The sequence below is a fragment of the Rhodopseudomonas sp. BR0G17 genome (genome assembly GCF_010907025.1).
In the GTDB taxonomy this organism is placed as follows: domain Bacteria; phylum Pseudomonadota; class Alphaproteobacteria; order Rhizobiales; family Xanthobacteraceae; genus Rhodopseudomonas; species Rhodopseudomonas palustris_H.
On record NZ_QUML01000021.1, the window covers coordinates 1 to 96,838 of the forward strand.

Below are 96,838 nucleotides of genomic sequence, written 5' to 3' on the forward strand. Positions count from 1 at the left end.
CACCACCCCAAGCTCCGCGACGACTACAACGCCCTTCGTCTGCAAGGAAAACCCGGAAAGGTCGCGCTCATCGCAATCGCCCGAAAACTGCTCGTCACAGCCAACGCACTCGTCAAAGCCGACACGCAATATCAAGGTAAGACCCTTGACACATGAGACAGTCGCCGGGTTCGCCGCTGCGCGGCGCCCCGGAATGACGGTCGATGCTTCACCAGTCCCGTCATGCGCGGGCTTGACCCGCGCATCCATCATCTTGAAGAGATGGATCGCCGGACCTCGTCCGGCGATGACGTGACGTGTGTGGCGAGCGCCCGACGCCGGAATGTTCGGAGAGCGCCCACGTCCAACGCGAGACCCGAGGACGCGCGACATGACTCTCAAACTGTTCGAACTGGTCGGGGCCGATGTGGGCCGGCCGTTTTCGCCGTTCGTGTGGCGGACGCGGATGGCGCTGGCCCACAAGGGGCTGCGGGCGGAGACGATTCCGTGGCGCTTCACCGATAAGGCGGCGATCGCGCCGTACGGCTCCGAGAAAGTGCCGGTGCTGCTCGACGGCGACAAGACGATCGCCGACTCCTGGGCGATCGCCAACTACCTCGAAGACGCCTATCCGGATCTGCCGTCGCTGTTCGGTGGCGACGGCGGCCGGGCGATGGCGCGGATGCTGAACTGGTGGGGCGATCTTGCGATCGTCGGCGGCCTGTTTCCGCTGATCGTCGCCGACATCGCCCAGCGGCTCGATCCGGACGACGCGGTGTATTTTCGGCAGTCGCGTGAGGCGCGGCTGAAAAAGTCGCTGGAAGAGACCGCCGCGACCCGCGATCGCGCGGTCGAGGGCTTCCGCAAGTCGCTCGACCCGCTACGGCTGACGCTGAAGACGCAAGCCTTCATCGGCGGCGCCGCGCCGAACTACGCCGACTACATCGTGTTCGGCGGCTTCCAATGGGCTCGGGTCGTCAGTGACTTCCAGCTGCTGCAGAGCGACGATCCGGTCTATGCCTGGCGCGAGCGGCTGCTCGACGCCTTCGGCGGCCTGGCCCGGGCCACGCCCGGTTATCCGGTCTGAGCTGCAGCGCGCGACCGAGTCTGCCAGTCGGCGAGGCCGCGCGACAGCTCCTCGCGCCCGACCAGCGCGGCAAACTGGGCGCGTTCGACCAACAGGCCCTCGTCGATCGACAGATTCAGGCCACGCGTTGCGGCGGTGAGCACCGCTGCGACTGCGCCCGGCGGATGCCGGATGATCTGCCGGGCCAGCGCATCCGCCGCGTTCAGCAACTCGCCATGCGACACCACGCGATTGACCAAGCCGATCGCCAACGCATGCGCGGGGGAAAACGGCTCGCCGGTCAGCAGCAGCTCCAGCGCCCGCTTGCGGCCGGCGAGGCGCGGCAGGCGCTGGGTGCCGCCGAAGGTCGGAGGCATCGCCAGCTTGATCTCCGGCTTTGCGAAGCGGGCGCGATCGCTTGCCACCGCCAGATGCACCGCCTCGGTGATCTCGCAGCCGCCGCCATAGGCGAGGCCGTTTACCGCGGCGATCACCGGCTTGGAGAAGCTTTCCAGCCGCGCCGTCATGGTCTGGCCGCGGCGGACGAAGTCGCGCACCGCGTGGTCGGCGCCGCGCGCGACGCTGCCGGAGAACTCGGCGATGTCGGCGCCGGCCGAGAATGCCCGCTCGCCTGCGCCGGTGAGGATCACGGCGCGGATCGCGTCATCCACTTCGATCGTGTCCAACCGCTGCATCAGCCGGTCGATCAGTGCGTAGTTCAGCGCGTTCAGCTTGTCGGGGCGGTTCAGCGTGAGCAGCGCGACGCCGTCGCGCAGCTCGATCGGGATCAGCTCTGTCATGTCGTGGCCTCCATCGGTCACCCGATGGCTACCGCGGGCATCGCGTTGTGTATATTCACTGGTCGGTATACATGCGCGAGATGACCGTCCGAATGACAGCTGCAGCTTTGAAAACCCGCGAGGGCAATACCACGCGAGAGCGCATCGTCGCGGCCGCCGCCAAGCTGTTCTATGCCGAAGGCATCCGCGCCGTCGGCGTCGACGCGGTGGCGGAAAAGGCCGGCGTCACCAAGCGGACGCTGTATTATCACTTCCGCAGCAAGGACGATCTCGTCGCGGCGTATCTCGAAGGCCGCGATCAACCAAACCTAGCGCTGTTCCGGCAATGGTTCGAGGAGACGCCGGGCGCGCTGCCCGCCAAGGTCGAAGGCATTTTCCGCAATCTCGCGCGGGCTGCGCGGCATCCGAAATGGAAAGGCTGCGGTTTCCTGCGCACCTCGGCCGAACTCGCCAATCTGCCCGGCCACCCGGCGATCAAGATCGGCGCCGCGCACAAGAAGAAGTTCGAGCGCTGGCTGCGCGAGACCTTCGCCGAGGCCGGCATCGCTACGCCTGAGGAACTTGCCCGGCAGATGCTCCTGCTGCTCGATGGCTCGTTCGCGGTGGTGCTGCTGCATCGGGATGCCAGCTACATGGAGACCGCAGGCGCGGCGGCAGCCAAGCTGGTGGCGGCAGCCTTGCCGGCGCGTGCGAGCGGGCCGCGGCGCGCGGCGAAAGTCAGCGCGTCTCGCACCCAGAGCTGAGGAACGGGACGTCGGGTCGGCGGTTGAGGGGGCGGTTCGCCGCCCACCTCTCCCACGGAGCCGCCCGATGAATTTCGTTCCGGTGTTTGCCGCGCTCGCGTTCCTCGCCGTTGCGGCATGGCCTGCCGCGGCCCAGCCGGCGAACTCGCCGCATCATGCGGCTTTACGGGCCGATCCGCAGCCGCTCAGCGACGCCGACAAGCAGTTCCTGGCGTTCGCGGCTGAAGACAATCAGGCCGAGATTCAGCTCTGTCTGTTGGCTGAGAAGCGCGCCGTCGACCCGGCTCTCAAAGCGTTCGCGCGGTTGATGGTGAATGATCACGTTGCGATCGAGAGCCGGCTGGCCGCGCTCGCCAACGACGATCAGGCGCAGTTGCCGGACGGCGTGGGCGATGAGGGCGAACGCACCCGTGCCGAGTTGAAGGCGCTCGCCGGCGATCAGTTCGATCGCCAGTTCCTCGCGGCGCAGATCGAGGATCACAGCAAGGACATCGAGAAGTTCTCGCAAGCTGCCGATCGCGGCAGCGAAGGTGCGAGCCGCTTTGCATCCGAGACGCTGCCGATCCTGCGCCAGCATCTGGCGCTCGCGCGCGCCGTGCAGACGCAGTTGAACGCGGCCGAGTAACCGACCTTCGGTCCGGAACGATCGCCTCAGGCGGCGGTTGCCGCTGACATCCACAGGATCACAGCCATGACCAATACGATCTCCCGCAGAGGTGTCGTCGGCGGAGCGGGTGCCGGCATGCTCGGCGTCGCGGCCGCGCCCGCATTTGCCAAGGACGCTCAGACCATGACCGACGCCGCCCCGCTGCAGGACCCGACCTCGAAGTATCCGAAGCCGCCGTTCGAGCGGCAATCGCAGCCGTGGCCGGGATTGGCGTCGAAGATGAATCCGCGCCCTGACCACGGTGAGCAGAGCTACAAGGGCTCGGGCCGGCTCACGGGCCGTAAAGCGCTGATCACCGGCGGCGACAGCGGCATGGGCCGCGCCGCCGCGATCGCGTTCGCGCGGGAAGGCGCCGACGTTGCGATCAACTATCTGCCGGCCGAAGAGGACGAGGCGCAGGAGGTGATAAAGCTGATCAAGGATGCGGGCCGCAACGGGGTGGCGATCCCCGGCGATCTGCGCGACGAGCAGTTCTGCAATCAACTGGTCGAGCGCGCGGTGGAGAGCCTCGGCGGCCTCGACATCGTCGTCAACAATGCCGCCCGGCAGCAGACCCGCGCGTCGATCCTCGACGTCAGCTCCGAGGATTTCGACGCCACGATGAAGACCAACATCTACGCGCCGTTCTGGATCATCAAGGCGGCGCTGCCGCACCTGAAGCCGGGCTCGTGCATCATCGGCACCTCGTCGGAGCAGGCGGCCGATCCGTCGCCGGATCTCTACGACTACGCCCAGACCAAGGCCGCGACCACCAACTACGTCCGCTCGCTCGCCAAGCAACTCGCGCCCAAGGGCATCCGCGTCAACGCGGTGGCGCCAGGCCCGATCTGGACGCCACTGCAGGTCTCGGGTGGTGCGACGATGGAGAAGCTGGAGAAGTTCGGCAGCATGGCGCCGATGGGGCGCCCGGGCCAGCCGGCCGAGCTCGGCTCGATCTACGTCCAGCTCGCCGCCAGCGATGCCAGCTACGCGACCGGCCAAGTGTATGGTGCGATGGGCGGCGGTGGACTGCCGTAACGATTACGCTCCGTCGAAGCGTCGAAGGCCTCCGATGTCTCCCGTCATTGCGAGCGAAGCGAAGCAATCCAGCTCCGTGGACGAAGCTCCTGGATTGCTTCGTCGGCTATCGCCGCCTCGCAATGACGTTGCGAGATCATGACGAGAGATCGTCCGTTCAGCCCTGTTGATCAGGCTGGCACCGGCGCAAATCGTCCGCGGGTCTGCAGGACATCGAGCACGCCGTGCAGGTCCGGCAGCACCGCGGCGCATTTGCCGCGTGTGGCGGCGTCGGGCTGCAGCAGGTCCGGCACCATCAGCGTGATGGTGCCGGCCGTGAAGGCTGAGGCGACTCCGACGCTGGAATCTTCCACCGCGACGCAACGTGCCGTCGGCACGCCGAGCCGGTCGGCGGCGAGCAGATATAGATCCGGTGCCGGTTTGCCGTGGGCGACATCGTCCCGCGTGAGGATGGTGCCAAACCGCGCGCGGATGCCGGCGAGCGTCAGGTGCATATCAGCCGTCTTGCGCGACGACGACGTCACCACCGCGACCGGACAGCGGGCGTCATCCAGCGCATCGAGCAGCTCGCAGGTGCCGGGCTTCACCGGCAGGCCTTGCGCGAACCGCGCGTCGCGCTTGGCGACGAAGGCGCGGTTGATGTCGGACAGCGGCAGCGTCTCGCCGTAGCGCGCGACCAGCAGCGCCTGGCACTCCGGCCCCGGCAGCCCGACCATCGACTCGCATGTCTTTGTCGCATCCGGCAGCCCGAACGCGTTGAGCACCTCGGTCAGGCTTTCCAGATACACGCGCTCGGTATCGACCAGCGTGCCGTCCATATCGAGCAGCACCGCTGCGATCAGCCAGTCCTGTGCGACCTTCACGATGTGCGGCTCGCCTTCGCCATCGCGCGCAAGCAGTCCGGGCACAGGCAATCCGTCGCATCCGACGGCAGCGGCATCGTCGCCGGCTCCGCCGCGCACCAGCAGCCCTTGTCCATCGTGCACGAAAACTCGGCGCCGCAGCCGGCGCAGATCAACCGCCGCGGCGGCGGTGCAGGCGTGTCGGACGAGGTTGGGCGGAGCGGCATGAGCAACGATCGGTGAACGCTGGTTGAAACACGCTCGCAGCGTACTCCGCCTGGGCCGCGATGCAATACGCGGAAGGTCGCGGAGCGGAGGGGCGTGCGGCAGTCAGGATCAAGAGAACGGGCGCGATCTCTCCACCTGTCATTCCGGGGCGCTCGCGCAGCGAGCGAAACCCGGAATCCCGCTGTGCAGGGCGAAGGGCCTCAACGCAGAACACCTCGAGATTCCGGGTTCGCGCCCTTTCGGGCGCGCCCCGGAATGACGGTGTGAGGAGGCGTTGCCGCCGACTACCCCTTCGTGATCGCGTCCACCTCGGCCATCTCCTCCACCGTCAGCTTCCAGCTCGCGGCCTTGACGTTCTGCTCGATCTGTTCCGGCGTAGTGGCGCCGGCGATCACGCTGGAGACTTGCGGGCGGCAGGCGAGCCAGGAGAACGCCAGTTCGAGCAGCGAGTGGCCGCGCGCTTCGGCGAACGCCTTCAGCTTGTCGACCAGGTCGAGATTGGCCTCGGTGAAGTAGCGGTCGCGGATCGCCGGCATCTTGGCGAAGCGAGTGTGCGCCGGCGCTTCGGTGCCGCGCTGATACTTGCCGGTGAGAAGGCCGCTCGCCAGCGGGAAGAACGGCAGCAGGCCGAGCTTGTATTCCTGCGCGGCCGGCAGCAGGTCCTTCTCGATGTCGCGCACCACCAGGCTGTATTCGTCCTGGCAAGACACATAGCGATGTGTGCCGAGCGCACGCGCGACGTACTCCGCCTCGGCGATCCGCCATGCCGGGAAATTCGAATTGCCGATGTAACGCACCTTGCCGGCGCGGATCAGGTCGTCGAGCGCGCGCAACGTCTCGTCGATCGGCGTCAGCGGATCGTAATCGTGCTGCTGATACAGGTCGATCCAATCGGTCTTCAGCCGCTTCAGGCTGGCTTCGACCGCCCCGACGATGTAGCGCCGCGACGCGCCCTGCTTGGTGCCGTCGGTCGCCATCGGCTTGCAGAACTTGGTCGCCAGCACGATGTCCTTGCGGCGATCGCCGAGCACGTTGCCGAGCACGGTCTCGGAGCCGCCCATGCCGGCATAGATGTCGGCGGTGTCGAACAGCGTGACGCCGAGGTCGATCGCCTTGTGGATCACCTTCTTCGAGGTTTCGGGGTCGGTGCGCTGGCCGAAATTGTTGCAGCCGAGGCCGACGACCGAGACCCGCAGGCCGCTGCCGCCGAGATTGCGAATGTCCATGAAGTGTCCTTGAGAGGTGCGTGGAGCCGCCCATTGTGGCGCGCGCGCTGCAGCGCCGCAAGGCACCGCCCCGATCACACAAGCGTCAAGCGGCGTCGCCGGCGAGTGTCGCGAAGGCCATTCTACTCTAGCGCGTTCGCCTGTTACTCCGCGTCCCGCTCGCGCGAGACGCCAGAGGCGAGATCTACGTTCGTTGCTTTGCTCACGCCGCTCCAGGCAGTCATTCCGGGGCACGCGCGTCAGCGCGTGAGCCCGGAATCTCGCAGTTTGGGGCACGGCGGGCGGCCTACATCTTCGGGATTCCGGGTTCGCTCGCTTGCGCGATCGCCCCGGAATGACGGCTTGTGGCAGTGCGTGAGTGAAGCGCGCCCTACGCCGCTTCCGGCTGCACGTCGGGCGTCGTCACCGGCGCTGCGGCGGGGCGCGGGGCGATGGCGCCGCGCATGCCGGCGCGGCGGGCGGCTTCGCACATCCGGCGCACCGACTGCTCGGCGTTGCGGGTGATTTGTTTGCGGTCGGCGTCGATCGAGGTCGCGACCGCATCGCCCCAGCTGACGGTGACGTCGATCGCGCCGGCCGACAGCAGCTCGACGAAATGCGGAATCAGCTCGGCGTCGCCGTACCACGCCACGCGCTGGCGCAGTTCGCGGCCGATCGGCAGGCCGCCGAAGCCGGTATACGTCACCGCCATCGGCTGCACCGCGACGCGGGCGCCGACCTGTTCGCCGATCGCGTGGTGCACCGCGCCGACCAGCGCCGAGCGGAACGGCAGCACACGGCTGCCGTCGGATGAGGTGCCCTCGGCGAACAGCACCATGGTGTCGCCGTCCTGCAGCCGCGCGCCGATCTCGCGCGTGGCCTCGCCGGTGCGATGCCGGGCCTGGCGATCGATGAACACGGTGCGCTGCCAGCGTGCGAGCGCGCCGAACACCGGCCAGCCGGCGACTTCGCTCTTGGCGATGAACGACACCGGCGCCACCGCGGAGATCACGCAGATGTCGAGCCAGGAGACGTGATTGGACAGGATCAGCACCGGGCCGTCGCAGCGGCGGCCGACCTGATGAATGCGCACGCCGATCAGCGCGCAGACGATGCGATGATACAGCTGCGGAATCGTGCGCTGGGCGCGCCAGCCGAACCGGATCGCCAGCAGATGCACCGGCAGCAGGGACAACGTCAGCGGCACGACGGCGGCAATGACGAGGATGAATCGCAGCATGGCAATAACTTTGCGCCGCTCAAAAAGGTGCGGCCCCGGTCAGACGCGGCGACTGACGGGGACCGCTGGGGACGTTGATCGGCGACGGGGGGCCTCGATCAGACGCGAGCGGACCCTAACGGTAGTTTGTTACACGGCGGTGACGCGTCAACTACATCTTAACGTGTGAGGCGAGCCGCGGCCGCGGGCGCACTTCTCCGCTGAAAATACCGCTTAGTTGGCGGCCGGCGCGACGCGCAAGAGTCGCCCGGTATCGCTGTCGGTCAGGAGCCACAGCGCGCCGTCCGGCCCCTGGCGCACGTCGCGAATCCGCTCGTCCAGCGTCTGCAGCAACCGCTCTTCGCCGGTGATCTTGTCGCCGTCGAGCGACAGCCGCACCAGCATCTGTCCGGACAGCGCGCCGACGAACAGGCTGCCGGTCCAGGTCGGAAACAGCTTGCCGGTGTAGAACGCCATGCCGCTCGGCGAGATCGACGGCACCCAGTACTTTGCCGGCTGCTGCATGCCCGGCTTGGCGGTCGCCTCGTGGATCTTGGCGCCGCTATAGTCGATGCCGTAGCCGATCACCGGCCAGCCGTAATTCTCACCCTTGCGGATGATGTTGACCTCGTCGCCGCCACGCGGACCGTGCTCGACCTCCCACAGCTTGCCGTCGGCAGGGTTGAAGGCGAGGCCTTGCGGATTGCGGTGGCCGAGGCTCCAGATTTCGGGCTTGGCGCCGTCGCGGCCGGCGAACGGATTGCCGTCCGGCACGCTGCCGTCGGGCGCGATGCGAACGATCTTGCCGAGATGATTGGACAGGCTCTGCGCCTGGTCGCGATACGCGTAGTGCTCGCCGAGCGTGACGAACAGATTGCCGCTGCCGTCCTGTGCGATCCGGCAGCCATAGTGATTGCCGGACGACAGCGGCCCCTGCTGGCGGAAGATCACCTTGATGTCGTTCAGCCGCGGTGCATCGCCGGCGTCGAGAGACGCGCGTGCCACCGCGGTCCGGCCGCCGTTGCCGTCGCGCTCGGCGTAGCACAGGTAGATCGTGTGGTTGCTGGCGATGTCCTTGTCGGCCGCGACGTCGAGCAGGCCGCCCTGGCCCGAGGCCCACACCTCGGGCACGCCCTGCAGCGGCTTCGAGACCTGGCCTTGCGGCGTCACCAGCCGCAGACGGCCGGGGCGCTCGGTCACCAGCATCCGGCCATCAGGCAGAAACGCCAGACCCCAGGGGTGTACCAGCTTCTGCGCCACGGTCTGGACGGTCAGCGGGCCGGCAGAGGATTCGTAAGTGGTGATTTCGCCGCGGCTGGCGGTCACGATCAGCAGCGAGGCGAGCAGCGCGGTGGCTGCGCTCAGCGTACCGGAAACCCAGACGATCGGAGCCTTCATCGCACTGCCTCCTCGCAGGATGGCCGTCGCGGCTGCGGTGCGGCGCGCCAGTCAACGCGCCGTGATGGGAAAGGATCGTTGCCGAGCCGATCAGAGCGCGAAAGGCGTCCCCATGCCGCAGGCCGGCCCGCATTGGGTCGACAGCAGCGTCAGCGCGAGGATGGTGCCGAGCGAGGCGACCGCGATGACCAGCGAGGCGGCGACGGCTCGAACCAGACGGGGAGAGGTGACGGGCGCGGCGGGGCGGATGAAGCCGGAGGCCGTGCCGGACGACGAAAGCATGACTCGAAATCCTCGAACCAAACGCCGGCGAATCACCGGCATTGTGGATTGTCGTGCGATCACGGGCGTTTATGCGGCGCCGAAGGGCGCCAATCATGGTCAAATCGCGGCGGAATTCGAGCGCCGCGGCCGGGCTTAGGCCTCGGCCGCGAAGCTGGTCGGGTCGGCCGCAATGGTTTCCGGGGTCCAATCCATGGTGATGAAGCCCGGGGTCTGCTCCACCCGCCGCAGCCACGCATTCACCGCCGGAAACGTCGACAGGTCGAAATCGCACTGGTCGGCGACGTGGGTGTAGCCGTACAGCGCGATGTCGGCGATGGTGAGCTGGCCGGCCGCGAAGTAATCGTTGGTCTTCAGATGATTTTCCATCACCTGCAGCGCCGCATAGCCGCGCTCCAGCCAATCCTCCAGCGCGTGGGTCTGCAGGTCGCGGCCGCCCTTGACGAGGCACAGCCAGAAATACGCCGAGCCGATATTCGGCTCGAGCGCATGCTGTTCGAAGAACATCCATTGCAGCGCTTCGGCGCGGTCCATCCGGGTGTCCGGCGCCAGCGAGGTGCCGACGGCGAGATACCACAGGATCGCGTTGGATTCGGCGAGGTAGCGGCCCGGCGCGGTTTCCAATAGCGGCACCTGGCCACTCGGATTCTTGGCGAGGAAATCGGGCGTGCGGCTTTCGCCGCGCAGGATATCGACCTCGACCGCACGGTAGGGGGCATCGAGAAGCGCCAGCGCAAGGCGAACCTTGTAGCTGTTTCCCGATCGCTGCATCGAATAGAGCTTGTACATCCTGAAGGTCGCTTCGCTCTCCCTGCCGCCGGCATCTGCCGCGCCTAACGCGGCTAAACAATGATGTCCCCCGGCAGGCCCCGCAAGCCCCAAGCGCTGGAAAGGGTCGAAATCCCATGCCGCATTGCACAGGGTGCAGCGGCACCGCGAAAATCCCGCCGCAGCGACCGGTTTCGTCTTTTCGCTATGCGAAATCGGGCGGGTGCGCGCGATGCCGCGCATGACTGGCAACTGCCGTTCTCAGCAAGGGGACGCGCGGCCTCTCCTGATGGTTGTGCCGACCACCACACAATGCCGCTATTCCCGCAAGCTTCTTGCGATGCAACGTGGCGGCGCTTAGTGTGGGGATATTCCCGTCAGAGATGGAAGAGTCGCGCCAAATGCCGACTCATGACGGCTGCAAGGAGAAGACGATGCCGTTCCTCGCCACCGCGCTCGATCGTGTGAAGCCGTCCGCGACCATCGCGGTCACGGACAAAGCGCGTGAGCTGAAAGCGGCCGGGCGCAACGTCATCGGCCTGGGCTCCGGCGAGCCGGACTTCGATACTCCCGCCAACATCAAGCTGGCGGCGATCCATGCGGTCGAGGCCGGCAAGACCAAGTACACCGCCGTCGATGGCATTCCGGAGCTGAAGCAGGCGATCATCGCCAAGTTTCAGCGCGAGAACGGCCTGACCTACAAGCCGAACCAGATCATCGTCGGCACCGGCGGCAAGCAGGTGCTGTACAACGCGCTGATGGCGACCATCAATCCGGGTGACGAGGTGATCATCCCGGCGCCGTATTGGGTCAGCTATCCGGAGATGGTCGCGCTCGCCGGCGGCGAAAGCGTGCCGGTGGTGTGCACCGCCGAGTTCGGCTTCAAGCTGCAGCCGGCGGCGCTCGAAGCGGCGATCACGCCGAAGACCAAGTGGATCATCCTCAACTCGCCGTCGAACCCGACCGGCGCGGCCTACAGCCGTGCCGAGCTGAAGGCGCTCACCGACGTTCTGGTCAAGCACCCGCATGTCTGGGTGATGACCGACGACATGTACGAGCACCTCGTCTATGACGATTTCGAGTTCACCACCCCGGCGCAGATCGAGCCGAAGCTGTTCGATCGCACCCTGACGGTGAACGGCGTGTCGAAGTCGTATTGCATGACCGGCTGGCGGATCGGCTACGCCGGCGGCCCGGCCGAGCTGATCAAGGCGATGTCGACGATCCAGTCGCAGTCGACCTCGAACCCGTGCTCGATTGCCCAGTGGGCCGCCGTCGAGGCGCTTAATGGTCCGCAGGACTTCATCGACGCGCACAACAAGGTGTTCAAGGAGCGCCGCGACCTGGTCGTGTCGATGCTGAACCAGGCGGCCGGCATCGACTGCCCGCGTCCGGAGGGGGCGTTCTACGTCTATCCGTCATGCGCCGGCACCATCGGCAAGACCGCGCCGTCGGGCAAAAAGATCGAGACCGATCAGGACTTCGTCACCGAGCTCCTGGAAGCGGAAGGCGTGGCGGTGGTGCAGGGCTCGGCGTTCGGTCTTGGCCCGGCGTTCCGCATCTCCTACGCCACCAAGACTTCGGATCTCGAGGATGCCTGCAAGCGCATTCAGCGGTTCTGTGGAAATTTGCGGTAAACAATTCATTAACAATCCGCAACGTTCACAGGATTCGTTCCAAAACTGCGAAAGCGCCTTGTTTTGGACAAGACGCTTCCTTTTTGTCGCCGTCGCAATCTCAATCCACATGTGGAGTGTGCTTCTATGTTTACCCTCAGACAGTTCGGTCTCGCTGCGGTCGCGTTGGTCGCCTCGATCGCGAGCGCGAGCGCTCAAGAGCGGGTGCAGGTTGGCGTGATCGAATGCGCCGGCGGCCCGAACGTCGGTTATGTGGTCGGTTCGACCACCCAGCTCGAGTGCCTGTTCCGGACCGACGGCCGTCGTCCCGAGCCGTACATTGCGCACGTTCAGCGCATCGGCGTCGACCTCGGCTTCACCCAGAACACCGGCCTGGCCTGGGCCGTGTACGCCCCGACCCGTCGCGTCGGCCGCGGTGACCTCGGCGGCAGCTACGGTGGCGTTGGCGCCAACGCGTCGTTCGGCTTCGGCGTCGGCGGCAACCTGCTGATCGGCGGTTCGAACAACGCCTTCGCGCTGCAGCCGCTCAGCCTGCAGGGCCAGACCGGTCTCAACGCGACCGCGGGCATCGTCGACGTGCAGCTGCTGCCGGCCCCGATCGCCAAGAAGCACTATCGTAAGCATCACCGTCACCATCACTAAGTGACAGCGTTTACGAAGCATTAGCGTCGTAACGAAAAGGGCCCGCCAGCGCGGGCCCTTTTTGCGTCTGGACGATGCTGTACGCTCGGACACTCGGTCTTGCCGCTACGCCGGGTGTCATTGAAGATTTGCCGATGCTGTGACTAGATGGCGCGCACTAGTTCGCGCGTTCGCCCGAATCGGGTCGTCTTCCGCATCACCTTCCCACGTCGGAGATCTTCGCTATGCGCCGCCTCTCACTTCTCGCCGGCCTCGCCGCCGCCGCGCTGATAACAACCGCCGCCAATGCTCAACAGGGCCGGGTGCGTGTCGGCATGCTCGAATGCCGCGGCGGTGCCAGCATGGGTTTCATCGTCGGTTCGGTGACCAATCTCGGCTGCGTCCTGCGCAGCGAAGGGCGGCCGGACACGCCCTATGTCGCCACCATCCGCAAGGTCGGTCTCGACATTGGTATCACCCCGGAAACCGCGCTCGGCTGGGCGGTGTTCGCGCCGGTCGAACGCTTCGGCCCCGGCGACCTCGCTGGTAACTACGCGGGCGCGCAAGGCTCGGCTTCGGTCGGCGTCGGCCTCGGTGCCAACGTGCTGATCGGCGGCTCGGCGAATTCGATCGCGCTGCAGCCGGTCAGCCTGCAGGGCCAGACCGGCGTCAACGTTGCGGTCGGCCTGCAGGAACTCGAACTGCGCCCGGGCCGCTAACTAACAGCGCGCCCGCCAGATCAATTCCTGTTTTGCAACATTGCGCTGCGATGCAAACGCGTCGCAGCGCAAATTTTTGATGTCCTTGATCCTGCTCAACACCGACATCATCGCGTCCTAATTTTTCGCGCTTGCCAAGTGTCGTGTGTTGCGAAAGCATCACGTCTTGCCGACCCAATCACGGGCCGAGCTCCAGATAGAAGGAGGCGGCGATGGGACAAGACGTCAGAAGTCCCCGTGGTCCCCGGTGCATCGCACTGGTGGGCCCATTCCAAAGCGGAAAAACCACACTACTTGAAGCGATCCTGGCACGAACCGGTGCCATCCCGCGGGCCGGCTCGGTCGATGCGGGCACCTCGCACGGCGACTCCAGCCCCGAGGCGCGCCAACACAAAATGGGCCTCAGCCTGACCGCCGTCACCACCCAGTTCATGGGTGAGAGCTACACCTTCCTCGATTGTCCCGGCTCCGTCGAATTCGCGCACGACATGCGCGCGGCGCTTCCCGCCGTCGACGCCGCCGTGGTGGTGTGTGAAGCCGACGAGCGCAAGCTGCCGCAGTTGCAGCTGATCCTGCGCGAACTCGAAGATCTCGGCATTCCCAGATTTTTGTTCCTGAACAAGATCGACCGCGCCAACAAACGCATTCGCGAAGTGCTCGACAGTCTGCAGCCGGCCTCGCGTATCCCGCTGGTGCTGCGCCAGATTCCGATCTGGAACGGCGACCTGATCGCCGGTTACGTCGATCTCGCGCTGGAGCGAGCCTTCGTCTATCGGGAGCACAAGCCTTCCGAAGTGGTCGACCTCGAAGGTGGCAATCTCGACCGCGAGAAGGAAGCGCGGTTCTCGATGCTCGAGAAGCTCGCCGATCACGACGACGCGCTGATGGAGCAACTGCTCGACGACATCCAGCCGCCGCGCGATGCGGTGTTCGATGATCTTGCGCGCGAACTGCGTGAAGGTGTGATCTGTCCAGTGCTGCTCGGCTCGGCGCTCCGCGAGAACGGCGTGCTGCGTCTTCTCAAAGCGCTGCGTCACGAGGCGCCCGACGTCACCGAAACCGCGGCGCGCCTCGGCGTCACCGCCGGCAAGGATGCGGTCGGCTACGTCTTCAAGACCCAGCATCTGCAGCACGGCGGCAAGCTGTCGCTGGCCCGGCTGTTCGCCGGCACGCTCGCCGACGGCGATAATGTGCAGTCGTCGGCCGGTGAGGCGTCGCGCGTCTCCGGCATCCAGACGGTCGGCGGCGGCCACGACAGCAAACGCTCGTCGGCGACGGCCGGCGAAGTCGTCGCGCTCGGCAAGCTCGATGCGATCAAGACCGGCGACACCTTCGGCAACGGCAAGGCTGCGCCGGCCTCGCTGGTCGAAGTCACGGCTGCGCCGCCGGTGCTGGCGATGGCGCTCGCCGCTACGGATCGCAAGGACGACGTCAAGCTCGGCCAGGCGCTGCAGCGGCTGAACGAGGAAGATCCCTCGCTCACCATCGTGCACGATCCGCAGAGCCACGAGATGGTGCTGTGGGGACAGGGCGAGATGCATCTGCGTGTGGCGTTGGAGCGGCTGCACGATCGCTACGGCGTCACCGTGAAGTCGCATGCGCCGGGGATCGGCTATCGCGAGACCATCCGCAAGCCGGTCACTCAGCGCGGCCGCCACAAGAAACAGTCCGGCGGCCATGGCCAGTTCGGCGATGTGGTCCTCGACATCAAGCCGCTGCCGCGTGGTGAGGGCTTCGCCTTCGCCGAGACCGTGGTCGGCGGCGCGGTGCCGCGCAACTACATGGGCGCGGTGGAGGAGGGCGTGATCGATGCCCTGCGTGCCGGACCGCTCGGCTTCCCGGTGGTCGACGTCCACGTCACCTTGACCGACGGCTCGTATCACAGCGTGGATTCGTCCGACATGGCGTTCCGTACCGCGGCGCGGATCGGCATCGCCGAGGCGCTGCCACAGTGCCAGCCGGTGCTGCTGGAGCCGATCCACACCGTCGAGATCGTGTGCCCGACCGAGGCGACCGCCAAGGTCAACGCCATCCTGTCCGGGCGGCGGGGCCAGATCCTCGGCTTCGACACCCGCGAGGGCTGGCCGGGTTGGGACATGGTGCGCGCCACCATGCCGGAGGCGGAGATCGGTGACCTGATCGTCGAACTGCGCTCGGCCACGGCCGGTGCCGGCAGCTTCACCCGCACCTTCGACCATATGGCTGAAGTCAGCGGGCGGACCGCCGACCAGATCGTTGCGGCCCACCGCCAGGCGGCGGCCTGACCCTAGGAACATCAGCGGGGCGGAACGTCTTCCGCCCCGCTCACTAAAATATGACTGCTCCGAAGCGGCTAGAGTGATGTCTCAGACATCACTCTAGCCGTTTTTTGTTTGCTTGATGCCATTCGAAGCATCATATTGGCGTCTTCAGACATCAGAGTTCATGCTTCATCCATGATGACCGCAGCCCAATTGCGCGCCGCGCGCGCGCTGCTTGGCATCGACCAGCGCACGCTGGCCGAACTGTCGGGCGTGTCGCTGCCGACCATCCAGCGGATGGAGGCGAGCGAAGGCAACGTCCGTGGTGTGGTGGAATCCCTCACCAAGGTGATCGAGGCCCTCGACCGCTGCGGCGTGACCCTGATCGGAGACAATTCCCGCAGCGAAGGCGGCGGCCGCGGCGTCCGGTTCAAAGAGCCGGCGCCGCCCCGCAACGAGGCCTAACGGTTTCGGTGCAGCAGCGGGGCGGACCAGGAGCAAACAGCATGGACACCTCCCGGCGACTTGTGGCTGCCGCCAAACCGAGCTTCCGCGAGCTGTTCACCCCAAAGCTGATCACGGCGCTGCGCGAGGGCTACGGCCTCGGCGACTTCCGCGCCGACCTGATCGCCGGCCTCACGGTCGCGATCGTGGCGCTGCCGCTGTCGACCGCGATCGCGATCGCCTCCGGCGTCACGCCGGATCGCGGCCTCTATGCTGCGGTGGTCGGCGGATTTCTGGTGTCGCTGCTCGGCGGCTCGCGGTTTCAGATCGGCGGCCCAGCCGGCGCCTTCATCGTGCTGGTGATGCTCAGCGTGCAGCGCCACGGCATCGACGGCGTGCTGCTCGCGACCTTCCTGGCCGGCATCATGCTGGTGATCGCCGGCTTCCTGCAGATCGGCACCTACGTCAAATTCATTCCGTATCCGGTCACGGTCGGGTTCACCGCCGGCATCGCGGTGATCATCTTCGCCAGTCAGCTCAAGGATCTGCTCGGCATCGAGCTGGCGCACGAGCCGGGACCGTTCCTCCCCAAGCTCGAAGCGCTGGCGCAGGCGCTACCGACCATGAATTTCTATGCGCTCGGCATCGCGCTGACTGCGATCGTGCTGATCGTCGGCCTGAAGAAGCTGCGGCCCAACTGGCCTGGGCTGCTGATCGCCGTCGCCGTCACTGCCGCCTTGGTGTGGGGCTTCTCGCTGCCGGTCGCCACCATCGGCACCCGGTTCGGCGGCATTCCTGAGAGCTTCCCGCTGCCGTCCTGGCCGGTGTTCTCGGTCGCCAAGGTGATCGAAGTCTTGCCCGACGCGATGGCGTTTGCACTGCTCGGCGCGATCGAGTCGCTACTCTCCGCGGTGGTGGCCGACGGCATGACCGGGCGGCGGCATCGCTCGAACTGCGAACTGGTGGCGCAGGGCTTCGCCAATATGGGCTCGGCACTGTTCGGCGGCATCTGCGTCACCGGCGCGATCGCCCGCACCGCGACCAATATCCGCACCGGTGCGCGCACGCCGATCGCCGGCATGCTGCACTCGGTGTTCCTCCTGGTGTTCATGCTGGTGGCGGCGCCGCTGGCGAGCTACATCCCGCTCGCCACGCTCGCTGCGGTACTGGCGATCGTCGCCTGGAACATGGCGGAGAAGCACGAATTCGCCACACTGGTGCGCTCGTCGCGCGGCGACGCGGTGGTGGTGCTGGCGACCTTCCTGCTGACCGTGTTCCGCGATCTCACCGAAGGCATCGTGGTCGGCTTTGCGCTCGGCGCAGTGCTGTTCATTCACCGCATGTCGGAAGTCACCGGGGTCGAGGCGTATTCCGGGCTGGCACAGGAAGATCGTGCCGACGAGAGCGGCAAGCGCCGCGGCACCGCCGCCGACCTGTCGCTGGTCACTGATCCGGATGTGGTGGTGTATCGCATCACCGGGGCGTTCTTCTTCGGCGCCGCCGCGACGGTGTCGTCGGTGCTCAACAACATCGCCGATCGGCACAAGGTGTTCGTGGTCGATTTCGCCGCGGTGCCGTTCCTGGACTCCACCGCCGCGAATGCGATCTACCGGGTCGCGCTGTCGGCGCAGCGCAAGCGCATCAAGCTGATCGTCACCGGGGCCTCGCCGACCGTCCGCCGCGCGCTGCTCACCCATGGCGTCAAGCCGCCGCTGGCGCACTACCGTGCCGATATCGCGAGCGCGGTCGACGAGGTCAAGGGAAAGACCCCTGCGCCCGAGGAGGCGACCGCACCGCAGCCCGCCTCGGTCTGACGTCCCCGACTACCGTCGCGGCGCCGCGTTTTGCGATTGACGCTGGCGCGACAGCCTGATTTTCACAGGCTTCGGAGGTCTCGCGTCTGTTGGAGGGCGAAATGGCTGCGACCAAGCGCGCCGCGTGTCTGATCGGCTGGCCGGCGGCGCATTCGCGCTCGCCGCTGATCCATCACTACTGGCTGCGCCAACTCGGCATCGAGGGCGGCTACTCGATCGAAGCGGTACCGCCCGAAGGCTTTGCCGAATTCGTGCTGCACCTGAAGACGCACGGCTATGTCGGCGCCAACGTCACCATCCCGCACAAGGAACGCGCGCTGCAGCTCACCGAGCCGGACGAGCGCGCCCGCGCCGTCGGCGCCGCCAACACGCTGTACTACGACGGCGATCTGTTGCGCTCGACCAACACCGACATCGAAGGCTTCATCGGCAATCTCGACGCCTCGGCGCCGGGCTGGGATCGCTCCCCGCATGCCGTGGTGCTCGGCGCCGGTGGCTCGTCGCGGGCGGTGGTGTTCGGCCTGTTGGAGCGCGGTGTGCAGCGGATCGCGCTCGCCAACCGATCGATCGAGCGGGCGCAGGCGCTGCGCGATCTGTTCGGCGACCGCGTGGTGCCGATCGCCTGGAGCGATATTCCGGCGGCGTTGCCGGGCGCGGGTCTGTTGGTCAACACCACCTCGCTCGGCATGAAGGGACAGCCGCCGCTTCAGATCGACCTGTCGGCGCTGCCGGCGGACGCGGTGGTGGCGGACTTGGTCTATGTGCCGCTGGAGACCGATCTGCTCGCCGCCGCCAAGGCACGCGGGCTGCGCACTGCGGATGGCCTCGGCATGCTGCTGCACCAGGCGGTGCGCGGCTTCGATCTGTGGTTCGGGGCGCGGCCGCACGTCACCGCGGAGCTGCGGGCGTTGGTCGAGGCCGATCTGGTGCCGAAGTAAGCGTTCGGGCGCTACGCGGCGTGGTGCATGATCCGCCACGTCCGCGCGATGATCGAAAGCTGCTCGCGCAGTTCGGTGAGATCCACCGGCTTCGACACCGCTTCCAGCATGGTGAGATCGAGCGACTCGCCGAAATCATGCGCCTTGCGCGCGATCTCACTCTTGGCGCCGCTGAGGATGATGATCGGCGCCCGGAAGTCGCGATCGGCAAAATGGCGTAGCACCTCGGTGCCGGCCTGCTCGCCGAGCGACAGATCCAGCGTGACGCCTTCGAAATCATTGTAGGTGGTCAGCTCGACGACCTCGTCGAGCGTGCCGGCTTCGACCGGTTCGAACCCGGCGCGCACCGCGATCTTGCAGATGATCGTGCGGTGCACCTGGTCGTCATCGATCACCAGGAGGCGCGGCTTCAACTCTGCTGAACCCGCCGCAGCCGCGGCAGGGCTCTCGGGATGGTCGGTCATGGCGCTCCGATCGAGCTGGCTGCGATGGCGAACACACGCGCAGCCATCTGCAGCAAGGCTGCAGGCGGCCTGCGCGTTACCCCACAGTGTCGCCCGACCGGTGAATCAAACCGTAAGACGGCGCCGCGTAGGACTACGTGGCGCAGGATTAGGTGGCGCGGGGCTTACTTACCTTGGAAGTTCGGCTCGCGTTTTTCCAGGAAGGCGCGGATGCCTTCGGCCATATCCTTGGATTTGAACAACGGCAGCAGCTGCAGGTACACGTGATGAACGTGATCCGGGAAGGTCTCGTTCAGCCCCATCCGCATCATGCGCTTGGCCGCCTGCACCGCCAGCGGCGCGTTGCCGGCGATTTCCTTGGCGACCGCGCGGGCGCGTCCCATCAGTTCGGCGTCTGGTACGACTTCGTTGGCGAGGCCCCATTCCAGGCTCTCGCGCGCGCTCAGCGTCCGGCCGGTGAAGATCAGCTCTGCCGCCTTGGCCCACCCGATCATCCGGGGCAAAAACCAGGTGCCGCCGCTCTCCGGCACCACGCCGCGCTTGACGAAGGCGGCGGCCAGCTTGGCGGATTCCGCCATGATGCGGATGTCGCAGCCGAGCGCGGTATCCATGCCGTAGCCGGCCGCGCCGCCGTTGACGGCGCAGATCGTCGGCTTGTCCATCGCCTGCAGCACGGTCGGCGGCGTATTGCGCAGGTCGAGCGTGGTCGGCGACGACGCCGCGCTGAGGCCTTCGTCGCCGCGCTCCTTGTTGAGGTCGAGCCCGGCGCAGAATGCGCGGCCGTTGCCGGTGAGGATCACGCAGCGCACCTCGGGATCCTCATTGGCCTTGGTGAGCAGCGCCGCGAGCGTATTCAGCATCGGCCCCGAAATGGTGTTCAGCCGCTCCGGCGCGTTGAGCGTGATCGTGGCGATGTGTTCCTCGACCGCATAGAGCACTTCGCTGGAAGCGGGCTGCACGCTCGTCTGCATATCGGTCATCGGTCTCCTCCTCATTTTTGTTTTTGTTGTTGTTAGTTGTCCTCTCCCGTCATTGCGAGGAGCGAAGCGACGAAGCAATCCAGCGCCGTGCACTCGGCTGGATTGCTTCGCCTTCGGCTCGCAATGACGTGGAGAGGGCAGGGCGGAATTACTCCGCCAGCACCTTCTCGTCGATCTCGTGGATCGAATTGACGCCGCACAGGCCCATCGTGGTCGACAGTTCTTTGCCGATGATGTCGATCGCTTTGGCGACACCTGGGCCGCCATAGGCGCCGAGGCCGTAGATATAGGCGCGGCCGATCATGCAGCTCTTGGCGCCGAGCGCGAGCGCGCGCATCACGTCCTGGCCGGAGCGGACGCCGCCATCGAACATCACTTCGATGTGCGAACCGACGGTGTGGACGATCTCCGGCAGCACCTCGATCGACGACGGCGCGCCATCGAGCTGGCGCCCGCCATGGTTGGACACCACCAGCGCCTCGGCGCCGACCTTCACCGCCTCGCGCGCGTCCTCAACGTCAAGGATGCCCTTGATGATCAGCTTGCCCGGCCAGATCGAGCGGATCCAGTCGATGTCGCGCCAGTTCAGCGAAGCGTCGAACTGCGATGCCACCCAGGCCGACACCGACTCCAGATCCTTGGAGCCGGGCAGGTGGCCGGCGATGTTGCCGAAGTTGCGCCGCGGCGTGCCGAGAATGCCCTTCACCCAGCGCGGCTTGGTGGCGATGTCGATGACGTTCTTCAGCTTGAACAGCTGCGGCGGCACCGTCATGCCGTTCTTGATGTCCTGATGGCGCTGGCCGATCACCTGCAGGTCGACCGTGAGCACCAGCGCGCTGCACTTGGCGGCGATCGCGCGCTCGATCAGCGCTTTGACGAAGCCGCGGTCACGCATCACATAGAGCTGAAACCAGAACGGCTTTTCGACGTTCGCGGCGACGTCCTCGATCGAGCAGATCGACATTGTCGACAGCGTGTAGGGGATGCCGGCGGCCTGCGCGGCGCGGCAGGCGTGGATCTCGCCGTCGGCGTGCTGCATCCCGGTCGAGCCGACCGGCGCCAGGATCAGCGGCATCGCGTAGGTGTCACCGAGGATCGTGGTGGCCAGATCGCGCTTGGAGATGTCGACCAGGATGCGCTGGCGGAACTTGATCCGCTTCAGGTCTTCCACGTTCGCCCGCAGCGTCTCCTCGGCATAGGAGCCGTGGTCGACGTAGTCGAAGAACATCTTCGGCACCCGGCGCTTGTGGATCTGGCGGAGGTCTTCGATGCAGGTGATTTCTTTCATGGAAATGCCGTCCGCCTCTTGCGGGTTGTTGCGAGCCGCTCGTCCTGTAGCACGCGGACGGCATGTGCAAAATCGTCGCGTCGGGCTTTGCCGAACCTCAGGGAACCCGGTGCATCGCGGCGCGTTTTCCCTCGAATTCTCAAGGTTCGAGCAGGAGGACCGCGATGACCGACACCAAGACCGCCGAAACCCCGACCAAGAACAAGAAGGAACTGGAAGATCAGCTCAATGAAGGGCTCGAGGAGTCGTTTCCGGGCTCCGACCCGGTCAGCGTGACCCAGCCGGCACCGTCAAAACCGGATGGGGATAAGCGCCGCAAGGATTAATCACCCGACGCGGCATACGTCTGGATAGATGATATTTATCAAGCGCTTACGCCGTCGACCCAAGTCGGCGGCGTAATCTTTGATTACATTTTTTGAAGTCCCCGCAACTATTTTGGGCCTATAAGGCCGTTTCGCCGTACGGCAAGCCCCGGACGAATCGTGGGTTTTTGACCGTGACCGGCAAGGGCGGGGGATGATTGGATGAGCCGCAGATATTTCGGGACGGACGGAATCCGGGGCCGCGCCAACGGTTTGATCACGCCGGAGCTGGCTCTCAAGGTCGGCCAGGCCGCAGGCCTCGCGTTTCAGCGCGGCGAGCACCGCCACCGTGTGGTGATCGGCAAGGATACGCGCCTGTCCGGCTACATGATCGAGAACGCGCTGGTCGCGGGCTTCACCTCGGTCGGGATGGACGTGCTGCTGGTCGGCCCGATGCCGACCCCGGCGGTCGCGATGCTGACCAAGTCGATGCGCGCCGACCTCGGCGTGATGATTTCGGCGTCGCATAATCTGTTCGAGGACAACGGCATCAAGCTGTTCGGCCCGCTCGGCTACAAGCTCAGCGACGATGTCGAAAAGCAGATCGAGCTGATGCTCGACGAGTCGCTCGACAAGAAGCTGGCGCAGAGCGCCAGCCTCGGCCGTGCCCGCCGCATCGACGGCGTCCACGATCGCTACATCGAATTCGCCAAGCGCACGTTGCCGCGCGAGCTGAGCCTCGAAGGCCTGCGCGTGGTGATCGATTGCGCCAATGGCGCCGCCTACAAGGTGGTGCCCGAAGCGCTGTGGGAGCTCGGCGCCGACGTGATTTCGATCGGGGTCGAACCCGACGGCTTCAATATCAACAAGGAATGCGGCTCCACCGCGCCGCAGGCGCTGTGCGCCAAAGTCCGCGAGATGCGCGCCGATATCGGCATTGCGCTCGACGGCGATGCCGACCGCGTGATCCTGGTCGACGAGCGCGGCCACGTGGTCGACGGCGATCAGTTGTTGGCGGTGATCGGCCAGAGCTGGAAGGAAGACGGCCGCCTCGCCAAGCCGGGCGTGGTCGCCACCGTGATGTCCAATCTCGGACTCGAGCGCTTCCTGGCAAGCGAAGGCATCGCGCTGCTGCGCACCCCGGTGGGCGACCGCTACGTGCTCGAGCAGATGCTGAAAGAGGGCTACAACGTCGGCGGCGAGTCCTCGGGTCACATCATCCTGTCCGACTTCAACACCACCGGCGACGGCTTCGTCGCCGCGCTGCAGGTGCTGGCGATGGTGCAGAAGCTCGGCCGTCCGGTCTCCGAAGTCTGCCGTCGGTTCGATCCGCTGCCGCAGATCCTGAAAAACGTGCGCTATCGCAGCGGCCGGCCGCTCGATGACAGCGGCGTGATCTCGGCGATCCAGGACGGTGAGAAACGGCTGAACGGCCACGGCCGTCTGCTGATCCGTCCGTCGGGCACCGAGCCGGTGATCCGGGTGATGGGCGAGGGCGACAATCACGATGTGGTCGAGGAAGTGGTCGACAGCATCGTCGATGCGCTCGGCAACGCGGCGGCTGCCGCCGCCTGAGGCCTGCTCCCGCCGCATCAGGCGGGGTGCAACGCTGCCATCGCAAATCCGCGCTACACACACGCAGCGCTCGGAACTAATTTATGAACGGTCGGCCAACGTGCCGGCCGTTCGTCGTTATTGCGCCCGCGAAGTCTGCGTCGGCGCCCCAAGCCCACCTCAGGAAACGCCGTGAACAAGCCTGTCACCGTCGATGCGGATATCGCTGCTCCGGTCAATCCGGCCGAGTTGCCGCTACCCGAACTCACCAAGCCGGCGGCGCCCGCCGCGGCCGGGCCGGCCTATATCGTGCTCGGCGGCATCAGCTTCTCGCATTTCCTCAACGACACGATGCAGTCGCTGATCCCGTCGGTGTATCCGATCCTGAAGGCGAACTACGCGCTCGATTTCGGCCAGATCGGCATGATCACGCTGGCGTTCCAGTTCACCGCCTCGCTGCTGCAGCCGGTGGTCGGGCACATCACCGACAAGAAGGCGCAACCGTTCTCGCTGGCGATCGGCATGGGCTCGACCTTCCTGGGGCTGCTGCTGCTCAGCGTCGCGCATTCCTATGCGGTGATCCTGATCGCCGCGGCGATGATCGGGCTCGGCTCGGCGGTGTTCCACCCCGAGTCGGCGCGGATCGCGCGGCTCGCCTCGGGCGGTCGCCACGGCATGGCACAATCGGTGTTTCAGGTCGGCGGCAATGCCGGCACCGCGCTCGGGCCGGTGCTGGCGGCGCTGATCGTGGTGCCGTTCGGCCAGCCGTCGATCGCCTGGTTCTCCTCGATCGCGTTCCTCGCCATCATCGTGCTGTGGCGGATCGGCGTCTGGTACAAGCCGCAGGTCGCCGGCAAGAAGAAGATGGTGGTGCAGCCGCATCCGCACGCGCCGAGCCGGCGCCGGGTGATGGTTGCGCTGGTCGTGCTGGTGGCGCTGCTGTTCTCCAAGCAACTGTATCTGTCGAGCCTGTCGAGTTACTACACGTTCTATTTGATCGAGAAGTTCCGCGTCTCGACCCAGACCGCGCAGATCTTCCTGTTTATCTTCCTGGCTGCCACCGCGGCCGGGGTGTTCTTCGGCGGCCCGCTCGGCGACCGGTTCGGCCGCCGCTACGTGATCTGGTTCTCGATCCTCGGCATCCTGCCATTCACCTTGGCGCTGCCCTATGCCGGGCTCACCGCCAGCGCGGTGCTGACGGTGTTCATCGGCTTCATCCTGGCGTCGGCGACGCCGGCGATCATCGTGTTCGCCCAGGAGTTGATGCCGCATCGCTTCGGCATGATCTCGGGGATCTTCTTCGGCTTCGCCTTCGGCATCGGCGGCCTCGGCGCGGCGGCACTCGGCCAGCTCGCCGATCATCGCGGCATCGATTTTGTCTATCAGGTCTGCTCGTTCCTGCCGGCGCTCGGCCTGCTCGCGGTGCTGCTGCCGAAGATGCCGCGCCACGCTCACTAGCGCAGCGTTGGGGCGGGCGTCGCCCTGATCCTCTCAAATCGCGGCTCCGGTTCCGATGGAACTGGAGCGTTTTTGTTCGTGCGCCGGCCAGCCCGGATCGCGTTCGTCAGTAATGATTTGTTAGTCATTGCGGCGCCGGCGCGGCTGGCGTTTGGAGTTGTTACCAGCGCAAAAAGTTACGACACCAAATATCAACCTTAAAAATTAGGGTTAAGTCACGCTTAAGGAATTGCTGGCATCGTTCCGTCTCATAGGTTTCCGGGTGTGGGGCCTTCGTAATTGATCATTGGACCAAAGGACGAAGCCAATGCGTAGCGTGAAGATGTTGATGGCCGCCGGAGCGGCTTCGCTGGTTGCCTCGGCCGCGATCGCGGCCGATATGCCGATTGCCCCGCCGCCCGCCTATGCGCCGCCCCCGGTTGAAGATTTCGGTGGTTGGTACCTGCGCGGCGATATCGGATTCAGCAACCAGCAGGTCAAGGATCTCCGCTACGGGCGTGAATCGGCGTACTCGCAGCTCACGTCGTTCGACCAGCAGACCTCGTTCGACTCGGCCGGCATCTACGGTCTCGGCGTCGGCTATCAGTTCAATCCGTGGCTGCGCGCGGATTTGATCGGCCAGTACCGTGGCAATTCGAACTTCAAGGGCACCGACCGCTTCACCGGCACCTCCAGCGGCGCGCCCTACAGCGCCATCGACAATTATGGCGCCTCCAAGTCCGAATGGCTGGTGATGGCGAACGCCTATGTCGATCTCGGCACCTGGTGGTGTATCACCCCGTTCGTCGGCGCCGGCGTCGGCGCCGCGCGGGTGACGATGGCGAACTTCACCGACACCGGCGTTAACACCATCCCGGGCTCGACCACGAGCTTCGCCAGCGCACCGACGGCGTCGAAGTGGAACTTGGCCTGGGCGGTGCACACCGGTCTCGCCTACAAGGTCAATCCCAACCTGACGCTCGAACTGGCGTACAGCTATCTCAATCTGGGTGATGGCTACACCGGTTCTCTGTCGACTTACGACGGCCAAACCAGCAACAACAGCTTCAAGTTCAAGGATATCACCTCGCACGACGTGAAGCTCGGTGTGCGTTGGAATCTCGATGCGGGCCCGGTCTACGCCGCGCCGCCGCCCTTGATGCGCAAGGGCTGATCGTCGCCCTTCATCGTTTACAAGTATTAACGGCGCGGGAGCTTCCCGCGCCGTTTTTCTATGTCGGATACCTCGGGTGACAACGAAGAATTAAGGTTAACAGCCGATGATTGCGGTTGTGGAAAGGTTCGTCGAGGAGTGTAGCGATGCGTAGAGTTGTGGTGGCTGCGGCAGTCGGCGTGATGGCTCAGACAGCGTATGCGGCCGACATGCCGGACTACGGTCCACTCCGCGGCGCGCTGGTGGAAACCCCCCGTGTGATCAACTGGGAAGGCTTCTACGTCGGCGCTCAGGGTGGTTACGGCACCTCCGATATGAATTTCACCAACGCAACGAATGACATCGCCTCGAACTTGCTGGCCAACACCGTTGTCGAAAGCCAGATGGCAGTGTCGTCTTGGCCCGTGCTGGGGAAGACGTCCTCGCACGGTCAAGGTTGGGGCGCTTTCGTTGGCTACAATTCCCAATGGGACGATGTCGTGCTCGGCGTCGAAGCCAATTACATGCACGGCAGCTTCGGCGGTTCCGCCATCGGATCGATGGGGCGTCGGATCAACTACAACAATGTCGTCTATGATGCGACTTATACCAGTGCTGCGGCTATAACAGTGAATGACGTCGGCTCAGCCCGACTACGCGCTGGCTATGCGTTCGGCAGCTTCCTCCCCTATGCGTTTATCGGTGGCTCGCTTGGGCAAGCCGATATTGTCCGCACCGCGACCATTACGGGCTCTGAGGGTGGACGTACGGTTACGCCACTGTCGGCGACCCAAGTCCAGAACGGGCATTTTATCTACGGCTACGCTGGTGGCCTCGGCATGGACATGATGATCTATCGCGGTCTGTTCCTGCGCGCCGAGTGGGAGTATCTCAAGTTTGCCGCGCCGGTCGACACTAGCGTTTCGACGGTACGCGCCGGCCTTGGATACAAGTTCTAATTCTGCGATGGCTGACGCGCTCAATGCGCTCGGTCCGTGTCTCAAGGTGCGGCGTATCCAGGGATGAAGATCTACGGCGACCTCAACTCTGGCAACTGCCTGAAGGTGAAGTGGACCTGTGACCGGTTGGGTCTGCCTTATGAGTGGATCGCGATCGACACGATGAAGGGCGAGACCCGGACGCCGGCGTTCCTGGCGCTGAACCCGGCCGGGCAGGTGCCGGTGGTGGCGTTCGACGATGGCCGCTCGCTGGCGCAATCCAACGCCGTCATCCGCTATCTCGCTCGTGGCAGCGACCTGATCCCCGCCGATCCGTGGCTCGAGGCCAAGATGGACGAGTGGCTGTTCTGGGAGCAGTACAGCCACGAGCCCTATATCGCGGTGTGCCGCTTCCAGATGGTCTATCTCGGCAAGCCGGCCAGTGAGCTCGATCCGGACAAGGTTCGCCGCGGCCACGCCGCGTTGGCGCGGATGGAGCAGCATCTGGCGGATAACGAGTTTCTTGCCGGCGAGAGGCTGTCGCTCGCCGATGTGGCGTTGCTGGCCTACACCCGGATGGCCGAGCAGGGCGGTTTCGCGCTGAAGGACTATCCGGCCGTTCGGGCCTGGATTGCCCGTGCCGAAGCCGGCCTCGGCCTGCCGGCCTTCAGTCCGTGAGTTGAGTTGCCAGATGAGCGTCGACTCCACCGTCAGAATTCGTCCTGCGCGCCGGGACGATGTGTTCGCGATTGTGGTGATGCTGGCGGACGATCATCTCGGTGCCGGTCGCGAGAAGCTCGAAGACCCTCTGCCGGAGTCGTATTACGCCGCGTTCGACGCCCTGGAGCACTCGCCGCATATTCAGATGGTGGTGGCTGAGGATCACGACGGCCGTGTCGTCGGCTGTCTGCAGCTTGCGGTGCTGCCGGGTCTCAGTTCGCAGGGCGCGTCGCGCGGGATCATCGAAGACGTGCGTGTCGCCACCGATTGCCGGAGCCGTGGCATTGGCGAAGGGATGGTGCGCTGGGCGATTGATGAAGCGCGCCGCCAGGGCTGCAAACTCGTCGAATTGTTTACGCATCAGAGCCGTGTCGATGCACAGCGGTTCTACGTCCGCCTTGGATTTCAGCCGTCGCATGTCGGCATGACGATGCGGTTTTGAATCGATTACTCCCCAGGCTTGTCATAACCCGGTATTGCTACTGAGTGGCAGTTTAACGGCGGGGTAACGGGCTCAATAAGATTCTACTCCGTATAAGAAGTGCAATTTCTCGGGGAGGAAGCCGGCCTGAGACCTGTCAGTTCAGGTTCCATCTTCAGGTTTCCATGATCAGGAGTGCACGACCGATGGCTCGGCCGCAGGTGAAGCCGACGGGCATCGAATGCCCGTTCGACGAAGATGAGTTGATCGTCTCCAAGACTGATATCAAAGGGCACATTACCTACGCCAACGATGTCTTCGTTCGTCTGGCGAAATTTCCGCGTTCGGAAGTGATCGGCGCGCCGCATTCGCTGGTGCGACACCCGGACATGCCGCGGTCGATCTTCAAGCTGCTGTGGGACACCATCCAGGCCAAGAAAGAGATCTTCGCCTATGTGGTGAACATGGCGAGCGACGGCGATCATTACTGGGTGTTTGCCCATGTCACGCCGACGCTCGACGCCAACCGCAACGTCACCGGTTTCCACTCCAACCGGCGCAAGCCCGATCGCGATCAGGTCAGCCGGATCGAGGCGCTGTATCGGCAATTGCGCGACGAGGAGAATCGGCATCGCAACGCCAAGGACGGAATGCTGGCGGGCTACGCGTTGCTGATGAGCATGATCAAGGATCGGGGCGTCGAGTATGATGAGTTTGTCTTCTCTGTCTAAGGCGATGATCGCCGTCGCCGGTGCCGCCGTGGTCATGCTCGGCTTAGCCGCGGCGCGTATCCTGATCGGACCGCTCGGCTCGGTCGTGGAGATCGTCGGGTTGCTGCTCGGTCTCGGCTCGATCGGTGTCGCGGCGTGGCTGCTGCAGGGGGCCGCAGGCGCCGTCGGCGAGATTGCGGCGGTGGCCGAAAGTGCGGCGCATGGCGATCTCGAAGCGCGGGTGCAAGGACGTCGGGATGGCGGCGACATCGGCAAGGCGCAGGCCGGCGTCAACAACATGCTCGACATCGTCGACGCCTTCGTCCGCGAGGCCTCGGCCTCGATGGATTACGTCAGCCAGGGCAAGACCTTCCGCAAGGTGCTGACGCGCGGACTGCCCGGATCGTTCAAGGTGGCGTCGACCACGATCAACAACGCCACCGGCGTGATGGATCGCCGGGTGCGCGACGTTGCCAAGGAGGCGCAGTGCTTCGCGGCCGGCATGGACAATGTCGCCAGCAGGCTGGTGACGGCGTCGACCGGCCTGAAGGGCGATGCCGGCGCGATGGCCAATGCGGCCGAAGAGACCAGCCGCCAGTCGGTGAGTGTTGCTTCCGGCGCCGAGCAAGCCTCCGCCAACGTCCAGACGGTCGCCAGCGCGGCGGAGGAACTCACCGCTTCGATCGCCGAGATCTCGCGGCAGATCCAGCACTCGACCACCAGCACCCATCAGGCGGTCGATGAGGCCGCGCAGACCACTGACAAGATCCGGCAACTGGCCGATGCGGCGCAGCGGATCGGCGACGTCGTCAAGCTGATCAACGCAGTCGCGGCGCAGACCAACCTGCTCGCGCTCAACGCCACGATCGAAGCGGCGCGCGCCGGCGAGTCCGGCCGAGGCTTCGCCGTCGTGGCTGCCGAGGTGAAGGCGCTTGCCAGCCAGACCGCCAAGGCGACCGAGGAGATCACCGCGCGGATCGGCGAGATGCAGTCGATCACGGAGGAGTCCGTGGGCGCCGTCGAGGCGATCAGTCGCCGGATCAGCGAGATCAACGAGGTGAGTACGTCGATCGCGTCGGCGGTCGAGGAGCAGGGCGCCGCGACGCGCGAGATCGCCAGCAACGTGCAACAGGCTTCGGCCGGCACCGCGCTGGTGTCGTCGAACGTCGTTGGTATCAGCCACGCCGCCGACGATGCCGGCAAGATCGCGGTACGGGTCAACGGCGTCTCGGGCGAGATCGCCGGTCAGGTCGACCGGCTACGGAACGAAGTGCAGCGCTTCATCTCGCAGGTCGCCTGATCGCGTTCGGCTGTTCCTGCACCTTCGCCCTAACTCGTGTGTGATGGCGCGGAACGACATTGCGCCGGCCTCCGTTCTCCCCTCACAGCAAAGGGAGAACGTCATGCGATCCAAGAGTGGTTTGACCAAGAGTGGTGTGATCATCGCGGCCGTGCTGTTGGCGGCCTCAGGTGCATCGGCCCAAACCGGTGGGACAGGCGGCGGCAGCGGAGCCGGCGGCACCGCAGGCGGTGCGGCTTCGCCGGGCGGCATCAGTGCGCCGAGCTCAGTGCCGCAGAATTCCGGCAGTGGGGGGATTTCGTCGGCGCCGGGCGGATCAAGTACTTCGGCGACTGGAACCGGAATGTCGGGTACGACGACCGGATCGAACCTCAATTCGGGAACTAATCAACCGGGCGTTCCCAACACCTCGACGCCTGGCAGTATCGGCGCCGGCGCGTCGCCGAGTGGTGTGCCAGGTGATTCCACCAGTAACCCCGGCCATCCCGGGCAGGTCGGCAAGTAGCAGGTCGGTCTGAACTCACTCGTTTGCAGCGCGCGTCGGCCGTTCCAGCCGGCGCGCGTTGTGCGTTCTTGCTCGTCATGGTCTGGTCGTATTTCGTCCCCGGCGCCGGCTTTCGAAAGTCTAAGCTGTCCGTGATCTCCCGGATGGCGAAGTTCCTTGACTTTCGAGGCCAAAGGACTATCCCCAGCAGCGGGAAACCTCTCCCCACCGAGAGGCAGCTATCTGGAAGGATAGACTATGACTGTAGCGAAGCCCGCTTCGCGGCCCAATGCGCCGCAATTCTCCTCCGGCCCCTGCGCGAAGCGCCCCGGCTGGTCCCCCGAAAATCTCAAGGACGCCCCGCTCGGCCGCTCGCATCGCGCGAAGGTGGGCAAGGCCAAGCTCAAGCTCGCGATCGACCTGACCCGCGACGTGCTCGAGGTCCCCGCTGACTACAAGATCGGCATCGTTCCGGCCTCCGACACCGGCGCCGTCGAAATGGCGCTGTGGTCGCTGCTCGGGCCGCGCCCGGTCACCACGCTGGCCTGGGAATCGTTCGGCGACGGCTGGGTCGGCGATATCACCAAGGAGCTGAAGCTCCCCAACGTCACCAAGCTCAAGGCTGGTTACGGCGAAATTCCCGACCTCACCAAGGTCGATTGCAACACCGACGTCGTCTTCACCTGGAACGGCACCACCTCCGGCGTCCGCGTTCCGAACGCCGACTGGATCAAGGCCGACCGTGAAGGCCTGACCATCTGCGACGCCACCTCGGCCGCCTTCGCGCAGCCGCTGGATTGGGCCAAGCTCGATGTCGTCACCTTCTCCTGGCAGAAGGCGCTCGGCGGCGAAGCCGCGCACGGCATGCTGATCCTCTCGCCGCGCGCTGTGGCTCGTCTCGAGAGCTACACGCCGACCTGGCCGATGCCGAAAATCTTCCGCCTCACCAAGGGCGGCAAGCTGATCGAGGGTATCTTCCAGGGTGAGACCATCAACACCCCGTCGATGCTGTGCGTCGAGGACTACATCGACGCGCTGCAGTGGGCGAAGTCGGTCGGCGGCCTCAAGGGCCTGATCGCCCGCGCTGACGCCAACACCAAGGTGCTGACCGACTGGCAGGCGAAGACCCCCTGGGTCGACTTCCTCGCCAAGGATCCGGCGATCCGCTCCAACACCTCGGTTTGCCTCAAGGTGGTCGATCCCGCCATCACCGCGCTGTCTCCGGAAGCCCAGGCGGACTTTGCGAAGAAGCTGGTCGCGGCGGTCGAAAAGGAAGGCGCGGGCTTCGATCTCGGCGCCTATCGTGATGCCCCTCCCGGCCTGCGGATCTGGTGCGGCGCGACGGTTGAAACCGCCGATGTGCAGGCCCTGACGCAGTGGCTTGACTGGGCATTCGAGACCACCAAGGCCTCGCTGACTCAGGCGGCTTGATTAGTCACCCTCCCCTAGAGGGGGAGGGTCGACGCACCGTAGGTGCGGCGGGGTGGGGTGACAGACTCTCCCCGCCCTCGGACTCCAATTTCCATTCTCGACGCTTTCACCCCACCCCGGCGCTGCGCGCCGACCCTCCCCCTCAAGGGGAGGGTGTAGGAGAAATCCCATGACCGCTCCCAAAGTCCTCATTTCCGACGCGCTGTCGGAAGCCGCCGTGCAGATCTTCAAGGATCGCGGCATCGACGTCGATTTCCAGCCGGCGCTGGGCAAAGACAAAGACAAGCTCGCCGAGATCATCGGCAACTATGACGGCCTCGCCATCCGCTCCGCCACCAAGGCGACCGCGAAGATCCTCGAGAAGGCCGCCAAGCTCAAGGTGATCGGCCGCGCCGGCATCGGCGTCGACAACGTCGAGATTCCCGCGGCGACCGCCAAGGGCATCATCGTGATGAACACCCCGTTCGGCAATTCGATCACCACCGCCGAGCACGCCATCACCATGATGCTGTCGCTGGCCCGCGAGATCCCCGCCGCCGACGCCTCGACCCAGGCCGGCAAGTGGGAGAAGAACCGCTTCATGGGCGTCGAAATCACCGCCAAGACGCTCGGCGTGATCGGCTGCGGCAACATCGGCTCGATCGTCGCCGACCGCGCCCTCGGCCTGAAGATGAAGGTAATCGCGTTCGATCCGTTCCTGTCGCCGGAGCGCGCCAAGGATCTGGGCGTCGAGAAGGTCGAGCTCGAAGACATCTTCAAGCGCGCCGACTTCATCACCCTGCACACCCCGCTGACCGAGAAGACCAAGAACATCATCGACGCGGCCGCGATCGCCAAGATGAAGAAGGGCGTCCGCATCATCAACTGCGCCCGCGGCGGTCTGGTCGACGAAGCCGCGCTGGCCGAAGCGCTGAAGTCCAAGCATGTCGCCGGCGCGGCGTTCGACGTGTTCTCCGAAGAGCCGGCGACCACCAACGTGCTGTTCGGCCTGCCCAACGTGATCTGCACCCCGCATCTCGGCGCGTCGACCACCGAAGCGCAGGAGAACGTCGCGCTGCAGGTCGCCGAGCAGATGAGCGACTACCTGCTGACCGGCGCGATCACCAACGCGATCAACTTCCCGTCGATCACCGCGGAAGAAGCCCCGAAGCTGAAGCCGTTCATCGAACTCGCCGAAAAGCTCGGCTCGTTCGCCGGCCAGCTTACCGACACCGGCATCACCAAGGTCACCATCACCTATGAGGGTGAAGTGGCCGAGATGAAGATCAAGGCGCTGACCTCGGCGGTGCTGTCGGGTCTGCTGCGTCCGATGCTGGGCGACATCAACGTCGTTTCGGCGCCGGTGATCGCCAAGGAGCGCGGCATGGTGGTGGACGAAGTCGTCCGCGCCGCCGAGAGCGACTATGAGAGCCTGATCACCCTGACGGTGACCACCGAGAAGCAGGAGCGTTCGGTGTCCGGCACGGTCTATGCCGACGGCAAGCCGCGCCTGGTCGACATCAAGGGCATCCGCGTCGACGCCGAGTTCGGCGCCTCGATGATCTACGTCACCAACGAGGACAAGCCGGGCTTCATCGGCAAGTTCGCCAGCCTGCTCGGCGACGCCAAGGTCAACATCGCGACCTTCAACCTCGGCCGTCACACCGAAGGCGGCGACGCCATCGCGCTGGTGACGATCGATGGCCAGGCTCCGGCCGACGTGCTGGAGAAGGTGCAGGCGCTGCCGCAGGTCAAGCAGGTCAAGGCCCTGACGTTCTGATCGAAAGGCCGGATCGCACCGCTGCGGAGCAGCTCAGCCCCGCAGCGTTTGATCCCAAGCACGACGACATCAAGCCCTCTCCCCGGTACCGGGGGGAGGGCTTTCGTTTGCACGCTCCGCGCGAAATGGACGGAAGGTTCGCAAAATGGACGATTGAGTGCGCTGCAGTAACTGTCCGGGAAGAATTCCCGCGTAGTTGTACGAGGCGCAAAATTCTCGCGCCGCGTTGCACCTCGGGAGAAGTCCGTGAAGTTCAGTAATCTTCGAATTACTCCGAAGCTGGGCCTGCTGGTCGCAGGTACCCTGATCGGCTTGTGCGTGGCCGGCATTCTCGCCGGTGTGATGATGCAGCGTGAGATGCTCAACGCGCGGTTTGAGCAGGCCAAGGCCATCACCGAGATGGGGCGCAATCTCGCGATCGGCCTGCAGAAGAAGGTCGAGGCCGGTGAGCTCACCAAGGAGCAGGCGATCGCGCAATTTGCCCGCGATGCGGCGCTGCTGACCTACGACAACGGCCAGGGCTATCTGTTCGCCTACACCATGGACGGCGTCACCATCGCCACCCCCGACAAGAAGGCGGTCGGCACCAACCGGATGAACACGCCGACCGGCGACCGCTATCTGGTGCGCGAGCTGCGCGACGGCGTCGCCGCCAAGGGCGACGTCACCCTGTATTACGATTTCCGCCGGCCCGGGACCGAGGAGAACATCCGCAAGATGTCCTACGGCCTGGCGATTCCCGGCTGGGACATGTTCGTCGGCACCGGCGCCTATCTCGACGATCTCGACGCCAAGCTGAAGCCGATCTTCTGGACGCTGGGGGGCGCAATCTTTGCGATCGCGATCGCTGCCGGCCTGTTCGCGGTGCTGATCGCCCGCGGCATTACCCGTCCGCTCGCCAAGCTCGGCGCCCGGATGGATTCGCTGGCGCATGGCGAGCTGGAGCAGCCGATCCCCGGCATCGAACGCGGCGACGAGGTCGGCGAGATGGCCAAGACCGTGCAGGTGTTCAAGGACAATGCGCTGCGGATTCGCGACCTGGAGCGCGCCGAAGAAGCCGCCAAAGAGCACGCCGAAGCCGAGCGCCGCGCCGCCATGGAGCGGCTTGCCGACGAGTTCGAGCACAGCGTCAACGGCGTGGTGCAGTCGGTCGCCACCGCGACCTCCGGCATGCAGCAGACCGCGCAGTCGATGACCGCGACTGCGACCGACGCCAGCGCCCGCGCCGCGACGGTGTCGTCGGCCTCGGCCAATGCCTCCAACAACGTCAGCACGGTGGCATCCGCCGCCGAAGAGCTGTCGGCCTCGGTCACCGAGATCTCGCGCCAGGTCGAGCAGTCGCGTGAAATCGCCGGCAAGGCGGTCGACGACGCCGCCCTGACCAACCAGACCGTCAAGCTGCTGGCGACCGGCGCCGAGAAGATCGGCGAGGTGGTGCAACTGATCCACTCGATCGCCTCGCAGACCAATCTGCTCGCGCTCAACGCCACCATCGAAGCCGCCCGCGCCGGCGAATCCGGCCGCGGCTTTGCGGTGGTCGCCAGCGAAGTGAAGGCGCTGGCCAGCCAGACCGCCAAGGCGACCGAAGAAATCTCCGCGCAGGTCGCGGCGATGCAGTCCTCGACCAACGACGCGGTGCAGTCGATCGGCGGCATCACCGCGACGATTGCGCAGATGAGCGAGATCACCATGGCGATCTCGACTGCGGTCGAACAGCAGGGCGCGGCGACTCGCGAGATCGCCCGCAACATTCAGTCGGTAGCGGCGGGATCGACTGAGATCAGCATGCATATCGGCGGCGTCACCGAAGCCGCCAGCGCCACCGGCTCGGCCGCCGGGCAGGTGCTCGCCAATGCCCGTGAACTCGACGCCCAGTCCGGCGAACTTCGCCGCGCGGTCGATGACTTCCTCGGCAAGGTCCGAGCCGCCTGACTTCCCGCGAGCTTCGGCTCCCGCGATCACTTTTTGAGCCCCTGGCAGATCCGACGGTCTGCCAGGGGCTTCGTCTTTTCAGGGTGTTAGCAGGCGCGGAGCGCAACCCTCGGGTTCCTACGAGGGAACTATTAAACCGATTGGACACCCTGAGCTTGTAACGCTCCTCGCAGCTAGTCTCGAAATGCGTAGGAGCTAATCGCTGTGAAGTTCACCAATCTGCGGATCTCGCCGAAGCTGGGCATCCTGGTCGCCGTGGCAATGCTCGGTCTGGTGGCGTCCGGCCTGTTTGCGGCGTCGATGCTGCAACGTGAAATGAGCAACGAGCGGTTCGAGCAGACCAAGGCGCTGGTCGAAAGCGCGCTGAATATGGCGATGGGGCTGCAGAAGCAGGTCGCGGCCGGCAAGCTCACCAAGGAGCAGGCGATCGCCGAATTCCAGCAGCGCGCCCAGAGCATGACCTACGACGGCACTAACGGTTACTTCTTCGCCTACAAAATGGACGGCTCGGTCGTGGTGATGTCCGATCCGAAAATGATCGCCACCAACCGGCTCGACGTCGAGACCGGCGGCCGCAAGATCGTGCGCGAATTGCGCGACGGCGTTGCCGCAAAGGGCGACGTGACGCTGATCTATGAATTCATGAAGCCGGGCAGCACCGAGCTGCTCCGCAAAGTGTCTTATGCCGCCGTCATCCCCGGATGGGACATGTTCGTCGGCACCGGCGTGTACTTGCAGGACATCAACGCCAAGCTGAAGCCGCTTCTGACCTGGCTCGGCGTCGTCATCGTCGGCATCGGTGTGGTGTGTGCCCTGGTCGCGTGGCTGATCAGCCGCAGCATCACTCAGCCGCTCGGCGCGCTGGGTACCCGCATGACCTCGCTGGCCGAAGGCCAGCTCGACGCGCCGATCCCCGGCGTCGACCGCGGCGACGAAATCGGCGCGATGGCCAAGACCGTGCAGGTTTTCAAGGACAACGCGATCCGGATCCGCGGGCTCGAACAGCAGGAGCAGGAGGCGCAGCGCCGCGCCGCAGCCGAGCGCAGCGCGCTGATGCAGAGCATCGCCGACGATTTCGAACGTAGCGTCAACGGCGTGGTGCGGAGCGTGGCCGATGCCACGCGCTACATGCAGAACACCGCGCAGTCGATGACCTCGACCGCGGCCGATGCCTCGACGCGCGCGGCGGCGGTTGGTGCGGCGTCAGATTCGGCATCGGGTATGGTCGGCACCGTGGCGTCGGCCTCCGAGCAGCTCTCGAGCTCGGTGCAGGAAATTTCCCGTCAGGTCGATCAATCGCGCTCGGTGGCGAGCAAGGCGGTGAGCGACGCCGAGGAGACCAACGGGACGGTGATGCAGCTGTCGGTCAGCGCCGAGAAGATCGGCGAAGTCGTGCAGCTGATTCACTCGATCGCGTCGCAAACCAACCTGCTGGCGCTGAACGCCACGATCGAAGCGGCGCGCGCCGGCGAGTCCGGGCGCGGCTTTGCGGTGGTGGCGAGTGAAGTGAAGGCGCTGGCGAGCCAGACCGCCAAGGCGACCGAAGAAATCTCCGCGCAGGTCGCGGCGATGCAGTCCTCGACCGCAAGTGCGGTTCAGTCGATCGGCGGCATCACCGCGACAATCGGCGAGATCAACAAGATCACTGTGGCGATTGCGACGGCGGTCGAGCAGCAGGGGGCTGCAACGCAGGAAATCGCCCGCAACATTCAATCGGTTGCGGCCGGTTCGAGCGAAATCAGCGATCACATCGGCGGCGTCAGTTCCGCCGCCCAGGCGACCGGCGACGCGGCTTCAGAAGTACTTTCGCATGCCCGGGCGCTCGACAGCCAATCTGGTGCACTGCAATCGGCGGTCGACGACTTCCTCCGCAAGATTCGCGCCGCCTGATCGTGGTCGAGGCTTGAACCTTTTGGCCTCCAGTGGTGACAATTCTCTGCTGGGGGGATGCGTGAAGGACGAGAGACAACGCATGCCCATGATGTTGCAAGGCACCGTCGCTTTCGAACCTGAATTCGTCGGCAATCTGGCGTGGCTCACCCGCGCGCTGATCGCCCGCGACATCGATCCGGATGGCGTCATCATCGCCAAGGATCTGGCCGGCGCAGGCGCGATGCCACGCGCGGCAAGCCTGCGCTACGTCTACACGGTCTCGACCGGCGACACTGATTTCGTCGTGATCGAAACCAGCGACGCGCGGTTTCTCGAACAATTCCTCAATCGTCTCGAATCCGCCGACGACACGCCGACGGCTCTGCCGCCCAAAGGCATGTTCGCGCGCCTGACCCGCTGGATGTCACCGCCGGCGTGATGACAACGGGCGCGATCTTCGTGCGCCGAAGCAGCGCCTCCTGTCGCAACGTCATTCCGGGGCGCGCCGACAGGCGCGAACCCGGAATCTCGAGATGTTGAAGTAAAGCCGCAGAACCGCACCGCGAAGTTCCGGGTTCACGCGCTGATGCGCGTGCCCCGGAACGACGGCAGTGGTCGGCTGTGGCGCTTACTTCGCCTTCAGGAAGTCGGCGACTTCGAGCAGGATGAACTCGTTGTCGTCGGCCTTGTTCGGATCGCGGCTCGACGAGAACGGCAGGTTGTTGTCGTTGCCGACGATGATGTGGCGGTCGTCGACCTTGTCGACGTTCTCGATGGTGAAGAACGGGAACGCGAGCACGCCGTCGGTCAGCGGCTTCTTCGCCTTCTTGTTCGGATCGCGGATCTTCATCAGGTCGATGAAGCCGATCTTGTTCACCGGCTTGCCGGCGTTCGCATCGGTCAGCTCGATCTTGTAGACGCGCTTGAACTTGGCGAGATCGTTGAAGCAGTCGGTGCCGGTCTTGCCTTCGGGGCAGGCCTTGTCCTTGGTGCCTTCGCCGTTGTCACGCTCGATGACGAGGCCGTGGGTGGCGTCGATCATGTTGAAGTCGCCGATCGCGTTGCCGTTCTGCTCGAACACGTAATGCCAGGAGCGGCCGGTGAACTTCTTCTGCGCGACGTCGAATTCGAGGATGCGCGAGGCTTCCTTGCCGTCGACCTTTTCCCAGTCCTTCTTGTCGGCGTCCCACAGCGGACCTTCGAGCAGGCCGTACAGGAACTTGCCGTCCTTGGAGGCGGCGAAGCCTTCATAGCCCTTGGAGCGCTTGAGATTGACGCCGGTGTAGGTCGCGCCCGGCGCGCCGGGCGACTGCACCGACCAATGATCTGGCGACTTGATCGGTTTGCCGTCGGCCATGCTCTCATAGACGCCGATGATCTTGCCGGTCAGGTCGGCTTCGATGATGTAGGGGCCGAACTCGTCGCCGATCCAGAACCGGTCGCCGATGATCTGGAAGCCTTCGGTGTCGAAGTCCGCGCCGGTCAGATAGCGCTTGTCGGTGTCTTCGTGGACGATGCGGAACGGCACCTTCTTGTCCGGATCGTGCAGGAACACGGTCTGCTTGCGGTCGACCGTGCCGGTCGCCCAGTCGATCTTGTAGTTGTCGAGATACAGCATCGAGTCGGCGGAGTTGTAGCGCGAGCCGAAACCGTTGTCGGTCAGCACACAGAATGTGCCGTCCGGCATCGCCTTGATGCCGGAATGGCCCTGCAGCGGCTGGCCCTTGAACGGCACCGACACGCCGGTCGGACGGCCGTTGGACTTGCCCATCACGCTGCCCTGCGCCTCCACGCGCTGCCCGGTGGTGTACTTGCCCGAGGTTTTCAGATCGGCCGGCGCATCGGCCGGCGCGTCGACGAACGAGGCCGCCGGCAGCACCGCATGGCCGGCGAGGGTGGCGGGAAATTCGCCTTCGGATTGCGCCAGCGCGGCGGACGTCGCCAGCGCAAAGACCGCGACCGAACCGAGCAGTAGTTTTCGCATGAACAGCCTCCTGGAATGGAAAGCCGGTCTTGTGGCGGCGCTCGGTCACAGAGGCCTGACGGATCGATGAAGCGACGATGACGGGCCCTGCGACCAATTGGCCAACCACCGTCGAGGCCGGCTTTGACTCCCTCGGCCGGCGATCCTATTTAGAAGCGTTCTAAACTTGCGGGTGCTGAAATGAAGGCGTTTTCCGACCTCACCGAGCGTGAAATCCTGGCCGTCGCCATCTCGGGCGAGGAGGAAGACAGCCGGATCTATCTGGCGTTCGCCGAGGATCTGGCCGAGCGTTATCCCGATTCCGCGCGCGTCTTCACCGAGATGGCGCAGCAGGAGAAGGGCCATCGTCACATGCTGCTGCGGATGTACGAGCAGCGGTTCGGGCCGGACCTGCCGCCGATCCGCCGCGAGGACGTTAAAGGCTTCATCCGCCGCCGCCCGATCTGGCTCACCCGCAATCTGCCGCTCGACCGCATCCGTAAAGAAGCCGAGACGATGGAGTTCGAGGCGCAGCGCTTCTACGAGCGCGCCGCCGAACGGGCGACCGACGTCCACATCCGCAAGCTGCTGTCCGACCTCGCCGAGTTCGAGAAGCGCCACGAGCAGCGCGCCACCCAACTCACCGACAAGATCCTAACCCCCGATGCGCGCAGCGCCGAGGATCATGCGGCGCGGCGGATGTTCGTGCTGCAATACGTCCAGCCCGGTCTCGCTGGCCTGATGGACGGTTCGGTGTCGACCCTGGCGCCGCTGTTCGCTGCCGCCTTCGCGACCCATCAGAACTGGCAGACCTTCCTGGTTGGTCTGGCCGCCTCGATCGGCGCCGGCATCTCCATGGGCTTCGCCGAAGCGCTGTCCGACGACGGCTCGATGACCGGGCGCGGCTCGCCGTGGTTGCGCGGCGGCATCTGCGGACTAATGACCACGATCGGCGGTCTCGGTCACACGCTGCCGTATCTCGTCCCTGATAGTTGGGCCAACGCGTTCTGGATCGCGACCGGCATCGCCGCGCTGGTGGTGTTCGTCGAACTGTGGGTGATCGCTTACGTTCGCGCCAGATACATGGACACGCCGTTCCTGCACGCGGTGTTCCAGATCGTGCTGGGCGGCGTCATCGTGCTCGGTGTCGGCATCCTGATCGGCGGTGCTTAGTCGCGGTGCTACACGCGGCGTTAGACCTAAGTCTTAGTCGGGAACCGGCTTTCCTCGTAACCGCACGAGGCGTTTGCTTAAACAATTCCAAATAGCCGGCAATCAGCATGGGGCTCTCCTAGGAGTGCCTCATGTCGTTCTCGTTCAAATCCATCCGCAAAATTCAGGTCAAGATTGCGCTGGTCGCGGGCCTCTGCCTGACCGGCGCCAGCCTGATCCTGATCGGCTACAGCGTGCTGTCGGCGCAGAGCACGCACCACTACGTCACCGCTGAGGTGATGAAGCTGGTCGATCAGCAGACCAAGGAAAGCCTGCTCAACCGCGCCAGCTCCGAAGCCTCGGTGATCAAGGCCGAGCTCGACCTCGGGCTCGACTCCGCGCGCAACATGGCGCACGCCTTCGAGGTGCTGGCCGACCCCAACAATGCGGGCACCACCGACGGCAATCGCCGCCTGCAGCTCAACGCGGTGCTCAAGAACACGCTGGAGCAGAACCCGGCGTTCAACGGCACCTACTCGGCCTGGGAGCCGAACGCCCTCGACGGCAACGACGTCGCGTTCAAGGGCCGCCAGACGATGGGTTCGGATAACACCGGCCGCTTCCTGCCGTATTGGACCCGCAGCGCCAGCGGCTCGATCGCGGTGCAGCCGCTGGTCGAATACGACAGCCAGGAGCGGCACCCGAACGGCCTGGTGAAGGGCGCGTGGTTCATCAATCCCAAGGCGACCGGCAAAGAGAACATCCTCGGCCCGTTGCCTTACATCGTGCAGGGCAAGGCGGTGTTCCTCGCCACCATGTCGGTGCCGATCAAGATCGACGGCAAGTTCGTCGGCGTCGCCGGTGCGGACTACAATCTCGACTTCGTGCAGAAGCTCGCCACCCAGGCCAACCGATCGCTGTTCGGCGGCAAGGGCAAGGTCGCGATCCTCAACGACACCGGCCTGATCGTCGCCAACAGCGCCAATCCGGAATCGATCGGCAAGGCGGCGTCGAGCGCCGATCCGCGCTGGTCGGAGAGCCTGGCGATCGTCAAGGAAGGCAAGGGCACGGTGCTCGACGATCCGAAGTGGGATAACGTCGAGGTCTACTCGCCGATCTCGGTGGGACGGACCGGCACGCCGTGGTCGGTGCTGATCTCGGTGCCGCGCAAAGTGGTGCTGGCCTCGGCACATGAGCTCGACACCGCGCTGAACGAACGCGCCAATTCGGCGATGTTCTGGCAGCTCGGCGCCGGCATCCTGGTTGTTGTGCTCGCCATTACGGTCATCGCGTTCGCAGCCCGCAGCATCGCCCGTCCGATCGGCGATTGCGCCACCTTCGCGGACGGCATCGCCAAGGGCGAGCTCGACCAGAAGCTGGCGATTGAACAGGCCGACGAAGTCGGCGTGCTCGCGGCCTCGCTCCGCACCATGCAGGGCGAGCTCAAACGCAGCATCGCGCAGCGTGCGGAGGATCAGGCCAGCGCCGATCTGGCGCGCCGGCGCGACATGAACGACATGGCCGACAAGTTCGAATCGGCGGTCGGCAAGATCGTCGAAACAGTGTCGTCGGCCTCGACCGAACTCGAAGTCTCGGCCGGCCGTCTGACGACGACGGCGGAGCGTTCGCAGCAACTGACCTCGATGGTCGCCTCGGCGTCCGAAGAAGCCTCGTCGAACGTGCAGTCGGTGGCGACGGCGACCGAGGAGATGTCGGCCTCGGTCGACGAGATCAGCCGGCAGGTGCAGGAGTCCTCGCGGATCGCCAACGAGGCGGTCAACCAGGCCCAGAAGACCAACGACCGCGTCGGCGAGCTCGCCAAGGCCGCGACCCGGATCGGCGATGTGGTCGAGCTGATCAACACCATCGCCGGCCAGACCAACCTCTTGGCGCTCAACGCCACGATCGAGGCGGCGCGTGCCGGCGAGGCCGGCCGCGGCTTCGCCGTGGTGGCCGCGGAGGTCAAGCAGCTCGCCGAGCAGACCGCCAAGGCGACCGGCGAGATCAGCGCGCAGATCAGCGGCATCCAGTCGGCCACCGGCGAGTCGGTGACGGCCATCAAGGAGATCACCGACACCATCGGCCACATCTCCGAGATCGCCGGGTCGATCGCGTCCGCGGTCGAGCAGCAGGGCGCCGCGACCCGCGAGATTTCGCGCAACATCCAGCAGGCGTCGCGCGGCACCAGTCAGGTGACCGGCAATATCAGCGACGTGCAACGCGGTGCCAGCGAGACCGGCAGTGCGTCGTCGCAGGTGCTGGCGGCGGCGCAGTCGCTCGCCGGCGACAGCAATCTGCTCCGGCGTGAAGTCGCACGCTTCCTCGACACCATCCGCGCCGCCTGACCTGGCTGTCGTCAGTTGCGGTTACGCGCTCGGCGCCGCCGTCTCGCACGGCGGCGCCGCAGTACTTTAGAGTGTAAGTAACAAGCGGCATTCGTCTTCGTCTTTCGTCGCTACGGACTCATACGTAGCCCGCGATTAACGAAGATTGATACGCGCGTAGGTAGTGTCGAGCTGCCGCGATTGGCGTGATGCCCGGCGTTCAACGGCGAACCCCACCATCGAAATCGGACCATTAGATTTCCTGCGGCCTGTTCCATGTTCGGAACAGGCGCGCTTCGCCGTCGCTCGTTGAAATACGCCAATCAGGAGCCGGCGATGTCTCTCAAAATCCGTGTATTGCTGCCGTTGATCGTTCTCGCGCTCGCGGCCACCGCCATGACGCTCGCCGGGTTCGAGGCGCGCGATGCGGTGATCCGCCGCCGCCAGTCCGAAGCCTTCGTCGAGGTCAATCGCATCTCGCAGCTGCTATTGAAGAGTGCCGGCCGGTGGGCGCTGGAGCGCGGCCTGAGCAACGCGGCGCTGAATGCCCCGGAGCCGACCGATCCCGAGCGCCGCGCCGACATCGCCAAGGCGCGTACCTCCGGCGACACCGCATTCGCCGAGGCGCTGCGGCTGATCGGCGATGTACCGCAGATGAAGACAGGCAGTGCCGCGATCACCGCGGCGCAGCGCGCCCAGCAGGATCACGGCGCCCTGCGTCCGCGCGTGGATGAAGCGATCGCCAAGCCGGCGTCCGCACGCGATCCGGAGGTGGTGCGCGGCACCTTCGGCATTATCACCCGCACTATCGATGTCGCCGGCAATTCGCTGCGCAGCACGCTGGAGACGCTGACCGATCCGCCGTCGGTGGCGCTGGCGCAGATGATCCGGCTCCGGCATCTGGCGGCGGTGATGGCCGAAAACGCCGGTCGCGAGCGCGCTTATCTCGGCGCCAAGGTCAGCGCCCGGGCCAAGTTCACGCCTGCGGAGATGGGTGAGATCTCGGCGTTCCGCGGCCAGATCGATTTGGCGTGGCCGATGATCGCCGCATTGAAGCAGCGCACCGACACGCCGGCCGCGGTGATCGACGCGATCCGCAGCGTCGATGCCGATTACTTCGGAACCTATGTGCGGGTCCGGAGCAGCGTGCTCGCCGCCAGCGACACCGGCGCCTATCCGCTCAGCGGCAGCGACTACATCGCCCGCGCCACCGACGGGGTCGAGACTATCCTCAAGCTCGCCGGCGCGATCGGCCAGGCGGCCGATGCCGAAGCCGCCGCGGATTCCGCCCACAGCAGTTCGCGCCTGATCCGGGCGCTGGCTGCGCTCGGCGCTGCCGGCGCGCTGGTAGTGATCAGCCTGTGGATCACCTTCCGCCGCGTGCTGCGTCCGCTCGCCGAACTCGGCGGCGCGTTGCACAAGCTGGCGCAGGGTCAGCTCGACCTGACGCTGCCGAGCGGCGCCGACGGCATGCCCGGCGTGATCGTGCCGCGCAAGACCGTGGGCGAAGTGCAGCGGCTGATCGAAGACACCGAAGCCGAGATCGGCATCGAACTGTCGACCGGCAAAATCCGCTTCACGCTCGGCAACGTCGTGCTGACCTCCAAGCTGATCGACGGCACCTTCCCGGACTACGGCCGGGTGATCCCGCAGAACAACGACAAGGAACTGCTGGTCGACAAGAAGGACTTCGAAGCCGCGGTCGACCGCGTCTCGACGATCTCGTCTGAACGCGGACGCGCCGTGAAGCTGGCGCTGTCCGCCGGCAAGCTGGTGCTGTCGGTGACTAATCCGGATTCCGGCAGCGCGACCGAAGAACTCGAAGTCGAGTACGCATCCGATCCGCTCGATATCGGCTTCAACTCGCGCTATCTGCTCGACATCGCCGCGCAGATCGAAGGCGAAGTCGCCGTTCTGAAGCTCGCCGACCCCGGCTCGCCGACCCTGATCCAGGACCGCGACTCCAAGAATGCGCTGTACGTCCTGATGCCGATGCGGGTGTAATACGAGCCGCTTCAATAGCACCATCGTCATCGCACGGTTGGAGCCGAATTCGTCATTGCCGGGCTTGACCCGGCAATCCATCTTGTTCGTGTGACCCAAGCGTTGCGGCCAGCGAGACGTCGCAGGATCTCGACGATAATTTTGTCCGCTGGCGCGGACGCTGGATTGCCGGGTCAAGCCCGGCAATGACACCCTCATCATGACCCCCGCCCGCATCACACGTCTGACGCTGACGCATTTTCGGAACTATCGCGGGGCGTCGCTGACCACGACGGCCGATCAGGTGGTGCTGGTCGGGCCGAACGGCGCCGGCAAGACCAATTGTTTGGAGGCGATCTCGTTTCTGTCGCCGGGCCGCGGATTGCGGCGTGCGACGCTGGAAGACGTCGCCGATCATGAGGGGGACGGTTCGTGGGCGGTGTCGGCCGAGGTCGAAGGCGCGCTCGGGCTGGCGACGCTCGGCACCGGGATCGAGCCGCCGCGCAGTGACACCACCACGACGCGGCGTTGCCGGATCGACCGCGAGCCGGTCGGGTCGGCGGCCGCGTTCGGCGATCATCTGCGGATGGTGTGGCTGACGCCGTCGATGGACGGGCTGTTCATGGGCGCAGCCTCAGAACGCCGGCGGTTCTTCGACCGCCTGGTGCTGGCGATCGACAGCGGCCATTCGGCCCGGGTTTCGGCGCTCGATCGCAGCCTGCGGTCGCGCAACCGGCTTCTCGAAGACATCCGCAACGCCGACTCACACTGGCTCGACGCCATCGAGCGCGAAACCGCCGAGCTTGCGATCGCGGTGGCAGCCCAGCGCGGCCAGACCGTGCTCAAGCTCGCCGCGATGCTCGATGCCCGCGGCGCCACCTCGGCATTTCCCTCCGCCAAGATCATGCTGGACGGCTGGATGGAAAACGCGCTGACATCCGAGCCGGCGACCGCGGTGGAAGACCGCTACCGCGCCATTCTGCGCGACAGCCGCGGCCGCGACGCCGCCGCCGGCCGCACGCTCGACGGCCCGCACCTTACCGATCTGGAAGTGATCTACGCGCCCAAGGCGATGCCGGCGCGCGACGCCTCTACCGGCGAACAGAAGGCCCTGCTGATCGGCCTGGTGCTGGCGCACGCGCAGCTCGTTGCCGAAACCACTTCGATCACGCCGCTGCTGCTGCTCGACGAAGTGGTGGCGCATCTCGACCCCGGCCGCCGGGCAGCGTTGTTCACCGAACTCGGCAAGCTCGGCGCGCAGGTTTGGATGACTGGCGCCGATCCTTTGGCGTTTGCCGAGATCGGTCCGGCAGCAGGCATTTTCGACGTCGAAAACGGGCGAATCAGGCCGCGCGGATGAGGCGCTGAGAGGCGCAAAATCGGCAGCTTGGCCGCTGTTTGCAGCGGCCGTCGAATCGGCCTTCGCGAGGCTTGCGAACGCGGCTAAAATCTCTATCTCTTCAACGGGTTGAACGGCGCGACTTTGCGCTGGTGACGACCCACCTTTCATGGCACAAAAGAGCGCTTCGCAACGAATGGCGCACGCCGATTCGATCGCAATCCTGAAGGTCCCTGCATGACTGAACCTGCCCGGCAGCCCTCTGCCGAATCCGTGCATCCCGCGCCGGCCGAATATGGCGCGGAATCGATCCGGGTGCTGAAGGGCCTCGATGCCGTTCGCAAGCGGCCAGGCATGTATATCGGCGACACCGACGACGGCTCCGGTCTGCACCACATGGTGTACGAAGTCGTCGACAACGCGATCGACGAAGCGCTGGCAGGTCACGCCAGCCGCGTCGAGGTGATCCTCAACGCCGACGGCTCGGTGACGGTGCGCGACGACGGCCGCGGCATCCCGGTCGACATTCACAAGGGCGAAGGCGTGTCGGCAGCCGAGGTCATCATGACCCAACTGCACGCCGGCGGAAAATTCGACCAGAACTCCTACAAGGTGTCGGGCGGCCTGCACGGCGTCGGCGTCTCGGTCGTCAACGCGCTGTCGAGCAAGTTGATGCTGCGGGTGTGGCGCAACGACAAGGAGCACTACATCGAATTCGCCCACGGCGACGCGGTGGCACCTTTGAAAGTCGTCGGTGACGCCAATGGCAAGCGCGGCACCGAAGTGACGTTCTATGCCTCGGCCGAGACGTTCACGCACATCGAATATAACTTTGCCACGCTGGAGCACCGGCTGCGCGAACTCGCCTTCCTCAATTCCGGCGTCTACATCGTGCTGTCCGACATGCGCCACGCGGTCGAGAAGCGCGAAGAGATGCGCTACGAGGGCGGCGTCACCGAATTCGTCAAATATCTCGATCGCAACAAGAAGCCGATCGTGCCGACACCGGTGGTGATCGGCGCCGAACTGAACGGCATCGCGGTCGAAGCCGCGCTGTGGTGGAACGACACGTATCATGAGAACGTGCTGTGCTTCACCAACAACATCCCGCAGCGCGACGGCGGCACCCATCTGGCCGGCTTCCGTGCCGCGCTGACGCGGCAGATCACCGGCTATGCCGAGGCCGGCTCCAAGAAAGAGAAAGTCGCGCTGACCGGCGACGACTGCCGCGAAGGCCTCACCGCCGTGCTGTCGGTGAAGGTGCCCGACCCGAAGTTCTCGTCGCAGACCAAGGACAAGCTGGTGTCCTCGGAAGTGCGTCCGGTGGTCGAAAACGTCATCAACGAAGCGCTCGCGGCGTGGCTGGAAGAACATCCGTCCGAAGCCAAGATCGTGATCGGCAAAGTGGTCGAAGCTGCCGCTGCGCGCGAAGCCGCCCGCAAGGCGCGCGAACTGACCCGGCGCAAGGGCGCGCTCGATATCGCCTCGCTGCCCGGCAAGCTCGCCGACTGCCAGGAGCGCGATCCGGCCAAGTCCGAACTGTTCATCGTCGAGGGTGACTCGGCAGGCGGCTCCGCCAAGCAGGGCCGCAACCGAGAATTCCAGGCCGTGCTGCCGCTGCGCGGCAAGATCCTCAACGTCGAGCGCGCGCGCTTCGACAAGATGCTGAGCTCCGAGCAGATCGGCACGCTGATCACCGCGCTCGGCACCGGCATCGGCCGCGAAGACTTCGACCTGTCGAAGCTGCGCTACCACAAGATCATCCTGATGACCGACGCCGACGTCGACGGCGCGCACATCCGCACGCTGCTGCTGACGTTCTTCTTCCGGCAGATGCCGGCGCTGATCGAAGGCGGCTATCTCTACATCGCGCAGCCGCCGCTCTACAAAGTGACGCGCGGCAAGTCCGAGCAGTACCTCAAGGACGAACGCGCGCTCGAAGACTATCTGATCGCCACCGGCCTCGACGATTGCGTGTTCAAGCTGGCCACCGGCGAAGAGCGCGGCCGCCGCGACCTGCTGAAGCTGGTCGAGGATGCGCGCGTGATCCGCGGCACGCTGCACAATCTGCACAGCCGCTATAACCGCAGCGTTGTCGAACAGGCGGCGATCGCCGGCGTGCTCAGCCCGCGGATCACCACCGATATCGCCACCGCCAATGAAGCTGCCGCCTATATCGCTCGGCGGCTCGACGCGCTGGCCGACGAGGTCGAACGCGGCTGGGTCGGCCGTTTCATCGAAGGCGAAGGCTTCGCGTTCGAACGCACGGTGCGCGGCGTCAAGGAAGTCGCGACCATCGACGATGCACTGCTCGGCTCGGCCGACGCGCGCAAGCTCGATGAATATGCGGCGATCCTGCAGGAAGTGTATCCGCGGCCCGGCCTGCTGCGTCGCAAGGACGCCGAAACCGCGATCCACGGCCCGGTCAGCCTGTTCGAGGCGGTGACTGACGCCGGCCGCAAGGGCGTGACGCTGCAGCGCTACAAAGGCCTCGGCGAGATGAACCCGGAACAGCTGTGGGAGACCACGCTCGACACCAACGCGCGGTCGCTGCTGCAGGTGAAGGTGCGCGAAGTCGACGAAGCCGACGACATCTTCACCAAGCTGATGGGCGACGTCGTCGAGCCGCGCCGCGAGTTCATCCAGGAGAACTCACTGCACGCGACCGTGGACGTGTAACTTACGTCGTTGATCGCAGCGATCTCCGAGACACTGCGCCTTTGCCCTAAGGGCTACCCGACGCGCGCCCTCCGAAATCCAGCGCGTCCGTCTCCACGCGTCATGCCCGGCCTTGTGCCGGGCATCCACGCCTTACCGACGTGCATACGCGAAAGGCGTGGATGGCCGGGACAAGCCCGGCCATGACGGCATTCGTGGCGAACTAAGTGACTTACAAAGATGCTGTGAGTCGAGTGCGCTTACTGAGCTAAGCTTTGGGAGCCCGGCAACGCCGAGTCCCACGCCTAAGCCGCCTCCCCCGTCTTCAGCACGCCTCTGCGGATCTGGTCTTCTTCGATCGACTCGAACAGCGCCTTGAAGTTGCCTTCGCCGAAGCCGTCGTCGCCCTTGCGCTGGATGAATTCGAAGAAGATCGGGCCGATCGCATTGGCCGAGAAGATCTGCAGCAGCACCTTGGTCTGACCGCCGTCCACAACGCCTTCACCGTCGATCAGGATGCCGTTTCGCTGCAGCCGGGCGACGTCCTCGCCGTGCTTGGGCAGGCGCGCGTCGATGCGCTCGAAATACGTCTGCGGCGGCGACGGCATGAACGGCAGGCCGGCGGCGCGCAGGCCTTCGACGGTGCTGTAGATGTCGCGGCAGCCGCAGGCGATGTGCTGAATACCCTCACCACGATACAGGTTGAGATATTCTTCGATCTGGCCGGAGTCGCCGGCATCCTCGTTGATCGGAATCCGGATCTTGCCATCCGGACTGGTCAGCGCGCGCGAGAACAGGCCGGACGCGCGGCCCTCGATGTCGAAGAAGCGGATCTGCCGGAAGTTGAACAGCTTGGCGTAGAACTCCGTCCATACGTCCATGCGGCCGCGATGGACGTTGTGGGTCAGGTGATCGATGTAATACAGGCCGGCCCCTATCGGCCGGGCATCACGGGCGCCGACCCAGTCGAACTCGGCGTCATAAGCCGAGCCCTTGGCGCCGTAGCGATCGACGAAATACAGCAGGCTTCCGCCGATGCCCTTGATGGCCGGGACGTCCAGCGTGGCCTGCGCGGCCGTGACGCCGGCCGGTTCGGCGCCGAGTGCGATCGCCCGCTCATAGGCCTGCTTGGCATCGACCACCCGGAACGCCATCGACGGCGCACAAGGGCCATGCGCGGTGACGAAGTCGGTGCCGTGGGTGCCGGGCTGCTCGTTGACCAGATAGTTGACGTCGCCCTGGCGATAGACCGAGATCGCCTTGGTGCGATGTTTCGCAACCAGGCTGAAACCCATCAGCTTGAACAGGCTATGAAGCTGCGCCGGGTCTGGATGGGCGAATTCGACGAATTCGAAGCCATCCGTGCCCATCGGATTGTCGGCGCTGATCGTGGCCGGCTGCGCATCATGCGGAAATGGTCCCATCGGCGGCTCCTCCAGATTGGTTCTTTGAGCCGGTAGTATCGTTCGCCCCGCCCGCAAGAGGCGTGCAAATGCGAGCGGATCGCGCTAGCCTCTGCGCGATCCGTGCATCAAACTGGGCTTTTGCGCATGATATCTGTCGATGCGTTCGACCTGAAGATCCTCAGTGCGCTCCAGGACGATGGCCGCCTCACCAATCAGGAGCTGGCCGACCGGGTGCAGCTGTCGCCGTCGCAATGCTCGCGGCGGCGGATGCGGCTGGAGCAGGACAATATCATTACCGGCTATCGGGCCGAGCTGTCCGGCGATGCGCTCGGCTTCGGCGTGGTCGCCTTCATCCAGATCACCCTGGCGACGCATTCGCCGGGCAACGCCGAGAAGTTCCGGTCACTGGTCGGGCGGATCGACGAAGTGCAGGAAGCCTATTCGCTGACCGGCGATGCGGACTACGTGCTCAAGGCCGTGCTCCGCGACCTGAAAGGCCTCTCCGACCTCGTCAACAACGTGCTGATGCCGCACCAGAGCGTCGCACATGTGCGCTCGTCAATCGTGCTCGATCGCCTCAAGGAAAGCGCCCGGCTGCCGCTGAAACAGCTCACGGACGGCTGACTCTTTTGGACGACAGCGATCAGGCGAAGTAGCCCGACGTCGATTAGCTTCTCGGAATCGAGATCTGACAAACCACGCCGGCGGGCGGAAATTCCAGCTTGGCGCCGCCATTGCCGAGGCTGCGCGAGATCAGCGTCTGGCCGAAGCCGGAGCTTTGCGGCGGCGTCACTGGCGGGCCATCATGCTCCTGCCATTCGATCGTCAGCGCCTCGTCGGTGGCGCCGACCCGGCGCACCGAGATCCGCCCCGACGGCACTGATAACGCGCCGTATTTCACCGCGTTGGTGGTGAGTTCGTGAAACACCAGACCGAGCGAGACTGCGGTCTTGGCGTCGACTGCGATATCAAGCCCGTCGGTGACGATACGGCCGCTGGACAGCGAGGCGAACGGCGCCAGCTCGGCGGCGAGCACATCGCGGATTTGCAAGTTCTGCCACGAGGCATTCGACAGCAACGTGTGGGTGGCAGCCAGCGCCTGGATCCGGCCGGTGAAGGATTTTTGGAAATCCTCGATGGTGCGCTCGTGCGCGGCGGTGCGGGCGCAGATCGCCATCACCATGGTCAGCGTGTTCTTCACCCGATGGTCGAGTTCGCCCATCAGCAGCGCCTGGTGCCGCTCGGCGGCCTTACGCTGCGACAGGTCGACCAGCGTCACGACGCAGCCTTGAGTGCGCTCGCCCGATACCACCAGCGGCGCCGCGCTGATCATCACATCGGTGATCGCGGCCGAGGGGATGCGCACCGCCGCCTCCAGGCCCTGAACCGGCAAGCCCGCGGTCGCCATCACGACGATGTCGTCGCTGCTCATCAGTTCGGAAGCTTCGGGAAAGCTCAGCGCGATCGCCTCGGCAAAGGTCTTGCCGACCGGCGCTTCAGCGCAGATCCGCATCGCGGCGCCGTTGAGATGGGTGACGCGGCCGGCGCGGTCGCAGACGATCACCGCCTCATTGGCCGAAGCAAGGATCGCGCGCGCCAGCCGCTCGGACTCGCGGGCTGCGGCAGCCTGCTCGCGCTCGCTGATGTCGGTGAAGGTGATCGCCGCGCCGCGGACCACGCCGAATTCCAGCGGCGTGCCGGTGAGCAGCATGCTGCGTTCGGCACTGCCGACTCGCAGGTGGATTTCGGCAGATTGCCGCTCGCGCTGGGCTTGCGCCAACAGACGACGGAACGCCGCCTGGTTCACCTGATCGAGCAGTCCGATCAGCGCCGATGCGGTCAGCGAGCCATGGGCGCAGTCGAGCAGCGCACACAGCGCCTGATTGGCGTAGAGCAGCTGGCCGTCCTGATCGAACGCCGCGGCCCCGACGTCCATCGCTTCCATGAAGGTGCGATACGATTGGCCGCCGCCTTCGAGCGTGAACACCTGCTCTTCATCGGCACCTCGAACCACGACCGCATCGATTTCACCGTCGCGGATCGCCCGCAGCGTCTCCTCGGCCTCCTCAAGCCGGGCTTCCAGTTCCGCCCTGCTCAGCGCCGAGACCGCCGACGTCACGAGGACGACTCCTCCACCGCCAGATGCACCAGAACTTTCGGCGTATCGGACAGGTCGCCGATGATCTTGCGGATCGGGACCGGCAACTCCTTCACTAGCGTCGGGATCGCCACGATGCCGTGCTCGCGGGCGAGCTGCGGCTGCTTCTTCAGATCGATGACCTCGACCTTGTACTTGCCGGCCAGATGCTCGGCACAGATCTTCTCGAGGTTGCGGATCGCCGCGAGGGATTTGGGCGTCTCGCCGGCGACGTACAGCACCAGTTTGATCGGATCGGCCATCGTCGTCCCCTATTCGGTGTCGTCGGGCGAGCCGATCAGGCCCCGGCTCCGCGCCATCTCGCTGACATCGCGCTCGTTCTGCGCCCGGAAGCTGACTTCATCTTGCGTGAGCCGCTGCAGCTCGGCCTCGTCGACCGCCAGATCGGCCTTCAGCGCCTCGATCTGCGCGAGCGCACGCCGGCGGCGCTGCTCGATCTGGTCCTGCACCCGCGCCACCTCGACGCGGCGCTCGCTTTCGGCGCGCCGCGCTTTAGCTTCTTCGGCCCGGCGTGCCGATCCGGTCAGCGCACCGCCTTCGCCGAGATAGGGCGGCAACAGATGGATGCCGTCGTTCGACATCACGAACTCGCGCACCTGGTTGGAGTGCGCGATGCCGCGTGCCTTGAGCAGATAGAGTTCGCGATTGAATTCGCCGTGCGCTTCGCGATTGAGCAGCAGGATCCAGGCGTCCATCAGTGACGACAACCCGGCATCGGTCTCGGTCTGCGCGCCGTGCGCAAGATGCGTGAAGGCGCCGGTGATGCCGTTGGATTTCAAGTAATCGACGATCCGCAACAGCATCGACTGCACTTCGCCGATCTGCCCACTTTCCGTGAACGCAGAGATCGGATCGAGCACCACGAGGTCCGGCTTGAAACGCGCCACTTCGCGCAGCATCACCGCCAGGTGCATTTCCAGGCTGTAGAACGTCGGCCGCGCCCCGATGTAGCGAAGCTGGCCGCTGCTCAGCCAGCGGCCGAGATCGGTGCCGACCGATTTCATGTTGCGGACGGTCTGCGCCTCGGATTCCTCGAACGACAGATAAAGCGCCTTCTCGCCGCGCCGGCAGGCGGCGTCGACCATCATGCAGGCCAGCGAACTCTTGCCCGAACCGGCGACGCCGGTGATCAGCACGCTGGTGCCGCGATAGAACCCGCCGCCGGACAGCATCGCGTCGAGGTCGGGAACGCCGCTCGAGATCCGCTCCTCGTGCACCTTATGTGACAGCCCGAGCGACGAGACCGGCAGAACGCTGAAGCCCTCTTCGTCGATCAGGAACGGATATTCGTTGGTGCCGTGCGCGGTGCCGCGGTATTTAACGATGCGCAGCCGGCGGGTCGAAATCTGATTGTCGACGCGGTGATCGAGCAGGATGACGCAGTCGGAGACGTACTCCTCCAGCCCCTGCCGGGTCAGCGTGCCGTCGCCGCGCTCGCCGGTGATGACCGCGGTGAGCCCCTTCTGCTTCAGCCAGTCGAACAGCCGCCGGATTTCGGCGCGCAGCACGGCGGGGTTCTGAAACGCCGAGAACAGGCTCTCGATGGTGTCGAGCACGATCCGCTTGGCGCCGATCTGGTCGACTGCGAACTCCAGCCGCAAGAACAGCGCTTCGAGATCGTAGTCACCGACTTCGGCGACCTCGGTCGGATCGATCGCGATGTGCTCGATCAGCACCCGCTCCTGCTCGATCAGTCCCTGCAGATCGAAACCAAGCGAAGCGACGTTATCGACGATGTCGACCGGACGCTCTTCGAAGGTGACGAACACGCCGGGCTCGTCATAGAAGCGCGCGCCGTTGATCAGGAAGGTGGAGGCGAACAGCGTCTTGCCGCAGCCGGCGGAACCGCACACCAGACTGGGTCGCCCGGAGGGCAAGCCGCCAAGGGTGAGATCGTCGAACCCTTCGATCCCCGTCAGAGATTTGGATATGCCGTCCGCCATCGTACCCCAGGCCGTTTTCCGATTTGTAGGAGAACAGGAACTCGCTGCCTAGTGGAAGCCCAGCGAAAATCCTGGTGTCCGAAGCGGGAACGAAACGAGGCTTTCTGCGTTACGGCGGCTGGCCCTACCTAACTGTCAAACTAACTTGACGATTCTAGCCGGCCGCTGGGGCGGCGCTGTCTCGAAACAGGTCACGATCTGAAATCCATCACTCCGGGGAGCTGACGATCACGCCGTACCAGCCGAGCCCGCGATAGGTCTCGTAGCCCGGCGTCAGGTGGAAGCCGACCAGCGCTCCCCGGCTGTCGCGGTAGGTGCCGCAGGTCGGATGAGCCGACTGCAGCGGAAAGCGCTCATCGAGAATCCCCTGCCCGTCCGAGGCGGCAATCACACGGCGGTCAGCGTCGAGCAACAGTACCCGCGAGCGGTTCGGATCGTCGACCCGCACGCCTTGCACGATCGCCTTGGCCTGAGCTTCCCAGTCGAAGTGAATCGCCAGGATGCCGAGCGGCGCGCCGTCGCTGCGGCCGTCAGCGCGGACGCTGGCGCAGTAAGTCGCCACCTGCGCTTCACCGAGCAGCGGCACGCGTTCGATATTGCCTGCCACATAGTCGTCGCCGCTGCGTAGCCGCAGCGCTTCCTTGAACCATCCCTGCCCCGCCACGTTCTTGCCTGCCACGGCGAAACGGCCGGGCCGGCCGTTCGCCAGAATGGTGCCGTCGAGGCCGCATAGCCACAGATCGAGATACACCGTATAGGCCGACAAAATCACGCCCATGCGCGTGGACGCATAGGCGACCGCCTCGGCGGAAGGCTCAGCCACGCAGTCGACCACGGCGGAATCGGTCGCCCACCAGCGGACGTCGCAGGTGCGCTCATAAAGATTGCGATCGATCAGTTCGACGGCGTTGAGCGCCAGATCGACCAGCCGGTCACCGCGTGATCGTTCTGTCATATTGCCGATCGAGTCGATCAGCTCGCCGGTTCGCTTGGTGAGTTGGGTTTCGAGGTCGCGCGCGATCTGTTCGATCTGGGCACCGACGTTGCGGACTTCCTGCGCCACGATGGCGAAGCCGGCGCCCTGCTTGCCGGCGCGGGCACTTTCGATCAGCGCATTGAGCGCCAGAATTTTCATCTGGCTGGTAATCTTCTGAATCGTCCGGGTTTTGCCGCAGGCAATCTCGTTCACCTCCGACGTCAGCCGCGCCACCAGCGCAGAGACATCGGCGCGATCATCCGCCTTGGGCTCACCGGCCGGATCGTCTCTGCGAACGGCTGCGGCGTGCATATGTTTCCATCCCCGACGCTGTACGGCGCCGGGGATAAATTTGAGCGAATAGTCCTAATGAGGACTAAACCAAAAACAGGGAAAGACGCCCGGAAGCAACCTTCGATTGCTGTTAGTTTGTGCAAATCGACCGATTAGTCGACAACTAACAATCATCATAATTCAGAACGGCAACTAACTACCTTCGATCGAAGGCTTCCCAAATCGCCACCACTACTACTGATTCGGCGGCCGAGATCGTGCGACCGAGCAAATCAGGCGATTAGGATACCGGCATCGGTGGCACCGGCAGTGCGGTCACTGACTTGATCTTCTCCATTGCGAACCGCGAGGTGACGTTCTTCAGCGCCACCGTGCCGATCAGCTTCTTGTAGAACTGATCGTAGGCGCGCATGTCGGCGACGACCACGCGTAGCATGTAGTCGACATCGCCGGCCATTCGGTAGAACTCGATCACCTCGGGCATCGCACTGACCGCGTCGGCGAAGGTCTTCAGCCAGGCGTCGGAGTGATCGCCGGACTCGATCGAGACGAACACCGACAATCCGAGCCCGATCTTGTCCTGATCGACCAGAGCGACCCGCTTGATGATCACTCCGTCGGCCTCGAGCCGCTGGATCCGCTTCCAGCACGGCGTCGACGACAGCCCGACCCGATCGCCGATCTCGGCCACGGACAGCGAGGCATCCTGCTGCAGCACCGTCAGAATTTTGCGGTCAATGGCATCCAGCCGCCGACTGGATTCGGCGACGATGCTGTCGGTGTCGGTCATGGCGAGAGAACTTTCTTCCAAATTCAATGACGCGCAGCATCATATATGGAAAGAAATTTCTCGCAAGCCACTGGTTCCGCGCATGCGCCGGCGTAACGCCTCGCGCGCGGAAGACTGAAACGCTCTCATTTTCAAGCAGTTACGCGACCCTGAGCTTAGGAGCGCGCCCTGCGGGGCAGTTTTCTAGATGGCGGACTGCGGCTTTATGCGCATCGCCGGGCGAGCGGAAGCCCTGCCCTTCGAGCCCGGAGAAGTCGTCGCTAGCGGCGTGGAAGCGGAAACTGCGACCGTCGCGAACCACGATACCGGCGGCGCGCGAATTCACTTCGATGATAAAGGCATGGGACATGGCGGCACTTCGTTGGTCGTCGACTCGCTCGGGGGAGCGGGTACGCCGGCCTGATAGCCGCGCTCTGTTTCACCCAGATGAAGCGCGCTTAAAGCTTTGATCTTACGTCGATCTGCTGAGCAGGAGGGAACCGGCCGCTCAGCAGCAGGACATCGGCGGAAATGCCGGCTGCAGCTTGCGCAGCGCGCGGTAGAACCGGGCAAACCAGCGGCGCGGCCAGGGCTGCGCCTGGAGCCAGCGCTCCTGAACGTCCTCGTCCGGCTCGATCGGCGCCTCGGTGGCGGCAGGTGCTGGCGCCGGATCGATCACCGGTGGGGCAGCGGGCTTGGCCGGAGCCTCGAACGCGACCGCGATCCGCGGCCGATCGTCATAGGTGAGCATCGCCATATCAGCCTCGCTTTTCTGCCGGCGCAGTAGCCGGCGGTGGCAAGGGCGGATCGTCGTCGGCGATCGCTCGCCAGGCGGCTCCGTCGAGATCTTCGTACTGGCCGCTTTTCAGCGACCACAGAAACGCAATTAGTCCGAGCAGGCCGAGCCCGAGCGCCAGCGGGACCAGGATCACCATTACTTCCATGCCGCGGCTCCCCGGCGAACGCGGCGGGCCCGCATCGCATTCAGCATCACCAGCAGCGACGATCCCGACATCGCCAGCGCCGCGATCAGCGGTGTGGCATAGCCTGCGATCGCAATCGGCACCGCCAGCACATTGTAGCCGATCGCTAGACCGAGATTCTCCCGCATCACCGCCATCGCCTTGCGCGAATAATCGACCGCGGCCAGCACCGGCGCAAGCTCCTTGCCGAGGAACACCAGATCGGCGGTGGCCTGGCTGAGATGGGTGGCGCTGATCGGGGACATCGAAACGTGCGCAGCCGCGAGCGACGGTGCGTCGTTCATGCCGTCGCCGACCATCATCACGGTGCGGCCCTGCTTTTTCAGCGCCTCGATATGGGCGATCTTCTCGGCCGGCTTCACCCCGGCACGCCACGCGGACACGCCGAGCGCATCGGCCGCATGGCGCACCGCCGGTTCTCGATCGCCCGACAGCAGCTCCACCGCGATGCCGCGATTTATCAGTGCGTCGATCGTCTTGGCGGCATCGGGACGCAGCAACTGGCGTACCGCAAACACCACCCGCTGTTCGCCGCGGCTGAACGCCACCACGGAGACTTCGGGGTCTTCGCTGAGGATCTGATTGGCTTCGGCATCGGCGCCGCAGAACGCCGGGCTGCCGAGCTTCAATTCTTCGCCGTCAAAGGTGGTGCGGACGCCGCGTCCGGGCTCTTCGACCACGTTCGGCAACGGCGACTTGGCGTGCGCGGCCCGCGCCACCGCGGCGGCGACCGGATGATGGCTGGCGAGCGCAAGCCGGCCGGCGAGCTCGAACGCCTCGGGCGGGATGCCGCCCGCGTTGACAACATCCAGCTCGGGCAGCGTCAGCGTGCCGGTCTTGTCGAACACGATGGTGTCGACCGATGCGGCGCGCTCGATCGCATCACCAGCATTGAGCAGCACACCGGCACGGAACATCGCGCCGGATGCGACGGTCTGCACCGCAGGAATAGCGAGGCCGAGCGCGCAGGGGCAGGTGATGATCAGCACCGCAATGCCGATCACGATCGAATCGTGCCAGCCCGCACCGGCCAGCACCCAGCCGATGATCGTCAGCAGTGCGGTGGCGTGCACCACCGGCGCATAGAGCTGCGAGGCGCGGTCCGCGAGCCGGACGTAACGCGAGCGGGCCTGCAGCGCGTGGTCGAGCAGCCGGGTGATCTCGGACAGCAGCGTGCCCTCTGCGGCCGCAGCGACGCGGACGCGGAGCGTGCCGGAGATGTTCAACGTGCCGGCATAAACCTGGGTGCCGCGTTCAGCCGGCACATGCAGCGTCTCGCCTGTGATCAGGCTCTGGTCGATCTCGGAACGGCCTTCGATCACCGTACCATCAACGGCGCAGCGCTCGCCGGGCCGCAGCAGCACGATGTCGCCGGCGCGGACGGCGGCGATCGGCACTTCGCTGATCTCATCGGGGCCGACGAACTTGGTGGCGGTCTCGGCCTTCAGGGCGGCCAGATTGCCGGCGACCGCGCGGGTCTTCTGCCGCATCTTCTGGTCGAGGAAACGGCCCGCCAACAGGAACGCGATCAGCATCACGGCGGCATCGAAGTAAGCGTGCTCGGCGTGATTGATGGTCTCGACCAGCGACATGCCGAGCGCCAGCGTGATGCCGATCGTGATCGGCACGTCCATGTTGACGCTTTTGGCCTTCAGCGCGCGGAATGCCGACTGGAAGAACGGCTGCCCCGCATAGGCGGCGCAGGGCAGCGCCACCAGCGCCGACAGCCAATGGAAAAAGTCGCGTGCTTCAGGACTGAGATCGCCGCCGTACCACACCGGCACCGACAGCATCATCACGTTCATGGTGGCGAACACGGCGACGCCGAGGCAGCGCAGCAGGAACTTGGTGCGTTCTGCCTCTTCGACTTCGGCCCGCACCGGCTCGTAGGGGTAAGCCTTGTAGCCGAGCTCGGCGAGGCGATCGATGAACTGGCCGGGCTCCAGCGTGCTGCCCTTGTTCCACTCCACCGCGAGACGGCGATCAGTGAGATTGACGCGGGCCAGCGTCACGTCCGGGATCGACTGCAGGCCGCGCTCGATCTTGGCCATGCAGCTGGCACAGTGAACGCCCTCTACGGCGAGGTCGAGATGCGCGATCCGGCCGTCGACGTCTTTGACGTAGTGAGAGAAATCCCGCGTCTGCAGCATTCGGCGATCCTCGTCACGCCTGCCGGATCGGCGCTTAGTTCAACAGCAGCTTGTTCTTGGAGAGGAACATGCGAACACCGCCCTGATCCCCTTCCAGAACCAGATCCCAACGGCCCGGCAGCACGCCATTGGCGTCGCCGCGGTACACGCCGCTGCCGACCTCCGCGAGCGCAACCTCGCGGTCGTAGCGCTTGTCGGACGGCCGCTCTAGCCGGCCGAAGAAGTTCAGACCGGCCAGCGGCAGGCCGGCCTTGTCACGGGCCTCGACCTGCAGCACGGCGGCGCCATCGGGCTTGCGCTCGACCTTGGCTTCGACCTTCCAGCCGCGCTGATCCTGATCACGCGCGGCTGCGATCTCACGCTCGTAAGCGAGGCTGGCGGCGTAGGCGCTGTCGACCTCGGTGCCGGGCAGCGTCTTGATCGCCAGCGTCATCATCAGTCCGTTGACGCCGAACACGATGCCGAAGAACGCCACCAGGACGGCGAGAACGACTTTGCCGGTGAGAGGACGCGGCGATGATTGCGAACGGCTCATCATAAGGCTCCGGTTCGGATCAGGGCGTGACAAAGACGTCCTTGGTGGAAGCGACCTCGCCCAGCCCGATATCGGTGACATGGAAGGTCACCGGCACCGACTGCGGCACGTCATCGTTTGCGTTGGAGTCGACCAGCACCCGCAGCTCGGTGGTGGTGTCGCGGCCGAGGATGATCATCGGCCGTGCCGGCGTGATCGAGTCCGCACCGACGATATGGATCATCGCATTCGGCGGACCTTCGACGTCGACAGCCACCACGCGGTCGAAGCCGCGCTTGTTGAGGAAGCGGATGGTGTAGCCGTTGCGCACCGAGCCGTCGGACAGCCGCACCGCGACCGGGTTGCGGTCGTGCAGGACGTTGACGTCGAGCAGGCTGCGGTTTGCCAGCTTGTAGACCATCGCACCACCGATCGCGACGATGATCAGCGAGTAGATCACGGTACGGGCACGGACCGGCTTGAAGACCTCCGGCTTGCCCTCCATCCGGCGATGGATGTTGATGTCGTTGTCATAGCCGATCAGCCGGGTCGGGCGGCCGATCTTCTTCATCACGTTGTCGCAGGCGTCGATGCACAGGCCGCACTGGATACAGTCGAGCTGCGGTCCGTTGCGGATGTCGATGCCGGTCGGGCACACGGCGACGCACTGGTTGCAGTCGACGCAATCGCCGACCGGCTCGCCGATCGCGCGGAGCTGCGCCGCCTTTTTGAGCGACGAGCGCTTCTCGCCGCGGTCGTACTTATAAGTGACGTTGAGCGCCCACTCGTCCGTCAGCGCCGCCTGAATGCGCGGCCACGGGCACATATAGACGCAGACCTGCTCGCGCATGAAGCCGGCCAGCGTGTAGGTGGTGAAAGTGAGGATGCCGATCCAGATATACGCCACCATCGGCGCGTCGAAGGTGACCAGTTCCTTGATCAGGGTCGGAGCGTCGGCGAAGTACAGAACCCAGGCGCCGCCGGTCCACCACGCGATCATCAGCCAGATCGAGTGCTTGAGCGCGAGTTCCGCGGCGCGCTGCATCTTGAAGCCTTCGCCGGCCTTGCGCATCCGCTCGCGGCGATCGCCTTCGACGAACCGCTCGACCGCGTAGAACAGATCGGTCCAAACCGTCTGCGGGCAGAGATAGCCGCACCACACCCGGCCGCCGAGCGCGTTCATCAGGAACAGGACGATAGCGGCGACGATCAACAGGCCGGTGAAGTAATAGATTTCCTGCGGCCACAGCTCGATGGCGAAGAAGTAGAACCGGTTATTGGCGAGGTCGATCAGCACCGCCTGATCGGGGGCGCCGAGACCGCGGTTCCATCGCACGAAAGGCAAAAAGTAATAGATCCCGAGGCAGACCGCCATCAGGATCCATTTGGTTCGCCGGAACGGGCCGGATACGCTTTGGGGGAAGATTTTCTTTTGGGCCGTGTACAGCGGTCCGTCGTCGTCCGGCTGCAGGTCCGTCGCGCGCAGGGGCTTGTTCATATCGAGGGTTCTTTTCCACTTCTTCTGTCGTCGAGCGCAAGCTCAATTCCGGGCGCGCAGATCACAACCTCGCGTGTCCCCCAACACACAAGGTTCTGCGCGCCCGCGAGCGTCGGCTATTTGCCGCCGCCGAGCGAGTGGACGTACACCGCCATCGCCTTGATGGTGGTGGGATCGAGGCGACCGATCCACGCCGGCATCACGCCGCCGCGGCCGTTGGTGATCGTCTCGATGATGGTGGCTTCGTCACCACCGTACAGCCAGATCTTATCCGTCAGGTTGGGCGCACCAAGTTCGGGATTGCCCTTGGCGTCTTCACCGTGACAGGCGACGCAGTTCTCCGCGAAGATCTGCTTGCCGGCTGCCAGATCGACGCCCGGCCGGGTCGACTGGCCCGACAGCGAACGAACGAAGTTGGCGACCTGAACGATCTGGTCCTTGGTCAGCGTGCCGTCCTTGCCGAACGCCAGCATGTTGCCCATGTGACCTTCGTCGTTACCGGAGCGCGCGCCGTACTTGATGGTCTTTTCGATTTGCTCGAGGGAGCCGCCCCACAGCCAATCGTCGTCGTTGAGGTTCGGGAAGCCCTTGCCGCCGGCAGCGCCCGAGCCGTGGCACGGCGCGCAGTTGTCGCCGAACACCACCTTGCCCTTGGCGCGGGCCAGAGCGAGCAATGCCGGGTTCTTCTCGATTTCTTCGAGCGAGGCAGTCGCCAGCGCCTGCATCTTCTCGCCGCGAACCTGGTTGAGCTTGGCGAGATCGACGTCGAGTTCGGCACGCGAGGAGTAACCGAACAGGCCGCGGGTGTAGCCGTTCATCAGCGGCCACGCCGGATAGACGATGAAGTAGCCGATCGACCAGATGATGGTGGCGTAGAAGGTCCAGATCCACCACCGCGGCAGCGGCGTGTTCAGTTCCTGGATGCCGTCCCACTCATGGCCGGTCGTGGCCGTGCCGGTGACTTTGTCGATTTCGCCGTGATGTGCATGGTCAGCCATGGTCGTCTCAGTCCTCTCGAAGCGGCATCTGGGCGGCCTCGTCGAACGCCTCTTTGTTTTTCGGCCAGAGCGCATACACCACGATGGCGACGAAGATGGCCATGAACAGCGGCGTCCACCATGTCGTGACGAGACTGGACGCGATGTTGTCGAAGTAGATGATCGCTTTCATGTCGCCGCCTCAGCGAAGGTTCGCTTTTTCGTCGTACAGTTTGAAGTCGACCAGGGTACCGAGCATCTGCAGGTACGAGACCAGCGCGTCGAGCTCGGTCGGGTCACCCGGTTGGCCGTCGAAGTTGCGCACCACCGCCTTGGGGTAGCGCTTCTGCAGATCGGCCGCGTCGGCGCCTTCCGGATCGACCTGCGCCTTGGCGTCGGCCGCCGCCTTGGCGATGTCCTCGTCGCTGTAAGGCACGCCGAGGGTGCGGTTGGTCTTGAGGTGATCCGACAGGCTGGCGAGATCGACCTTGCTGTTGGCGAGGAACGCGTAGTTCGGCATCACCGACTGCGGCACGATCGAACGCGGGTTCTTCAGATGCGCGACGTGCCAGTCGTCGGAGTACTTGCCGCCGACCCGGGCGAGATCCGGACCGGTACGCTTGGAACCCCACTGGAACGGATGGTCGTACATCGACTCCGCGGCCAGCGAGTAATGGCCGTAACGCTCGGTCTCGTCACGCAGCGGACGGATCATCTGCGAGTGGCACAGATAGCACCCCTCGCGGATGTAGATGTTGCGGCCTGCCAGTTCGAGCGGGGTGTAAGGACGCACCCCGTCGACCTTCTCGATGGTGCTCTTGAGGTAGAACAGCGGAGTGATTTCGACGAGACCACCAATCGCGATCACGAGCAGGATGCCGACGATCAGGACGACCGAGTTGGTCTCGAAGATCTTGTGCCGAGCCCAGATTGACATTGTTTGCTCTCCTTACTCGGCAGGCTGCAGGGCGACGCGAGGCTGAGCCTCGGACCGTTCGCCGACGCGGACGGTCATCCAGAGGTTGTAGGCCATGATCAGCGCGCCGATCAGGAACAGGCCGCCGCCGGCGGCGCGGATGGCATAGAAGGGGTGCATCGCTTCGACCGACTCGATGAACGAGTATTCGAGGAAGCCGAGCGAGGTGTAAGCACGCCACATCAGACCTTGCAGGATGCCCGACACCCACATCGCCGAGATGTAGAGGACGATGCCGAGGGTCGCGATCCAGAAGTGCCAGTTCACCAGGCGGATGCTGTAGAGCTGCTTGCGGCCCCACACCCACGGCACCAGGCAGTACAGCGCGCCGAAGGAGACGAAGCCGACCCAGCCGAGCGCGCCGGAGTGGACGTGACCGACGGTCCAGTCGGTGTAGTGGCTGAGCGAGTTGACCGCCTTAATCGCCATCATCGGACCTTCGAAGGTCGACATGCCGTAGAAGGCGACCGACACCACCATCATGCGCAGCACGGGGTCGGTGCGGAGCTTGTCCCAGGCGCCCGACAGCGTCATCAGGCCGTTGATCATGCCGCCCCATGAGGGCATCCACAGCATGATCGAGAAGGTCATGCCGAGGGTCTGCGTCCAGTCGGGCAGCGCGGTGTAGTGCAGGTGGTGCGGACCGGCCCAGATGTACAGGAAGATCAGCGCCCAGAAGTGGATGATCGACAGCCGGTAGGAATAGACCGGCCGTTCAGCCCGCTTCGGGATGAAGTAGTACATGATGGCCAGGAAGCCGGCGGTAAGGAAGAAGCCGACCGCGTTGTGGCCGTACCACCACTGGAACATCGCGTCCTGCACGCCCGACCAGGCGATGTAGGACTTCGAGCCGAGGAAGCTGACCGGCAGAGTCGGGTTGTTGCCGAGATGCAGCACCGCGATGGTGATGATGAAGGCGAGATAGAACCAGTTCGCCACGTAGATGTGGGGCTCCTTGCGCTTCATCAGGGTGGCCAGGAACACCAGCAGGTAGGTGACCCAGACGATGGTCAGCCACAGGTCGGCGTACCATTCCGGCTCGGCGTATTCCTTCGACTGGGTGACGCCCAGCAGATAGCCCGTGCCCGCGATCACGATGAAGAAGTTGTAGCCGATCGCCACAAACCACGGCGCGAGGTCACCGGCGAGCCGAGCCCGGGTGGTCTTCTGCACCACGTAGAACGAGGTCGCCAGCAGCACGTTGCCGCCGAACGCGAAGATCACCGCCGAAGTGTGCAGCGGACGAAGCCGGCCGAAATTGACCCACTGGGCGATGTTCAGGCCCGGATAGGCGAGTTCCAGGGCGATGTAGAGGCCGGCCGAGAAACCGGCGATGCCCCAAAACATGGCCATAAAGGAGAGGAACTTTATCGGCCCGAGATTGTAATTCGGAGCGCCGTTGATTTCCTGCGGCGGCAGGCCCGAACGGCTGCGATGCCGAACGATGATCGCGAACACCGCCCAGGCGCTGAACGCGGCCGCGAGCGCGGCATGAAATGCGAAGGGAGCATCCTTGGCGTAGATCGCCGCGTAGATGGACAGGATCGTGGTCAATGCGAACACGACCGTGAGACCACCCTCGCCAAGGGTGATCCGCTTCGAATTCAGGGCTTGATTCATCTGATCAATCTTTTCTTCGGCGGGCAGGTGACTGCACCATCCCCGGTTTCGGGACCGCACGTTTGATTGAAATCAAAATGCCCAAATTTGCGCCACGACGACGCGCGTTTTGTGCGGTGCGATCGACACTTGCTGCTTTTCGATGAAATGCCTCGAAATTGCAAGAACCATCGCGACTTGCGCGGGCTGCCCTCGGCTGCGTACGAGGACGGACCAACACCCCAAATGGAACGTTCGACCAAAGAATGAGGCACGGCTCAGCGAATGACTTTCATTCGCTTCCGCAGTGCGGGAAAATCAGTCTGCCGGTCGTCAAGGACGACGCCGTTCATAGGTCTTGAGGTGGGTGTAGATCACCCGCAGCCGCGGCACCGGAACCTTCGCCTCATCTGCACGGACGATGAGGTCGCCGATGACGTGATCGGCTTCGATCCGGGCGCCGGCCTGGATGTCACGAAACATCGAAGCCGTCAGCGTCGAGCCTTCGGCGAGCAGCATGCCGCGGGTGCGTTCGACCGAGGCTTGGCGCGGCGCATGGCCGGCCGCCGCCGCAATCGTGGTGATCTCGTCGAACACCCCGAGCATGAAGTCGGCGCCGCCCGGCGCGGCGAGAATGTCGCCGACCGCGCCCCGCATCAGTGAGGTCGATCCGGCGAGGGTCGCCAGAAACACCCACTTCTCCCACATCTCCTGCATGATCACCGGCGAGGCGTTGACGCCGAAGTCGCAGGCGCCGAGTGCGGCGGCGATCTGCGTCACGCGCTCCGACATCGCGCCGTCACGCTCGCCGAAGGTGATCGCACTCATCGGCGCGAGCTGGACGACATGGCGCTGCGCATCGAGCGTCGCCGCAATCACGCATTGGCCGCCGAGCACGCGGTCGCGGCCGAATGCAGAGTCCAGCACATCGAGATGCTTCATGCCGTTGAGCAGCGGCAGAATCGTGGTGCGAGGCCCGACACCGCCCCGGAACGACGCGATCGCGTCGTCGAGGTCGAATGCCTTGCAGCTCAGCACCACCAGATCGTAGTCGGGAGCGAGCGCCGAAGCCTGCAGCGCAGGCGGATTTGCGATTTTCGCGTCGCCGTGCGGGCTCTTGATCACCAGCCCGTCGCGGGCCAATTCCGCCGCGCGGCCCGGCCGCACCAGAAACGTGACGTCACGGCCGACCCGCAGCAGGCGCCCGCCGAAATATCCGCCGATCGCGCCGGCACCAACGATCAGAATCCGCATCACGTCCTCCCGAGTTTTCGCGAGTCTTAGCCGGATCGCACAGCCGCTACGAGCGCAATGCCGGCATACCCCTCACCACTTCTCGCCGTAGGGACGGATTTCCATCTCGAACGTCCAGGCGCTCTTCGGCTGCTGATAAAGCTGCCAGTACGCACCGGCGACCGCCGCCGGCGGCATCAGCAGATCGGGATTGGCGAGCGCATCCTTGCCGAAGATCTGCTCGCGGCGCTCGCGGACCCAGGCGGTGTCGACGCCGGAGTCGATGATCAGATGCGCGACGTGAATGTTCTTAGGCATCAGTTCGCGCGCCATCGACTGGGCCACCGCGCGGAGCCCGAATTTGGCGGAGGCGAACGCCGCAAAGCCTGAGCCGCCGCGCAGCGACGCGGTCGCGCCGGTGAAGAAGATCTTGCCCTGCCCGCGCGCCAGCATCAGCCGCGCCGACTCCCGGCCCGACACGAAGCCGGCCCAGCACGCCATCTCCCACACTTTTCGGAACACCCGATCGGTCGTCTCCACGATCGGGAAATTGACGTTGGCACCGACGTTGAAAATCGTCACCTCGAGCGGCGCGTGGGCGTCGGCGTCGTTCAGGAACGCCGTCACCTCGTCTTCTTGGCGCGCATCGAGCGAGCGCGCGACGATGCGGCCGCCGGCCGCCTCGATTTCCGCCACCAGCGGCGCAAGCTTCTCGCCGTTGCGCCGGCCGGCGAACACCGTGAAGCCCTCGGCCGCAAATTTCTTGGCGATCTCCGCCCCGATGTAATCGCCGGCTCCGATCACCGCGACAGTTGCGTTGCGTGGCGTCATGCGGGCGTCTCCCTCAAGCTGGTCATTGCGAGCGAAGCGAAGCAATCCACGTTCTCAGCACGGAGCGACTGGATTGCGTCGTCGCTTCGCTCCTCGCAATGACGGGAGAGATCGATTGAAGCTAGCCGTACATCTCTTCGACGTCGCGAAGCTGTTCCTTGCCGAAGAACATCTCCTTGCCGACGAAGAAGGTCGGCGAGCCGAACGCGCCGCGCTGGACGGCGTCTTCGGTGTTGGCGATCAACTTCGCCTTCACCTCCGGCTGCTGCGCGCGGGTCAGCAGCGCCTTGCCGTCGAGCCCCGACGACGACAGCGCCGCCGCGGCGACTTCGAGATCGTCCATCTTCTTCGGCTCCACCCACATATGGTGGAACGCGGCCTCGACGTATTGGTCGAACACGCCGTCGAGCTGCGCCGCGACCGCGGCGCGCATCAGGTTGAGCGTGTTGACCGGGAAATGCGGATTCCAGACATACGGCTTCACCGCGTAGCGCCTGAGGAAGCGCTCGGTTTCCACCGTGAGGAATTCGCGCTTGTTCTTGATCCCGGCCAGCGTCTCCGCCGGGGACTTGTTGTTGGTCGCCTTGAAGATACCGCCGAGCAGCACCGGCACGTAGTCGAACTTGACGCCGATCCGCCGCTCGATCGCCGGGATTGCCTCGTGGGCCAGGAAAGCGTTGGGACTGCCGAAGTCGAACAGGAATTGCGGGGCGGGCTGGGTCATGATCTCCTCCGGCAGCGGCGGGGTCGCCTTATATGATTATCGTCATCCCATACCGACCGTAGCGCGTCTGCCGCGGCCGATCAACCGGGTCGCAGCCGAGGTTCGCGACCTTCGGAACTGTGATGTCCCGCGCCGCGGAAACTCTGCTAAGGCGAAGCGCGTTCTCACGGCTGGTGCCGCTTCAATCACTGACAGACATCCGGGATCTTCGCGACATGCTGACCGTCCATCACCTCAACAACTCCCGCTCGCAACGCGTGCTGTGGCTCCTGGAGGAGCTCGGCACCCCTTACGAGATCAAGCGCTATCAGCGTCAGCCGGACATGATGGCGCCGAAGGAGCTGCGGGCCGTGCATCCGCTCGGCAAATCCCCGGTGATCACCGACAACGGCAATACCATCGCCGAGTCCGGGGCGATCATCGAATACATCGTGGGCACCTATGGGGACGGCCGGCTGATCCCGCCGCCGAACACCCCGGAGCGGCTGCGCTACACCTACTGGCTGCACTATGCCGAGGGCTCGGCAATGCCGCCCTTGCTGCTCAAGCTGCTGTTCTCGATGATGCCGCAGCGCGCTCCGGCGCTGGTGCGGCCGCTGGTGAAGATGGTGGCGTCCGGCGCGCTGACCGGCTTCGTCGATCCGCAGCTCAAGCTGCACATGGATTATTGGGAGAGCGAACTCGGCAAGGCCACGTATTTCGCCGGCGACGAATTCACCGCCGCCGACATCCAGATGAGCTTCCCGCTCGAGGCCGCCGCCTCACGCGGCGGCCTCGACCAGCGCTATCCGAAGGCGCAGACCTGGCTCGAACGCATCCACGCCCGCCCCGCCTACAACCGCGCGCTCGAAAAAGGCGGGCCGTACGAAATCGGCAAGGCGTAATAGCAGCTTCGATTAGAGCAACGACCGACGCGCCAAGCACGACAGCTCCCGCTCGCGGGAGAGCGAGCGCGCTGTGCTTGGGGAGAGCCTACCCCATCGGCAGCGGCGTGACGGTCACGCCGGGCGGCGGGACGCTGTCGTCCGGCACGAAGAAGTCCGACATCAGCGGCACGCTCGGGTCGACGCGATACGGCTCGAAGTCGCGCACCCCGGCCTCGTACAGCACGCTGTCATCGATGCAGAACTGGCCGGTGAATTCGCGCGACGGCTTGGTCAGGATCGCATGGGCGGCGTCGCCCATGATCTCCGGCGTGCGGCTGGCGCGGATCATCGCGTCGCCGCCGAGCAGATTGCCTACCGCCGCGGTCGCAATCGTGGTGCGCGGCCATAGCGCATTCACCGCAACGCCGGCGTGCTTCAGTTCACCCGAGAGACCGAGCGCCACCATGCTCATGCCGAACTTCGCCATGGTGTAGGCGGTGGACGCTGCGAACCACTTCGCCTTCATGTCGAGCGGCGGCGACAGCATCAGGATGTGTGGATTGGCGGCCTTCTTCAGATGAGGAATGCAGTATTTCGACACCATGAAGGTCCCGCGGGTGTTGATCCCCATCATCAGATCGTAGCGCTTCATGTCGGTGGCCTGCGAATTGGTCAGGCTGATCGCGCTGGCGTTGTTGACGCAGACGTCGATGCCGCCGAACTCCGCGACCGTCTTGCCGATCGCGTCGATCACCTGCGCTTCATCGCGGATGTCGCACACCAGCGGCAGCGCCTTGCCGCCGGCCGCAACGATCTCCTCGGCGGCGGTGTAGATCGTCCCCTTCAGCTTCGGATGCGGCTCGGTGGTCTTGGCGGCGATCGCCACATTGGCGCCATCCCGCGCCGCCCGCAGCGCGATCGCGAGCCCAATGCCCCGGCTCGCCCCGGTGATGAACAGCGTCTTGCCTTGCAGTGATGCCATCTGATGCAGCCTCCTGGTCGCCCAAATCGATTGGCCGAACAGATTAGCAGGGCGCCGCTACATCCGCTTGCGGCGAGGCGTTGAACGACCCGTGCAAGCCGAAGCCTTCGCCGCACACGCGGCGAGCTCCCTCCCCCGCCTGCGGGGGAGGGTTGGGGTGAGGGCAGCCGCGAGTCGCAGCGCGCGCTTCGATCTTGGATTGAGCAAGTCGTTAGCTCAATGCCTGGGGCGCCCTCACCCCGGCCCTCTCCCGCAAGCGGGAGAGGGAGCGTACAGCGCGTGCGGAGAGGTGTCGCCTCTGTTACTACCTACCAGCGATCAATTCCCCGCCGCCGTCGCCCCCCGCGTGCGGGGATCGGGGGCGCCGTGGAAACCGTCGGCGTCGATGAAGATCGAATTTGCCGAGGTCTGGCCGAGCGGAGTGACGACGCGGTGGCCCATGGCGCGGAGTGCGTCCAGGGTCGCGTCGGGAAAGCCGCCTTCGACCCGCACCTCGTCCGGCAGCCACTGATGATGCAGCCGCGGCGCCGACACGGCGTCGGCGACATTCATCCGGTAATCGATCACGTCGACGATCACCTGCAGCACCGCCGAAATGATGCGGCTGCCGCCGGGCGAGCCGGTGACCAGCACCGGCTTGCCGTCCTTGAGCAGAATCGTCGGCGACATCGACGACAGCGGCCGTTTGCCGGGCGCCGGCAGGTTAGCGGCGAAGCCGACCAGACCGTAGGCATTAGAGGCGCCAGGAGCCGCGGTGAAATCATCGAGTTCATTGTTGAGCAATACGCCCGTGCCATCCGCCACCAGCCCGACGCCGTAAGAGAAGTTGAGCGTGTAGGTGTTGCTCACCGCATTGCCGTCGGCATCGGCGACCGAGAAGTGCGTGGTGTTCTGGCCCTCGCGCGGCTGCGGCAGTGGTTGCTCGACCGGCGTGGCCCGCTGCGGATCGATGCCGGCGCGCAGGCTCGCCGCGTAGTCCTTCGACAACAGCTTCGCGACCGGGGCCTCGCTGAAGGCGGGATCGCCGAGATAGCGGGCGCGATCCGCATAGGCGCGCTTCATCGCTTCGATCAACAGATGCAGCGACGGCGGCGTGCCCTGCCCGAGCTCGCGCATCGCATAGCCTTCCAGGATGTTCAGGCTTTCGATCAGCACGACGCCGCCGGACGACGGCTGCGGCATCGCCACGATATCGTAGCCGCGATAACTGCCACGCAGCGGCGGGCGCAGCATCGGCTGATAGCCGGCGAGATCCTCCAGCGTGATCAGCCCGCCGGCCTCGCGAATGCCGCGCGACAACTTCTCGGCGACCAGGCCGCGATAGAACCCGTCCGGTCCCTGTTTGGCGATGGCTTCGAGCGTCGCGGCCAGATCGGGCTGCACCAGCCTGTCGCCGGCCTGCAGCGGCGAGCCGTCGGGACGCGCGAACACCTTGCGGGTGGAAGGCCAGCGCGACAGCCAGGCGTGCCAGTCCGGCAACGTATCGGCGGTGTCGTCGGCGATGGTGATGCCGTCCCGGGCCAGCGCGATCGCCGGCGCGATGACGTCCGCGAGCTTGAACTTGCCGGAGCCGTATTTGTCCAGCGCCAGCGCCAACCCAGCCACGGTGCCGGGAACGCCGATGCCGAGCGCAGATTTGCGCGATTTGTCCGGGTCGGGTTTGCCGCCCGTCAGGAACATGTCCTGGGTGGCGGCCTGCGGCGCAGTTTCGCGATAGTCGATCGCCACGTCCTCATTCTTCGCCGCGGAATGGATCACCATGAACCCGCCGCCGCCGAGATTGCCGGCGCGCGGATAGGTGACCGCCATGGCGAAGCCGGTCGCCACCGCGGCATCGATCGCATTGCCGCCGCGGGACAAAAAGCTGGCGCCGATTTCCGCAGCCAGCCGTTCCTGCGCCACTACCATGCCGTGTTTGGCGATCACCGCTTGGGCCGGCCCGCGCGCCATGCCGCTGCGCATATCCTGCGCCGGCGCGGCAAGCGGGTTCACCACCAGCACCAACACGGCCAGCGTCATCAAAATGCGTTGCGGGACGCGCAGTGTGATCATCGAGCGGCTCCGATTTCTGCGGCGCAGGCTGCCACGCGGCAGGCGAATCCTATAGGCAATCGAAGCCGTGAGGCAAAACGCGGTCCGGCCCGCGGAAGGAACAAGATGTCGTCATCGCTTGCGGAAGGCATCGCGCAAACTCGTGAACCGATCCGCTATCCGTCGCAGGGCGCCGTCGTCGGCTGGATCCTGTTCGACTGGGCGGCGCAGCCTTACTTCACGCTGATCACGACCTTTATCTTCGCGCCCTATTTCGCCACCTACGTGGCGCCCGATCCGGCGACCGGCCAATCGCTGTGGGGCTTCGCCACCGCCGCCAGCGGTTTCGTCATCGCGTTGGCATCGCCGGTGCTCGGCGCAATCGCGGATGCCAGCGGCCGCCGCAAGCCCTGGATCGCGCTGTTCGGCGGCATGCTGGTGATTGGATCGATGCTGATGTGGTTCGGTAAGCCGGGCGAACCACATACGATTCTGCCGCTGCTGATCGCCTACGCGATCGCCACCATCGGTGTTGAATTCGCCACCGTGTTCAACAACGCGATGATGCCCAACCTGGTGCCGCCGGAGAAGATCGGCCGCCTGTCAGGGACCGGCTGGGCGACCGGCTATGTCGGCGGCATCCTGTCGCTCATCCTGGTACTCGGCTTTCTGGCCGCCAGCCCCGATACCGGCAAGACCCTGCTCGGCCTTGCGCCGTGGTTCGGACTCGATCCGGCGCTGCACGAAGGCGACCGCATCAGCGGGCCACTCACCGGGGCGTGGTTCGTCGTGTTCGTGCTGCCGATGTTTCTGCTGACGCCGGACTTCCCCGCCAAGCTGGCGCCACGCGCCGCGATCCGCGAGGGCCTGCGCGAGCTCGCCGAAACGCTGCGCGACCTGCCGCGACGGCGCTCGCTGGCGATCTTTCTGCTCGCCAACATGATCTACACCGACGGCCTGGTGTCGTTGTTCGCGTTCGGCGGCATCTACGCCACCGGCACCTTCGGCTGGAGCACGATCCAGATCGGCACCTTCGGCATCATCCTGGCGATCGCCGCCACCATCGGCGCATTCGTCGGCGGCAGACTCGACGATGCGTTCGGGTCCAAACGGGTGATTGCCGGCTCGCTGCTCCTCCTGCTGGTCGCAATTGCCGGCATCCTGCTGATCGATCCCAGCCATGTCTTGCTGATTGAAGTAACGCCGCCGCAACCGGGCGCGGCGCTGTTCGCCTCACCTGCCGAACGCGCCTACCTGCTGCTCGGCTGCCTGATCGGCATCGCCGGTGGCCCGCTGCAGGCGGCATCGCGCACGCTGCTGATCAGGATCGCCCCACGAGACCGGATCGCCCAGTATTTCGGCCTGTTCGCCCTCACCGGCAAAGTGACCTCGTTCATCGGCCCGCTGCTGATCGCGACCGTCACTGCGGTGGCGAGCAGCCAGAAGGCCGGCATGGCCGTGCTGGTACTGTTCTTCGTCGCCGGATTGGCGCTGCTGACCCAGGTTCGGGGCTCGGCGGACTGATCGCGCCGGTGCGTGGACAAACACGCCAACCTGGTCTATAGGAGCGGGCATGATCCACCTGACCGCCTCGTACTGGTACTTTTATTTTAGCAGCTCGCTGGCGGCGGGAGGATTTCGCGCGATCTGAAGATTGCAGCATAGAGATCCGACAAGCCGCCAGACCTGGCGGCTTTTTCGTTTGAGCCGGCAGGTCTCCTGAACAGGAGCAAACTGCCGTGTTGACCACCACAGACGACCTTCGCCTTCAGAAAATCACCGAACTGAGTACGCCCGCCGAAGTGATGGGCGAGATTCCGCGCACACTGACCGCGACACGCACCGTCGCGGCAAGCCGCAGCGCGATTCACGCCATCCTGACCGGAACCGACGACCGGCTCCTCGTGATTGTCGGTCCCTGTTCGATTCACGATCCGGCCGCGGCCATGGACTATGCCAGCCGTCTGGCGGCGCTGCGCGAGACCCTGGCCGACCGGCTCGAGATCGTGATGCGGGTGTATTTCGAAAAGCCGCGTACCACGGTGGGTTGGAAAGGCCTGATCAACGACCCGGATCTCGATGGCAGCTTCCGGATCGACAAGGGACTGCGGCTGGCGCGTGAAGTGCTGTCGGCCGTGAACAATCTCGGCCTGCCCGCCGCCACCGAATTCCTCGATCTGATCACGCCACAATACATCGCGGATCTCGTCGCCTGGGGCGCGATCGGCGCGCGTACCACCGAGAGCCAGATCCACCGCGAACTCGCGTCGGGGCTATCCTGCCCGATCGGCTTCAAGAACGGCACCGATGGCAATGTCCGGATCGCCGCGGAGGCGGTGAAGTCCGCAGCGCAGCCGCATCATTTCATGGCGGTGACCAAGGGCGGGCGCAATGCGATCGCGGCCACCACTGGTAACAGCGACTGCCATGTCATTCTGCGCGGCGGCGTCACGCCGAACTACGATGCCGCAAGTGTGGAAGCCGCTGCGGCGGTGCTCGGCAAGATCGGCCTGGCGCCGCGACTGATGATCGACGCCAGCCACGCCAACAGCAGCAAGCAGCCGGACAACCAGCCGAAGGTCACGGCCGATGTCGGACGTCAATTGGCGGCGGGAGAGAACCGCATCATCGGCGTGATGATCGAGAGCAATCTGGTGGCCGGTCGGCAGGATGTGGTGCCGGGTCGGCCGCTGCAATACGGCCAGAGCATCACCGACGGCTGCATCGACTGGGCGACCACCGAGACGGTGCTGCACGAGCTGGCCGCTGCGGTCGAGAGCCGGCGAGCTGCGCGGCATTGCGCTCAGCAGGAAGGTGCTGCGGCTTGATCAGCTAAGCGGGGCAGCGGCCTCAGATCGCTGCCCCGCTTTTCGCATCGGTTGTTAGGGCGCTGCAGGACTTGAGTGAAGCGATACGATCCAAGGTGCACTGAGTCCTCATCCTGAGGAGCCCGGCGAAGCCGGGCGTCTCGAAGGATGGGGCCACGCATTGCCAGCGGGGCATGGTTCGAGACGGCGCTTCGCGCCTCCTCACCATGAGGCTGTGCTTGTTGCTGACGCTTCAGAGCTCAAGTTATGAAAACGCCTCAGTGCCGGAAGTGCCGGGTGCCGGTGAACACCATGGCGATGCCGGCGTCGTCCGCCGCCTTGATCACTTCGTCGTCGCGCACCGAGCCGCCGGGCTGGATCACCGCAGTGGCGCCGGCTTCGATGCAGGCCAGCATGCCGTCGGCGAACGGGAAGAACGCATCCGAAGCGACGACCGAACCCTTGGTCATCGGCGCCGCGAGCTTCAGCTCGGCCGCCGCATCCTGCGCCTTGCGGGCGGCGATGCGGGCGGAGTCCACGCGGCTCATCTGACCGGCGCCGATGCCGACCGTGGCGAGGTCCTTGGCGTAGATGATGGTGTTGGACTTGACGTGCTTGCCGACGCGGAACGCGAACTTCAGGTCGCGCAGCTCGGCTTCGGTCGGCTGCCGCTTGGTAACGACCTTCAGCGCCATGTCGTCGACCACCGCATTGTCGCGGCTCTGCACCAAGAGGCCGCCGGCGACGGTCTTGTAGGTCAGGCCGTTGGCGCGCGGATCGGGCAGCGCGCCCGCCAACAGCAGCCGCAGATTCTTCTTCGCCGCGACGATCGCGATCGCTTCGTCGGTGGCGTCGGGCGCGATGATCACTTCGGTGAAGATCTCGGTGATGGCGCGCGCGGCTTCCGCATCGAGGGTGCGGTTGAGCGCCACGATGCCGCCGAACGCCGACACCGAATCGCAGGCCAGCGCCTTGCGATAAGCATCGAGCAGGCTCGCGCCTTCGGCGACGCCGCACGGGTTGGCGTGCTTGACGATGACGCAGGCCGCGGTGCGCCCCGCGTCGAACTCGCCGACGCACTCATAGGCGGCGTCGGTGTCGTTGATATTGTTGTAGGACAGCTCCTTGCCCTGCACCTGGCGTGCGGTGGCAACGCCCGGACGCTTCTCCGGGGTGGCGTAGAACGCCGCGGTCTGGTGCGGGTTTTCGCCGTAGCGCAGCGACTGGATCAACCGGCCGCCGATCGCGCGGAAGTCCGGCGCATCGGTCTTGAGCTGCAGCGCGAACCAGTTGGAGATCGCCGCGTCGTAAGCCGCGGTGCGCGCATAGGCCTTGGCGGCGAGGCGCTTGCGCAAATTCAGCGTGGTCGCGCCGTTGTTGGCGGTCAGTTCGTCGAGCACGGCCTGATAATCGTTGGCCTCGACCACCACGGCAACGTCGTCGTGGTTCTTGGCCGCGGCGCGGATCATCGCCGGACCACCGATGTCGATGTTCTCGATGCAGTCTTCGTAGCCGGCGCCTTTATCGACGGTGGCTTCGAACGGATAGAGGTTGACGACGAGCAGGTCGATCTGCGCGATGCCGTGATCGGCCATCGCCTTGTTGTGCTCGGCATTGTCGCGGATCGCCAGCAGGCCGCCATGCACCTTGGGGTGCAGGGTCTTGACCCGGCCGTCCATCATCTCGGGGAAGCCGGTCAGGTCAGAGACGTCCTTCACCGGCAGGCCGGCGGCGGCGATCGCCTTGGCGGTGCCGCCGGTCGAGACCAGTTCGACGCCGTGGCCAACGAGCGCCTTGGCGAAGTCGATCAGACCGGTCTTATCGGAAACGGACAAAAGGGCACGGGTGACGCGGCGCGGCTTAGTCATGGGGCAAGATCCTCTGATGGAAGGAAACATATGCCCAGGCGCGCGGCGGATACGTCCCGCGCTTCCCGATGGTGCTCCATCCTAGGTCGCCAGTCGCGCGAGGCGGGCGTTGGTTAGCAGTTTTCGCCTGCGGCCACAACGGCGACCAAGGTCGTTCAGCCTTGCGGATTTGTCGGGTTTTGCTGGCGAACCGCTATTCCCGTCGCCGGGACAACGCCTCAGAGCGGCAGTTCGGGCTCGTGGCGGGCGGCGCGGCGGGCGCTGGTCGCCTGCGGCGACGCATTGGAGCGGATGAAGCTCCAGCGCACGTTCGGCGCCTCGATCGAATTCTGCCGGATCACGATCTGGGTCGAGCGCCGCGGTCCGTCGTTGCCGGCCAGGAACACGGTCTCTTCGAGATCGACCTTGTCGTCGGCCGCCTCGAAGGTCCAGACCTCGCGATTGGGCAGCACCAGCATCACCCCGCGTGCATCGTGCAGGCGGCTGGCCTTGACCAGCGGGTGCAAATGGAAGCGCACGGCGTAATCGGCCTGCGCGGCGCGGTGCCGGCCACCCTGGACCGGCGACAGGCTGTCCTCACCGTCGACCCGGCTGCCGTCATGCTTCACCACCAGGACGCGCCGATGCAGCACGCCGAATTTATCGCGGTAACCGTCATGCGACGTCGTCAGCAGCACCCCACCGGCAACCTCTTCGCGGCGGTTCTCGACCTGACGCGGACCGCCGACCACCGGCGCGCCGTGCAGGAAGCGCTTCATTGCCGAGCGCTCGACGAAGCTGCAGGACGAAGTGTCGTGGCAGGTGACAGTGGAGTGCGCCACCGTCGAGCGGGCAAAGCCGCGCCAGCTTTCGCGATTGGTGGTCGGCATGCCGCTGTTGATCACGATCCGGCACGAGCCCGACGATAATTCGAACGACAGGCAGCCGGCATGCGCTTCCTGGCTGACATTGGCGGGCGGCGGGGTGCCGGCATCGACGATCACCAGCGTGGAGCCAGCGTCGATCCGCTGGTAGCCGGAATGCGGCATGCTGGCGAGCGGCGTGCCCTGGCTGTCGTCATAGGCGAGTAGCGTCGCCAGCAGATCCGACGGCGTCGCGCTCATGCCGTTGAACAGCGCGAAATTGCCGTCGCCATGGCGGAAGAACCGCAGCATCGGCATCATCCGGTCGATCGCGTTCAGCAGCGCCGGCGGCGGCGCGATGTTGCGGGCCGCAAACGTCTGGCGCAGCGGCAGCAGGTCGATCAACAATTCGATCAGCGCGCTCGGATTGCGCGAGATATGGCCGCCATCCGGGAGGATTTGGCGTTGCAGCTCGTCCGACAGCTTCTTGGTGGCGCCGCGGATCTGACGCGCCTGATTGGCGAGGCACAGCGACGCGTAGCACAGCGCGATCAGCACCTGCAGCCGCGGCACGCCGTCCTGCACATCGAGCAGCGCGTAGCGCAGCGCGCGGATTTCGCGGGTCAGGCCGCGCAAGTAACGGCGATAGAACTTGCCGTCGGTGTCGGACAGCACCAGCGGCGCCTGCGACAACAGCGAGATCACCCGCCGCGCCAGCACGTCCGGCCGCCGGCCGACCGGGCCGGTGCGCGACATGTTGCTGAGCCAGTCGTCGACCAGCGAACGGGCGTTGGCCCGGGTGATCGCCGTGTCGGCGGCGCGCAGATGGCGCAGCCAGCCGAACCCAAGCAGCGCGGCTTCCCAATCGTCGGAAGGCGGTTCGAGATCGAAGATCGAGCGACCGTGGCAGGTGACGATCTTGCCCGCAAACACGAAGCGGCCGGCATAGATTTCGGCGGCGCGGGTCGCGTCCGCGGTGCGCAAATCGTGCGGCGCAATGATCAGCCGATCGGTGCGGCCAGGCCACAGCCGGGTCACCGCCACCGAACCACTGGAGGCGCGCGCCATCACGGTCCGCGCGAAGCGGCCCACGATCAGCGTCGAAATTCCTCTGCGGGGCGCGGCCGACACCTGCGCTAGAGCCCCGGGTCGTTGGTACGCATCACGTTGCTGCCCCCTGCGGACGGCCGACGTCAGTCCGCGCAAGACGTCGGACAATCGTCCAGTCCGGTACAGCTTCGACTGAAACGGCTCTGCAGACATGCGCGTAGCGGAGACGAAAGATTGTTCTGGACCAAAGCAACCTCAAGTTAACGAAAATTCGTTGCGAATCCTTTTAATCTGGAATTGGCGTTCACACACCCTGGCGATAGGCGAATGTGGACGGGCGCTGCTGCGCCACGTCCCAAAGCCGGCTAATCTCGAAGGATTACAACGACTTCACCAGCCGCGCGGCATAGAAGCCGTCGAGCCCGGCGAGCCGCGGATCGCTGTGCGGCAGATGACACGGCAGGGTCCGCAGCGCACCGTCAGCCGTGACGATCTCGGTGAGACCGGCGACTTCCGCCGGATCGATCGGCTGCCGCCGCATCGACGGCTCGGCGTCGAGCAGCGCGGCGATCGCCTGCTCGCCCTCCTCGGGCTCGAGCGAGCAAGTGCAGTACACCAGCGTACCGCCGGCCCGCAGCAGCGAGGCCGCCTTCTTCAACAGCCGGTTCTGAACCGCAGCGAGCGCGCCGATGTCGCTCTCCTGCTTCAGCCAGGCGACGTCGGGATGCCGCCGGATCGTGCCGGTCGAGGCGCAGGGCGCGTCGATCAGCACCGCGTCGAACTCGGCGGTCGCATCGCCCCGCCATTCGGCCGCATCAGCGACGCCGGTTTCGACCTCGAGCGACAGCCGCGCCAGATTTTCGCGCAACCGCGCCACGCGAGCGGGCGAGCGGTCGATCGCGGTGACCCGGGCACCGGCAGCGGCGAGTTGCGCCGTCTTGCCGCCGGGGGCCGCACAAAGATCGGCGACGCTCTTTCCGGCGATATCCCCGAACAGCCGTGCCGGAAGCGCGGCCGCAGCGTCCTGCACCCACCACTGGCCTTCATCAAAGCCCGGCAGCATCCGCACCGAGCCCTGCAGCAGCGTGCGCACGGTGCCGGTCGGCAGCACTTCGCCATGCAGCCGGGTTGCCCAATGCGCCGGGTCGGATTTCACCGTGAGGTCGAGCGAAGGTTCGTGGCTGATCGCCTGCGCGATCGCGCGCGCGGTGTCGGCGCCATAATGCGCGCTCCAGCGCGCCAGCAGCCATTGCGGCACGTCGGGCGTGCCGGCCGCCAGTTCCTCGACCAGCGGCAGGCCCTCACGCGCGCAACGCCGCAGCACGGCGTTGACGAGGCCGGCATATTTGGCGGCGCGACGATCGGATTGCACCAGCCGTACCGACAAATCGACGGCGGCGTGATCCGGCACGTCCATCCAGAGGATTTGCGCGGCGCCGATCAACAGCGCGCTCTTGGCGCGCGGCGCATCGGTCGGCACGCCGCGATCGAGCAGCTTGGCGAGCAGCCCTTCCAGCGTTCCGAGCCGGCGCAGGATGGTCGCCACCAGCCGGCGCATCAGCGCGCGGTCGCGGTCCGACAGCGTCTTCAGACCCGGATGCGCGGCCGGGCCTTCGAGCTGGTCGTCGAGCATACGGCGCTTCTGCAGCACCCCATCCAGAATGTCCGCGGCAATGCGGCGCGCAGCGAGGCCGGGCACCTCGGAAGCTTGGGCGAATCTTGGAGCAGGCATGGATTGAGGGTATCACAGCAGGAGGAGAGACGCCGCGCGAGGCCGCGCGCTGGTCTGCCGTGGATGGCATTCGAATATGCCAAATGTAAGAATCGCCGTCGCACCTGCCGGTAATGGCCTGCGCCCCGCGCGATGAAGAAAGGCGTCCGCCGATGACAAATCCCGATCCGAAATCCGCCACGACGGATGCCGCCCCGCCGCGCAAGGATCTCCCCGAAGCGGCCAAGCGCGCCCTCGCCGAAGCCGAAGCCCGCCGCGTCGAAGCCGCCAAGCACGCCGAAGCGCGCGCCAAGGAAGTCCAGGGCCCGAAGGGTCCCGAGCCGACCCGCTACGGCGACTGGGAAGTCAAAGGCATCGCGTCGGACTTCTGAGACTCTGGCGGGGCGCCACGGCTCACTACAACCGATGATTGCGCGAGATTGTTGCGCCATCCGTCGACTCGGGGTATCGTAGGAATATGTCCCCATACCCGAGAACGAACCCGGTCCGGATTTCGCGGCTGCCCTGGCGCAGCCGGCTGTGGCCGTGGGTGTTCGTGCTCGGCGTTGCGGCGGGCACAATGCTGCCGGCGCGGCATTGGCTGCACCTGCCGTGGCTGCAGCCGCCTGCCTCGCAGGGGATCGATAACGACAGCGAGACGGTGTGGCGACGCGCCGGCAACCCGACCACTCGGCATCCGGTCGACGTGCTCTACACCATCGACGGCGACACCTTCGATGCGCGGGTGCATCTGTGGCCGGGCACGGACCTGCGCACGCGGGTGCGGCTGCGCGGCATCGATGCGCCGGAGCTGAAGGCGCAATGTGCCCGCGAATTGCGGATGGCCGAAGCCGCCGCCGAGGCGCTGCGCCGGCTGCTCGCCGAGGGCGAGGTCGCGATCTACAATATCGGCCCCGACAAATATCAGGGCCGCGTCGTGGCGGACGTTGCGACCAAACGCACCGCCAGCGTGTCGAACGCACTGCTCGACGGCGGCTATGCCCGCGCCTATGGCGGCGGACATCGCGATGGCTGGTGCGACGGACGCTGAGGTTTAGGCGACTGCGCCGAGCTGCTGCGGCCCGGCGAGATCGAGGGCCGGATCCGCCTCGGCGGTCTGCGTCACCAGCGACGGCGCAGTTTCGGACTCATCAATCGGCGGCCCAAACGGGCCGTCATTCTCGACCGGCTTCGGTTTATCGGCCCAATGCAGCGCGGTGTAGTCGAAGCCGTTGACGATGGTCGGCTTCACTACCTCGAAATACGGCGAGATATCGAAATCGCGCGGCATGTACAGCGATGAGTGCCGGATGTGCAGGATCTCGCGACGTGCGGCACGGCTGCCGGCCTTGGTGATCTTCGGCAGGATCGGATAGCGCACCGCCTCGAACGCCTGCGCGATCAGCGCCGAACAAATGATCTTGGTCGGGTCACCCGAACCGAGCGCGATCATGCGGCGGCGCCAGCGCTGCGGCAGCGGCAGCGGCACCAGATAGCGCATCAGGTCGATGATGTTCTTGGTGTCGTAGCCGAAGCCTATGCGATTAATCGCGTAGCGGCACACCGTGTGGCGATCCTCGTAGGACAGGCCGACGGGGCGACACACCCGCGTGTGGTAGGCAAGGTGCCGTGACAGCGGCGACGAACTCACGCCCTCGCCGATATTGGCCTCGACCAGCACGTGCGGCTCGCCGTCCGGCTCTGTCACGCCATCGATCGGCCCGACATAGAGCGCGGCGTGCGACCAGGTCGACTGCGTCAGGTACTTGATGATGCCGGCGATCCGGCTGTTGCCCTCGACCAGCAGGACGTCGCCGGGCTCCATGATGGTACGCAGATGGTCGGGATCGCTCGGGGTGAACGGCTCATAGCCGGGCTCTTCCTTCTGCAAGTAGCTGGCGATCAACTTGCCGATGGTCTCGAGCACCACACCCATTGCTGCGCTCCTGCGGGATCCCTACTGCGACATCGTCACATCGCGTTCGTGGACGATCGTCGAGCAAAGCCGTTGCAGTTTAGTTCATCTGGTTCCTCGCGCAGTTACGCATCGTTCACCACGAACGGTTGCCGGCCGGAGGCGATTCCGGCAAGTTGACGGGGTCGGCCGGGCAGTGCGGCACCGCCGAACCAGTCGGCGGACGACGCAAAACGCGACGGAGTTCAACACATTGGTCACAGTCGCGGGACGCCGCACCGTCGCCCCACCGGATAGTCGCCGCGCCGGCCGCCATTGGCCGCGTCGGTCGATCGCCCCGGCCGCCTCCAAGCTTTCGGAAACCATGCCATGACGATTTCGCGACGCAGCCTGCTCGAGGGCATGCTCGGGACTGCTGCCGGCCTTGCGTTGCTGCCCGCGTTCAGCGGGCGGGCGATGGCAGCACTGCCGCGTGATGCTGAAATCGTGGTGGTCGGCGCCGGCGCCGCCGGAATCGCGGCGGCGCGGCGGATCGTGGCGGCCGGCCGCAAGGTGATCGTGGTCGAGGCGGCCTCGGACATTGGCGGCCGCTGCGTCACCGATACCACCAGCTTCGCAGCCCCGTTCGACCGCGGCGCGCGCTGGTTGCACAACCCCGACAGCAACCCGCTGGTCCGGTTGGCACGCAGCTCCGGCTTTGCGGTAACGCCGGTCGCCCCCGGCCAGAAGGTCAGGATCGGACGCCGCAACGCCCGCTCGCGCGAGACCGAGGATTTTCTCGCGGCCTACGTCCGTGCCACCCGCGCCATCGGCGACGCCTCACGCGGCAAGGCCGATATTTCTTGCGCCGCCGCGCTGCCGAACGATCTCGGCGATTGGGCGGCGACGATCGAATATGTGCTGGGCCCCGCGACGACCAGCAAGGACCTGCGCGCGCTGTCCGCGATGGATGCGGCGCGGACGCTGGACCGCACCGCGCTGCTCGGCTGCCCGCAGGGCGGCGGCAGTCAGCTCGCGTCCTCGCTGCCGATTGCGCTGTCGACGCCGGTCAAACGGATCGTGTGGAGCGGGCGCGACCTCGCGGTCGAAACCGCGGCCGGCCGGATCGGCGCGCGCGCCATCATCGTCACCGCGTCGACCAATGTGCTGACCTCGGGCAATCTGGCGTTCTCGCCCGAACTGCCGAAACGGCAGCTCGACGCCGCGGCGCGGCTGAGCCTCGGCAGCACCGACCGCATCGCGCTGCAGTTCAAAGGTAACCCGCTCGGGCTGTCACGCGACGAGACCATCATCGAGCGCGCCGACGACACCCGCACCGCGACGCTGATGGGCAATATCGGCGGGACCTCGCTGTGCACGGTCGACGTCGCCGGCTCGTTCGGGCGCCAGCTCGCCGCGCAGGGCGAAGCCGCGATGCAGGATTTCGCGATCGAATGGCTCGGCAAGCTGTTCGGCAGCGACATCGCGGGCGCCGTCGAGCGCAAGGCGGTGACGCGCTGGAACGAGATGCCTTACGTGCTGGGCGCGATGTCGGCGGCGGAGCCCGGTGGCCAGCCGTCACGCAAGGTGTTGGGCGAGCCGCTCGGCAATCTGTTCTTTGCCGGCGAAGCGACCCACGAAACGCTGTTCGGCACGGTGCAGGGCGCCTGGGAATCCGGCGAGCGCGCCGCCGACGCTGCGCTGAAAAAGATCGGCGCCGTCAAGGAGCCCGCGCCGGAGAAGCCCGCACGTAAACAGAAGCCGCGGCGCGAACCGCAGCGTCAGCGCGAGCAGCGCCCGCCCGCCACCGCGAGCGGCACGCCGTCGTGGTGGCGCTGAGCGGCCTCAGCCGCGCAGGCTGCCGCCGGTCTTCTTGGTGACTTCCGCCACGATCTTGCCCGCGACCGCTTCGATCTCCTGATCGGTCATGGTCTTGTCGCGCGGCTGCAGCGTCACTGCGATCGCCACCGACTTCTTGTCGGGATCGATGCCCTTGCCTTCATAGACGTCGAACACGCTGACCGAGGTGATCAGCTTCTTGTCGACGCCCTGCGCGGCGCGGACGATGTCGGCAACCGCGACTTTGCGATCGACGATGAAGGCGAAGTCGCGCGACACCGGATGGAACGCAGACAATTCCAGCGCCGGCTTGGCGCGGGTCGGCCGCTGCTTCGGATCGGGGATCTTCTCCAGGATCACCTCGAACGCCACCAGCGGGCCATCGGCCCCGAGCTGTTCGAGCACCCGCGGATGCAGCTCGCCGAAATAGCCGAGCACGTTCTGCGGCCCGATCTGGATCGCGCCGGAGCGGCCCGGATGCAGCCAGGCCGGCAGCTTGTTGGTGGCGATCTGCAGACCCGCCATCGGCGCACCCGCCGCAGCCAGCACCGCGAACGCATCGGCCTTGGCATCAAGCGCGGTCGCCTGCGCCGAGCCCGACCAATGCCGGCCGAGGCCGGCCGAGGACGCAACGCCACGGCGGACGCCGCTCGCAGCCATGAACTGATCCTGCGGCCGGTCGCCCTTGAACACCTGCCCAACTTCGAACAGCGCCAGATCGGCCGAACCGCGATCGGCGTTGGCCTGGGCGGCGGCGATCAGGCCGGGCAACGGGCTCGGCCGCATGTCGGACAGATCGGAGGCGATCGGATTGGCGAGCGCCAGCTCCGGCTGGCCGCCACCGAAAGCTTCGGCGAACGGCTTGGAGATGAACGACCATGTCACCGCCTCGGTCAGGCCGCGCGCCGCCAGCGCGCGCTTGGCACGGCGGGTGCGGTTCTGGATCTGGGTGAGCACCGGCTTGCGCGGGGCATCGCCGCGCTCGAACGGCGTCAGCGGCACCTTGTCGACGCCGACGATCCGGACGATTTCCTCGACGATGTCGGCTTTGCCGTGGACGTCGCTGCGCCACGACGGCACCGCGACCTTCACCACCGGCGCCTGACCGACGACGGTGAAGCCGAGATGATTGAGGATGCGGCGGATCTCGGTGAGCGACACTTCAATGCCGGCCAGCCGCTTCACCTCGGCGAGCGGGAAGTCGATGATTTTGTCGTCGGCGAACGGATTGCCGACCACCACCACATCCGACGGCGTGCCGCCGCAGAACTCCATCACCAGCTTGGTGGCGAGTTCGAGCCCAGGCAGCATGAAGGCCGGATCGACGCCGCGCTCGAACCGGTAGCGCGCATCGGTGTTGATGCCGAGCTTGCGGCCCGACTGGGCGATGTTGATCTCGTTCCACAACGCCGATTCGATCAGCACGTCGGTGGTCTCGGCCGAACAGCCGGACACCTCGCCGCCCATGATGCCGGCGAGCGATTCGACGCCGTGATCATCGGCGATCACGCAGACTGAGGAATCGAGCGTGTAGGTGCGGCCGTCGAGCGCCAGCAGCGTCTCGCCGTCCTTGGCGCGGCGTACCACCAGATTGCCCTTCACCTTGGCGGCGTCGAACACGTGCAGCGGGCGCGAGCGATCGAACGTCAGGTAGTTGGTGATGTCGACCAGCGCGTTGATCGGGCGCAGACCGATCGCGGTCAGGCGCTTCTGCAGCCATTCCGGCGACGGGCCGTTCTTGACGCCCTTCACCAGCCGCAGCGCGAAGCCGGGGCACAGCTTGCTGTCTTCGACCATGACACTGACCGGGCACGGGAATTCGCCCTTGATCTGCTTGATGCCCGGGTCCTTGAACTTGCCCATGTCGGCGGCGGCGAGATCGCGCGCGATGCCGTGCACGCCGGCGCAGTCCTGCCGGTTCGGCGTCAGGTTGATGTCGAGCACCGGATCGCCGAGCCCGGCCCAGGCGGCATAAGGCGTGCCGACCGGCGCATCGGCCGGCAGCTCGATGATGCCGTCGTGATCTTCGGAGATTTCCAGCTCAGCCGCGGAGCACAGCATGCCGCGGCTTTCGACGCCGCGAATATTGCCGATGCCGAGCGTGAAATCCTTGGCCGGAATATAGGTGCCGGGCGGTGCGAACACGGTCACGAGGCCGGCGCGCGCATTCGGCGCGCCGCATACCACCTGCACCGGCGCAGCCCCGTCACCGACGTCGACGGTGCAGACCTGCAGCTTGTCGGCGTTGGGGTGCTTGGCGGCGGTCAGCACCTTGGCGATGATGAACGGCGCCAGCACCTTCGCCTTGTCCTCGATGCCCTCGACCTCGAGCCCGATCATGGTGAGCTTGTCGGCGAGCTTTTCCAGCGGCTCGTCGGTGTCGAGATGATCTTTCAGCCAGGAGAGCGTGAGTTTCATCGGTTGTTACTTCCGTCTGGCCGCGCAGTGGGCGCGTCGTACTGAATGCTCAAGGTCGTGCCCGCGTCGCCCTCACCCCAGCCCTCTCCCGCAAGCGGGAGAGGGAGCAGGCCGTGCCGAATGGAGAGGCTGCGGGCCATGTCGTTAGTCCGAATCGTCCGATGACGGGCGCTGCGTTGCTTCGTTTTGTTTAGGCCGCAGCTTCCCCGCACGCTCGGCGCGCTCCCTCTCCCGCTTGCGGGAGAGGGTTGGGGTGAGGGCTCTTGCGGCGAGCTCGGACGCGATGCTCTGCAGCACCCCGTCGCGATTGCTCATCACCTCGGCATTGCTGAAGCGGATCACCCGAAAGCCGCGCGCCTCGATCGCCGCCGTGCGGGCCGCATCAGCGCGCTCAGCGTCATCAGCAAAATGCTGACCGCCATCGAGTTCGACCACCAGCTTTTTCGCGTGGCAGGCGAAGTCGGCGATATACGGCCCGATCGGCACCTGGCGCTTGAACGAAGCCCCGTCGAGCTGCTTGTCGCGCAGCGCCGACCACATCAGCCGCTCCGCATCGGTGGATTTCTTGCGCAGCTCGCGCGCGTGGCGGCGCTGGCCCGGGGAGACGTTCCAGGTCGGTTTCGGCGTCGGCTGCTTCGGATCGTCCATCGCAAGCTCCGTGCCCGTGTCACCCTCACCCCAACCCTCTCCCGCAAGCGGGAGAGGGAGCGCGCCGTGCCGGGTTGCGAGGGCTTCAATCATTTCAACAACAGATCGTTTTCAACTATCAGCGTCCGAGTTCAGCCGCGTAGCTCGCGCAGGCCGCGGCCTGCTCCCTCTCCCGCTTGCGGGAGAGGGCTGGGGTGAGGGCACTTGCGCCGAGCACGGCGCTCGCGCACGTCCAACTCACGAACTCAATCCCCCCGCCAGCGTCGGGATGTCGAGCGGCTTGAAGCCGTAGTGATTGAGCCAGCGCACGTCGGCTTCGAACAGCTGCCGCAGGTCGCTCATGCCGTATTTCAGCATCGCGATGCGATCGATGCCCATGCCCCAGGCGAAGCCTTGATACTCGTCCGGATCGAGGCCGCAGGCGGTCAGCACGTTCGGATGCACCATGCCGCAGCCGAGAATCTCCAGCCAATCTTCGCCTTCGCCGAACCGGATCTCGTCCTTGCCGCGGCGGCACTGGATATCGACTTCCAACGACGGCTCGGTGAACGGGAAGAACGACGGCCGGAACCGCATATTGACGTTGTCGACCTCGAAGAACGCCTTGCAGAACTCATGCAGGATCCACTTCAGGTGGCCGAGATGGCTGCCCTTGTCGATCACCAGGCCTTCGACCTGATGGAACATCGGCGTGTGGGTCTGGTCCGAGTCGCTGCGATAGGTGCGGCCGGGACAGATCACCCGGATCGGCGGCCGCTGCGACAGCATGGTCCGGACCTGCACCGGCGAGGTGTGGGTGCGGAGCAAGAGGCGCGAGCCGTCTTCCTTCGGGTTGAAATAGAAGGTGTCGTGCATCTCCCGGGCCGGATGGCCTTCGGGGAAGTTCAGCTTGGTGAAGTTGTAGTCGTCGGTCTCGATGTCCGGACCTTCGGCGATCGAGAAGCCCATGTCGGCGAAGATCGCGGTGAGCTCATCCCACACCTGGCTGAGCGGATGCAGCCGGCCCTGCTCGGCGAGCGGCTCGCGCATCGGCAAGGTGACATCGATGGTTTCGGCAGCCAGCTTGGCGTCGAGCGCGGCGGCCTTCAGCACGTCGCGGCGGGCGGTCAGCGCCTCGATCACCGCTTCCTTGGCCCGATTGATCGCGGCGCCCTCGGTCTTGCGCTGCTCGGGGTCCATCTTGCCGAGCGTGGCGAGCAGTGCCGAGATCGAGCCCTTCTTGCCGAGCGCTCCGACACGGACCGCTTCGAGAGCGGCCTCGTCTGAAGCCGCCGCGATATCGGCGAGAATTTGGGATTGCAGGTTTTCGAGATTGGACATGAGCCGCCGTTCCCCTCAAGAAGTCATGCCCGGGCTTGACCCGGGCATCCATCGCTTCTCGAAAGATGGATCGCCGGGTCAAGCCCGGCGATGACGGTCAACCCGTTGAACGTCGGGGCCGCCGATGCGGCCTCGAATGAACCTCAGGCCGCGAGCGCAGCCTTGGCCTTCTCGGCGATCGCCTGGAACGCCGCCGGCTCGTTGATCGCGAGATCCGACAGCACCTTGCGGTCGACGACGATGCCGGACTTCGACAGGCCGTTGATGAACACGCTGTAGGTCATGCCAAACGGACGCACCGCGGCATTGAGGCGCTGGATCCACAGCGCGCGGAACGTCCGCTTCTTGCGCTTGCGATCCCGGAACGCGTACTGGCCGGCCTTGTCGACCGCAGCCTTGGCGGTGCGGATCGTGTTCTTCCGACGACCGCGATAACCCTTGGCGAGCTTGTAGACCTTCTTATGCTTGGCGTGAGCCGTCACACCGCGTTTAACGCGAGCCATGACTGATCTCCTTCATCTGAATTTGGTTTGGACGGCCGCGATGCGGCCCGATGAGGCTGCCGCGCAGGGCGCGGCGTGAACGGTCAGGCGTTCGGCAAGAAATACTTCTTGATGTTGTCGCCGTCGGTTTTGAAGATCGCGCGGGTGCCGCGAAGCTGACGGATCTGCTTCTTGGTACGCTTGATCATGCCGTGGCGCTTGCCACGCTGGGCGGACATCACCTTGCCGGTGGCGGTCACTTTGAAGCGCTTTTTGGCGCCCGATTTGGTCTTCAACTTGGGCATTTGGCTCTCCTTTGCCGCGCGCGAAAAGCGCCCCGGGGGCGCTCTGCGGCGGCGGACATGCTCGTTAGAGCGTTGAAATTGCACGACCATTCTCAAGATCGAGGCAGGTCGGCAGGGCCATCGCCACGGCAGCCCTTGATCAGCCGGGCGATGAAGGCTGCGCTTATGGCAGAGCGGAGGCCGGTTGGCAACGTGTAAGGCGGAAGATCGAGCACCGCCGACGCGTCCTGCCAAACGACGGGTGAACGCCACGGCAAAGAAAGCGGCAAAGAAAAGGCCCGTCAGATCGCTGGCGGGCCTTGTTCGTTCTGAAATCGAAAACCCGGATCCGCGTCAGCGCGGCGCCAGCACCATCACGACCTGACGGCCTTCGAAGCGGGGGTCCTGCTCGACCTTGGCGATTTCAGCGACGTCGTTCTTCACCTTTTCGAGCAGCTTGGTGCCGATCTCCTGGTGAGCCATTTCGCGTCCCCGATAGCGCAAGGTGATCTTGACCTTGTCGCCTTCCTCGAAGAAGCGCAGCATCGCCTTCATCTTCACGTTGTAATCGTGGTCGTCGATCATCGGGCGGAGCTTGATCTCCTTGATCTCGACGATCTTTTGCTTCTTGCGCGCCTCGGCGGCCTTCTTCTGCGCCGAATACTTGTACTTGCCGTAGTCCATGATCTTACAGACCGGCGGCGACGAGGTCGGCGAAATCTCGACCAGATCCATGCCTGCGTCCATTGCCATTTTGATCGCGACAATGGTCTCGACCTTGCCCTGGTTCACACCGGTCTGGTCGATCAGCTGGATCTCGAAATTGCGGATTTCATCGTTGGTGCGCGGCCCGTCCTTGGCTACGGGGGGCGGCGCTCTGTTGGGACGGCGAATGGGTTCTTCTCCACACTTGTGAACGTTGACGGCGAACGATGGGATCGAGGCAGGTACGGCTGCTGGTCGGATCCGCGCGCTTCATATAGGTCGAAGCGCGATCCGACGCAAAACCACTCAGCGTCGATACCAGGGTCAATGCCCTTTTTGATCCGCGCGCAGTGTGGCGGAAGAACCGCCTAGCGGCAAGCCGACTTCCGCATAAACGCAAAGCCAGCCAATTCGCCGCGCGGCTTCCGTCGCGCTACGCCCTGAGGCGCCGGCATTGACGGCGCCTCGCCGTGTACTGCAAACCAACCCGGCAACGAGGTTGTTGATCCATGACAAAACCATCCGAACCGGCGCCGGACTTCATCACCGTGGGCGATGGCGCCGCGGCGCGGCGGATTGCGGTCCGCCCCCGGCCGGGCACCTCCCCTGGGCTGTTTTGGCTCGGCGGCTTCAATTCCGACATGACCGGCACCAAGGCGACCGCGCTCGACCAATGGGCCGAAGCGCGCGGCCGCGCCTGCGTCCGGTTCGATTATTCCGGCCATGGCGAATCCTCCGGCAGCTTCGCCGACGGCACCATCGGCCGCTGGCTTGAAGAGAGCCTGGCGGTGTTCGACGCCTACGCGCGCGGTCCGCAAATCGTGGTCGGCTCGTCGATGGGCGGCTGGATGGCGCTGCTGCTGGCCCGCGCCCTGCGCCGCCGCGGCGGCGAGTCGGCCGCCAAGCTGGCCGGATTGGTGCTGATCGCGCCGGCGCCGGATTTTACCGAAGCGCTGATGTGGAAGGGTTTTTCACCCGAGATTCGCGCCGAGATCGAGACCAAGGGCGTCTGGCACCGCCCCTCGGAATACGGCGAGCCCTACCCGATCACCAAGGCGCTGATCGAAGACGGCCGCAATCACCTCGTGCTCGGCGGCATGATCGAAGTCGGCTGCCCGGTGCGCATCCTGCAAGGCAAACAGGACGAAGACGTGCCGTGGCGCCACGCCTTCGAGCTGGCGGAGCGGCTGCCGACCGACGACGTGGTCCTGACCATGATCCAGGACGGCGACCACCGCCTCAGCCGCCCGCAGGACATCGCCCGCATGCTGGCCGCGGTCGAGGAACTGGGCTGACGGCGGGGGTCCGCCCGGCGTCGCCCAGCCGCATCATAACCGCATCATTAATCGTCATCGCCCGCGCAGGCGGGCGAACCAGTATTCCAGAGAGATCGGTTCATCGGCGCACTGGGATACTGGATCCCTCGCCTTCGCGAGGGATGACGATTGATTGGGGTAGCGCCCTACTCAGCAGCGACTCCTCCCAACTCCGCCCGCACGCCGTCATCGAGTTCCCGGACAAGATGCGCCGCCTTCAGGGCCGCGAAGCGCTCCGGCGGCAGCAGCTGCCCCAGCGCCCACACAGCGGCACCGCGGATCGTCGGACTGGGATCGGCGAGCAGCCGTTCGGCCTCCGGCGCCAGCTCGCCGTCGCCCGAATTGCCGATCGCGATCAGCACGTTGCGGATGAAGCGGTCGCGGCCGATGCGCTTGACCGGTGATTTGGTGAACAGCGCCCGGAATGATGGGTCATCGAGCGCCACCAACTCACCGAGCGCCGGTGCGCGCAAGCCGTCGCGGGCGGCGAGCTTGGCGTCGCGACCGGCCTGGGCGAACTTGTTCCAGGGGCAGGCGGCGAGACAATCGTCGCAGCCGTAGATCCGGTTGCCGAGGCGTGCACGAAACTCTCGCGGGATCGGGCCTTTGTGTTCAATCGTCAGATACGAGATGCAGCGCCGGGCATCGAGCTGATACGGGGCCGGAAACGCGCCGGTCGGACAGGCGTCCAGGCAGGCGCGGCATGAGCCGCAATGATCGTGCTCGGCGGCATCCCGCGGCAGATCGAGCGTGGTGAACACCGCGCCGAGAAACATCCAGGACCCGCGGCCTTTCGACACCAGATTGGTGTGCCGGCCCTGCCAGCCGAGGCCAGCGGCCTGCGCCAGCGGCTTTTCCATCACCGCCGCGGTATCGACGAACACCTTCACGTCGCCGCCGGCGGTGGCGACCAGCCAGCGCGCGAACTGCTTCAGCCGGGCCTTGATGACATCGTGATAATCGTCGCCCTGCGCATAGACCGAGATCGCGCCGCGATCGTTTCGCATCAGCACCGCGCGCGGATCGGTATCAGGACCATAATTGAAGCCGAGCAGGATGACGCTTCGGACCTCGCTCCACATCACCCGCGGATCGGAGCGGCGCTCGGGACGATCGGCCAGCCAGGCCATGTCGCCGTGATAGCCGGCGTCGAGAAACGCGCGCAGTCGTGCCGGCGCTTCGGGAATCGAGTCCGGCGCGCAAATTCCGAAGGCATCGAAGCCGAGCGCGCGTGACTGTTCGGCGATTTCCGCCTTCAACGCATCGCCGGGTTCGGCCGATGCGGGCTGTCCGTCGGCGATGGTCAGAAATCCAGATCCACGTAGGTCCGTGACGCCGGCACGCCCGCGAGCCATTCGCTCAGCAGCGGACGGAACGAGGGGCGCGATTTGATCCGCGCGTACCAGGCCTTTGCCGCCTCGTCCTCGATCCATGGCACGTCGCCCAGATAGTCGATCGCCGACAGGTGCGCCGCGGCGGCGAGATCCGCATAGGTCATGCGATCGCCGGCGAGAAAGTTCCGGGTGCGTGCCAGCCAGCCGATATAGGCCAGATGATAGCGCACATTAGCGTTGGCGGCGCGGATCACGTCCATTGCCGGCGGCCCGCCGCCGTCCTCCTCGCTCATGAAGCGCTTGTAGATGCGCTCGGTCATCAGCGGGCCGGAGGCCTCTTCGAAAAATTTGTCGTTGAACCACGACAGCAGCCGCCGCACCTCGATGCGTTCGGCGGTGGACTGCGGCAGCAGCCGCCGGTCACCCATTTCGACGCCGTGCACTTCGTCGAGGAACTCGGCGATCACACCCGCGCCGGGAATCGGGGGGCGCCCCTCTGCGACCAGGACCGGCGTGGTTCCCGCCGGATTGAGCGCCAGGAAGGCCGTTCGCCGCTCCCAGGACCGCTCTTCCACCAACCTGAGATCGAGACCGTGTTCGCCGAGCGCAAGGCGGATGAACCGCGACAGCGGGCAGAACGGGTGGTGGAACAGGGTGTACATGCTGACCTAGATAGTTTCGAAGAGCTTAACAAACCGTGGCGGATCGCATCGAAAAGGCTCTTCGGGAGGCGGCCAAACTAGTCTCATGCGACGCGGACGCAAGGCACCGAAAGGCGCATTTTTGACGTTGCGACCCCTTGGGGAATAGGCGACAAGGTCCGGCCTCGCGGGCGCCCGATCCCTTGCAGCGGACAATTCCATGCTCATCGATATCATCAGAGCCGTCATTCTCGGCATCGTCGAGGGTGTCACTGAATTCCTGCCGGTATCTTCGACCGGCCACCTGCTGCTGGCGGAGCGGTTCTTCAATCTCGGCGAAGGCAACTTCTGGAAGAGCTTCGCGGTGCTGATCCAGCTCGGAGCGATCCTGGCAATTCTGGCGCTGTATTTCGTGAAATTGTGGCGAATCGCGCTCGGCATGTTCACCGATGCCAACGCTCGCCGTTTCGTCATCGGGGTGCTGGTGGCGTTTCTCCCGGCAGCGGTGATCGGCGCGGCATTCGGCGGCTATATCAAGCACTACCTGTTCAATCCGTGGGTGGTGTGCTTTTCGCTGATCGTCGGCGGCGCGATCCTGCTGTGGGTCGACCAGCTCGACCTGAAGCCGCGCTATCACGACGCCACCGCGTTCCCGCTGCTGACCTATTTCTATATCGGCTGCGCGCAGTGCACCGCGATGATCCCGGGCGTGTCGCGCTCCGGCGCCAGCATCGTGGCGGCGATGCTGCTCGGCACCGACAAGCGCTCGGCGGCCGAATTCTCGTTCTTTCTGGCGATCCCGACGATGCTCGGCGCGTTCGTGTACGATCTCTACAAGAACCACGCCGACATGACCGCCGACAACCTGATCATCGTGGCGATCGGCTTCGTGGTGTCGTTCATCACCGCGATCATCGTGGTGAAGACCTTCCTCAGCTACGTCACCCGCCACGGCTTCGAGCTGTTCGCCTGGTGGCGCGTGATCGTCGGCACGCTCGGCCTGATCGCGCTGGCGCTGGGGCGATAACAAACTCTCTCGGAACGCGGCGTCCTTGAGGACGCCGCTGCGGTTCGCTTACGCGGTCTTGCGCGCGAACTGGCCGGTCTTGCGGAACCGCCACAGATAGGACGGCACGATCGCCTGCAGCGAATCGGGCTGAATGCCGAGGCCCTGCAGCGTCAGCCCGGCCGACTTGGCGGCTTCCGACACCACATTGTCGACCTCGAGCATCCGCACTTGATCCGGCGTCAGCTTGAAGGCGCCCGGCGCGAACTGCAGCAGCATCGCCTGCAGGCTGGCGAGACCGAACGGCAGCGGTATCAGCAGCGGATTGCGATCGGTGGTCTGCAGAATGATGCGCATGATTTCGCGCATCGTCAGCTGTTCCGGACCGCCGAGTTCGTAGGTCGCGCCCGGCTTGGCCAGACCGTCGACCGCATCGGCGATCGCGGTCGCAACATCGCCGACATAGACCGGCTGCAACTTGGTGTCGGCACCGACCAGCGGCAGTACCGGCGACAACCGCGCCAACGCCGCGAATCGGTTGGTGAACTGGTCTTCGGGGCCGAACACCACCGACGGACGGAAGATGGTGGCCTGCGGCACGGCGGCGAGCACCGCTTGTTCGCCGGCCGCCTTGCTGCGAGCGTAGCGGGCGGGCGAGTTCGGATCGGCGCCGATCGCCGAGACATGCACCATCCGGGCGCCGGCAGCCGCCGCGGCCTGCGCCACGTTGGCGGCGCCGCTGCCCTGCACCGCGTCGAACTTCTGCGCGCCGCCTTCGGCGAGGATGCCGACCAGGTTGATCGCCACATGCGCGCCGCGCATCGCCGCCGCGACCGATTCGGGGTAACGCAGATTCGCCTGCACGGCGTGGATCTGCCCGACGCGGCCGAGCGGCTGCAGATGCCCAGAGAGCTCCGGCCGGCGCACCGCGACGCGAATCCGATAGTCGCGCCGCGCCAGCGCGCTGACGACGTGCCGGCCAAGGAAGCCGGAGCCACCGAAAACCGTGACGAGCGTGTCGATATTCGAAGTCATGCGGGCTGATCCTGATCGCGGAGGAGCGTCTTTAGACGTCCGGGAATTCGCGGACATTCTGGCGGTTTCGCGTTACGCCATCAACCTTCCGGTGTACAGCGGATTTGGTTGGCGGAAGCCATTTGACTTTTCCGTAACGCCTCCCTATCAAGCGCCCCGGGCCCAGGTGGCGGAATTGGTAGACGCGCTGGTTTCAGGTACCAGTGGGTAACACCGTGGAGGTTCGAGTCCTCTCCTGGGCACCATTGCCCACGCCCTTCTTCTCGTATCCGCATCTCTTCACATCGACATCGGTTCGAGACGTCCACCGCAAGGTGGCGCCGCCCCTCGCGTCGCGCGGATCGGGGCGATAGGTTGGGCTGCCGATTCGGGGCGTTCGGCGCTCTCCTCCATGGCCCAAAGGTTTGCGACACATGACGATCCGCCTGCATCGCGGCGACCTGCCGGATCTTTCCCGCTATACAAATTCGGTGGCGATCGACACCGAGACGATGGGGCTGCATCCGCATCGCGACAGGCTGTGCGTGGTGCAATTGTCGAACGGCGACGGCAGCGCCGATGTGGTGCAGATCCCGCAAGGATCGACCGATGCGCCGAACCTGAAGAAGCTGCTCGGCGATCCGGCCGTGGTGAAGATCTTCCACTTCGCCCGATTCGATCTGGCGGCGCTGTACAAGGCGTTCGGCGTGATGCCGCAGCCGGTGTACTGCACCAAGATCGCCTCGCGCCTGACCCGCACCTACACCGACCGGCACGGCCTGAAGGACCTGGTGCGCGAACTGCTCGGCGTCGATCTGTCGAAGCAGCAGCAGTCCAGCGACTGGGGCGCCGATAGCCTGACCGACGCGCAGCTCGCTTACGCCGCTTCCGACGTGCTCCACCTGCACGCGCTGCGCGACAAGCTCGACACCATGCTGGCGCGGGAGAATCGCACCGAGCTGGCGGCGGCCTGCTTCGGCTTCCTGCCCGTCCGCGCCCGGCTCGACCTCGACGGCTGGAGCGAAGAGGACATTTTCGCTCATTCGTGACCGGCTGGGCGGCCCTCCCGGCGGTTCCTGCGCCCGAGCGGCACCCTGCGCCGCGTTTCGGTCATACTCCTCGGCCTGATGGGCCGGGGCCTGCCATGGCCCTCCCCTGCCGGGGTGATTAAGATAAGCTTAAGGATGTATTGCAGACTGGAGACCGCGCTCGAAGCGGCGCTCCGGAGGACGGAGCGTACGGCTCCGTAACACGCGCGAGACGAGCTCGGGAGCAGCGGTGACAGCGGTTCAGTTGTCGTCCTATCAGACCGGAATGGAGGCGCGCTTCGCAGCAGCGGCGCGCCACAGCCGTTTGGTGCGCACGCTGCGGCTCGCCGTGCCGCTGGTCGTGGTGCTGTCGATGGCGGTGATCATCGCGATCTCGGTGTTCAACCCGTTCCGCTATCTGTCGAAATTGCCGATCGACGTCGGCGATCTGGTGGTCTCGGGCACCAAGATCACGATGGAGTCGCCGCATCTGGCCGGCTTCACCAATGACGGCCGCCCCTACGAGATGTGGGCCCGCACCGCCACCCAGGACCTGACCAGCCAGGACCACGTCGATCTGCATACGCTGCGCGCCAAGGTGCAGTCGGAGGACCAGTCCACCGTCATCATCGAGTCGCGCGAAGGCCAGTTCGAGACCAAGGCGCAGCTTCTGAAGCTGAACAAGGACGTCTATCTGCACAATTCGACCGGCACCGAGGCCTGGATGACCCAGGCTGACATCGACATGGGCAAAGGCACTGTCACATCCGACGCGCCGGTCGACGTCAAATGGGACGGCGGCACGCTGCGCGGCCAGCGGATGCGGATTACCGAGAAGGGCGACCTGATCCGGTTCGAGGGCGGCGTGGTGATGAACATCGACAACGCCCCGCTCGGAGAACCGGCCCCCGCCGCGCAGCCCGCGCC

Annotated in this window: 86 protein-coding genes, 1 tRNA gene, 3 pseudogenes and 1 riboswitch; of the genes and pseudogenes, 45 read left to right on the top strand and 45 right to left on the bottom strand. The window is 65.4% G+C overall.

The annotated features are described in order from the left end of the window. A pseudogene (locus DY467_RS26885) lies at window positions 1–156 on the top strand (IS110 family transposase); the annotation flags it as partial. Between the two features lie 214 nt (window positions 157–370). Beyond that, window positions 371–1,066, top strand: a complete 696-nt coding sequence (locus DY467_RS16325; protein WP_164637499.1) for a glutathione S-transferase family protein — start codon at window positions 371–373, stop codon at window positions 1,064–1,066. Here DY467_RS16325 and DY467_RS16330 read toward each other — a convergent pair. Beyond that, entirely contained in the window at window positions 1,054–1,845 is a 792-nt protein-coding gene (locus tag DY467_RS16330) for a crotonase/enoyl-CoA hydratase family protein (protein ID WP_164637501.1), read from the bottom strand. The two genes, DY467_RS16325 and DY467_RS16330, sit on opposite strands and share 13 nt — an antisense overlap. Window positions 1,846–1,937: 92 nt before the next feature. On the opposite strand from DY467_RS16330, the gene DY467_RS16335 reads away from it, so the two are divergent. From DY467_RS16335 to DY467_RS16345, 3 genes are all read left to right on the top strand, one after another. Then, entirely contained in the window at window positions 1,938–2,588 is a 651-nt protein-coding gene (locus DY467_RS16335) for a TetR/AcrR family transcriptional regulator (RefSeq protein WP_164637502.1), read from the top strand. 67 nt (window positions 2,589–2,655) lie between these two features. Beyond that, window positions 2,656–3,213, top strand: coding sequence for a DUF4142 domain-containing protein (locus tag DY467_RS16340; protein WP_164637504.1), 558 nt, complete (start codon window positions 2,656–2,658; stop codon window positions 3,211–3,213). A 66-nt stretch (window positions 3,214–3,279) separates the two neighbouring features. Further along, on the top strand, window positions 3,280–4,272 hold the full coding sequence (locus tag DY467_RS16345) for an SDR family oxidoreductase (protein WP_164637506.1): 993 nt from the start codon (window positions 3,280–3,282) through the stop codon (window positions 4,270–4,272). Window positions 4,273–4,442: 170 nt separating this feature from the next. Here DY467_RS16345 and DY467_RS16350 read toward each other — a convergent pair whose 3' ends face one another. After that, entirely contained in the window at window positions 4,443–5,135 is a 693-nt protein-coding gene (locus DY467_RS16350) for an HAD family hydrolase (protein WP_164637508.1), read from the bottom strand. 3 nt (window positions 5,136–5,138) lie between these two features. On the opposite strand from DY467_RS16350, the gene DY467_RS26795 reads away from it, so the two are divergent. Beyond that, a complete protein-coding gene (locus DY467_RS26795) occupies window positions 5,139–5,357 on the top strand; it encodes a hypothetical protein (protein ID WP_164571158.1) in 219 nt (72 codons plus the stop codon). A gap of 269 nt (window positions 5,358–5,626) precedes the next feature. Here the strand turns inward: DY467_RS26795 and DY467_RS16360 are convergent, their stop codons facing one another. The 5 genes from DY467_RS16360 to DY467_RS16380 form a co-directional block, all read right to left on the bottom strand. Further along, window positions 5,627–6,568, bottom strand: a complete 942-nt coding sequence (locus DY467_RS16360; protein WP_164637511.1) for an aldo/keto reductase — start codon at window positions 6,566–6,568, stop codon at window positions 5,627–5,629. A 370-nt stretch (window positions 6,569–6,938) separates the two neighbouring features. Continuing rightward, window positions 6,939–7,787, bottom strand: a complete 849-nt coding sequence (gene olsA / locus DY467_RS16365) for a lyso-ornithine lipid O-acyltransferase (RefSeq protein WP_164637513.1) — start codon at window positions 7,785–7,787, stop codon at window positions 6,939–6,941. Window positions 7,788–8,000: 213 nt separating this feature from the next. Next, window positions 8,001–9,164 (bottom strand): PQQ-dependent sugar dehydrogenase, encoded by a 1,164-nt coding sequence (locus DY467_RS16370; RefSeq protein WP_164637515.1) that lies wholly within the window; start codon window positions 9,162–9,164, stop codon window positions 8,001–8,003. Between the two features lie 90 nt (window positions 9,165–9,254). Then, window positions 9,255–9,446 (bottom strand): hypothetical protein, encoded by a 192-nt coding sequence (locus DY467_RS16375; protein ID WP_012497539.1) that lies wholly within the window; start codon window positions 9,444–9,446, stop codon window positions 9,255–9,257. 135 nt (window positions 9,447–9,581) lie between these two features. After that, complete coding sequence (locus DY467_RS16380) at window positions 9,582–10,235, bottom strand: glutathione S-transferase family protein (RefSeq protein ID WP_011159866.1); 654 nt, start codon at window positions 10,233–10,235, stop codon at window positions 9,582–9,584. A gap of 413 nt (window positions 10,236–10,648) precedes the next feature. On the opposite strand from DY467_RS16380, the gene DY467_RS16385 reads away from it, so the two are divergent. From DY467_RS16385 to DY467_RS16415, 7 genes are all read left to right on the top strand, one after another. Continuing rightward, window positions 10,649–11,851, top strand: a complete 1,203-nt coding sequence (locus tag DY467_RS16385) for a pyridoxal phosphate-dependent aminotransferase (RefSeq protein ID WP_107346728.1) — start codon at window positions 10,649–10,651, stop codon at window positions 11,849–11,851. Between the two features lie 126 nt (window positions 11,852–11,977). Further along, window positions 11,978–12,493, top strand: a complete 516-nt coding sequence (locus DY467_RS16390; protein WP_107345908.1) for a DUF992 domain-containing protein — start codon at window positions 11,978–11,980, stop codon at window positions 12,491–12,493. Between the two features lie 224 nt (window positions 12,494–12,717). Further along, window positions 12,718–13,191, top strand: coding sequence for a DUF992 domain-containing protein (locus DY467_RS16395; protein ID WP_107345907.1), 474 nt, complete (start codon window positions 12,718–12,720; stop codon window positions 13,189–13,191). 212 nt (window positions 13,192–13,403) lie between these two features. Beyond that, complete coding sequence (locus DY467_RS16400) at window positions 13,404–15,455, top strand: elongation factor G (RefSeq protein ID WP_164637517.1); 2,052 nt, start codon at window positions 13,404–13,406, stop codon at window positions 15,453–15,455. A gap of 171 nt (window positions 15,456–15,626) precedes the next feature. Then, entirely contained in the window at window positions 15,627–15,896 is a 270-nt protein-coding gene (locus tag DY467_RS16405) for a helix-turn-helix domain-containing protein (protein WP_011159861.1), read from the top strand. Window positions 15,897–15,937: 41 nt separating this feature from the next. Next, window positions 15,938–17,689 carry a SulP family inorganic anion transporter gene (locus DY467_RS16410; protein WP_164637518.1) on the top strand — a complete coding sequence of 584 codons (1,752 nt, stop codon included), beginning with the start codon at window positions 15,938–15,940 and terminating at the stop codon, window positions 17,687–17,689. Window positions 17,690–17,790: 101 nt separating this feature from the next. Then, window positions 17,791–18,627 carry a shikimate dehydrogenase gene (locus tag DY467_RS16415; RefSeq protein WP_164637520.1) on the top strand — a complete coding sequence of 279 codons (837 nt, stop codon included), beginning with the start codon at window positions 17,791–17,793 and terminating at the stop codon, window positions 18,625–18,627. Window positions 18,628–18,638: 11 nt separating this feature from the next. Here the strand turns inward: DY467_RS16415 and DY467_RS16420 are convergent, their stop codons facing one another. From DY467_RS16420 to DY467_RS16430, 3 genes are all read right to left on the bottom strand, one after another. Then, complete coding sequence (locus tag DY467_RS16420) at window positions 18,639–19,091, bottom strand: response regulator (RefSeq protein WP_164571166.1); 453 nt, start codon at window positions 19,089–19,091, stop codon at window positions 18,639–18,641. Between the two features lie 164 nt (window positions 19,092–19,255). Then, window positions 19,256–20,071 carry an enoyl-CoA hydratase/isomerase family protein gene (locus DY467_RS16425; protein WP_164637522.1) on the bottom strand — a complete coding sequence of 272 codons (816 nt, stop codon included), beginning with the start codon at window positions 20,069–20,071 and terminating at the stop codon, window positions 19,256–19,258. 148 nt (window positions 20,072–20,219) lie between these two features. Next, entirely contained in the window at window positions 20,220–21,359 is a 1,140-nt protein-coding gene (locus tag DY467_RS16430; RefSeq protein WP_107345902.1) for an alpha-hydroxy acid oxidase, read from the bottom strand. 164 nt (window positions 21,360–21,523) lie between these two features. Between DY467_RS16430 and DY467_RS26225 the strand changes: the two genes are divergently transcribed. From DY467_RS26225 to DY467_RS16500, 14 genes are all read left to right on the top strand, one after another. Further along, window positions 21,524–21,685 carry a hypothetical protein gene (locus tag DY467_RS26225; protein ID WP_205502452.1) on the top strand — a complete coding sequence of 54 codons (162 nt, stop codon included), beginning with the start codon at window positions 21,524–21,526 and terminating at the stop codon, window positions 21,683–21,685. Between the two features lie 201 nt (window positions 21,686–21,886). Further along, window positions 21,887–23,239, top strand: a complete 1,353-nt coding sequence (gene glmM / locus DY467_RS16435) for a phosphoglucosamine mutase (RefSeq protein ID WP_164637524.1) — start codon at window positions 21,887–21,889, stop codon at window positions 23,237–23,239. Window positions 23,240–23,410: 171 nt separating this feature from the next. Next, entirely contained in the window at window positions 23,411–24,676 is a 1,266-nt protein-coding gene (locus DY467_RS16440; RefSeq protein WP_164637526.1) for an MFS transporter, read from the top strand. A 307-nt stretch (window positions 24,677–24,983) separates the two neighbouring features. Continuing rightward, a complete protein-coding gene (locus tag DY467_RS16445; RefSeq protein ID WP_164637528.1) occupies window positions 24,984–25,829 on the top strand; it encodes an outer membrane protein in 846 nt (281 codons plus the stop codon). A gap of 146 nt (window positions 25,830–25,975) precedes the next feature. Beyond that, window positions 25,976–26,767, top strand: coding sequence for an outer membrane protein (locus DY467_RS16450; RefSeq protein WP_164637529.1), 792 nt, complete (start codon window positions 25,976–25,978; stop codon window positions 26,765–26,767). Between the two features lie 63 nt (window positions 26,768–26,830). Continuing rightward, window positions 26,831–27,424, top strand: a complete 594-nt coding sequence (locus tag DY467_RS16455; protein ID WP_164637530.1) for a glutathione S-transferase family protein — start codon at window positions 26,831–26,833, stop codon at window positions 27,422–27,424. 13 nt (window positions 27,425–27,437) lie between these two features. Further along, a complete protein-coding gene (locus DY467_RS16460) occupies window positions 27,438–27,908 on the top strand; it encodes a GNAT family N-acetyltransferase (RefSeq protein WP_164637531.1) in 471 nt (156 codons plus the stop codon). Window positions 27,909–28,093: 185 nt separating this feature from the next. Continuing rightward, on the top strand, window positions 28,094–28,618 hold the full coding sequence (locus tag DY467_RS16465) for a PAS domain-containing protein (protein WP_164637532.1): 525 nt from the start codon (window positions 28,094–28,096) through the stop codon (window positions 28,616–28,618). Continuing rightward, entirely contained in the window at window positions 28,593–29,897 is a 1,305-nt protein-coding gene (locus DY467_RS16470) for a methyl-accepting chemotaxis protein (protein WP_164637533.1), read from the top strand. Before DY467_RS16465 ends, DY467_RS16470 begins: the two co-directional genes overlap by 26 nt. A gap of 742 nt (window positions 29,898–30,639) precedes the next feature. Beyond that, window positions 30,640–31,812 (top strand): phosphoserine transaminase, encoded by a 1,173-nt coding sequence (locus DY467_RS16480; RefSeq protein ID WP_107345892.1) that lies wholly within the window; start codon window positions 30,640–30,642, stop codon window positions 31,810–31,812. A gap of 169 nt (window positions 31,813–31,981) precedes the next feature. Then, the gene (serA, locus tag DY467_RS16485) at window positions 31,982–33,571 is read left to right on the top strand and encodes a phosphoglycerate dehydrogenase (RefSeq protein WP_164637535.1); all 1,590 of its coding nucleotides are present in this window, start codon (window positions 31,982–31,984) and stop codon (window positions 33,569–33,571) included. Between the two features lie 246 nt (window positions 33,572–33,817). Then, window positions 33,818–35,503 carry a methyl-accepting chemotaxis protein gene (locus DY467_RS16490; RefSeq protein ID WP_164573374.1) on the top strand — a complete coding sequence of 562 codons (1,686 nt, stop codon included), beginning with the start codon at window positions 33,818–33,820 and terminating at the stop codon, window positions 35,501–35,503. Window positions 35,504–35,707: 204 nt separating this feature from the next. Continuing rightward, a complete protein-coding gene (locus tag DY467_RS16495; RefSeq protein WP_164637536.1) occupies window positions 35,708–37,393 on the top strand; it encodes a methyl-accepting chemotaxis protein in 1,686 nt (561 codons plus the stop codon). An 82-nt stretch (window positions 37,394–37,475) separates the two neighbouring features. Beyond that, window positions 37,476–37,814 carry a hypothetical protein gene (locus tag DY467_RS16500; protein ID WP_164637537.1) on the top strand — a complete coding sequence of 113 codons (339 nt, stop codon included), beginning with the start codon at window positions 37,476–37,478 and terminating at the stop codon, window positions 37,812–37,814. 189 nt (window positions 37,815–38,003) lie between these two features. Here the strand turns inward: DY467_RS16500 and DY467_RS16505 are convergent, their stop codons facing one another. Further along, complete coding sequence (locus DY467_RS16505; protein ID WP_164637538.1) at window positions 38,004–39,359, bottom strand: esterase-like activity of phytase family protein; 1,356 nt, start codon at window positions 39,357–39,359, stop codon at window positions 38,004–38,006. A 180-nt stretch (window positions 39,360–39,539) separates the two neighbouring features. Here DY467_RS16505 and mbfA point away from each other — a divergent pair, with 180 nt between their 5' ends. The 6 genes and pseudogenes from mbfA to gyrB all read left to right on the top strand — a co-directional run bounded on the left by mbfA (window position 39,540) and on the right by gyrB (window position 48,815). Beyond that, complete coding sequence (gene mbfA, locus DY467_RS16510) at window positions 39,540–40,511, top strand: iron exporter MbfA (protein WP_107345886.1); 972 nt, start codon at window positions 39,540–39,542, stop codon at window positions 40,509–40,511. A gap of 131 nt (window positions 40,512–40,642) precedes the next feature. Beyond that, window positions 40,643–42,835, top strand: coding sequence for a methyl-accepting chemotaxis protein (locus DY467_RS16515; RefSeq protein WP_164637540.1), 2,193 nt, complete (start codon window positions 40,643–40,645; stop codon window positions 42,833–42,835). 375 nt (window positions 42,836–43,210) lie between these two features. Continuing rightward, a pseudogene (locus DY467_RS26800) lies at window positions 43,211–43,780 on the top strand (methyl-accepting chemotaxis protein); the annotation flags it as partial. A gap of 450 nt (window positions 43,781–44,230) precedes the next feature. Beyond that, window positions 44,231–44,818: pseudogene (locus DY467_RS26230) on the top strand (DNA polymerase III subunit beta); the annotation flags it as partial. 199 nt (window positions 44,819–45,017) lie between these two features. Then, on the top strand, window positions 45,018–46,157 hold the full coding sequence (gene recF, locus DY467_RS16525) for a DNA replication/repair protein RecF (RefSeq protein ID WP_164637544.1): 1,140 nt from the start codon (window positions 45,018–45,020) through the stop codon (window positions 46,155–46,157). A 216-nt stretch (window positions 46,158–46,373) separates the two neighbouring features. After that, window positions 46,374–48,815 carry a DNA topoisomerase (ATP-hydrolyzing) subunit B gene (gene gyrB / locus DY467_RS16530; protein ID WP_107342282.1) on the top strand — a complete coding sequence of 814 codons (2,442 nt, stop codon included), beginning with the start codon at window positions 46,374–46,376 and terminating at the stop codon, window positions 48,813–48,815. 284 nt (window positions 48,816–49,099) lie between these two features. On the opposite strand, the gene hppD is transcribed toward gyrB, so the two are convergent. Further along, a complete protein-coding gene (gene hppD, locus DY467_RS16535; RefSeq protein WP_164637546.1) occupies window positions 49,100–50,218 on the bottom strand; it encodes a 4-hydroxyphenylpyruvate dioxygenase in 1,119 nt (372 codons plus the stop codon). A 126-nt stretch (window positions 50,219–50,344) separates the two neighbouring features. On the opposite strand from hppD, the gene DY467_RS16540 reads away from it, so the two are divergent. After that, on the top strand, window positions 50,345–50,824 hold the full coding sequence (locus DY467_RS16540) for an Lrp/AsnC family transcriptional regulator (RefSeq protein WP_164637548.1): 480 nt from the start codon (window positions 50,345–50,347) through the stop codon (window positions 50,822–50,824). Between the two features lie 43 nt (window positions 50,825–50,867). On the opposite strand, the gene DY467_RS16545 is transcribed toward DY467_RS16540, so the two are convergent. The 18 genes from DY467_RS16545 to DY467_RS16630 form a co-directional block, all read right to left on the bottom strand. Then, window positions 50,868–52,319 carry an HWE histidine kinase domain-containing protein gene (locus tag DY467_RS16545; protein ID WP_164637550.1) on the bottom strand — a complete coding sequence of 484 codons (1,452 nt, stop codon included), beginning with the start codon at window positions 52,317–52,319 and terminating at the stop codon, window positions 50,868–50,870. Next, window positions 52,316–52,600, bottom strand: a complete 285-nt coding sequence (locus tag DY467_RS16550) for a circadian clock KaiB family protein (protein WP_107353663.1) — start codon at window positions 52,598–52,600, stop codon at window positions 52,316–52,318. The genes DY467_RS16545 and DY467_RS16550 overlap by 4 nt, the downstream gene beginning before the upstream one ends. Before the next feature lie 9 nt (window positions 52,601–52,609). After that, complete coding sequence (gene kaiC, locus DY467_RS16555; RefSeq protein ID WP_164637551.1) at window positions 52,610–54,301, bottom strand: circadian clock protein KaiC; 1,692 nt, start codon at window positions 54,299–54,301, stop codon at window positions 52,610–52,612. A gap of 208 nt (window positions 54,302–54,509) precedes the next feature. Beyond that, window positions 54,510–55,589 carry a methyl-accepting chemotaxis protein gene (locus DY467_RS16560; RefSeq protein WP_164637554.1) on the bottom strand — a complete coding sequence of 360 codons (1,080 nt, stop codon included), beginning with the start codon at window positions 55,587–55,589 and terminating at the stop codon, window positions 54,510–54,512. 262 nt (window positions 55,590–55,851) lie between these two features. Beyond that, window positions 55,852–56,361, bottom strand: coding sequence for an Lrp/AsnC family transcriptional regulator (locus DY467_RS16565; RefSeq protein WP_107342289.1), 510 nt, complete (start codon window positions 56,359–56,361; stop codon window positions 55,852–55,854). A gap of 139 nt (window positions 56,362–56,500) precedes the next feature. Then, the gene (locus tag DY467_RS16570) at window positions 56,501–56,710 is read right to left on the bottom strand and encodes a hypothetical protein (protein WP_164637556.1); all 210 of its coding nucleotides are present in this window, start codon (window positions 56,708–56,710) and stop codon (window positions 56,501–56,503) included. 138 nt (window positions 56,711–56,848) lie between these two features. After that, window positions 56,849–57,097: a hypothetical protein gene (locus DY467_RS16575; protein WP_107342291.1), complete on the bottom strand. Its 249-nt coding sequence runs from the start codon at window positions 57,095–57,097 to the stop codon at window positions 56,849–56,851. Between the two features lies 1 nt (window position 57,098). After that, on the bottom strand, window positions 57,099–57,284 hold the full coding sequence (gene ccoS / locus DY467_RS16580; RefSeq protein WP_107342292.1) for a cbb3-type cytochrome oxidase assembly protein CcoS: 186 nt from the start codon (window positions 57,282–57,284) through the stop codon (window positions 57,099–57,101). Continuing rightward, a complete protein-coding gene (locus DY467_RS16585; RefSeq protein WP_164637558.1) occupies window positions 57,275–59,473 on the bottom strand; it encodes a cation-translocating P-type ATPase in 2,199 nt (732 codons plus the stop codon). The genes ccoS and DY467_RS16585 overlap by 10 nt, the downstream gene beginning before the upstream one ends. A gap of 34 nt (window positions 59,474–59,507) precedes the next feature. Next, the gene (locus DY467_RS16590) at window positions 59,508–60,008 is read right to left on the bottom strand and encodes a FixH family protein (protein ID WP_107346359.1); all 501 of its coding nucleotides are present in this window, start codon (window positions 60,006–60,008) and stop codon (window positions 59,508–59,510) included. Window positions 60,009–60,027: 19 nt separating this feature from the next. Further along, window positions 60,028–61,485, bottom strand: coding sequence for a cytochrome c oxidase accessory protein CcoG (ccoG, locus tag DY467_RS16595; RefSeq protein ID WP_107353669.1), 1,458 nt, complete (start codon window positions 61,483–61,485; stop codon window positions 60,028–60,030). A gap of 116 nt (window positions 61,486–61,601) precedes the next feature. Next, window positions 61,602–62,483 (bottom strand): cytochrome-c oxidase, cbb3-type subunit III, encoded by an 882-nt coding sequence (ccoP, locus tag DY467_RS16600; RefSeq protein ID WP_011155587.1) that lies wholly within the window; start codon window positions 62,481–62,483, stop codon window positions 61,602–61,604. A 7-nt stretch (window positions 62,484–62,490) separates the two neighbouring features. Continuing rightward, window positions 62,491–62,655: a cbb3-type cytochrome oxidase subunit 3 gene (locus DY467_RS16605; protein ID WP_011155588.1), complete on the bottom strand. Its 165-nt coding sequence runs from the start codon at window positions 62,653–62,655 to the stop codon at window positions 62,491–62,493. Window positions 62,656–62,664: 9 nt separating this feature from the next. Then, the gene (gene ccoO / locus DY467_RS16610; RefSeq protein ID WP_164572950.1) at window positions 62,665–63,399 is read right to left on the bottom strand and encodes a cytochrome-c oxidase, cbb3-type subunit II; all 735 of its coding nucleotides are present in this window, start codon (window positions 63,397–63,399) and stop codon (window positions 62,665–62,667) included. A gap of 12 nt (window positions 63,400–63,411) precedes the next feature. Continuing rightward, window positions 63,412–65,058 carry a cytochrome-c oxidase, cbb3-type subunit I gene (ccoN, locus tag DY467_RS16615; protein ID WP_107342297.1) on the bottom strand — a complete coding sequence of 549 codons (1,647 nt, stop codon included), beginning with the start codon at window positions 65,056–65,058 and terminating at the stop codon, window positions 63,412–63,414. A gap of 312 nt (window positions 65,059–65,370) precedes the next feature. Further along, the gene (gene panE / locus DY467_RS16620; protein ID WP_164637560.1) at window positions 65,371–66,291 is read right to left on the bottom strand and encodes a 2-dehydropantoate 2-reductase; all 921 of its coding nucleotides are present in this window, start codon (window positions 66,289–66,291) and stop codon (window positions 65,371–65,373) included. Between the two features lie 72 nt (window positions 66,292–66,363). Continuing rightward, window positions 66,364–67,101 carry an SDR family oxidoreductase gene (locus DY467_RS16625; RefSeq protein ID WP_164637562.1) on the bottom strand — a complete coding sequence of 246 codons (738 nt, stop codon included), beginning with the start codon at window positions 67,099–67,101 and terminating at the stop codon, window positions 66,364–66,366. Window positions 67,102–67,222: 121 nt separating this feature from the next. Beyond that, a complete protein-coding gene (locus tag DY467_RS16630; protein WP_164637564.1) occupies window positions 67,223–67,825 on the bottom strand; it encodes a 2-hydroxychromene-2-carboxylate isomerase in 603 nt (200 codons plus the stop codon). Window positions 67,826–68,040: 215 nt separating this feature from the next. Between DY467_RS16630 and DY467_RS16635 the strand changes: the two genes are divergently transcribed. Then, window positions 68,041–68,709, top strand: coding sequence for a glutathione S-transferase (locus DY467_RS16635; protein WP_164637566.1), 669 nt, complete (start codon window positions 68,041–68,043; stop codon window positions 68,707–68,709). Window positions 68,710–68,797: 88 nt separating this feature from the next. Here the strand turns inward: DY467_RS16635 and DY467_RS16640 are convergent, their stop codons facing one another. Together DY467_RS16640 and ggt are read right to left on the bottom strand one after the other, a co-directional pair. Continuing rightward, window positions 68,798–69,673 (bottom strand): SDR family oxidoreductase, encoded by an 876-nt coding sequence (locus tag DY467_RS16640; RefSeq protein WP_164637568.1) that lies wholly within the window; start codon window positions 69,671–69,673, stop codon window positions 68,798–68,800. Between the two features lie 318 nt (window positions 69,674–69,991). After that, window positions 69,992–71,725 carry a gamma-glutamyltransferase gene (ggt, locus tag DY467_RS16645; RefSeq protein WP_164637570.1) on the bottom strand — a complete coding sequence of 578 codons (1,734 nt, stop codon included), beginning with the start codon at window positions 71,723–71,725 and terminating at the stop codon, window positions 69,992–69,994. A 105-nt stretch (window positions 71,726–71,830) separates the two neighbouring features. Here ggt and DY467_RS16650 point away from each other — a divergent pair, with 105 nt between their 5' ends. Both DY467_RS16650 and DY467_RS16655 read left to right on the top strand, forming a co-directional pair. Further along, window positions 71,831–73,228: an MFS transporter gene (locus DY467_RS16650; RefSeq protein WP_164637572.1), complete on the top strand. Its 1,398-nt coding sequence runs from the start codon at window positions 71,831–71,833 to the stop codon at window positions 73,226–73,228. Window positions 73,229–73,443: 215 nt separating this feature from the next. After that, window positions 73,444–74,532, top strand: a complete 1,089-nt coding sequence (locus tag DY467_RS16655; protein WP_164637575.1) for a 3-deoxy-7-phosphoheptulonate synthase — start codon at window positions 73,444–73,446, stop codon at window positions 74,530–74,532. 257 nt (window positions 74,533–74,789) lie between these two features. Here the strand turns inward: DY467_RS16655 and purH are convergent, their stop codons facing one another. The 3 genes from purH to DY467_RS16670 form a co-directional block, all read right to left on the bottom strand. Further along, window positions 74,790–76,379, bottom strand: coding sequence for a bifunctional phosphoribosylaminoimidazolecarboxamide formyltransferase/IMP cyclohydrolase (gene purH, locus DY467_RS16660; RefSeq protein WP_164637577.1), 1,590 nt, complete (start codon window positions 76,377–76,379; stop codon window positions 74,790–74,792). Window positions 76,380–76,404: 25 nt separating this feature from the next. Then, window positions 76,405–76,486: riboswitch (ZMP/ZTP riboswitch) on the bottom strand. A gap of 111 nt (window positions 76,487–76,597) precedes the next feature. Further along, the gene (locus DY467_RS16665; RefSeq protein WP_164637579.1) at window positions 76,598–78,313 is read right to left on the bottom strand and encodes a heparinase II/III family protein; all 1,716 of its coding nucleotides are present in this window, start codon (window positions 78,311–78,313) and stop codon (window positions 76,598–76,600) included. 337 nt (window positions 78,314–78,650) lie between these two features. Next, complete coding sequence (locus DY467_RS16670; protein ID WP_164637581.1) at window positions 78,651–80,003, bottom strand: RsmB/NOP family class I SAM-dependent RNA methyltransferase; 1,353 nt, start codon at window positions 80,001–80,003, stop codon at window positions 78,651–78,653. A gap of 152 nt (window positions 80,004–80,155) precedes the next feature. Between DY467_RS16670 and DY467_RS16675 the strand changes: the two genes are divergently transcribed. Continuing rightward, window positions 80,156–80,374 carry a DUF1674 domain-containing protein gene (locus DY467_RS16675; RefSeq protein ID WP_164637583.1) on the top strand — a complete coding sequence of 73 codons (219 nt, stop codon included), beginning with the start codon at window positions 80,156–80,158 and terminating at the stop codon, window positions 80,372–80,374. 86 nt (window positions 80,375–80,460) lie between these two features. Beyond that, window positions 80,461–81,033 (top strand): thermonuclease family protein, encoded by a 573-nt coding sequence (locus tag DY467_RS16680; RefSeq protein WP_107342309.1) that lies wholly within the window; start codon window positions 80,461–80,463, stop codon window positions 81,031–81,033. A gap of 3 nt (window positions 81,034–81,036) precedes the next feature. Here DY467_RS16680 and DY467_RS16685 read toward each other — a convergent pair whose 3' ends face one another. Next, the gene (locus DY467_RS16685; RefSeq protein WP_164637585.1) at window positions 81,037–81,918 is read right to left on the bottom strand and encodes a YiiX/YebB-like N1pC/P60 family cysteine hydrolase; all 882 of its coding nucleotides are present in this window, start codon (window positions 81,916–81,918) and stop codon (window positions 81,037–81,039) included. A 348-nt stretch (window positions 81,919–82,266) separates the two neighbouring features. On the opposite strand from DY467_RS16685, the gene DY467_RS16690 reads away from it, so the two are divergent. Further along, window positions 82,267–83,715, top strand: coding sequence for a flavin monoamine oxidase family protein (locus DY467_RS16690; RefSeq protein ID WP_164637587.1), 1,449 nt, complete (start codon window positions 82,267–82,269; stop codon window positions 83,713–83,715). 6 nt (window positions 83,716–83,721) lie between these two features. On the opposite strand, the gene pheT is transcribed toward DY467_RS16690, so the two are convergent. The 6 genes from pheT to infC form a co-directional block, all read right to left on the bottom strand. After that, window positions 83,722–86,133: a phenylalanine--tRNA ligase subunit beta gene (pheT, locus tag DY467_RS16695; protein WP_164637589.1), complete on the bottom strand. Its 2,412-nt coding sequence runs from the start codon at window positions 86,131–86,133 to the stop codon at window positions 83,722–83,724. 144 nt (window positions 86,134–86,277) lie between these two features. Further along, window positions 86,278–86,781, bottom strand: a complete 504-nt coding sequence (locus DY467_RS16700) for an endonuclease domain-containing protein (RefSeq protein ID WP_164637592.1) — start codon at window positions 86,779–86,781, stop codon at window positions 86,278–86,280. A gap of 237 nt (window positions 86,782–87,018) precedes the next feature. After that, entirely contained in the window at window positions 87,019–88,101 is a 1,083-nt protein-coding gene (gene pheS / locus DY467_RS16705) for a phenylalanine--tRNA ligase subunit alpha (protein ID WP_164637594.1), read from the bottom strand. A 143-nt stretch (window positions 88,102–88,244) separates the two neighbouring features. Continuing rightward, window positions 88,245–88,604, bottom strand: coding sequence for a 50S ribosomal protein L20 (rplT, locus tag DY467_RS16710; RefSeq protein WP_011155609.1), 360 nt, complete (start codon window positions 88,602–88,604; stop codon window positions 88,245–88,247). Window positions 88,605–88,687: 83 nt separating this feature from the next. Beyond that, a complete protein-coding gene (gene rpmI / locus DY467_RS16715; RefSeq protein ID WP_011155610.1) occupies window positions 88,688–88,888 on the bottom strand; it encodes a 50S ribosomal protein L35 in 201 nt (66 codons plus the stop codon). Window positions 88,889–89,221: 333 nt separating this feature from the next. Next, window positions 89,222–89,761 carry a translation initiation factor IF-3 gene (gene infC, locus DY467_RS16720; protein ID WP_107342314.1) on the bottom strand — a complete coding sequence of 180 codons (540 nt, stop codon included), beginning with the start codon at window positions 89,759–89,761 and terminating at the stop codon, window positions 89,222–89,224. 320 nt (window positions 89,762–90,081) lie between these two features. Here infC and DY467_RS16725 point away from each other — a divergent pair, with 320 nt between their 5' ends. Beyond that, complete coding sequence (locus DY467_RS16725; protein ID WP_164637596.1) at window positions 90,082–90,867, top strand: alpha/beta hydrolase; 786 nt, start codon at window positions 90,082–90,084, stop codon at window positions 90,865–90,867. 167 nt (window positions 90,868–91,034) lie between these two features. Here DY467_RS16725 and queG read toward each other — a convergent pair whose 3' ends face one another. Beyond that, window positions 91,035–92,243, bottom strand: a complete 1,209-nt coding sequence (gene queG / locus DY467_RS16730) for a tRNA epoxyqueuosine(34) reductase QueG (RefSeq protein WP_164637598.1) — start codon at window positions 92,241–92,243, stop codon at window positions 91,035–91,037. Beyond that, window positions 92,192–92,884 (bottom strand): glutathione S-transferase family protein, encoded by a 693-nt coding sequence (locus DY467_RS16735; RefSeq protein ID WP_107342317.1) that lies wholly within the window; start codon window positions 92,882–92,884, stop codon window positions 92,192–92,194. Before DY467_RS16735 ends, queG begins: the two co-directional genes overlap by 52 nt. A 199-nt stretch (window positions 92,885–93,083) precedes the next feature. Here DY467_RS16735 and DY467_RS16740 point away from each other — a divergent pair, with 199 nt between their 5' ends. Beyond that, window positions 93,084–93,890, top strand: a complete 807-nt coding sequence (locus DY467_RS16740) for an undecaprenyl-diphosphate phosphatase (RefSeq protein WP_107353690.1) — start codon at window positions 93,084–93,086, stop codon at window positions 93,888–93,890. A 48-nt stretch (window positions 93,891–93,938) separates the two neighbouring features. On the opposite strand, the gene DY467_RS16745 is transcribed toward DY467_RS16740, so the two are convergent. Then, entirely contained in the window at window positions 93,939–94,904 is a 966-nt protein-coding gene (locus tag DY467_RS16745) for a complex I NDUFA9 subunit family protein (RefSeq protein ID WP_164637600.1), read from the bottom strand. Between the two features lie 160 nt (window positions 94,905–95,064). Between DY467_RS16745 and DY467_RS16750 the strand changes: the two genes are divergently transcribed. The 3 genes from DY467_RS16750 to lptC form a co-directional block, all read left to right on the top strand. Next, window positions 95,065–95,149 (top strand) — tRNA-Leu (locus DY467_RS16750). Between the two features lie 168 nt (window positions 95,150–95,317). Further along, a complete protein-coding gene (locus DY467_RS16755; protein ID WP_164637602.1) occupies window positions 95,318–95,932 on the top strand; it encodes a ribonuclease D in 615 nt (204 codons plus the stop codon). A gap of 229 nt (window positions 95,933–96,161) precedes the next feature. Further along, on the top strand, window positions 96,162–96,838 hold a 677-nt coding region (gene lptC / locus DY467_RS16760), incomplete at its 3' end, for an LPS export ABC transporter periplasmic protein LptC (protein ID WP_164637604.1).

What these genes read in the sequence shown, in the direction of transcription:
- DY467_RS16325 (WP_164637499.1), top strand. Translation starts at nt 371, where the DNA reads ATGACTCTCAAACTGTTCGAACTGGTCGGGGCCGATGTGGGCCGGCCG.
- DY467_RS16330 (WP_164637501.1), bottom strand. Translation starts at nt 1,845, where the DNA reads ATGACAGAGCTGATCCCGATCGAGCTGCGCGACGGCGTCGCGCTGCTC.
- DY467_RS16335 (WP_164637502.1), top strand. Translation starts at nt 1,938, where the DNA reads ATGACAGCTGCAGCTTTGAAAACCCGCGAGGGCAATACCACGCGAGAG.
- DY467_RS16340 (WP_164637504.1), top strand. Translation starts at nt 2,656, where the DNA reads ATGAATTTCGTTCCGGTGTTTGCCGCGCTCGCGTTCCTCGCCGTTGCG.
- DY467_RS16345 (WP_164637506.1), top strand. Translation starts at nt 3,280, where the DNA reads ATGACCAATACGATCTCCCGCAGAGGTGTCGTCGGCGGAGCGGGTGCC.
- DY467_RS16360 (WP_164637511.1), bottom strand. Translation starts at nt 6,568, where the DNA reads ATGGACATTCGCAATCTCGGCGGCAGCGGCCTGCGGGTCTCGGTCGTC.
- olsA (WP_164637513.1), bottom strand. Translation starts at nt 7,787, where the DNA reads ATGCTGCGATTCATCCTCGTCATTGCCGCCGTCGTGCCGCTGACGTTG.
- DY467_RS16370 (WP_164637515.1), bottom strand. Translation starts at nt 9,164, where the DNA reads ATGAAGGCTCCGATCGTCTGGGTTTCCGGTACGCTGAGCGCAGCCACC.
- DY467_RS16375 (WP_012497539.1), bottom strand. Translation starts at nt 9,446, where the DNA reads ATGCTTTCGTCGTCCGGCACGGCCTCCGGCTTCATCCGCCCCGCCGCG.
- DY467_RS16380 (WP_011159866.1), bottom strand. Translation starts at nt 10,235, where the DNA reads ATGTACAAGCTCTATTCGATGCAGCGATCGGGAAACAGCTACAAGGTT.
- DY467_RS16385 (WP_107346728.1), top strand. Translation starts at nt 10,649, where the DNA reads ATGCCGTTCCTCGCCACCGCGCTCGATCGTGTGAAGCCGTCCGCGACC.
- DY467_RS16390 (WP_107345908.1), top strand. Translation starts at nt 11,978, where the DNA reads ATGTTTACCCTCAGACAGTTCGGTCTCGCTGCGGTCGCGTTGGTCGCC.
- DY467_RS16395 (WP_107345907.1), top strand. Translation starts at nt 12,718, where the DNA reads ATGCGCCGCCTCTCACTTCTCGCCGGCCTCGCCGCCGCCGCGCTGATA.
- DY467_RS16400 (WP_164637517.1), top strand. Translation starts at nt 13,404, where the DNA reads ATGGGACAAGACGTCAGAAGTCCCCGTGGTCCCCGGTGCATCGCACTG.
- DY467_RS16405 (WP_011159861.1), top strand. Translation starts at nt 15,627, where the DNA reads ATGATGACCGCAGCCCAATTGCGCGCCGCGCGCGCGCTGCTTGGCATC.
- DY467_RS16410 (WP_164637518.1), top strand. Translation starts at nt 15,938, where the DNA reads ATGGACACCTCCCGGCGACTTGTGGCTGCCGCCAAACCGAGCTTCCGC.
- DY467_RS16415 (WP_164637520.1), top strand. Translation starts at nt 17,791, where the DNA reads ATGGCTGCGACCAAGCGCGCCGCGTGTCTGATCGGCTGGCCGGCGGCG.
- DY467_RS16420 (WP_164571166.1), bottom strand. Translation starts at nt 19,091, where the DNA reads ATGACCGACCATCCCGAGAGCCCTGCCGCGGCTGCGGCGGGTTCAGCA.
- DY467_RS16425 (WP_164637522.1), bottom strand. Translation starts at nt 20,071, where the DNA reads ATGACCGATATGCAGACGAGCGTGCAGCCCGCTTCCAGCGAAGTGCTC.
- DY467_RS16430 (WP_107345902.1), bottom strand. Translation starts at nt 21,359, where the DNA reads ATGAAAGAAATCACCTGCATCGAAGACCTCCGCCAGATCCACAAGCGC.
- DY467_RS26225 (WP_205502452.1), top strand. Translation starts at nt 21,524, where the DNA reads ATGACCGACACCAAGACCGCCGAAACCCCGACCAAGAACAAGAAGGAA.
- glmM (WP_164637524.1), top strand. Translation starts at nt 21,887, where the DNA reads ATGAGCCGCAGATATTTCGGGACGGACGGAATCCGGGGCCGCGCCAAC.
- DY467_RS16445 (WP_164637528.1), top strand. Translation starts at nt 24,984, where the DNA reads ATGCGTAGCGTGAAGATGTTGATGGCCGCCGGAGCGGCTTCGCTGGTT.
- DY467_RS16450 (WP_164637529.1), top strand. Translation starts at nt 25,976, where the DNA reads ATGCGTAGAGTTGTGGTGGCTGCGGCAGTCGGCGTGATGGCTCAGACA.
- DY467_RS16455 (WP_164637530.1), top strand. Translation starts at nt 26,831, where the DNA reads ATGAAGATCTACGGCGACCTCAACTCTGGCAACTGCCTGAAGGTGAAG.
- DY467_RS16460 (WP_164637531.1), top strand. Translation starts at nt 27,438, where the DNA reads ATGAGCGTCGACTCCACCGTCAGAATTCGTCCTGCGCGCCGGGACGAT.
- DY467_RS16465 (WP_164637532.1), top strand. Translation starts at nt 28,094, where the DNA reads ATGGCTCGGCCGCAGGTGAAGCCGACGGGCATCGAATGCCCGTTCGAC.
- DY467_RS16470 (WP_164637533.1), top strand. Translation starts at nt 28,593, where the DNA reads ATGATGAGTTTGTCTTCTCTGTCTAAGGCGATGATCGCCGTCGCCGGT.
- DY467_RS16480 (WP_107345892.1), top strand. Translation starts at nt 30,640, where the DNA reads ATGACTGTAGCGAAGCCCGCTTCGCGGCCCAATGCGCCGCAATTCTCC.
- serA (WP_164637535.1), top strand. Translation starts at nt 31,982, where the DNA reads ATGACCGCTCCCAAAGTCCTCATTTCCGACGCGCTGTCGGAAGCCGCC.
- DY467_RS16500 (WP_164637537.1), top strand. Translation starts at nt 37,476, where the DNA reads ATGCCCATGATGTTGCAAGGCACCGTCGCTTTCGAACCTGAATTCGTC.
- DY467_RS16505 (WP_164637538.1), bottom strand. Translation starts at nt 39,359, where the DNA reads ATGCGAAAACTACTGCTCGGTTCGGTCGCGGTCTTTGCGCTGGCGACG.
- mbfA (WP_107345886.1), top strand. Translation starts at nt 39,540, where the DNA reads ATGAAGGCGTTTTCCGACCTCACCGAGCGTGAAATCCTGGCCGTCGCC.
- DY467_RS16515 (WP_164637540.1), top strand. Translation starts at nt 40,643, where the DNA reads ATGTCGTTCTCGTTCAAATCCATCCGCAAAATTCAGGTCAAGATTGCG.
- recF (WP_164637544.1), top strand. Translation starts at nt 45,018, where the DNA reads ATGACCCCCGCCCGCATCACACGTCTGACGCTGACGCATTTTCGGAAC.
- gyrB (WP_107342282.1), top strand. Translation starts at nt 46,374, where the DNA reads ATGACTGAACCTGCCCGGCAGCCCTCTGCCGAATCCGTGCATCCCGCG.
- hppD (WP_164637546.1), bottom strand. Translation starts at nt 50,218, where the DNA reads ATGGGACCATTTCCGCATGATGCGCAGCCGGCCACGATCAGCGCCGAC.
- DY467_RS16540 (WP_164637548.1), top strand. Translation starts at nt 50,345, where the DNA reads ATGATATCTGTCGATGCGTTCGACCTGAAGATCCTCAGTGCGCTCCAG.
- DY467_RS16550 (WP_107353663.1), bottom strand. Translation starts at nt 52,600, where the DNA reads ATGGCCGATCCGATCAAACTGGTGCTGTACGTCGCCGGCGAGACGCCC.
- kaiC (WP_164637551.1), bottom strand. Translation starts at nt 54,301, where the DNA reads ATGGCGGACGGCATATCCAAATCTCTGACGGGGATCGAAGGGTTCGAC.
- DY467_RS16560 (WP_164637554.1), bottom strand. Translation starts at nt 55,589, where the DNA reads ATGCACGCCGCAGCCGTTCGCAGAGACGATCCGGCCGGTGAGCCCAAG.
- DY467_RS16565 (WP_107342289.1), bottom strand. Translation starts at nt 56,361, where the DNA reads ATGACCGACACCGACAGCATCGTCGCCGAATCCAGTCGGCGGCTGGAT.
- DY467_RS16570 (WP_164637556.1), bottom strand. Translation starts at nt 56,710, where the DNA reads ATGTCCCATGCCTTTATCATCGAAGTGAATTCGCGCGCCGCCGGTATC.
- DY467_RS16575 (WP_107342291.1), bottom strand. Translation starts at nt 57,097, where the DNA reads ATGGCGATGCTCACCTATGACGATCGGCCGCGGATCGCGGTCGCGTTC.
- ccoS (WP_107342292.1), bottom strand. Translation starts at nt 57,284, where the DNA reads ATGGAAGTAATGGTGATCCTGGTCCCGCTGGCGCTCGGGCTCGGCCTG.
- DY467_RS16585 (WP_164637558.1), bottom strand. Translation starts at nt 59,473, where the DNA reads ATGCTGCAGACGCGGGATTTCTCTCACTACGTCAAAGACGTCGACGGC.
- DY467_RS16590 (WP_107346359.1), bottom strand. Translation starts at nt 60,008, where the DNA reads ATGAGCCGTTCGCAATCATCGCCGCGTCCTCTCACCGGCAAAGTCGTT.
- ccoG (WP_107353669.1), bottom strand. Translation starts at nt 61,485, where the DNA reads ATGAACAAGCCCCTGCGCGCGACGGACCTGCAGCCGGACGACGACGGA.
- ccoP (WP_011155587.1), bottom strand. Translation starts at nt 62,483, where the DNA reads ATGGCTGACCATGCACATCACGGCGAAATCGACAAAGTCACCGGCACG.
- DY467_RS16605 (WP_011155588.1), bottom strand. Translation starts at nt 62,655, where the DNA reads ATGAAAGCGATCATCTACTTCGACAACATCGCGTCCAGTCTCGTCACG.
- ccoO (WP_164572950.1), bottom strand. Translation starts at nt 63,399, where the DNA reads ATGTCAATCTGGGCTCGGCACAAGATCTTCGAGACCAACTCGGTCGTC.
- ccoN (WP_107342297.1), bottom strand. Translation starts at nt 65,058, where the DNA reads ATGAATCAAGCCCTGAATTCGAAGCGGATCACCCTTGGCGAGGGTGGT.
- panE (WP_164637560.1), bottom strand. Translation starts at nt 66,291, where the DNA reads ATGCGGATTCTGATCGTTGGTGCCGGCGCGATCGGCGGATATTTCGGC.
- DY467_RS16625 (WP_164637562.1), bottom strand. Translation starts at nt 67,101, where the DNA reads ATGACGCCACGCAACGCAACTGTCGCGGTGATCGGAGCCGGCGATTAC.
- DY467_RS16630 (WP_164637564.1), bottom strand. Translation starts at nt 67,825, where the DNA reads ATGACCCAGCCCGCCCCGCAATTCCTGTTCGACTTCGGCAGTCCCAAC.
- DY467_RS16635 (WP_164637566.1), top strand. Translation starts at nt 68,041, where the DNA reads ATGCTGACCGTCCATCACCTCAACAACTCCCGCTCGCAACGCGTGCTG.
- DY467_RS16640 (WP_164637568.1), bottom strand. Translation starts at nt 69,673, where the DNA reads ATGGCATCACTGCAAGGCAAGACGCTGTTCATCACCGGGGCGAGCCGG.
- ggt (WP_164637570.1), bottom strand. Translation starts at nt 71,725, where the DNA reads ATGATCACACTGCGCGTCCCGCAACGCATTTTGATGACGCTGGCCGTG.
- DY467_RS16650 (WP_164637572.1), top strand. Translation starts at nt 71,831, where the DNA reads ATGTCGTCATCGCTTGCGGAAGGCATCGCGCAAACTCGTGAACCGATC.
- purH (WP_164637577.1), bottom strand. Translation starts at nt 76,379, where the DNA reads ATGACTAAGCCGCGCCGCGTCACCCGTGCCCTTTTGTCCGTTTCCGAT.
- DY467_RS16670 (WP_164637581.1), bottom strand. Translation starts at nt 80,003, where the DNA reads ATGCCTGCTCCAAGATTCGCCCAAGCTTCCGAGGTGCCCGGCCTCGCT.
- DY467_RS16675 (WP_164637583.1), top strand. Translation starts at nt 80,156, where the DNA reads ATGACAAATCCCGATCCGAAATCCGCCACGACGGATGCCGCCCCGCCG.
- DY467_RS16680 (WP_107342309.1), top strand. Translation starts at nt 80,461, where the DNA reads ATGTCCCCATACCCGAGAACGAACCCGGTCCGGATTTCGCGGCTGCCC.
- DY467_RS16685 (WP_164637585.1), bottom strand. Translation starts at nt 81,918, where the DNA reads ATGGGTGTGGTGCTCGAGACCATCGGCAAGTTGATCGCCAGCTACTTG.
- DY467_RS16690 (WP_164637587.1), top strand. Translation starts at nt 82,267, where the DNA reads ATGACGATTTCGCGACGCAGCCTGCTCGAGGGCATGCTCGGGACTGCT.
- pheT (WP_164637589.1), bottom strand. Translation starts at nt 86,133, where the DNA reads ATGAAACTCACGCTCTCCTGGCTGAAAGATCATCTCGACACCGACGAG.
- DY467_RS16700 (WP_164637592.1), bottom strand. Translation starts at nt 86,781, where the DNA reads ATGGACGATCCGAAGCAGCCGACGCCGAAACCGACCTGGAACGTCTCC.
- pheS (WP_164637594.1), bottom strand. Translation starts at nt 88,101, where the DNA reads ATGTCCAATCTCGAAAACCTGCAATCCCAAATTCTCGCCGATATCGCG.
- rplT (WP_011155609.1), bottom strand. Translation starts at nt 88,604, where the DNA reads ATGGCTCGCGTTAAACGCGGTGTGACGGCTCACGCCAAGCATAAGAAG.
- rpmI (WP_011155610.1), bottom strand. Translation starts at nt 88,888, where the DNA reads ATGCCCAAGTTGAAGACCAAATCGGGCGCCAAAAAGCGCTTCAAAGTG.
- DY467_RS16725 (WP_164637596.1), top strand. Translation starts at nt 90,082, where the DNA reads ATGACAAAACCATCCGAACCGGCGCCGGACTTCATCACCGTGGGCGAT.
- queG (WP_164637598.1), bottom strand. Translation starts at nt 92,243, where the DNA reads ATGGCTCGCGGGCGTGCCGGCGTCACGGACCTACGTGGATCTGGATTT.
- DY467_RS16735 (WP_107342317.1), bottom strand. Translation starts at nt 92,884, where the DNA reads ATGTACACCCTGTTCCACCACCCGTTCTGCCCGCTGTCGCGGTTCATC.
- DY467_RS16740 (WP_107353690.1), top strand. Translation starts at nt 93,084, where the DNA reads ATGCTCATCGATATCATCAGAGCCGTCATTCTCGGCATCGTCGAGGGT.
- DY467_RS16745 (WP_164637600.1), bottom strand. Translation starts at nt 94,904, where the DNA reads ATGACTTCGAATATCGACACGCTCGTCACGGTTTTCGGTGGCTCCGGC.
- DY467_RS16755 (WP_164637602.1), top strand. Translation starts at nt 95,318, where the DNA reads ATGACGATCCGCCTGCATCGCGGCGACCTGCCGGATCTTTCCCGCTAT.